Consider the following 115,343-nt stretch of genomic DNA (forward strand, 5'->3'; position numbering starts at 1 on the left):
CAAAAGGTTTTTATGAGTATTGCAAGCAAAAAGTTAAGATCATTATTAATTTAGAAGATGAAATGACCTCGGCAGAAGAGATTTTTTCTAACTTAAATGATAATAAGGTTGATTTAACTAACTACTATTTGATTAAGGGGTTACTTTTTACGAAATCCACAAGACCAGAAAATCATAAAACCTCTTTTATCGAGATACAAGAACAACGAAATCTTATCGCTCGGAATTGGGACGATATAGATAATTGGTTGCTTGATACTACTCAAAACCAATTGTTTTTTAATGCTATGCCAATTGTAAATACTAAAGAAAAAAACACTGGCATCAACTCACTATTAAATGCATTGAGGCCAAGAGAAATAGTTGAAAATTCTAAAGAAACTGTAGTGAAAGAATTTCATCAGTCTCTCAATAATTTATCTGTAAAAAATGTAGTAGATGATTATCTTCTTTTTAATTTGTATAACGAGCACCTAACCAATCAATCAAAGGCAGAAGCAAAACTTATAGATATTTATCAGACCAGTAAGCGATTAATAAATTGGTTTTCAGATAATGAATTGTACAATTTAATTGGATTTTATACTAGTACAAGAGGAAATATAAATCAAATCTTACAGTTAGGATCTGTAGCAGTTAAAGAAAAACTCTACGACCATTTAAAAAAAATACTCCAATTAGAAGAATTTGAAATTAGTGAACTTAACTATTCTGATCCTAAAAAAAGACGAAAGTTAAATACTATTTTATTGGCACTAAATATTTTTACGCTAAAAAAAATAGAAGGTAAAGTCTGTATTGACTTTAGTAATCGTTTTGATTTTAAATCATATAGAAAACATAACTGGAGCATAGAACACATTTATCCTCAAAATCCCGATTGTTCGCAAGCTGATTATGAAGAATATTACGATTGGTTTTCCAATCTTAAGTTTGAAGACATCAATGATCCAATAGCAATCAAAATTAAGCTAAAAGAGGCACTCTCAGAAGAAGAACGTTATTTGGTCGCACAACAAGATATTGATGAGCATCAACTAGGCAATTTAGCCTTGCTAACCTCAGGTAGTAACAGTACCTTGCAGAATTACATTTTTCCTAAAAAAAGAAAATTGTTACTCAATTTAATCTCAGGCGGATCTTTTGTTCCGCAACATACCATTAATGCTGTTTCAAAATTATTGAATAATGCAGATGAGAAAGATCCCGTAATTAGCTTTACAACAAATTTAACGGAATGGAATCAACAAGACATTGATAGCAATGCTCTATGGATTATAAATGCTTATAAACAACTGGTGAAAATTGTGAATCAAGTAACCATCAAAAACTAAATAATGAAAACAGGAAAATATAGTTTACGGGAACTTTTGACGCACAACGAAATAGAACAATTTCTAATACCAGAATTGCAGAGAGATTATGTGTGGTCGCCAAATGAGATAGAAAAGGTTTGGAATAGTTTTTTCAAAAAATTTTTAAACAAGACGACATCGAATATCATAATCTTTGAAAATGATAAGCAAATTGAACATTCTTCAGTTTCCTCCTATTTGGAGAAGACTTATCATATTCTGATTAGTAAAACTAAAATGGGTTTTGTTTATGCATATCACGACAAAGAAATGCCGGGTAAGTTTTTCTTAATAGATGGACAACAACGCTTAACGTCCTTTTATCTGATTTTACTGGCGATATATGTGAAAGCCGAAATTCAAGATAAGTTTATAAAGAATTATTACGAAAATAATTTGCCAAAAATAGATTATAAAGTTAGAGAATCTGCTTTTGAATTTTTACGTTTATTTTTAGATGATACACTAGCGGGCAGGAATTTTACAGAAAACAAAAATTACTTTAGTCAAGCTTACAAGAATGATAAGACGGTAAATAATATCATTAAAAATTATGATTACATCTATAATCAAATCAACAAAATATCAGAGAAAGAAGAACTTTTTAGATTACTAGATTATGTAGAAAATTATATTGAGTTTAATTATTTTGATACAAAACTGAGCGATCAAGGTGAAAGTTTGTATTTATATATGAACAGTCGCGGATTTCACTTGTCTCATCAAGAAAAATTAAGAGCATCTTTAATTGAAAAAGAACCAAAAGAAAAGAAAAAAAATGCTGGAAAACTTTGGGAAGATTGGCAAGATTTCTTTTTTGAATACAGATATGATAATGAAAATGCTGATAAAGGCTTTGAGGAGTTTTTATACTTTTCATCACTCTTAAAAAAACAAGAACTTGGAAAACTATCGGCAAGTGACTTGAATAACTTTGAGAATCTAAAAGATTTTCAGATACAGTACTTGGATATAGCTTTTCTTAAAAAATCATTTTCGTCTCTGAAAGCAATGCTACTTTGGGATAGCCAAGTGAAGCATTATGAGGAGGATTATTTTTTACGCATTAAAAGTGATCAGGTTTATATTTTTAGGACATTATTTCGCTACTTGCCTGTTTGGTACTATCATTTAAAGTTTTCGCCGGATAGCGAAAAATTACTTTATTTTAGATTATTCATCGTAAATCAATCACACACTAGAAAAGTTGTAGACGACCCAACAGTAAATATTATCAATGCGTTAGCATTCGTGGAAAATCTTGAAGATGCTGATTTACTGAAATCTGAAACAAAGGAAAACTCATTTTACAATGCCCACGAATTTGAAAAACTGGATTTATCAAATAAAAATCCTGTGTTTTTAAAGTTCGTAGAAAAACTATATTTTGACTATAAGTTTCAGGAATTATTGGAAGGTCGATCTGATATATTATTTGAACTAGCAAAGATATCTTTAGATGCTCAATTTGATGTTGATCAGGTAGAAAAAATTATTTTAGTGTTGAAAAACATTTTTATTAGTTCTGAAAATACATCCCTTGAACGAAATTTAAATAGTAAGATTCTACGCAGGTACATATTAACATATTTCGATTTCAATAGTTTGTCTGGTGGTAGTAATTATGGAGAAAAATATAACTTAATTAAAGATAATCGGGGCTGGCTTAGTCGTGTTTTAGGTAATAATAACTTCACAGGTGTTTTGGATCAATGGACGGGGAATGTTAGCTTGCAAGATAATTTTCTTATTAAAAAGCCTCTTTTTAATAATGAATTCGATTGGAGATATTATTTTATCCATTATGCTAACGTACTCAATCATTGCGAAAACAATCATTTCATAAAAAATGAGAATATAGCAGATATAATACTAATTAATAAGGAAAAGCAAACAGCAGGTGACAGCTATTTGGCCGTGAAAGTTTTTGAGAATTTTGGTATATGTAATGGCTATTTCCGACAGCATCAATTACGAACTGCATATTTGGATGTCGTAATTCTCGATGACCAGATTTTAGTATTCTTTGATGAAATTCCTAGATTGACTATAGACTTGGTTTATCAAGAAAAAGGGAGCTGGTATTTGGAGGTTTTTTATAAAGATTTAGCTGATGATGCAATTTTAGATGTGCTGAAATGGGAAGGGTATATAAAACAAGATGATAAAAAGTGGCGTAAGACTAATTTTTATATTCATAATGAAAATTCATTGCAAGACAATCTAGTTGTTTTAAGAGATAAAGTTAAGGACGTTATAAATGATTTAAAAAGCAAAGATTTAATTCCTGTAAAAAAATAATAATGACAGAAGCAGCAATAGTATCAAAAATATGGAACCTGGCGAATGTAATGCGCCACGATGGAGTTGGATATGGTGATTATCTTGAACAGATAACATATTTACTATTCCTTAAAATGGTGGATGAATTAAATAAACCTCCATATAACAGAAATTTAGAATTACCGAGATTGAAAGATATTGAAGGTAATGAAATAGAAAATGCAGAAATCTGTTCTTGGGAGAATCTTACATCAAAAAATGGCGCTGAGCTGGAATCGTTCTATATTCAGGCATTAAGATCTTTAGGCTCAGAAAAGGGAATGCTGGGGCAGATTTATGTAAAAAGTCAAAATAAAATACAAGATCCAGCGAATCTTCAACGTATTATCTTTCTTATCAGCAAAGAAGATTGGAGTATGATGGGAGCTGATATTAAAGGAACCATTTATGAAGGTTTGCTTGAGAAAAACGCTGAAGATACCAAGTCGGGTGCAGGACAGTATTTTACACCTCGTGCTTTGATTAAAACAATGGTAGCATGTGTACAACCAAAGCCAATGAAAACAATCATAGATCCGGCATGTGGTTCAGGAGGTTTTTTCTTAGCATCTTATGATTGGATTACTGAAAATAATAAGCTGGATAAAGAAGAAAAAATGTTCTTAAAGAATAGTACTTTTCACGGAAATGAAATTGTTGCCAGCACACGTAGAATGTGTTTGATGAATTTGTACTTGCACGGAATTGGTGAGATAGACGCTGAGCCATTGGTGAAATCGAACGATGCACTAATTGCTGCTGAAAGCCAAACTTATGACTATATTTTGGCTAATCCACCTTTTGGAAAGAAAAGTGGTATGACGGTTACTAATGAAGATGGTGATATTGAGAAAGAAGACATCAGTTATAACCGTCAGGACTTTTGGGAAACAACAAGTAATAAACAGCTGAATTTTTTACAGCACATCAAATCATTGATGAAAGTTGATGGAGAAGCGGCAGTTGTATTACCAGACAATGTACTGTTTGAAGGAGGTGCTGGAGAAGAGATTAGAAAACAACTACTAAAAACAACAGAATTACATACTATTTTGCGTTTACCAACAGGAATATTCTATGCAAATGGTGTAAAAGCAAATGTATTGTTCTTTAACAACAAACCAGCGAATAAGGAAGCTTGGACGAAAGATGTGTGGATATATGATTATCGTACTAACGTGCATCATACTTTAAAGAAAAAACCATTATCAGAAAATGATTTATTAGATTTTGTTAAATGCTATAATCCTGTAAATATTAACAAGCGCCAAGAAACATGGAGTGAAGAAACCCCCGATGGTCGATGGAGAAAATACAATTATGATGAAATCATTGCTCGAGATAAAACGAGTTTAGATATTTTTTGGGTTAAAGACCAAAGTTTAACCGATTTAGATAATTTGCCAGATCCTGATGTTTTGGCTTTGGAGATTATAGACAATATTGAAGCGGGATTGACAAGCTTTAGAGAAATTATTAGTGAATTAGAAAAAAAATAGTGAGAAATAATATACTATAAGAATAAAAAACTCCTGAGAAATCTCTCAGGAGTTTTTCATTATATGTAGATTTGTTAATATCCAACCCTCAATTCAAAAAAATCGGATTCTCAATTCTCACACAATACTCACTCCCCAAATACAAAGGATTCCCATGTTTTTCAGACCAAAAGCCATCTAATACATTTTTACTTAAGCAACGATATACCGCAACACCTTTATAAATGTTGTGATCATCACCTTCATAGTTAAAGTTAAGCACTAAGATACGGTCTTTATAGAATCCCGTTCCATTCTGTAGATGATCACCAATTATCCATTGGGCAATAATACGGGCATTTTCATCAACAGATAAAATTAAGGTACCATGATAAGAAAATTTGTCTGACTCTTCCTGGTTACTTCCTTTAATAGAATAGGTTCCTGCTAAATCATGTACTGTCATGCATTCATTTTTATGGGCAGCAAATTTATAAAATCTTATTTTGATAAACATTGCAAATAGGGGGGGAGAGTTACTATCGTTAGCTTTGGAACTTTCCCAGATATAAATTAAATTTTATTTTTGCAGAAATTAATTGTAGTATGATTCCTTTTCTGTTGATCGCTAACCTTATTACCTTTGGAGTTTTTGGATTTGATAAACTTCAGGCCAAAAGACATCAGTGGCGAATTTCCGAGAATGTTCTCTTAGGTCTTTCGTTGATAGGGATTGTGGGGGCTGCTTCAGGAATGGTTATCTTTAATCATAAAGTATCCAAAAAATCTTTTCTGGTGAAATTTTTCATTGTGGTTTTAATTGATGTGGTATTGTTATATCGTTTGATAAGGCATTGATATAAAAGACACCTCTTCTGAGGTGCCATTTTATTAAACAATAAGTTGTACATTTCCCTGAATGAAATAGTTTAGATTAGGTTCATTGAATCCGGTTATTGTAATAACCAGAAGACCGTTTTCATTTTCAATGGAGGTTATCTGTGTATTTCCAACATCTTTGGAGGATAAGTTTTTTCCGAAAATATCCCCATAAAACCATCTGCCATACGAGTAAGTTCCTATATAAATATTGTATTTTGCAAACATCATGTATTCCTGGAATTTAATTTTTGTTTTAATTTTAATCCCAAAATTAGAAGGATCAGCGCCCATCACCTCATGAGTACAATCCGGGATAATTCCTTCTTTTCCATCACCCACATTACCGCTTCTGGTGACCGGAATCACTCCAAATTGCCTTTTTATGTTTCCGATGGCTTTACTATCACTGGCTTTTACATGGCCATAGGAAGTAATATTGGTAAAATCTCCTACAATCCAATTGGAAGGAAGACTTCCGTCACCTTCGTAAGTGGGAAGTTCATATTTTATATAATTTCTTTCCTGAGAAACATCCATAAGACCTCTGTAAGTATAACCTTTATATACTCCGTTAATATTAACGATACTATTGTTGCTCCAGCTGCCAGTTACCTCTCTGTCTTCTTTACCATTATTGGGTGGTCCAAAAAGATCAGGACCTATTAATGGCCGATCTGTAAAATTAAAATAGCAATTAGAAATTTCAAAATTTCCAGTACGGACATCTGATAAATCAATTACATCTTTGATATATTCTGCATATAATCCGTTAATGGTAATCCCCAGGCAGTCTTGCTCAAACTTCATTCCTGTATTTCCACCTTCTGTTGTTGGTGAAATAATAGTGGTGGCGGTAGTACCATTGGTAAACAAAAATCCTAAATTTCTGGTAGCTGTCATCCGTTCTAAAAGTAATGCGTTATTCTGTCCAAGAAATTGATAACAATACTCATCAGGAACGGGAATTTCTCTTGACACATGGGTTGCTATAATATTTTTCAAAACAGTATAAAAACAGTTGTCGAATTTTATAGCAGATATACAGTCAGAAAAAGTAATGTTTTCCAGAGAACATCCATGACAAAAATTGACAAAATGTAGACCTGTTCCACAACTAACAAAATTGGCATCTTTAATTTGAGATGAAACAATAACATGAGTGCCATATTTGATGTTAAGGTTGGGCAGCAAGCGTTTAACTTGATCTGAAACCGTTTCTAAATAGGCTGTTTCCATAATAGTATTATCACGCGCAGCATTTCCTGAGAAAGTAGCTCCATTACAGTAAAAAATTATATTGGAGGTGATGTAGATGGTTTGGTTGATAAGATAAGTCTTACTTCCATTAAACTTTAGGGCGCCTTTTCCTACAGCTGAGAGGTATAAAACAGCATTGTTAATACTTTCAGTATCATCAGTCTCACCATCTCCTTTTGCTCCAAAAATCCCCACATCTACAGGCTCACCACTGTCATGAACTGTTTTGTTCAGGTAATAAATGTTATTTCGTTTTCTGCGGACAATACCGTCTACAAAAGGCTGAATAGGTGATGGATTAGTAGAAGTAGGAGCCGGAGGAATATATTGTACATAAATATAAGGTTCAAAAGTAAATTCATCAATCAGTTCTATTATGGCCTGATCAGGAATTGTACTTGTAGGCGAGAAAAATTCATTCGTTAAAATCATAAAATTTGCTTCTTTGATGTTATTAATATTCTGTTTCCTGCAGGAAAACTTCTAAAACAAAGTTAATGGGGGATAGCGTCAGAACTTGACGTGTTATATTTAAATAGAATAGTACCTAAAAGAATACAATGAACTTTTCAAAAATATTTTTGAACCCGGTTTTTTCTTACATTTATCATTCAACAATCAAAAACTTTACAACTATGAAAAATCTTAAAAAAATGGGAAGAAGCGAAATGAAAATGCTTACAGGTGGAATTGCAAAAGGAATGGTAAGATGTAAGGATCCGGATACTTGTGCAGTGAGATGGGGATGGCCTACAGGGTTCTCCAGTAATTGTAATGATATGGACATTATATGTGGAAGTGCACCTGCCGTAGATCCATGTGATTCGTCTTTATGTATATAGTAACTCAAGAGTGTTTTAGAACACTCTTTTTTTATGCCTCTGTAAACGTGTATTTTAAACAGAATATTAATTATTTATTTAATAGAATTGTTTTTCATTAAAAATCACTATTTTTGCACTCGTAAAAATCCTATATGCAAAACATTAGAAATATTGCGATTATCGCACACGTTGACCACGGGAAGACGACTTTGGTTGACAAAATCATCCATGCTACCAATATTTTCAGAGAAAATCAGGAGAGTGGAGAATTAATTATGGATAACAATGATCTTGAAAGAGAGAGAGGGATCACCATCTTATCCAAGAATATTTCTGTTACTTATAAAGACACTAAAATTAACGTAATTGATACTCCTGGTCACGCGGATTTCGGTGGAGAAGTAGAGAGAGTATTAAAAATGGCTGACGGAGTTATCCTGTTAGTGGATGCGTTTGAAGGACCAATGCCACAAACAAGATTCGTACTTCAGAAAGCTTTAGAATTAGGACTAAGACCATTAGTGGTTATCAACAAAGTAGATAAGCCAAACTGTCGTCCTGATGAAGTTCATGATAAAGTATTTGATTTGTTCTTCAACCTTGAGGCTACAGAAGAACAATTGGATTTCCCTACATTCTATGGATCTTCAAAACAAGGTTGGTTCAACACTTCATTAGAGCAAACTGAAGATATTATGCCATTATTAGATGGTATTTTACAATATGTTCCTGAGCCTAAAGTAACTGAAGGAAATCTTCAGATGCAGATTACTTCATTAGATTTCTCTTCTTTCTTAGGAAGAATTGCAATCGGAAAAGTAACAAGAGGAGAGCTTAAAGAGTCTCAGTGGATCGGTCTTGCTCAGGCAGATGGAAAAGTTGTAAAAGGAAAAGTAAAAGAATTATACGTTTTCGAAGGTTTAGGGAAGAAAAAAGTAACTGAAGTACAAGCAGGAGATATCTGTGCGGTAGTAGGTTTTGATGCTTTCCAGATCGGAGATTCTTTCGTAGATCTTGAAAACCCTGAACCATTGGAAAGAACTGCAATTGATGAGCCTACGTTGAACATGACGTTCTCAATTAACAATTCACCTTTCTTCGGTAAAGACGGTAAATATGTAACTTCAAATCACCTGAAAGAAAGACTATACAAAGAATTAGAGAAAAACTTAGCATTAAGAGTTCAGCAGACTGATGACGCTAACACATTCTTAGTATTCGGTAGAGGTATTCTTCACTTGTCAGTTTTAATTGAAACAATGAGAAGAGAAGGGTATGAAATGACAATTGGTCAGCCACAGGTTATCTTGAGAGAGGTTGATGGAGTTAGCTGTGAGCCTTATGAATCTTTAGTTGTTGACGTTCCTGAAGAATATGCTTCAAGAGTTATCGACTTAGCAACTCAGAGAAAAGGTGACCTTCACATTATGGAAACTAAAGGTGAAATGCAGCACATGGAATTCGAAATTCCTTCAAGAGGTTTGATCGGATTACGTTCTCAAATGTTAACAGCTACTGCTGGTGAGGCTATTATGGCACACCGTTTTACAGAATACAAGCCTTTCAAAGGTGCTATTCCTGGAAGAAGTAATGGGGTATTGATCAGCAAAACTCAAGGTCCAGCTACAGAATATTCTATCGCTAAATTACAGGATAGAGGTAAGTTCTATGTTGATCCGGGTGAGGAGATCTATGCAGGTATGGTTATCGGTGAGCAAAACAAACCGGGTGACTTGGTTGTAAACATCGTTGAAGCAAAACAGTTGAATAACATGAGAGCTTCTGGAAAAGATAAAGATACAGGTGTTGCACCAAAAATCTTATTCTCTCTTGAAGAATGTATGGAATATATCCAAGCTGATGAAGCAATCGAGGTTACTCCAAACTTTATCAGAATGAGAAAGAAATTACTTTCTGAAGAAGAAAGAAAAAGAGTTGAAAGATCAGGGAAAGCTTAATCAGTCCTGATTTAAAATCAATATCATATAGAAAAGCCTCGAATTTTTCGAGGCTTTTTTGCTAAGTAATCGGAAAAATTGTTTATTTTTTCAAAAGAATATCCGAAATATCAAAATATAATTTAAAGTAGTTTTACGGCTATGAAAGTGAATAAATTAAAACTTATCGTTTTATTGGGAGTTCTTGCGTCTTACAGTACCTCATGTTCCGTTCAGAACAATGTTACGAAGACTCCTCCTGTTAAAAATACAACAAAACCTAATACCAATAATACAACCCAGCCCAAACCTCCAGTAGCGGTAAAGCCTGCAACAGGAACTTCAACGGAAGAAACGTTCAGAACCACTCTTCCTGAGATCAAAAGAGAATTCCGTGGCGCATGGATTGCCAGCGTTGCCAATATCAACTGGCCATCAAAAAACAACCTTACCGTAGAGCAGCAGAAAGCAGAAGCTATCAGTATGCTGGATATGCTGAAAGATAATAACTTCAATGCTGCTATTTTTCAGATCAGACCTTCTGCAGATGCTTTATATACAAGTAATATTGAACCTTGGTCTTACTTTTTAACCGGAGAAACAGGTACAGCGCCTTATCCAAGCTATGATCCGTTATTATTCTGGATAGAAGAAGCTCACAAAAGAGGCTTGGAGTTACATGTTTGGTTAAATCCTTATCGTGCCCATCATACCAACGGTGGTACAGTGAATAAGATGTCTATGGCCAACAGAATGTCTGACCTTGTAGTGAGATTAAAAAACGGGATGTATTGGTTTGATCCGGCTAATCCGAAAACACAGGATCACGTATCTAACGTAGTAAAGGATATTGTGAAAAGATATGATATTGATGCCATTCACTTTGATGATTATTTCTATCCATACGCTGCTTACAACAAAGGTGCAGATTTTCCGGATTATGCAACGTGGAGCACTTATCAAAACAGTGGCGGAACTTTATCAAGAGCAGACTGGAGAAGAGATAACGTAAACAAATTTGTAGAACGTATCTATAAAGAAATTCACGCAGAAAAAAATAATGTAAGATTTGGAATCAGTCCATTTGGAATCTGGAAACCTGGATATCCGGCGGGAATTGTAGGGTCTTCTCAGTTTGATGAACTGTATGCAGATGCCAAATTATGGTTAAACAGAGGCTGGGTAGACTATTTTTCACCACAATTATATTGGCCGATTGATTCAAAAGGACAAGGTTTCGAGGCGTTGCTAAACTGGTGGCAGTCAGAAAATACAATGAAGCGTCACTTATGGCCAGGTTTGAATACTGTTGAGATTAAAACCTATGATCGTCCAACAGAAATCAAGAACCAAATTGAGATTTCCAGACAAATATTAAAGAATGATGCAGGTGAAATTCACTGGAGTATTGCAGGATTAACTAAAAATCCGGGAATGCTTCCGACTCTGAAAAACGGTCCATACAGCGAAAAAGCATTAGTTCCTAAATCTCCATGGATTAAAGCAGTTCCATTGCAGACTCCAACATTATTTATTAGTGATAATGGCAGCTTTGCACAGACGAGATGGAGTACAAAAAATGCATCAGAAGTTTTCCAGTGGGTACTTTTTACTCAATATGACGGAGTATGGCAAACAGAAATTTTACCATTGGATGTTCTTTTCAAAGATATTCCTAAATTCAAAAATGGTAAAAAACTGAATGGAGTAGCCATTAAAGCCATCGACAGATTAGGAAACGAAAGTGATTATATGGCTAAAAAGATCAAATAAAGAAAAACTGAAAGTGGTAGTAAAAAGCCATTAAAGTTTTAACAATATAAAGGGTTCAACTTCAAGTTGAACCTTTTTTTATCGATATTATTGGGCCTTCTACGGAATAACCAACAGAATGTTTAGTGTATCCATGCACTTTGTCATTCCTATCTTTTTATTTTAGAATAGCTATAAATTATTAATTTAAAACAAAGAAAATCAATATGATATAATTTGAACTTATGTATTTTTAAGTAAAATAAAAACCTTCGCGGAATCATTTTTGCATGAACAGTCTTATAATCACCAAAATATAACATTATGAATACTAACAGACTTTCCGCAAATGTGGAAAAAGCACTTAGTGATCAGATGAACAAGGAGATTCATGCATCACACGTTTTTCTATCGTATGGAATTTGGGCCGATGACAAAGGCTATCAGGGAATTGCCAATTTTCTCTACCGACACGCTCAGGAAGAAAGAAACCATTCGATCAAATTCATGGAGTACATTTTAAACAGGGGTGGAAAACCCAAAGTAGATGCTATTCCGAAACCTCCGGCTGATCCTAAAACATTGACCGCTTGTTTTGAAGGTGTTTTCAAACATGAAGTAGACAACACAACGGCCATTTACAAAATTGTGGACCTTTCCATGGATGAAAAAGACTGGGCCACATGGAATTTTATGCAGTGGTTTGTACAGGAACAGATTGAAGAAGAAACATTAGCTCATAACTTGATTGATAAATTAAAAATTGCAGGGGGAGACAGAGCAACAGACGAGTCTTTATTTACTTTAGATAGAACTTTGCAGGAAGCACCGAATGACGTACCATTGGCTCAGGATGCCACAGGAAATAATCCATAAAAATCATCGGTGAAACAAAAACTGCTTGAAAATCTGTCAGAATGCTGACAGATTTTTTTATTATGAAACTCCCTTAAAATTCACTATCTTTGCACGCTGAAAGTTCAGTAATCAATAACTAAGGCCAGAAAGAATAAAAACTTCAAACCTTATTCATTGAACTTTCAAACCCTAAACCTTAAACTTTGAATTTTACAATATGAAATGTGGAATTGTAGGCCTACCGAATGTAGGTAAATCAACACTTTTTAACTGTCTGAGCAACGCAAAAGCTCAATCAGCGAACTATCCTTTCTGTACTATTGAACCGAACCTGGGAACAGTTTCAGTACCGGATCAGAGATTATTTGAATTGGAGAAAATCGTAAAGCCTGAGAGAGTTTTACCAGCTGTAGTTGAGATCGTTGATATTGCAGGTCTTGTAAAAGGTGCCAGCAAAGGAGAAGGATTGGGGAACCAGTTCCTTGCAAATATCCGTGAGTGTGAAGCAATCATCCACGTTTTAAGATGTTTTGATAATGGAAACATCATTCACGTAGAAGGTTCAGTAGATCCGTTAAGAGATAAAGAAATTATTGATATCGAACTTCAATTGAAAGACCTTGAAACAGTAGGAAAAGCAGTTGAAAAAGCTAAAAAGTTCATCAAATCCGGTAAGAAAGAAGATCTTCTTACTTATGAAACGCTTCAGAACTTGCAAAAGTTCCTTGAAGATGGAAAAAATGCAAGAGAGTTTGCAATGGATGACTTTGCAAAATCAGTTATTGCTGAAGTTCAGCTTCTAACGAACAAACCGGTACTTTACGTTTGTAACGTAGATGAAAACTCTATTAAAAACGGAAACGACTGGATTGGAAAAATCGAGGAAATGGCTAAAAATGAAGGTGCTGAAGTTGTTGTTTTAGCGGCTCAGATTGAAGCTGACATCAATGAACTTGAAACTTTCGAAGAAAGAGAAATTTTCCTTGAAGAACTAGGACTTACAGAACCGGGAGTAAACCGTTTGATTAGAAAAGCTTATGATCTTTTAAAACTTCAGACGTATTTCACTGCGGGAGTAAAAGAAGTAAGAGCTTGGACTATCGGACAGGGATGGACCGCTCCTCAAGCAGCTGGAGTAATCCACACAGACTTTGAAAAAGGATTCATCCGTGCAGAAGTAATCAAGTATAACGATTATATGACGTACGGTTCAGAAGTAAAAGTAAAGGAAGCCGGAAAATTATCTGTAGAAGGTAAAGAATATATTGTACAGGATGGTGACATCATGCACTTTAGATTCAACGTATAAGAAAAAAATATTAAAGTTAGTTTATAAAAAAACGCTTCCATAATTGTTTGGGAGCGTTTTTTGCATTTAGTAGTAAAACTGTTTCTATGAAAATTCATTATTTTATAATTATTGCCTCCTTTTTTTCATGTTCAGAATCTATTGATGATAAATGCTTCATTGATAAGCTTGATACCGAAAATATTGTGAGTCTGAATGAGGAATACGAACCTTATACGCTAAAACAAATTCTTGCAGAAAAGCCCGATTACCTTGAAATTACCAACCTCAAAGCATACAGGAATTTTAAAACAGACAGAACAGAATTTCCTCTTTATGAAATGAATGCTAGAAAGGTCGGAAAGATAAAGAAAAATAGCTTTACAATATTTGATGAAAAGTTTTCTGATCAGTTTTTATATTTTGCAGAACAAAAGATAGGAAATATCTTATATGGATTGGGCGCCAACAGACTCGGATATTGGTTGCTGAAAATTGAAAATAATAAATCTTTTGCCTATTTTTTAGGGTTGAGTCCTAACCAGTATTATTGCAACAAGGCTCAACAGAATCCAATTGTTCAGGGAGATTATCTCCAGATTCAAGGAAGTGTAGTGAAACCTTTAGAGTCCTTTACTCGCGGTGAATTTAAAGATTATGCAGTACTTGGAGAAGGTAAATTATTTAAAATAAAACTCAAAGATTTAATGCAGGATTCCGATCAGGATGGCTACAATGATATTTTTGAGAATAGCTTGGGGTTAAATTCCCATCATGCAGATACAGATAACGATGGAATTAACGACTTTGAGGATAGGAATCCAATGTTTAAATCATCGGATAACAAATTTACCCGTCTCTATGAGTCATTGTTACCTAATGTTTCCAAAGATTCTGAAAAAAAGAGCTATGAGTTTCAAGTGTATAAAACCGACTGTGAGTATTTTCATCAGATTAATCCAACATTAAAGGTTTTATTTATACCTGAGCATAAAAAGAAACGGACTTATTATACCAGAGTATCTGATATTATTACCGAGGCTATCTCCCCAATACAGAAAAATAATAAGAATCCTAACAGTTTTTATATTTATAAAGTAGGAGATTTCTATAAAAATGATTATTCTGCAGATTTTGAAGATGGAAAGTGGGTACTTAAAGTAGTGGGTGGATATGTTATTTAGAAGATAAGATAATGTAGTTCATAAAAAAGCACTTTCAAAACAATGAAAGTGCTCAAATTATAAAAAATAACATAAGGTTCATGTTTAGTCCAGTGGCGGATCCAATATGGTTCTGCACTTTCTTTCAAAGCAGCTGTTACCAACAGTTGTACATAAACCTGTTGCGGGATCAATACACCTTAGCAATCCACCGGTGATTGATCGTAATTCTTTTTTGTTCAGCTTTTTTCCATTGTTTAGATTTTCCATAATTTCTCTATTTTTAAAATGGACTTATTACTGTTAATCAAAAGGAGAGGTGTGCCTATGGCTCTAATACAGGTCTGCACTTTAGCTCAGCACATCCAATACCAAAAATTCTGCATTGGCCGGTCATAGGATCTATACACTGTCTTAATCCTCCAGTAATGCTTCTTAACTCTTTTTTATTGAGTTTTTTTCCGTTGTTTAAGTTTTGATTTTTCATGATTTTTTTATTTTAATTTTGAAATGAATCTACTATTGTTAATCAAATGGAGGTCCAGGTACATATCTGCATTCCCTTTCAGCGCATCTTATTCCTGTATCTACGCAGCGTCCTGTTTCAGGATCAAGACACATCTGTAATCCTCCGGTAATGCTTCTTAACTCTTTTTTATTGAGTTTTTTTCCGTTGTTCAATTGTTGATTTTTCATGATTTCTTTATTTAAAAATAAACTGGTATTGTTAATCCAATCGAGGCTCAGGAGCATACCAGCATGCTCTTTCAGCACATCCTGTTCCTGTCATTTTGCATCTGCCTTTTTCGTCTATGCAAGAGAATGAACCGCCAGTAATGGTTTTCAATTCTTTCTTATTCAGTTTTATTCCTTTATTCATCGCATTAGTTTTAAGATTACTCTATAGTGATGGGTGCCGGTCTGCATTCTTTTTGTCCGCATACAGGAGAAATAATGGTACAGCCATTGGGATATGGAGATTCACATGGTTCATATGGAGTTGGGCAAAGCACCGGTTCCATACAGTTTAATAATCCACCAGTAATGGTTTTCAGTTCTTTTTTGTTTAGTCTTTTACCAGACTGTAAAAAATGGTTTTTCATTTGTTTGATTTTTAGTGAGTTAGTTAATGACGAATGTAGTAAAAATATTCATTCATATATCACTTATCATAGAAAAAAATGAAATAAACATTTTTGTTTTATTAAAAATCAACTTTGTATATTTGAATTTTACAACTGATTGATTATGGAGAAAATAGCACATTCCTCATTAGAAGATTTTTATAGGGAAATGACTGCCAAGCTCGGAAAAAGCCTGGAAGATATTTTTCCTAAAGGCCTCCATAAAGATATTGGGCATTTTAATGTGTTTGATATTGCACAAACTATTGAACGAATAAAAACGACTTCCGAAATGCCCTATAACAGGCGCAAGTATTATAAAATCAGCTTAATCAGAGGGAAAAACAGAGCAGAATATGCCGATAAGATTATTTCCATAGAAAAAAACGCACTGCTATTTGCCACGCCTAAGGTTCCTTATCATTGGATTCCGGAGGATGCACAGCAGTCCGGAAGTTTTTGTGTATTTACCGAAGACTTTTTCATGAAAGAAACCTCCTATAATACCTTGGAAAATTTGCCTATTTTTCAGCCGGGAGCCGTTCCTGTATTTGAAATTGATAATGAATTGGCGGATGAAATAGAACTTCTTTTTAAAAAAGTAAAAAACGAAATAGATTCAGATTATTTATTTAAATACGACCTCATTAGAAATTACGTCTGGGAACTGATTCATTATGGTCAAAAGTTGCAGCCTGCAACTAAAATATCAATATCAAAAGATGCTTCCATGAGAGTGGTATCTTTATTTATAGAATTATTGGAAAGACAGTTTCCCATTGAATCCCGTGAGCAGAGACTACAGCTAAGAACGGCAAAAGATTATGCAGAAAGACTGTCTGTACACGTCAATTATCTCAATAAAAGATTAAAAGATAGCACTGGAAAAACCACCACAGAATTTATTGGTGACAGAATTATTCAGGAAGCAAAAATCCTTTTAAGACAAACCCAATGGAATGTTTCAGAGATATCCTATGCTCTAGGTTTTGAAGAAATAGCCCACTTTTCAAATTTTTTCAAAAGAAAAACATCATTTACACCCTTAGAATTTCGCACCTGATTTGAATTTTGCAAATTTCGGATTGATTCAGGTAAATCTTATCTGCTGTAAATGTTTCAACTTTGTATCACTAAAACAACCAAAAATATGGAAACAAAGACAAAAATAGCACTGGTAACTGGAGGAAGCAGAGGTTTAGGAAAGAACTCAGCCCTTAAAATCGCTCAAAAAGGACTGGATGTTATTATTACGTATAGAAGCAATCAGGAAGAAGCAGAAGCTGTTGTTCAAGAAGTAAAAGCTATTGGCAGAAATGCCGCAGCATTTCAGTTGGATACAAAAGACCGTAAAAGCTTTGATCCATTTGTAGAAGAAGTTACCAATTACTTGAAAGAAACTACGGGTAGCTCTCACATCGATTATCTTGTCAATAATGCCGGAACAGCTTTATATTCACCTATCACAGATGTTACAGAAGAGCAGATGGATGACATGGTGGATATCCATTTCAAAGGAGTCTTTTTCTTAACTCAAAAACTATTGCCTTTCATTAATGATGGCGGAGGAATTATCAATATTTCTTCAGGGCTGGCAAGATTTGCAACACCAGGTTCTTCTGTTTACGGATCAATAAAAGCAGGAGTAGAGATGCTGACTAAATATATGGCCAAAGAATTGGGATCTAGAAAGATCAGAGCCAATGTAATTGCACCTGGAGCTATTGAAACAGACTTTGGTGGCGGAAGAGTAAGAGACAATAAAGAAATCAATGAAATGGTGGCAGGTGCTACTGCTTTGGGAAGAGTAGGGTTGCCTGATGATATTGGTGGAGTTGTAGCTTTCCTATGTACGGAAGATGCAGGATGGATTAATGGGCAAAGAATTGAAGCTTCAGGAGGAATGTTTTTATAATGAAAATGTACTTTAACTTTTTTGACAAATAAAATAAGAAGAACCGGTAAAATATGCCGGTTCTTTTATTTTTTATGCAATAACTTCAATTGGATCAACAGGAGTAGGGGGTTGACATTCTTTTTCTCTGCATCCCGGACCATAATAATAACAGCGGTTTCCAGAAATTTTACATCTTACATCTCCTCCTCCTGTAATCATTTTCAGCTCTTTCTTGGCTAATTTCTTTCCTTTGTGTACATTTTGTTTGTTCATGGTTTTAATTTTTATTATTTCACTAATTTAGGAAAAATAGTTGAATGGTTTGTATGAAAAGTACTTAAATACAAATGGTTATATGGTTGATAATGGTTTTTAAATAAAAAGCCTATCTTGTTGGAGATAGACTTTTTTAATATAATATAAGAGTAATTTAATTAAGGAGTTTTGCATTCCGGTTCCCCGCAAAATCTTCCGTATTGTATACATTCTGCGTAGCCTTCCGGTCTGCAGATTCTTAATCCGCCTTTGATGGTACTCAATTGTTTTTTGTTCAATTTTCTTCCGTTACGTTCAGTGTTGTTTTTCATAGTTTGGATTTTATAAATTGGTTGGTTTTATTAAGGTCTGCAAATTTTTTGTCCACAATAAGGAGAAATCATGGCACAACCATTCTCATCAACATTAGAATTACATGGCTCCATATGAGGTAAGCAGATTTCCTGAGCAGGCATGCAGTCCAGTAGACCTCCTGCAATTGTTTTTAATTCTTTTTTACTGAGCTTTTTTGCCTTTAGAGAAGTTTGATTTTTCATAGTAGTGATATTTTGTTTATAGTGATAAAATTAATTCCAAGGCTTGCGTGGTTGATCTGGCTTGCATTGATCCTCTGCACACTTAGGATGATACTGTCTGCATCTTAGCGAAGGATCAAGGCACATCAAAAGACCTCCATTGATGCTTCTTAGCTCCTTTTTATTAAGTTTTTTTCCTTTTAATACTGTTTTGCTTTTCATGATATTGATTTTTAATGAGTTAGTTATGACGAATATATGAAAAGTTTCAATAGTAAATCACCTATTGAAGAAAAAAACAATATACTATATTCTTGTTTATCGCTGAAAATGAATGTATTCTCTAATGATAAGTTGAAAAATGCTCTCTGAGTATTTTGAAAATGATTATATTTTTGAAAGATTCTCTAGAGCCTTTTCCAATGTTTCCTGTTTCTTGGCAAAACATAGTCTGATGACATTTTCATTGATCTTGTTTTTGTAAAATGATGAGAACGGAACACTCGCCACCTTATGATTAATGGTCAGTTCACTAGCGAAATCAAAGTCATTTTTATCTGAAATCTTAGAATATTTTACTGCCTGGAAATACGTTCCCTCACAATCCAGGAGCTCAAAGGAAGTTCCGGAAAGTCCTTTTCTCAGGAAATCTCTTTTCTCCTGGAAGAATTGATTCAGATGAAGATAATGTTCATCATTTTTCATATACTCAGCCAAAGCAAGCTGAATAGGAGTATTCACACAAAAAACATTGAACTGATGTACCTTTCTGAACTCATCCGTTAAAGCTTTGGGAGCGGCACAATATCCAACCTTCCAGCCTGTAACATGGAAAAGCTTTCCAAATGAAGCTACAAGAAGGGACCTTTCTTTAAGCTCGGGATATTTACAGATGCTTAAATGCTCTTTCCCATCAAAAACAATATTTTCATACACTTCATCACTTAAAATAAGGATCGAAGTTCCTTTTACCAATTGAATAAGCTCGTTGATATCCTCTTCTGTTAAGATTTTTCCTGATGGATTATTCGGGTTATTAAGGATAATCATCTTGGTTTTATCGCTTATCAGGCTTTTCACAACAGTCCAATCAATTTGATAGTCTGGAGCCTTCATTTCAAACCGTTTTACAATACCTCCAAAAAGTTCAACAGTAGGTTCATAACAGTCGTAAGCCGGTTCAAAGATAACCACTTCATCATCTTTTTTGATAAAAGCTGCGATGGCTGTAAAAATAGCCTGGGTTCCGCCAGCAGTAACCGTGATTTCAGAATCCGGATGATAAGAACTTTGGTGGCTATTTTCAATTTTTCTTGCAATTTCTTCCTTCAAGCCAATCATTCCTCCCAAGGGTGCATATTGATTAAACCCTTTTTTCACAAAGTGATCTACATTATTTAATAACTCGAGATCCGGCATGAAATCAGGAAATCCCTGAGAAAGATTAATAGCTTCATTTTCATTGGCAAGCTGTGTCATTTGGCTGAAAATAGTAGTTCCCACATTGGAAAGTTTCGATAAAGGAAGTTGTATCATAAAAACAAATTTTGTTGATACCGAATTTAATGAATTATTTAAAACGCTGTTCATTTAAATATTCCTATGATAATCTATATACCTAAACAAAATTATTCGTGGCCATTAAATATTCTTTTAGATATCTGCGTCATCAGCAAAATCTGCGAGGCCTTTTTAGGTTGGAAAACGCAATGGCGCAAAGGATTAATCATACAGACCGTATTTAAGGCGCAAGAGAATCCAAGATTCTCAGCAAAGAAAGGTTTTTACAAGATTTCTATTATCACAATTGATACATTAGTAAAAATCATTCGTGAATTAGTGGCGTTTAGAAATTCTTTTAGATATCAGCGTCATCAGCAAATTCTGCGAGAAAATTTTAGGTTGGAAAACGCAATGGCGCAAAGGATTAATCATACAGACCGTATTTAAGGCGCAAGAGAATCCAGGGTTCTCAGCAAAGAAAGGCTTTCACAAGATTTCTATTATCATAATTGATACATCAGTAAAAATCATTCGTGAATTAGTGGCGTTTAGAAATTCTTTTAGATATCAGCGTCATCAGCAAATTCTGCGAGAAAATTTTAGGTTGGAAAGCGCAATGGCGCAAAGGATTAATCATGCAGACCGTATTTAAGGCGCAAGAGAATCCAAGACTCTCAGCAAAGAAAGGTTTTTACAAGATTTCTATTATCATAATTGATACATTAGTAAAAATATTTCGTGCATTGGCGGCGATTATAAAAGGCTATTTTAGCAGTATACCATTTTATCGGAGATAAAATCCTTGCGCCTTAAAAGCAGTTATTCAAAAAAACGTTGCGACTTTGCGATTTCCAACATGTTTCAACGTTGAGATTGCTTCACCTTTGGTTCGCAATGACTAGAACTGAAATTATTTTTTTAACCACATAGATACATAAGGTTTATGTGTAAATAAAATAATTCGTGCATTGGCGGCGATTATAAAAGGCTATTTTAGCAGTATACCATTTTATCGGAGATAAAATCCTTGCGCCTTAAAACAGTAAGTATTCAAAAAACTTTGCGACTTTGCGATTTCCAACATGTTTCAACGTTGAGATTGCTTCCCCTTTGGTTCGCAATGACAAGAACTAAAATTATTTTTTTAACCACATAGATACATAAGGTTTATGTGTAAATAAAATAATTCGTGCATTGGTGGCGATTATAAAAAGCTATTTTAGCAGTATACCATTTTATCGGAGATAAAATCCTTGCGCCTTAAAACAGTAAGTATTCAAAAAACTTTGCGACTTTGCGATTTCCAACATGTTTCAACGTTGAGATTGCTTCACCTTTGGTTCGCAATGACAAGAACTAATTTTTTTTTTTTAACCACATAGATACATAAGGTTTATGTGTAAATAAAATAATTCGTGCATTCGTGGCCATTATAAAAGCCTATTTAAACATTTGTTTGAAGAATGTAACTTTTTGTTTTTAAATATGTTCGATGATGTTTATATTTGTTATGCTAAAAATAATATAAAACCCATGACAATGAAAATTAAGAAGATTGAGTTTCCGGCAAAATCTATTTTATCACAAGGAAAAGAAAAGTTTGATTATGCAGATAGTTTTACTGGCGGGTTGGTAGGAAATGGACAGAATTTTGACATGACGCAAGTTGGAAAAGCTTTCTTTACAAGCGGACCGAAATGGGGAAGTAAAATGTTTGCTTTCAGAAACAAGATGGTAGGATTATTCGGATTGAAAACGGGTGCAGAAACAGATCCGATGAAAGAAGTTGATCATTTTACATTGGAAATAGGAGATCGGGTAGGGCTTTTTAAAGTTTTTAATAAAACCAGTAATGAGATTGTCATTGGTGAAGATGATAAACATCTGGATTTTAGGGTTTCTCTTTTGTTTGATAAAAACCAGGGTGGTCAGGATGAAAATTCCTTAACCATTTCCACTACGGTAAAGTTTCATAACTGGCTGGGTATATTATATTTTTTACCGGTACGTCCCTTTCATAAACTCATTGTTCCGGCTATGCTGAAAAATATTATAGGCAAGCTGGAAGCGGCGAAACAATAATTTCTGAGGGTAAATGTCGGAATACAGACATTTACTCTTTATTTTCCATTCAATTAAGTCTACTTTTTTTTGATACGAATCCTGATTTCAGGAAGAATGTTGATAAAAAAAGGAAAACTAAAATTCGGATAATTTTGGACAATTTCGTACTTTTGTATGTTTGCTGAAATCATATATGTCACAAGAAATAAATCCAACCTACTCCGAAGAGAATATCAGAACCCTCGATTGGCAGGAACATATCCGTCTGCGTCCCGGCATGTACATCGGGAAACTGGGCGATGGCTCCTCTGCCGATGATGGTATTTACATTTTACTTAAAGAAATCCTGGATAACTCCATAGATGAGTTTAGGATGAGATCCGGTAAAAGAATTGAAATAAAGCTGGATGACGGCAAGGTTACTATTCGTGACTTTGGTCGTGGAATTCCGCTGGGAAAAATGGTTGATGCCGTTTCCAAAATGAATACCGGTGGTAAGTACGACAGTAAGGCGTTCAAGAAATCTGTAGGATTGAACGGGGTGGGTACCAAAGCTGTAAATGCCCTTTCAGAATACTTCAGAGTGCGCTCTTTCCGTGATGGAATGATGAAAGCGGCAGAGTTTTCCCGTGGGATGATCAAAGAAGACTTTGATGAAAAAGAAACTTCAGACCGAAATGGAACTGAAATTTCATTTATTCCTGATGGAGAAATCTTCCTGCATTTTAAGTACAGAAAAGAGTATATCGAAAGAATGCTCCGCAACTATGCATACCTGAACCCGGGGCTGAAAATAGTATTCAATGGAGAAACCTATTTTTCTGAAAACGGTCTTAAAGACCTTTTAGAAGAAGAATTGGAAAGCGATATCCTGTATCCGATCGTTCATTTAAAGGATGAAGATATTGAAGTTGCCATCACCCATTCTGATAAATCACAGACGGAAACTTATTTTTCATTTGTTAACGGGCAGAATACAACACAAGGTGGTACTCACCTTAATGCTTTCCGTGAAGCGTATGTGAAAACAATCCGTGAGTTTTTCAATAAAAGTTTTGATGCCTCTGATATCAGAAAATCAATTATTGCAGCCATTTCCATTAATGTGGAAGAGCCGGTTTTCGAATCTCAGACCAAAACAAAACTGGGATCCAATGATATGGGACCTAACGGGCCAACCGTAAGAACCTTTATTATTGATTTTCTAAAAAGTAAACTAGATAATTTCCTACATAAAAACCCCGAAATAGCAGAAGGAATTCAAAGAAAGATTCTGATCTCTGAGAGAGAGAGAAAAGAGCTTTCAGGAATCCAAAAACTTGCAAGAGAAAGGGCTAAAAAAGTATCCCTTCACAACAAAAAACTGCGTGACTGCAGACAGCATTATAACGATCAAAAAGCTGAGAGAAAAGGAGATACGCAAATCTTTATCACCGAGGGAGACTCCGCATCAGGATCAATCACCAAATCAAGAGACGTAGAAACACAGGCGGTATTCTCATTAAAAGGAAAACCTCTGAATTGCTATGGTTTAACGAAGAAAGTAGTGTACGAGAATGAGGAGTTCAACCTTCTTCAGGCTGCTTTAAATATTGAAGAAAGTTTGGAAGACCTGAGATACAATCAGGTAATTATTGCAACCGATGCCGATGTGGATGGAATGCACATCCGTTTGTTGATGATTACATTCTTCCTACAGTTCTTCCCGGATCTGATTAAAAATAATCACCTTTATATTCTTCAGACCCCGTTATTCAGGGTTAGAAATAAAAAGGAGACAAGATATTGTTATTCAGAAGCAGAAAGAGTAAAAGCCTTGAATGATCTAGGAAAGAATCCTGAAATTACCCGATTCAAAGGATTAGGGGAGATCTCTCCGGATGAATTTAAGCATTTCATTGGTAAAGATATCCGTTTAGAGCCGGTAGTAATAGGGAAAGATCAAACCATAGACCAATTACTGGAGTTCTATATGGGTAAAAATACACCAGACAGACAGACTTTCATTCTTGAGAACTTGGTAGTGGAAGATGATACTGATATAGACAAAAAAAACATACCTGATGAAGTAAGCAGCTAATACACCTTACGAACACCAGATAAGAATCACAATGAGATTAAGTAACCGTAGTAAAACATCATTTTATAACTTCATAAATACACTGTTGGTAATGATAACAGTGTTTGGAATAGCAGGATTTCTAGCCAATAAATACAGGTTTAATGTATTAGGAGTGGAAAGCTATCTGATGATTATTGTTCCTGTATTGCTATTGATAATCTTTCATCTTAACGGACGACAGATTTTTGAATACGACAGTGATGGTGAAGCATTGCATTTTAAGAACAGGAATATCATTCCCTTTTTAAGCAAGCCTCTTCACGATGAGTTTCCGAAATATAAACTGATAAAATATGACATAGTTAGTATTTTCTTTATCAAAAGATTATATATTACCGTCTCTAGTAAGAATAATGGATCTACGATGTTGAAGTACCAGGTTTCTTACTTAACCAGAAAAGAAGTAAACGATTTAAAACTCTCTCTGAATAAAGTTTTAAAAGCTAATAAAGAGAAAAAAGATTAATATAACAGATGACGACAGAAGAATATTCGCATGAGGGTGAAAGCTTGAAGAAGGTTTCCGGTCTATACAAAGATTGGTTTCTGGATTATGCTTCCTATGTAATTTTGGATAGGGCGATTCCTTCGATATATGACGGGCTAAAGCCTGTTCAGCGAAGAATTATGCACTCTATGCGGGAACTGGAAGATGGCCGTTACAATAAGGTGGCCAATATCGTGGGAAATACCATGAAGTATCACCCTCACGGTGATGCCTCCATTACAGATGCCATGGTACAGATCGGGCAGAAAGAATTGCTGATCGATACTCAGGGAAACTGGGGGAATATCTATACAGGAGACTCTGCCGCCGCCGCGAGGTATATTGAAGCAAGATTAACTCCTCTAGCATTAGAGGTAGTCTTCAACCCTAAAACTACGGACTGGACAAAATCCTATGACGGGAGAAATAATGAACCCATTGATCTTCCGGTAAAATTCCCATTGCTTCTTGCACAGGGGGTGGAAGGAATTGGGGTAGGACTTTCCACAAAGATCCTTCCACATAACTTCAATGAGCTTATCAATGCTTCTGTAGCCTATTTAAAAGGAAAGAGATTTGAGATCTATCCGGACTTTTTAACAGCCGGTTATCTGGATGTATCAGAATATAATGATGGTCACCGTGGCGGAAAAGTAAGAGCCAGAGCAAAAATCACTCAGACAGATAAACATATGCTGGTGATTTCTGAACTTCCTTATTCCAAGACAACGAGTGATCTGATTGATTCTATCCTGAAAGCCAATGAAAAAGGAAAAATCAAGATCAAGAAAATTGAAGACAACACGTCTGATAAGGTTGAGATCCTGATTCATATTCATAATGATGTATCTCCGGATAAAACTATTGATGCCCTGTATGCTTTTACAGACTGCCAGGTAACAATTTCTCCGAATGCCTGCGTGATTGTTGGTGATAAACCAATGTTCCTTAATGTTTCTGAGATTCTGAAAACGAATACGGATCACACGGTATCATTGCTGAAAAAAGAGCTTGAAATAGAACTTCATGAGCTTCAGGAAAGCTGGCATTTCTCCTCACTGGAAAGAATATTCATCGAAAACAGAATCTATCACGACATTGAAGAAGTGAAGACCTGGGAAGATGTAATAAAGACGATAGATGCAGGATTAAAACCACATACCAAACATCTGTTAAGAGCTGTTACTGAAGAGGATATCTTAAAGCTGACCGAAATCAGAATCAAGAGGATTTCAAGATTCGATTTAGATAAATTCAAAGAAAATATTGCCTCTTTGGAAGGTAAAATTGAGCAGGTAAAATACCATCTTGCCAACCTGATTGCGTATGCGATTGAATATTATCTGAATATCCAGAAGAAATACGGAAAAGACAAGCAGAGAAAAACAGAACTTAGAATCTTTGATACTATTGATGCAACCAAAGTAGCGGTGGCCAATGAGAAGTTCTATGCCAACTTTGAAGAAGGCTTCATCGGAACATCTCTGAAGAAAGATCAGTACATGTTTGATTGTTCGGATATTGATGATATCATTACTTTCAGAAAAGATGGTAGCATGAAGGTGGTGAAAGTGGAGGCTAAAACATTTATCGGAAAAGATATTCTTCACGTTGCCATATGGAAGAAAAATGATAAGAGAACAGTGTATAACATGATCTACCGTGAAGGCAGGGAAGGACCTTATTATATGAAGCGTTTCTCTGTAACCGGAGTTACAAGAAATACAGATTATCCGTTAGCTTCAGATAAGAAAGGTTCAGAAACATTATACTTCTCAGCCAACCCGAATGGTGAAGCGGAAACGGTTACGGTTCTTTTAAAACCAAATCCGAGAATCAGAAAGAATAAAATGGAGATCAATTTCTCTGATCTGGCCATTAAAGGACGTGATTCTAAAGGAAATCTGGTAACAAAATATGCAGTGAAGAAAGTAGACCTTAAAGAAGAAGGGGTTTCTACACTGGCTCCAAGAAGAATCTGGTTTGATGATACGGTACGAAGACTGAATGCTGATGTAAGAGGTACTTTGCTGGGTAGTTTCAAAGGAGATGATAAAATTTTAACGATCAATACCAATGGAGAAGTAAAACTAGTCTCCTTTGATCTAGGGAACCGTTTTGATGATGAATATCTGATATTGGAAAAATGGAAGCCTGAACAGCCTATTACGTGTATTTACTATGATGGAGAAAAGGATATCTATTTCATCAAGAGATTCTTACTGGAAAATACAGTAAACATACAAACCTTTATGCCATCTGAGCATCCGAAATCATTCATCGAGAATGTGATTGTAGCGAATGATGTAACGGCGGAAATTATTTTTGCAAAAGATAAAGGAAAAGAACGTGACCCGGAAACTATTAATATAGACGAATTTATTGCTGTAAAAGGAATAAAAGCGATAGGAAACCAGTTTACGAAATTTAAAGTAAAAGCCATCAATATCACCATTCCTGAACCTGTAGAAGAGGAACCGGAAGTATATGAAGATCCGGAACCAACCGGAGATATGGATGAAGAAGGAGGAATTATTGGAGATCTGTTCCAGGAAGATGGAGCTAATGAAACTGAATAGAGCTTCTACTTAAGAATAAAATAAAAAACATCAGATGGATATATTGGTTTTGATTATTATTGCCGTTACTTGTGTATTTAGTTACATGGGTTTCAACAATACGGTTTTATTTGAAAAATATAAATTCAATGTTGGAGCCATTGCCAACCGTAAAGAATATATAAGGCTGATAAGCTCTGCTTTTTTACATGCAGATTTTATGCACCTGTTTTTTAACATGCTTTCCTTATACTTCTTTCAGGGAGTGGTGGTTCATTTCTTTGGAGAAATTGGATTCTTGATTATCTATTTCGGATCAATGATCCTTGGAAACTTATTCAGTTTACAGATTTATCAGAAACAGCCTTGGTATTCTGCAATCGGAGCCTCAGGAGCTGTTTCGGGAATCATTTTTGCTTCCATAGCCATGGCACCGAATGAAATCAGCGTGAATTTCTTACCGGGATGGTTATTTGGAACTTTGTATTTTGGATATTCCGTATACATGATGCTGAATCCTAAGCAGTGGGACAATCTGGGCCATGCTGCTCACCTTGGAGGAGCCTTTTTTGGGTTAGTGTACTCCATTGTACTGCATCCGCAATTGGCTATGACTAATATTTTATATCTAGGAGTCATGTCATTACCGCTGATTTATCTGGGATATCAAATTTTTGTCCGGAAACGAATCGGATAAAAAGACTATTTTTACTCTAAAATATCAAAACCAATGAACACATTAGAATTCAACAGTTTCATCGTGATACTTATCTATGGTTCATTGGTTTTGCTTTCTCTGCTCAATATTGCCAACCCTTTAAAGGTTAACCGAAAAGCTAATTTCTGTTTTGGAATTTTCCTCTTTCTTTGGTCTACCTTCTGGTTAGATGAGATTCTTTTTCTGATTACCGGATCGCCCATTGAATTTCATTCCTTATTTCCGGTTCGGATTGTACAATATCTTACTCCTATCTTTTTTTATTTCAGCGTATTATTTTATACCAATCCTTCTTTTAGATTTAAAGTAACAGATCTGAAATTTCTGTTGTTACCGGCAGCATTCGTGATATGTCTTGGATTGGTTAGCGTAGGGTATACCAGTCCTTTCGATTCCTTAAGCATTATCCTTATCTTGGTTCAGGCCTTGTTTTATACCTTACTTTCTTATATCACTATTAGAAAACATCAACGAAAGATCCAGCAGTTTTCTTCCAATACCGAAGGAATCAATCTGAACTGGCTGGAATACATTATTCTGGTGATTCTTGCTGTGAACATTATTTACGTAGTATACAATCGGTTTTATGATCCAAAATCATTAAACTTCTTTATTAATGCCGTATTCTTGTTTGTTATTTATTGTGTTGGATACTATTCTTTAAAGCAGAAAGAAATTTATCCATTGGAAGAAAAACAGCGCGAAGAATTAATTTCTATGCAGGATGATTCTGATTCTGAAGAAGTAAAAAGAAAGCTGATGCCGAATGAAGAGCTGGAAAGAATCAAAGTACAGCTTGAAAATATAATGGAAACCCAGAAACCTTATTTAGACAGTGAACTGAACCTTATTAAGCTGGCAGAAATGTTATCTGTTTCTACTCATCATTTATCCTATGTAATTAATACCGGTTTTCAAAAGAACTTTTTCCAATACGTGAATGAATTCCGGGTTGAATATGCCAAGCAGCTTCTTAAAGATTCCGGCAGTAAATTATCTATTCTGGGAATTGCTTACGAATCAGGTTTCAATTCCAAGACTTCCTTCAATACTACTTTCAAAAAAGTAACTGGACAAACTCCTTCCGAGTTCAAGAAATAAGTTCCGGTTTATAAACTTTTACTTTTGAACTTAATTCAATTAGTTGTTTGTCAATTGGTTGAATTGTTTTTGTTTTTTCATTGAAAATAGGTTCGTTCAGATAACCTGGAACATTCAAAGGGCATTTCCACGATAGCTTTGTACTGTAAAATTTAATCTTATGGATACCAAAGAATCATATGCTGTGGTTACAGGAGCCAGCCAGGGACTGGGAAAAGCCTTTGCTGAAAAACTGGCAGAAAAAGGCATCAATCTTATTCTCGTAAGTCTTCCCAATCAGAATTTAACAGAACTTTCCCAAGCACTGGAAGAAAAGTATCATATAAAGGTTCATTGCTATGAAGTAGACCTTTCTGTCAATGAAAACGTATTGAAGCTTACAGAATGGCTTAATTCGTCTTTTAATATTCATATTTTAATCAATAATGCAGGGCTGGGGGGAACAAAGAAGTTTACGGAGGCAAGCCCAGAATATATCAACACGATTTTGCAGGTTAATGTCACAGCAACATCGCTTATCACCCACCAATTACTTCCCAATCTTCTAAAGCAGCCTAAAGCTTATATTTTAAATGTTTCAAGCATGGCGGCGTTCTCTCCGATAGGGTTTAAAACTGTATATCCTGCCTCTAAAAGTTTTATCCATTCCTTTTCAAGAGGTTTGCATGAAGAATTAAAAGACACTAATGTCTTTGTAAGCGTAGTGAATCCCGGAGCAATGAAAACCAATGCGGATGTCTGTAAAAGAATTGAAAAACAAGGCGTTTGGGGCAGACTGACGCTTTTAAATCCGGATAAAGTAGCAGCCCGTTGTATTCGGCAGTTATTTAAAAAAGATTCCGTAATTATGGTCAATCCAATAAGCTGGCTGGTGATGAAGATTCTGCCGATATGGATTAAACTTCCCCTGATGACCCAGGCTATAAAAAGAGAGATCAAAGCATGAAAAAAGTTTTTGTAACCGGAGCTACCGGGCTTCTGGGAACCAATGTTATCATTAAATTATTACAAAATGGTTATTCTGTTACTGCTCTGGTGCGCCAGAAAAGCAAATATCTGGGTGAAGAAAATGAAAACCTGAAACTGATTGAAGATAGTCTATCCTCAGATCTTTCAGTATACCTTACTCATGTTGACTGTGTCATTCATATAGCTGCAGAAACGAGTCAGAACCTGATTCGTTATGAAGACTATAAAAAAATAAACTATGACCTCACTGTACATTTGTTTTCCCAAGCGGAAACCTGTGGAGTAAGAAGGTTTCTGTTTGTAAGCTCAGCCAACACCATTGGATATGGAAATGAAAAACAATTAGGAAATGAGAATGAGCTTCAGAAATATCCTTTTACAGACTCTTTTTACGCACAGAGCAAGTTGGCCGCTGAGAACTATCTTTTAAGGAACCAGAAGGATATGGAAGTTATCATTCTGAATCCTACTTTTATGATTGGAGCTTATGATACAAAACCAAGTTCCGGGAAACTGATTTTCTGGGCCTGGAAAAAGAAGCTGATCTTCTATCCAAAAGGAGGAAAGAATTTTGTTCATGCAGAAGATGTTGCCAATGGAGTAGTTGCTGCAATTGATAAGGGAAAAAACGGAGAAAAATACTTATTGGCTCATGAAAATCTAAGCTATAGAGAATTTTTTAATAAAGTAAACCGGATTACCCATCAAAAGCCAATCATGATAGCCATTTCTAATAATTTTTTAAGTTTTCTTGGATTAGTTGGTGACGGTTTGAGAAAATTGAAGATAAAAACAAATCTCAGTACTTCCAATATGAAAGCGCTCCAAATCAGGAATTATTATTCTCATAAGAAATCAATAGAGGAGCTTGGGATTCAATACCAGCCTATCAATAAAGCGGTTGAAGATGCTGTTCGGTATTTTATTAAAAACAATAAGAGTTGATTTTTCATTCTGTAAATAAAAAAGCCAGCTTTTAAAAGCTGGCTTTATCAAATTATCTTGTTATGGTCTGAGTTATATTTTTATTGGAAACAACGCAGGCTTTGCTACAGTTATTTGTACTTGAAATATTAACCTGTACCAGTGCCGGCAATGATCTGTATTCTTCCTTATTATAAGGAGCTTCAGTACCATTGCTTCCACCGCCCTTAATATCATATTGTATTTGGGCAATTCCTGTAAATCCACTGGCAGGCCTAAAAGAAAGGGCTCCCGTAGTGGATGAATAGGTCCATGTTCCTTGGCTGTTGGTATAAACATTACCTGTTATATTCGGAATCACAGCTCCATTGTTATCCAAAAACCGAAATGAATTAAAATCAAGGTTATTATAGGAAAGTGTAGGCGGGTTTTGACCACCTGCTGAAGAATAGGCTGCATCATTAAGCAAAGGATAATAGATTGATTTGATTCCCGGGCAACCACCAAACAGGTCATCTGTTACTTCAGCAGCATAAGGTCTTGTAACCCCTAAGTTTTTCAATAAATGGATGTTTTTAGCAGCTCCTGTAGAAGCAGCAAATCCAATTCTGAAAGTTGAAGGAGCTGAAGTATCCAGAGTTCTTACCGTAGTGTTGGATATGGTAGTTTCTGTATATTTCAGTGAAGTTGGGTAGTAATAATTATCAATCACTTTTTCCTTCACATTTCCGTGCTGTATTTCCAGAGTTATATTGTAACCGCCGGCAGGATTGGGCACCAAAACAACATATGCTTTACGAAATCTTACATCATTTTCATTTTGAGGAATGGTAGTTCCTCCGCTTTCAATACTGAATTGCTGAAGACCTGCGTTTTTAATACCAATATATTTTCCCGTTGTAGTATCCAGATAAGCAGATCTGTTGCTGCTGGAAGGGGAAGCATTGGTTGCAATACTGTAAAGCAATGGGTAACCATTGTATCCCGCAGGCTCAGCCGATGATAGATATTGGTTTCCACGCTTACCTCTTAAAGAAACATTGCTTCTTCCATCGGCTAATGTTACTCCAAATATCCCATTTCTCACTCTTTCACGCTGGTTAAAGCTTGTTTTGAAATTTCCAAATTCATCCAGCCCTATTCCAAGATAGGCTCCTCTCAATCCTTCCGTGGATTCTCTGCCGCGTACAAAACTATATCCTAATCCTCCTCCAAAATATCCCAGATTAAGCTGATCTTTAGGAATAGATCCGTCTACCAGAAATATAGAAATACCGTCTCCTCCGTTGGTATTTCCTCCATAAATGGCAAATTCAAATTCGAATTTAATTCCCTGATCACTTTTGAATATCTTATCCGCGAGGATTACTCCTCCTGAAATGTTATTGATGCTGCGGGTAAGTCGTAATCCATCCGTGGTAAAGGTAGCATCATTCTGCACACCACTTGTTGCTACTTTATAGGCTTCCTGAGGCTGTAATCCTTGTGTAAAGTTGACAAAATATGGATATCCGGTTCCCTGTTCATTCTGCGCCTTAATATTTTGAGCGAAAATAACCAGAGGAAACGTAAGCAAGAGCCTTTTGTATCGCATAATTGATTTACTTTTTATCATAACTCAATTATTTGACAACAAAAACAATATTGATAAAAGAACAGTCTGTAGCGGCTGCTTTTACATCATACCTCATTACACCATCATCAGAAATAGTAATATTACTAAATACATTAGGATCAGCATCCGTTACATAATAGTAAAGATCTCTGCTGGAAGGGAAAAAAGGAATGGCTGCAGGAGCACTGGTGCTTTTGGCTCTTGGAGATCCGAACTGAGTCTTATACAGTGTATATAAATCTTTAGTTCGGCCAGCTGCAGTGGTGGAAGTATCAAAAGAAACACTAGGCATATAAAACATTTTTACAGCATTATTACTGATGCATAGCCAATCTGGGCTGGTTGGTGTTCCCACATTCTGACTTAAACATTTCTTATCAGTGTCATAAATAAGAAGGGAGTTAGCTGGTTTGGAAATAGCATCTCTTTTTGCAGTAGTAAGTCTTGGTATCAACATTCCCTTATCCTGACTGTAAATATCAAGGGCTGCACTGCCATCTGGAGTAGGAGTATTAATCCCTACTTGAGCAAATGAAAACGAACTTACTAAAACGATTGGTAGAAATAATTTTTTAATCATGATGTTCTTAAATAATTTTTTATCTAGGTATTTTATGTTTTTTTTTAATGGTTATGTTTTTAGTTAAGACGAATCTTCAGGAGGCTTAGTTCCAAAAAGGAAATAAGGATCTCTAACAGTTCATTGAAACAATGAATTGCTATTTTCAAAAAATGACATAATGAGGCCTTTTATTTCAAAAGCCAATAACAGATATAACAGTGATGTCTCATAGAGAAACATACTATGCTTAACTGGAAAGTCGAAAAAATGAATTGAGTTAAGTGACCGTGTAAGCCCTTAAATAAGTAAGATTCATCTTCCCTCGTGTTTTTTGTAAATGTACGAATAAATTACTTGTTGGCTTGCTTTCAGAAGGTTGAATTTTAATTTATCCTCAATAGTTAATCTAATTATTATATTTTAGTTTAAATTTTTATATAATTAACAATTTATTGGGATTATTTTTAATGTGTAAATCTTTATGTTTTATTAAAGAATCTTAAAATGAAGTGTATTAACACGGATAAATTGGAGAAAATACGGGGAAATTCTCTTTTTTTTTATCTAATGAACTGAAAAATAGTCTAGTTTGAAAAATGAGTCAAAGCTTCATCCAATGTTCCTACAAAATTAACATGCCCGGTTTTATTACTTTCAAAGATAAAATCCTTCATGCTTTTGCTTTCATACTTGCTGAAATCTCCAATAATAGCCAATCCAATGCGGTAATTGGAAAATTTTTGCAGAATTTCTCCTGCTATTTTGGTTTTCAGATCAAAAAAATCGAGAGTAATGTTCTTTTCATAAACAATTACTTTATCGAAGCCCTGATAATAGATATTTCCCATGAGATCCAACCCATCTTCCGCAGATTGAATGATGATTTGATCCGAAGTAACTTCAGCAATTTTTATATTTCCGGCATTGTGTGGTTTGATGATCATGAGTTATGTGATGTATGGTTATGAGAGATAAAATTACTTATTTTCTCCCATAAATAAACCGGTCATTTTCAGATAAGTCTTTTAATAACTGTGCGTTGGAGAAAAAATTATACAGATCCAGCGTTTCAGGTCCCAACTTTTGGTTGATTTCTAAAAATAGAAGTCCATTATTTTTCAGATGTTCTCTGGAATCCTCTGCAATCTTTCGGTAAAAGATCAAAGCATCGGAAGTAGGGGAGAACAGTGCCATAGTAGGTTCAAACCCTTTTACGGAATCTTCGATCTCTATTTCTTCTTCAATACCTATATAAGGTGGGTTGGAGATGATAACATCATATTCTCCAGTGAGCTGGATATTCAGATAGTCTGCATGGATTAACTGAATATCAAGTTGGTGATAGGCTGCGTTCCGTTGTGCTGTTTCCAAAGCTTTTTCAGAAAAATCTATGGAAGATATTTCAGCGTTTGGAAAATGCTTTTTCAAAACCAAAGGAATCACTCCGCTTCCCGTACCAATATCAAGAATCTTTAATCCCGAACCATTATTTTCTAACTTTTGAATTTCACGGATCGCTATTTCCAAAAGTTCTTCTGTTTCAGGACGCGGAATTAAAACATGTTCATCCACAAGAAAAGTCATTCCGTAAAACTCCGTTTCTCCAAGAATCTGCTGATAAGGTCTTCCGGTTTTAAGCTCAGAAACCAGAGAACATAACTTTTGTTCATCATCTGTCAGAAGTTCCTGTTCGGAAAATCGTCTTTGTTCAAACGAATTGAAGCCTACAATTTTATGAACCAATATAGAGACTAAAAAAGCACTTTCCGACTCAGTATAAAGGTCGGAAAGTTCTGCTTTGAAGTGTTTTTTAAATGTTGATATTGTCATTTATCTTGTGAAAACCAGTTTAGTGTCAGTAGATTTTTCTTCATCAATTCTGTATCCTTCATAATCGAAAGCCTTTACATCATCCAACGTCTGAGCATTGGTTTCTGCACAGAATCTTACCACAAGACCTCTTGCATGTTTGGTATAGACTACAATAGTTTTCAGTTTACCCTCTTTCAATTCATAAAAATCAAAATCAATCACCTTATGGTTCAGTTTTTTCCTGTCGATAACTTTTCCATATTCATTACTGGCTAAATGAAGCAGAATTTCTCCTTTTTTCATCTCAGTATTCAGCTGTTCTGTGATTTTTTCTCTCCAGAATTCATATAAGTTTTTATACTGGTCGAACTCAAAATGACGACCCATTTCCAACCTATAAAGCATTACTTTATCAGAAGGCTTCAGAAGACCATATAGTCCGGAAAGCATTCTGTAGTTCTTTTGAAGATAATCTACAGCCGTTTTGTCAAGTGTTTTGGCATCTAATCCTCTGTATACTTCTCCTGTAAAGGCAAGCATAGCAGGAGCAGATTCTTTAGCTGTAGGCTTTGATTTCCATTTTTGATTTCTTTCCCAGTTTTCATCAGCCAGCTTAGGCGAGATTTCCATAAGTTCGGAAAGATATTTTGGTGATTTTTCTTTTAAATAAGTTTGTATAAAAGCTGCCTCTTCAATGAATTTAGGAGTCGTTGATTTCAACAGGTCTGTTGAATTTTCTACGTTCATTAATTTGGCAGGTGATGTTACAATTTTCATAATGTTAAAATACAGATAAATGTTTAAAATCAATAAAATTCATTGCCATCAGCGTGACAAAGTCAATCATAAAATGACAGACAATAAGAATTTTAATATTTGAATATTTTTTATAAAACATAGCAAAAACGACTCCAATAAAGAAAGGTACAACGACCTGACCTATGGTTCCGTAAGTGCTGTGCAGAATTCCGAATAAAGCAGCAGAGACTAAGATCCCAGCTAACGGACTGTTATATATTTTCTCAATCCTGGGTTGTATATATCCGCGCATCAGAAGCTCTTCTACAGCGCCGGCTGTAAAACATGTAAAAATAATTAAAAAATAATCATTTTTAAAAAGGGTAGTGAATTGTAAAATTTTACTGCCATCTTCTTTATGGATTAAAAACTGAATCAATCCATTTAAAATAGCTCCCCCAAAAACACAGGCCAGATATAAAACGATTACCGCCTTAATGCTGAATGCAATTGAATATTTCTTTTCTATTTTAAGTAAAAAAGAACCTTTTTCAATAAAAAGACTATACAGAAATGTGATAAGTAAAACGGCCCAAAGAGCAATTCTACTTAGAGAGAAAGTATTTCCTGTAACCGTTTTTACCCCTGTAATCATACTGATAACAGGGAAAACATAAAGCATCATGATGCCTAAAAGCACAAATGTAAGTAGAATTCCTACAGAATATTTTCCATTAAGCCCCATAAAACCTATCAACCATAACTATTATGCTACACCAGAACCTTAAATGTCAAAACTTTTGAATTAAATAATTCCTTTTCCCTGACGAATAATTTCAGGTTCTCCGGAAGTAAGATCCACAATAGTTGATGCTACATTATCTCCATATCCGGAATCAATAACGATGTCTACCAGATGATCGTATTTTTCAGCAATCAGTTCTGGATCTGTAGAATATTCGATAATTTCATCATCATCTCTGATGGAGGTTGATGCAATAGGGTGGCCCAATTTTTCAACAATAAGCTGTGGAATGGGATGATCCGGTACACGGATACCGATTGTTTTATGTCCTTTATAAGCTAAAGGCAAGCTTTTGTTAGCTTCAAGAATAAAAGTGAATGGCCCCGGAAGGTGACTTTTCAGAAATCTGAACACTGAAGTATCTATAGGTCTTGTAAAGTCAGAAAGATGACTCAGATCATTACAGATTATCGAGAATTTTGACTTTTCAAGCTTTAATTTTTTGAGTTGAGCCAGCTTCTCCATGGCTTTTATATCAAAAATATTACAGCCAAGTGCATAAATTGTATCGGAGGGATAGATAATCAATCCGCCATTATTTAATGTTTTAATGACTTCATTCACAAGATTTTCCTGTGGGTTGTCGGGATAAATTTTTAATATCTTTGCCATAAAACAAAGATACAAATAATAAAATAGTTTTCATAAAAGTCCTTTATTTAAAAGAAAAATTAGGATTTGTGAAAAATATTCGTACCTTTGCAATCCAATATCGCGGGATGGAGCAGTAGGTAGCTCGTCGGGCTCATAACCCGAAGGTCATCGGTTCGAGTCCGGTTCCCGCTACTAAGCAAGTGTTTTCGGTAAACACTCTAAAAATACACCGCGGGATGGAGCAGTAGGTAGCTCGTCGGGCTCATAACCCGAAGGTCATCGGTTCGAGTCCGGTTCCCGCTACTAAGTAAGTGCTTTCGGTAAGCACTCTAAAAATACACCGCGGGATGGAGCAGTAGGTAGCTCGTCGGGCTCATAACCCGAAGGTCATCGGTTCGAGTCCGGTTCCCGCTACTAAGTTAAGTGCCTTCGGTAGGCACTCTAAAAATACACCGCGGGATGGAGCAGTAGGTAGCTCGTCGGGCTCATAACCCGAAGGTCATCGGTTCGAGTCCGGTTCCCGCTACTAAGTTAAGTGCCTTCGGTAAGCACTCTAAAAATACACCGCGGGATGGAGCAGTAGGTAGCTCGTCGGGCTCATAACCCGAAGGTCATCGGTTCGAGTCCGGTTCCCGCTACTAAGCTGGAGAAGTAATTTGATATTGCTTCTCTTTTTTATTTCCTGCTATTAATACCTTCATATACTTTCCTGATTATATAATTGATGAATACTTCTACCAGCGTTTTTGTCATTGCGAGCAAAGCGAAGCAATCTCAACTTTGAAAATAGGTTGGAAATCGCAAAGCTGCAAAGCCTTTTTGAATGACTGCTGTTGTAAGGCACAAGGATTTTATCTCCGATAAAACTGAATATGGATAGTTTTCTAACAGATTTCACTGATTACACAGATGCTTATAAGGGAGCTTTTGATTCCTTTTTAATGGCCACGTAACGTTTTATAAAAAACTCTCGCAGATTTTGCAGATGAGGCAGATTTTTGAAAAAAATAATCACCACGAATGCATGAATGATTTTGTTTACAGATAAAGCCTATGTGCCTATGTGGTTAAAAAAAAATACAAAGGTACATAGGCTTTTAAAACTTATTTATTCGTGCATTCGTGGCAAAAAATATGGGTCTGTGTTTCTAGCTCCAAGATACTGAGGGTATCTTTGGAGATTCAGAAGATATTAATCATTCTTCTTCGTAGCCACTACAGAGTAAACCATAGGGATTTTGTCTTCCAAATGGGCTATCCTATATTTTTTGGGTTCAAATTCAACGATTCCGTTGAAACAGTTGTAAGGAGAATAATCAAATTCATCAAGACTGTTGATTTCTAGTCCGTTTTTGATCAGGCTGTTCATTACTTCACTTAATCCATGGTTCCATGTTACAGTAGATTCAGTTATATCTGCATTTCTATCAGCGTAGGTTCCGCTTACAGTTTCTACGATGGCTTCTGAATTAAAATATCTGTAACCTACTGATTCAAAGTTATCATCAAACATCCAAACTACAGGGTGGAATTCAACAAATACAAATTTCCCGTTAGGTTTTAAAAAGTGGGTAATGACTTTAGCCCATTTATCAAGATCCGGTAACCAGCCAATAGTTCCATAGCTGGTAAAAACAATATCAAACTGTTTATCCAGATGATTAGGAAGATCATAAACGTCACTGCAGATAAATTGAGCATTTGAATTCGTCTCACGTGCCAATTGCTGAGCGCTTTCAATGGCTTTATCAGATAAATCAATTCCTGTTACTTCAGCTCCAAGTCTGCTTAGAGAAATGGTATCCTGCCCAAAATGGCATTGTAAATGTAAAACAGATTTTCCTTTTAAATCTCCTAATAGATTCAGTTCAATATCGTTTAAGGAACTTTTTCCATTCAAAAATCCATCCACATCATAAAATTCTGAATTGATATGAGATTCGGTTCTGTTATTCCAGGAGTTTCTGTTAATTTCTAGATAGTTATTTTCGGGTTTCATTTTGTAATTAGTTTTTAATGAATATGAAAGTTACTAATTTACATAAAATTTATCTTTATTTTAAATGTTGAGTTTGTTGCAACTTCCACTGTTGATATTCTTCTCTCATGCAATGACCACATGGACGATATCCATTTTGTAAAGCTTCAAATTTATCGGTAAAGAAAACCCTGTTTCCTTTTTTCATTCTTTTTCCTGATCTACAGCTAAGTAATCCAAATATTTTCAGGTTTTTATTTCCACCCAGATGGATTTCCTGCTTTCGTATTTTACTTCTTAGTTCTGAATCTGAAAGTTGTGAGTGTAGTAGCATGTTTTTATTGTAGTAAGGAAGCTGGAGGCTGGAAGGGGGAAGTTCCTGAAGCCTGGAGTTTAAATGTTGTTGTATTGTAATTAATTGAATTGAATGGGGGTATGGATTTTATGTCTACCATTAACTTCCATCCTCCCGCTTCCATCTTCCATCTTTTACTCCAATCAACTCTCTGCATCATGGAAAATAATTCCCAAGGCATAACGTTTTCCTGTTTTTACTTCACTTACGCCATGTTTCATGTTGATCCTGTAATATCCTTTTGTTCCTTTTTCGGGTTTAAAATTGGTGGTAAATATAAGAATGTCTCCTTTTTTAGGTTTTAAAACGATGGCTTTGGATTGGGCTCTTGGCACTTGTTGAGTAAGGACAAATTCACCACCTGTAAAATCCTGCTCAGGTTCACTCAGCATCAATACAATCTGAATAGGGAAATAAAGATCACCATATAAATCCTGATGCAAAGTATTGAAACCACCTTCTCCATATTTCAAAATCAGGACAGTAGCTTTTAGCTGATTGTTGGAGTGACATTGCTTCAAAAATTTCTGATGTTCTAAAGGAAACGATGTGTCAATATTTAAAGCTTTAAACCATGTATTGGCAATTGGGGCAAGATGTGGATAAATATGGGTTCTTAGGTTCTGAAGTAATTCCGGTAGCGGATAATTGAAATATTTATATTCACCCAAACCGAAACGATGTCGAGCCATGACAACGGTTTTACGATAGAGTTCAGATTGATTGTAATCAGAACTTAGCGTATCACATTCGTCATTTGATAATAGATTGGGAAGAACGGCATATCCGTTCTGATGCATAGATTCCGTAATAGACTGCCAATCTGTATTTTCAATTCTTTGGAGTAGATCTGTCATTGTTTTGCTTTTGTTGAGCAAAGGTCTGAAGTTGTAAGGATGTATAAAATCCGAAACGTGCGGTATGTAGGCTTTTGTAGAATATTCTTAAATCTGGTTACCAACCTTCTGGACTATCTTTATAACTTAAATCTGGATGGTGATTATAGTCCTGTTTAAAGATACTTTTGCAGTGTTAATTAAAATCAATATAACAATGAATTACACAATTAAAAAAGCGAGTCTTGAGGATCTTAATGAAACTGCAGAATTATTTAATCTTTACCGTGTTTTTTACAGACAGGAATCTGATGTAGAAAAAGGAAAAGCGTTTCTTAAAGAAAGATTCCTGAACAGTGAGTCTGATATTTTCCTAGCCTATGTTGATGGTAAAGCCGCAGGATTTGTACAGCTTTACAAACTATTCCATTATACTAAATTACAAAAACAATGGCTGCTGAGCGACTTATTTGTACACCCTGACTATAGAGGGAAAGGACTTTCTGTAGGGTTAATAGACCGCAGTAAGCAATGGTGTGAGGAAACAGGAGCTTGCGGACTGATGCTTGAAACGGAGAAAACAAATGAAATTGGAAACACACTATATCCTCGTTGTGGATTTGAATATGATGGATTACACAATTACTACCACTGGTGGAAATAAACAAAAAATGAAAGTTGATATGGGATACTTATTCCCTCTGGCATTAGTTATTTATACGTAATAATGAGTAGTATTACTTCTACAATTGCTGATATTTAATTCTACAGCTATTCTTTTATGGGTAGGGCACATAGTCCTATTTTTGTACAACTCTTATAGATCAAGGGTAGGACAGTTGATTCTATAGAGTTTATGCAAATTATCTCCGCCTTATTTCTACTTTTTCCCCAGGTTTTATGATTAGTACCACAAAACTGCTTTTGGCGGGGATTTTTTGCTACAAAAAAAGAGAACTGCAAAAGCAGTTCTCTTTTTATATTGTTAGAATATATGTTTTCTTATTGAGCCAGTTGCGCATAAGGTGCTAACTTATTGTCGTCGCTCATCGTGGTTCCAAGGAATTCTCTTTTTTGGTCTGCTTTCATTCTGCCTGCAGCATCGTTAGCATTGAAATAGGCCTCGGTAAGCTTCGTTGCGATGTCAGCAGGTTTGAATTCAAATTTAGTATCTCCTTCTACTCCTAAGTATCCATTTTTTCTGGTAAGGTTAGAAATATAGTTGCTATAATTGATGAATGTATTTCTAAGGTATTGAGTATGGTATTCCATACATTTTTTAGCTTTCTTGGAAGAGTTGTTCATAATACAGTTTTTCATATTATTTCTGTATAAAAACCATTCGGATTCTAAGATGCCATATTCTTTTCCCAGTGCAGTTTTTCCGTTGATAACGATATTATTGTCGCCTTCTTTTGTAGCAATGGCCTGAAGATGTTGAATGACTAATGGAACTGTAGCTTCAATTTTAGATTTAGTATCCTTTAAGATGCTAAGATCAGCAGCTGGAGATTTTTTCTTTTGTGCTGTAGTAACATTAAAAATAAGCAGCAGTAGTACAATCAATAAATTATATCTTTTCATGAGAAATTTTTAAGGCACTAAAATAAATATAATTTCCCGGTTTTAACAAATTCATTTTAATTTTATTTAATAAAATTTAACAAATCTACAATGTAAAGTGTTCATCTTTGTATAAATGATGGTTTTGAACTGTTTGTTGTGGTGATTTTTTTATAAAATTTCTTAATAATACATAAAATTCATGTGTATATCGGATGTTCATATTTAAATTACCAAATTGGAGGATACAGGATCTTGCCTTTAAAACTGATGAGATTTCAACCCTTCAGTTGAAGATTTATAAAGAATTTTGCATTATTTAAAGTGAGATATTAATCTTTTAGAAATTTTAGATTGACTGAATATTCTAGAGAATCATACCTTTTCTTTATCTTGAGTAAGATCAATTCTCATAATTCCTAATAAAAATCAGGTTTTCAAGTGAAATAAAGTTCTCTCTCTGTTTAGAATTATTACAAATAAAGTTATATTTGCATTTCATTTATTTTTAATAAGACTAAATAAGGGTAATATGCAAGAGACTGGTAGAAAGAAATCCAAAGGTATCTTCAAAAAATATATTCTGAAAGCTCATTTGTGGCTAGGCCTGCTTTCCGGTATTATTGTTTTAATTGTTTCTTTATCAGGTGCATTTTTTGTTTTTAATGAAGATATTACTGCTGCATTGCGTAAAGAAGACATCTTTCATGGGGAGAAAGATATTCAGCATAAAAAACCAATCCCTTTACATGAGTTAAAAGATCTGGTTAATGCCCAACTGAAAAATGAAATCGTAAAAACAGATGAAGTAACCATTCCTATTGATCCTGCCCGTTCTTACCAATTTGGACTGATTAAAGGTAATCCTGATGGCTGGCATCACTTCAATAGCATTATTATCTATAAAAACGTGTATGTAAACCAATATACCGGAAAAGTACTTGCCATATATGATGTAAAAAATAATCCTTTCTTTATCTGTATGGCTCTGCATCGTTCTTTGCTGCTGAGCGATAAAGTGGGTGGTACTATTGTAGGTGTAGCTACAATTATTTTCGTAGTCATGCTGGTTACCGGAATTGTCTTATGGTGGCCAAAGAATAAAAAGATGCGTAAACAACGCTTATGGTTCCAATGGGAGAAGGTAAAAGGCTGGAGACGTAAGAACTATGATGTACACAATATCCTTGGGTTTTATGCCTCTTTTCTTGCTTTCATTGTAGCGATTACCGGAATTATGTATTCGTTCCGTATTACCCAAATGTGGGTTTATGTAGTACTTAATGGCTTCTCTTCAGCGACAACGGATTTCAGTAAGTATAAAACAACAGCTCCGGAATCTGCGGAATCTGTAACAACCATAGACCGTATTGTTGAACAGGTAAAAATTCATTATCCGGAAGCTTATTCCTTTGGGGTTGATCTGGAAGACCATGCCCAAGCAGACCATAAACATGAGAATTTAAGCATTTGGATTAAAGAAAAAGAATTTACTTATGCTGAATCTTCGATGATGATTTTTGATGAACATTCAGGAAAGCTGCTGTTTAATCATCCACACGAAAACAAGCCTATGGCTGAAAGAGCTACGGATGCTACCTATGATTTGCATGTGGGTGCGTTCTTCGGAATGCCCGGAAAAATATTGGCATTTATCATGAGTTTGTTCTGTGCCTCATTGCCGGTAACCGGATTTATGATCTGGTGGGGCCGAAAAAATAAAAAGAAAACAACAACCTAAACCCATTATTCATGAAGAAACACTATATATGGCTACCTTTAATGGCGAGCCTGAATGCTTACGGGCAAACGGAAAGCCAGAACGATTCTTTGCAGACAGATAAAGTTTCTGAGATTAGCGGCATCGTAGTAAAGGGCAACAAAGCGGTTTTTCAGCAGAAAGCTGATAAAATGATTTTTAATGTAGAAAACAGTGTATTATCTGATGGTACTACGGTGTTGGAAGTATTGGGCAAAACACCTGGGGTAGTAGTCTCTCAGGATGGCGAGCTGTCGTTACGTGGAAAGAAAGGTGTAAGTGTAATGATTAACGGTAAGCTCAGTTCCCTGTCCGCTAAGGAATTGGCCAATCTGTTACGTTCTACCAACTCTACTTTGGTAAAGAATATTGAAATTATTGCCAATCCTTCTTCCAAATACGATGCTGCCGGAAATGCCGGGATCATTAATATTGTTCTTAAAAAGAGTTCATTGGAGGGACTTAGCGGGAATTATTATGTGAACGGCGGAAGAGGTCGTAAGAATAGAGTTAATACCGGATTGAGTTTGAATTACACCCATAAGAAACTGTCTCTGCATGGAGATTACAGTTATACTTTCCGCGGTGAGGAAGAAAGAAAGGATTTCAGTCAGGTTTTTTTTGATGAAAAACAGCCTCAGCTGATGACTCGCAGAACAGATCAGAATTCAATAACTAATGAGCCTTTAACTTCCAATAACTTTAAAGTAGGAGCAGATTATGCTTTCAGTGATAAAACATCCATTGGTGCTTTATTCGATGCTAAAATAGGGCGATATGAAGATTTTTCGAAGGGTGAAAACAGAATATTTCAGCCTGTAGATAATTTGTTTGCCCATGTGCTTTCAGATAACAAAAGCAAAGAAAACTGGTATGATTATACCTATAACCTAAAGGGAACACACATTTTCAATGATAAGGATTATAAGGTAGATGTGGATCTGGAATATGAAACTTCACGTTTTACTTCCCATCAGCATCAGCTTTCGGATGTGTTAGTGAATCAAGGGACAGAGAAATTTAATAATAGGAGAGGGAGTATTGCTTCCCGCCTGAAAGTCTTCAATGCTAAAGTAGATTTCACACTTCCATTTAGCGAAAAACATAGTCTGGAAACAGGATTGAAGTCTACGATAAAATCTAATAATAACCCTTCTGAATATTTTATACAGCAGGGAAAAGAGTGGATTAATGACGATAAGGCAAGTAATGAATATGTATACAAAGAGCAGATTCATGCATTATATGCCAACTATAAGCTAAATCTTACGAAATGGACTTTCCAACTGGGATTGAGAACAGAAATGACCCATACAGACATCAACCAGAAAACATCTCAGGAGCAGCGAAAAAGAGAGTATACGAATCTGTTTCCGAGTGCCTCAATCAAATATCAGGTGAACGATCAGCATGGATTTTATGCTTCATACAGTAAAAGGATCAACAGACCAAGTCACTTCGATTTGAACCCATTCCGTTTTTACGACGACCCGTTCAATTACTGGCAAGGAAATCCGAATCTGAACCCAGAGTTTACCCATGCTACAGAATTAGGATATACCTGGGGAAAATACATCATAGCATCAGCTTATTTTAGTGTAACTAACGATGTAATGACAGAAGTTTACAATTATCAGCCGGACACAGGGATTCTTGTAAAAACTCAGGATAATCTGAACAAATCATATGTATACGGAGCCAATATAACGGCTACTACAAAGCTTTTCAATTGGTGGTCACTTACATCTATGTTCAATATTTTCAACAATGAGTATAAAGGGAATTATCAAAATTACTCGGTAAACAGTTCACAGCTGGCCTTTACGCTCAATGCCCAAAACAGTTTCAATATTGCAAAAGGTATGAAAGCCGAGATTAATGGACAGTATTTCTCAAAATCAAATATTGGACTGTTTATCCGTGATGCTTACTTTGATCTGACATTGGGGGTTTCGAAGACATTATTGAAGGATAAAGCAACTGTAAAATTAGCGGTAACGGATTTATTAAAAACAAATAATTACCGTGTAACAGGAGACAATTTCAGTTCTACTATCCGACAGAAATATAATCTGGACAGCCGTGTGATAACATTGTCATTCAATTACAAGCTTTAGAATATGATCCTTGTCAAGGTTAGAAACCTTGTCAAGGATAAACTTAATCGTGACAATCTAACCAGAAATAAAAAACTGTTCTCAAAATAATTGAGAACAGTTTTTTATTAAGTAAATATCCTATATTTTCTACGAAATTGAAAGACTCTGCTTAGTCATAGAGTTTATCAAATCTTGCAAAACCTGAGATATTATCCGGAAGCTTCATTCCTCTAGTTATTTTATCAGTTTGCAGATCATAGATCCATACATAGTTTCCTCCTTTACTAGCATTTACAGCAATGTATAATTTTTTATTCTGAACAAATACGGCTTGTTCATAAGGTTCATCTCCGGGCAGTTCATCCAATACTCTAACCAATTGTTTGGTTTGGATATCTACAATAGCATAACGGCCATTATAAGTGTTACCCAAAGCCGGATCACGGTATAGAATTACCATCTTATTATTACCAATATAATCGATCATTGTTTCCAATGTTTTACCTCCTACAAGATCTGTAAGATTGATCTGATAAGTCGCATCAGGTGAAGTAGCTCCTTTAAGCGTTCTGAAAAGCTGAATTTTACTTGTTCCAGCTCCTATACGTGGGAAACATGCATAATAAAAGGCTTCATTATCTTTTCTGAAAGCGGTTTTAAAATAAGGTGAACCATTAGCTACGCCAGAGCTTCGGTTGTCACCTACTGAATGTTTTACTTTGAAGGTGTTATAATCGATTACGGCAAAGTTGTAATATTCAGGAGTTATCCATTTTCCATTACGGTAGCTATACTGCAGATAGATTTGTCCGTCCATATAGGTCATAGAGCCTAGTGTATAGAAGTTATAGGCATCCGGAAAAGGTTGGAATCCTTCAATCTCACCTTGGCGGATAATACTAAGGTCTGAGGCATTGAAAACTGTATAACGGATATGCTGACCATCACCGGTTTCTCCAACCAATACCAAAGTATTATCATCTACCCATACATAGCTGGAAATATCGCTGATATAGGTATAAGGAACTTCTTTTGCCGTAGTCAGCCTATCTTGTGTATATTTAAACTTTTTGAAGACTCCCTGATCGGTTTTGTAGTTGTAAATAAAACCATTTTTTACAATGTAGGAATAGGTTCCCTTAGAATTAATCTCATCACCTTCTTTGGTAATATCCATGGCACCTTGGGTAAGGTCATTGGTAGCCGTCATATAGTGTACGGTATTAGGCCAGCTTCCTAAAGCGGAAAGAAGGAAATATTTATAGTCTTTTTCACCGCTTCCGGAACTTCCGGCATCTGGTTCACGTTCACAACCAATGATGGTTAAACATGTAAGTAATAAAAGTATACTGTTTCTGAAATATTGTGTCATGGTCTTTTACTTAAGTAGATATCTGAATTTTATATAGAAAGCACGTCCCTGCTTCTGAAGTTTGAAGTTATCATAAGCCAGTGCATCACTAAGATTGGTTACATCGAACGCCAAATTATATCTTCCGTTCTTCATAGAGTAGCTTATTCCTATGTTGTGAAGGGTTTGTCTTGGGATAATAGGAATGTTTCTTGGGTTTCCGTAAGTTTTCCAGTTCTTGTAAAACCATTCAGTCATTTGTAATCCATAGTAAAGCTCTACACGGCTGTCTTTCTGAAACCAGTCGTCTTTACCGATGCTTACATTCACATTTCCAAATAACCAAGGTTGGTTAGGCACATCTTTTTTGTAAGTTGCTGAAATAACATCTTCGCTGTTGTTGGCAAATTTTGTATTGTCATAAGCTTTGTTGTAGCTTACATTCATCAGCACATTCAGGAGTCTTTTATATTGATAATTTAGCTCTCCTTCCAGTCCGCGGGTAAGAATATTAGACAGGTTTTCATATTTGAAAGTACTGTTGTATAAATTAGGAACGGTGAAAATAAAATCCTTTGTATCACGGATGTATCCTGCACCTTCTACACGGAAAGCATGCTCGCCCCAATGATGGCTGTAATATAAACCTACATTTATATTATTACTGGTTTCAGGTTTCAGGTTCATATTACTGGTTATGGCAACACCATCTCCGAAGATTTCCTGTGGCTCTACCAAACGGTAAGAACGTTCAAAAGATCCTTTAATACCTAAATCTCTGGTGATTTTTACAGTGGTAGCAAAACCATAACCCCAATTACTGAAATTATCTTTTACCGGCTTATCAGTTCTGGTTACCTGATCGAAAACCATCTTCTGAAGTCCTACCTTATAATATTTAGCAAAGAAAATATTGGTCCAGTGTTTATTGAAAAATTCCTGTTGATAGGCCATAGACAAGATCTGCTTGGTCATCTTCGCCGGAACTACATCATCTTTCTCTTCCTCCAGTTTATTGAATGTAGTATTCTTAAGATAATCGAGTACATAGTTAAAGATCAGCTTATGATGGTCAACAATTCTGTAAGTTGCCCCTATCTGTGAATAAAGACGGTCTTCATGCTGCATGATTATGCTTCTGCCTCCTTTTTCACTGGTAGCGGAGGGTTCAAAAGTTCCATCCCAGCTATATTTACGCATAAGAGTATCGGTTGCTTTCTGAACACTTCTAGAGAAACCTGCGTACACATTCAAATCCAAATGGTCATTGAAGAGACTGGCCTTTTTATACTTCATAAAGTAATTATGAGCTTCTCCGGTTTGTTTTACTCCACCATACACCACATCCTGATTAGAACCTGTCTGTATCTGTTTATCAAAAACTGATTGCGACGCTCCTATAAAGAAAGAATCTGCCCAGCTTTTGTTTTCAATCCCGAGTTCAGCCATTCCAAAAACAGATTGATAGCGGTCATTAAAACGTTTTAGATTTCTTGGCTCGTATTCATTTTTGGCAGGATTCCAGATTTTCATATCCTTCATCAGATAGTTATTATCCGAATGGTTATAAAAACTGTTGATGCGTAGGATAATTCCCGTTTTATCATCCTTAAACTGTCCATTCAGATTAATTCTCTGCGTGTTAAAAGATCCTACACTGATCCCTGCATCCAGATAATTTTTGCTGCTTCCGGGAGTAATAATATTAACAGCTCCACCCATAGCATCGGTACTCAGATGAATAGGTACAACACCTTTATAAATCTCCACACGATCTGCCATATTTACTGGTAAGGTACTCAGATCTACACCTTTGCCGAGCATTTCCAAAGGAACACCATCTATAAAGAATTTTACGGCTTTACCGGACATTCCGTTAATAGAGAAGTTATAGTCGGAACCTACACCTCCTTGCTGACGAACTTTAATCCCTGTGGTTCTGTTCAAAACCTGATTAAGATCTGCCGTGGTATTGGCTAGTTTTGCAACATCTATGGCATTAACGGTAAAAGCACCGTCCTGCAGTGCTTTCACTTTACCTTTACCGTGTACAATAACTTCCTTTACCACCGATTGATCTTCTTCTAACTGAATACTTACCGGAGATCCTTCATTGCTAAAGTTCATTTTCTTTTTGAACTTTTTGTAGCCGTCCAAACTGAAAACTAATGTAGCTTCTCCTTTTTTGTAATGAATTCTGAAATTTCCGTTTTGATCGGTTTGTGTTTTAATTTTTGTGTTTTCAACAAAAATGGTTACTCCGTTTAATCCCTGTTTTTTGTGATCCTCTACAACTCCCTGAACGGATAAACCGGTATCCTGTGCTGTAATGTGGGAAATTGAAAGAGTGAAAATGAGAAAAATAAAAATTCGCTGATATAATTTCATTATTTATAATTATTATAAATAGCAAAATTAAAGTATCCCTATGAATCCTCAAAGGAAACTACTTCTTTATTTTTAATTATTCTAATTATAATTAATTTTCATTTGCAGATTGAATTTAAATACAATTTGTAATTGCTTTAAAATCAAATATTAAAAAATATAAAAGGCATTTTCTTTTCTTTTTTGTATGAAAAATATCATCTGTTATACAGGGTCCTATTCTAGGTATGTAGTCAGTTTTGATGGAGTTGTGGTGAAAACTTAATAATAAACCAATCTTTCTTTTAACTTATTTGTTCTCACAGAGTTTCAATCCTTCAGTGATAAAATCACCATATGAAATTTTTAATCCAACTAAGTCAGGATCATCCAGCCATATTTCTTCGATCTTGCTTATAGAAGGATTATGATCTGAAATTCCCTTTGCAGAACCATTAAGGTGTAGACTTTTCCATTACTGGCCTCACAGTAAATTTCTTTGTAGCCAGAACAATAAACTTCAATTTCATTTACAGAGAAGGGCCATTTTCCAGGATACTCTTCTTTTGTAAATTTTAAAGTAGGACGCTGAGTAGGACTCGAACAGGAAATGGTAATTAATAATAGTAAGAGATAATAGAATGTTTTCATAACAGTAAAATGTATCCAAATATAATATAGAGTCTATTACGTTTATTATGGATTTCCGTAATGACTAGTGAAAAATTCAATTGAAAGCTGTAGTTTTTCTGCCAATTAATAAAGAATAGTTTTATTTTATTAAAAAAATAATATATTTGAATGAAAATTATAATGTTGATTTACAGGTGTTTAAATGGTGGATTTAGTTTATCACTAAAAAAATAGTTGTTTGATTCAAATTTATTTCTACATTTGTATAACTAATTTCTTAGTGATATAGGAATTGCAATTTGTGTATCACTTTAATGATAAATGAAAGGACATGAAAAACCAGACTTTAACAAAGGCAGAAGAACAGGTAATGCAGTATGTATGGAAATTGGAAAAAGGATTTCTTAAAGATATTCTTGATCTGTTTCCTGAACCAAAACCACATACCAACACCGTTTCCACTATTTTAAAAGTATTAAAGGATAAGGAATTCGTAGACTATAATGTACACGGAAGACAGCATGAGTATTTTCCGTTGGTCACCAAAGAGCAGTATTCAGGAAAGACCATGAAGAGCCTTGTGAAAAATTATTTCAAAGGATCCTATAAAAGTGCCGTTTCATTTCTGGTAGAAAAGAATGAAATGACTGTAGAAGATCTTGAAATGTTACTGGACGAACTTAAAAACAAAGACTAATAACCATGGAAACTATACTTCTATACTTTGGAAAAGTAATTTTATGTTCAGGTGTAATGTTTCTGTATTATCAGTTGTCTTTAAAAGACAAGACATTCCATCATTATAACAGATTTTATCTTTTATTGGCAATTGTGATATCACTGTTGTTACCGCTTATTAAAGTGGATGATTTTACAATAGAAGTTAATAGTGATGTGTATTTGCTGCTTGATAAGATTCAAAATTTTAACACACAAAAAAACGTAAGCAATGGTAACCTTTATTTTAACATTATTTTTTCAGCTCTGGGACTGGTTTCTCTCTACTTTTTAGGGAAGCTTATCTACGGGATCTTTAAGATTCAGCAGTTTAAGGGACAGTTTCAGAAAGAAAGCTTTGACGGGATTAATTTTTACCGTACAGACCTTACCGAAGCTCCGTTTTCATATTTTAAAAACCTTTTCTGGAAGAATACCATTATCCTGGATTCTGATGTAGGGAAGCAGATTTTAAAACATGAAATGGTTCACATTGAACAGAAACACTCATTTGATAAGATCCTTATTGAAGTGGTTACAGCTGTTTTCTGGTTCAATCCGTTCTTTCATATCATTAAAAGAGAAATTAGTTTAATCCATGAATATCTGGCTGATAAAAAAGCCGTAAAGAATTCGGACACCAAAGCATTTGCGCAGATGCTTTTAGCAAGCCACTTTTCCGGAACCCAGTTGCCTGCTTCCAGTCCGTTTCTAAGTTCAAACCTTAAAAAAAGACTTAAAATGTTACAAAAACCAAAAACCAAATTCGGGTATGCGCGTAGAATCCTTGCGTTGCCGGTTTTATTCACTGTAGCTTTTGCTTATCTGGTAAACGCTAAGAACAGAGAAATTGAAGAAACTAACCTTTCTGTTAAAAAAGCACTTACAGAAATTAAAAATGATACTGTAAAAGAAAAAACAGAGCATAAAGAGAAAACAGGATTGCCTGACCCTGAAGATTCCAACAAGCAATTGGCTGAGCTTCAGAAAAAAATGGAAGGAAAACAGAAAGAGTTAAGTAAACTTGATCCTGACAGCAATGCTTTTGAAAAGAAAATGGAGGAAATAGATGAACTGGTTTCTGCCATGACTGAAATTACAGATGAATCCAGCAGACAGGTAGAAGCGTATTTTAATTCTCCTGAATGGAAAAAACAAATGGAGGAGCTTGAAAATATGGAGCCTCTTGATAAAAAAGAACTTCGAAAAATAGAGAGAGAAGCTGCAAAAGCGGCTAAGGAAGCTCAAAAAATAGGTAAGAAAGCCGCAAAATTGGGTGTGGATGCTGCAGAAATCGGAAGAAAAGCAGCTGAACAAGCCAGAATAGAAGTTGAAAAATCTAAAATTGATGTGGAAGCTGCAAAAAAAGCAGCTGAGCAGGCTAAGGTAATTGCAGAACAGGCAAGACAGGAAGCCGAGATTGCCACAAAGAACATGAGCTTCACAACAGTAAAAGGTTATCCCAAAGTAATGGTGCTGCAGGCAGATTTCATTAAAAGAGACGGAAATGGAAACATCACTATGAATGGGGTGAAGAAGTATAATATGAGAGGTATGGATAATATAAAATACTTCATTGATGGAGTTGAAATTTCCAAAGAAGAAGCTCATTCTCTAAAGCCTGAAAATATTGCAAGCATTAATATCATTAAGGAAAATGCAATACGGGGGACGCAGAATGAAATAAGAATTCAGACAAAAAAATAAAGTTCAACCAGGCTTTGCCAATATCGTATTGACAAAGCCTTTTTTATCATCCATTATGAAAAATAAGATTCTATTTTTTATGTTCCTGGGAATACTGGCTAATGCACAGATGAACAGGTTCTATTATGAATACAAATTTATTCCGGACTCCAACAATAAAGAGGATGTAAAGAAGGAAATAATGTTTCTGGATATTGATAAAAACGGATCAAACTATTACAGCCATGATAAATTTGTAGCAGATTCCACAATGAGAGCAGATCTTGAAAAACAGATCAATAATGGTGGCGGAAGTTTAAAAATGAACAAAACCGAAAGGCCAGGTGATGTTTCCTATAAAGTAACCAAGCAGTATCCTGATTTTAAAACTTATCTTTTCAGAAGCATCTCCATGGATAAATATAAAATCAAAGATGATAAAAAACCGGAATGGAAAATCTTATCTGATAAACAAAAAATTGGAGAATATAATGCTCAAAAAGCAACCACAAGCTTTGGCGGAAGAGAATGGACAGCATGGTTTACAACAGATATTCCCTTTCAGGATGGGCCGTATGTATTTTATGGACTTCCGGGACTTATTGTGAAAATAGAAGATGCTACAGGATCCCACAGTATGCAGTTGGTAGGAAATAAAACTGTACAAAATCAGAATGCTGAAAAAGAAGTTCAACTTCCTGAAAAAGTAAAGATATTAGGATTAGGAGGAAAGGAAATTGAAGTAACTAAAGATCAGTTTAAGAAAGCCTGGAAAGCCTATGTAAATGATCCTACAAAAGGTATGAGGGAGATGATGATGAGAAATGGTGGTGAATTGGGAACCCAGGTTGCTTTTAAAGTAAAAACAGCGGATGGAAAGGAGTTTTCAGATCCGAGCCAGATTTTCAAAGAAATGGAAAAAAGAACGAAAGATAAACTTCAAAAAGATAACAATCCGATAGAACCGGATCTGGTGAACTAAAATTATTATTTTCTACTGAACAGGATAACTCAAAAGGTTGTTCTGTTTTTTTTGTTAGGTAATAGGTAATAGGTAATAGGTAATAGGTTGGAGAGATTGTGGCTTTATTCCGGGGAAATATTTCTATTTTTAACAATCTTAAACGTCAAACTTTAAACGAGAAATCTTTATGACAGAAAAAGAAAAATGTAAAACAGGAATTTTATATGACGCGAATTATGATCCGGAACTTATTCAGGAGCGAATAGCCTGTAAAGATCTGTGCTTAGAATATAATGGATTGAAGAATTCTGATACAGAAGGAAGAAGTCAGGTGCTTAAAAGAATTTTAGGAAGTACAAAAGAAAACCTGTGTATTGAACCTTCTTTCTGGTGTGACTATGGCTATAATATTGAAGTAGGTGAGAACTTTTATTCCAATCATAATCTTGTGATTTTAGATTGTGCTAAGGTAGTATTCGGGGATAATGTTTTTATCGGGCCTAATTGTAGTTTTTATACAGCAGGACATCCACTTGATGTAAAACAGAGAAATGCCGGGTTGGAATATGCCCGTCCCATTACGGTAGGAGATAATGTATGGTTTGGCGGCAATGTAGTGGTTTTACCTGGCGTTACTATTGGAAATAATGCAGTAATAGGAGCAGGAAGTGTGGTTACCAAAGATATTCCGGAGAACGTTGTAGCGGTAGGAAACCCCTGTAAAGTTGTGAGAAATATTGAAGAGAATGAATAAAACAAAATCCCGGAACGAAGTTCCGGGATTTTTATATCTGATATAACAGTCCGTAATTAAGATAACTTTTGAGAATCAGCAATAAACTGAGCCAATCCGCTGTCTGTTAATGGGTGCTTTAATAAGCTCAAGATTGGAGGAAGTGGAGATGTAATCACATCAGCTCCAATTTTAGCACAGTCGATGATGTGCATTGAGTGACGGATAGAAGCTGCTAAGATTTCAGTTTCGAACATATAGTTATCGAAAATTAATCTGATCTCTTGGATAAGGTTTAATCCGTCTGTAGAAATATCATCTAATCTTCCAAGGAACGGAGAAACATAAGTAGCTCCTGCTTTAGCTGCTAAAAGAGCTTGTCCTGCAGAGAAGATCAATGTACAGTTAGTTCTGATTCCTTTATCAGAAAAATATTTTAATGCTTTGATACCATCCTTAATCATTGGGATTTTAACCACAATATTTGGGTGGATTGCAGCCAATTCGTCTCCTTCCTTAATCATTTCTTCATAAGTTGTAGAAAGTACTTCAGCAGAAATATCTCCGTCTACAAGCTCGCAGATCGTTTTATAATGGTTGTTGATTGCTTCAGTTCCCTGAATACCTTCTTTAGCCATTAATGAAGGGTTGGTAGTTACACCATCTAAGATTCCAAGATCTTTAGCTTCCTTGATTTGCTCTAAATTAGCTGTGTCAATAAAAAATTTCATTTTGTTAAATAGATTTATTACTGCAAAGATAAGTCATTTAATTGAGTTCTGAGATATGATTTTTTCAGGAACGGAGTTCGGGAGGGAGAGCGTTAGTGTTTTAGAGTAATAGAGATGTTAAGGTTATAAAGAGTAAAAGTGAATAGGTAAATTGGAGAGAGAAAGGATAAAATCTAATGATAAAAAAACACTGAAAAACAACTCTGGAGAAAATAGCTAATTATGCCTCACATTCCCCTTCTCTGAAGGGGTGGCTTTTTACAAAGCAAAAAGACGGGGTAGTTTATCATGAGTAGTAAGCAATAGTTGTGGTCACCAAAAGAATTGGAGGTAATATAAAATCTATTAGTTAATTTTGTTTTAATTCAATCGTCATGAAAAACACCACCTTTACAGCCACTTTAGAAATCATAGGAATCAATCCTTTCGTTTTTATTCCAGAAGAAATTCTGGAAGATATTTTTGAAGCCTCAGGAAAAAATAAAAGTCCGATTCCGGTGAAAGGAACGGTTAATGGAAAAGAATTTCAGCAAAACCTGATGAAATATCTGGGCGAGTGGAGGCTATATGTGAATTTAATAATGCTGAAAAATTCTCCAAAAAGGATTGGAGAAACCATTGAAGTGAGGTTGGAATATGATAACTCAGACAGAAGTATTTCCATTCATCCTCAATTGGAACAAGCCATACAAGATAGTACATTGGCTACGAGTAACTTTGAAAAACTGATTCCTTCCAGACGACATGAATTAATCCGTTATATCAACAATCTGAAAACAGAAGCCAGCATCCGGCGTAATATTGAAAAAATTATCCGGCATTTGCATGGAGAAACAGATTTCTTTGGGAAGACAATTGAGTAGAATCAAGATTTTGTGAAGAGATCAGGTTAAATAAAAAACAAACTCCGGAAATGTCTTCCGGAGTTTGTTTCTTTAGTTATGAATTTAAAGCTTTGCTCAATTTTATAGCATCCTGGTTGTTAGGATCGTATTTCAATGATTTTGCAATATGTTCTTTTGCCTTATTCGGATCAGTTTGCTGTTCTGAGAAGGCAATATAGAAGTAAGCATAGGCCAGATTTTTCTTATTCTGCTCTACTTCTTCCGGTTTTACAGCGGCAACATACTTTTCATAGGCCATCTTTGCATTGGCATCATCTTTAGCTGACTGATAAGCATAAGCCTGGCTGTAATAAGACGGAGCCCAATCAGGTAATAAAACGGATATTTTTTTCCAGGTTTCAATTGCATTGGTCCAGTCTGATGCTTCCTGGTAAATAGTGGCCAGTTTAGCTAAGGCTTCCGTATCTTTTGGATTGGTTTCAATTTGTTTTTTAAGACCTTCAATAGTAGGGTTTTGTTGAGTTGTAGCAGCCTGAGTTGCTGTACTGTTTGCACTGTCCGTTTGAGTGGTTTGTGCAGTTACAAAACTTGCGCTTCCTACAAGAATTAAACCTGCAAATAGGTTTTTGATGTTAACTTTCGGCATTTTCATAATCTTATATTTTATAATTCGGATTTCTAAAATTCAATAATAATTCCATAAAAGCTCAAATTTTAGAGGTTTTAAGGTTTTTTAGAAAATATTAACGGGATTCCTGTTTTTTTTAGATTAATTTTTGATTCGTTGAGGTTAGAACTTATCTTTGTAAGTCTATTTTTATAATCAAAATAATCCTATGAATATCATATTAGCTTCTACTTCTACGCTTTTCGGCGGAGAATATCTGGAATATTTAAGAGCAGAATTAATCCAATTATATGCAGGAATTGACGAAATAGTTTTTGTTCCTTTTGCAAGACCGGGAGGTATTTCCCATGATGATTATACGGCAAAAGCCCGTTCTTTTTTCGAAACCATCAACATCAAAGTAAAAGGATTGCATGAGTTTGAAAATAAAACTGAAGCTTTAAACCAGGCAAAAGGTTTCTTTACCGGCGGTGGCAATACATTTTTATTGGTGAAAACATTACACGAAGAAGGTTTAATGTCTGTGTTAAAAGAAAATGTAACCAACGGAAAACCATACCTTGGATGCAGCGCAGGAAGCAATATCGGAGGGCAGAATATGAAAACAACGAACGATATGCCGATTGTATATCCGCCAAGCTTCGACTGTATGGGATTGGTTCCGTTTAATCTTAATCCACATTATCTTGATCCGAATCCGGATTTAAAACATAACGGAGAAACAAGAGAAACCCGTATCATGGAATTTCTTACCCAAAATAATATGAAGGTAGTAGGTCTTAGAGAAGGAAACTGGATCAGAAGAGTTAATGATACTATTACGGTAGAAGGAAGTGAGTTGACCAGAATTTTTGAAAAAGGAAAAGAACCTTACGAAATAGTAGCAGGAAGTTCTTTATAATGAAACAGCAGGACATCAATAGCTTTATAGAACGAAACCTGAAGAATTTTTCAGTAAACAGTACCGGTTGGAATGATCTGATCGGAAACATGCTCTCTGAATTGGTGGCTGCAGGCTGGAATATGGAACATGATGTTTTTGGAAAAGAGAAATTCGGGGGACTGCGTTGCTATATTTATTCTGAAAATGAAGAATTGAATGCCAGGCTGAGAAAAATCACCAATAAATATGCCCGACTGTCTGGAAAGGTCTGTGAGATTTGTGGTCATGAAGGGAAACTCAGAATGATTAATTCGTGGGAAACCACCTTATGCATTCATCATTTTATTGATCAGAAGCCCATCATGGAAATTGATGAAAATGAGAATATCGTTTATAAACAGAACCCTATTCTGAACATGAAAGATATTGTAAAAGCGGAAGTAGAATTTGATTTGCAAACATTGAAACTTTACATTAAAAAGAAGATCAATACTGATGAATATTTCTCTTTTTCCACACAGGAACCGAATTATTATCTGCTTTTAAAGACTGTTCCTCTACATTTGTTTTCTGAAGATAGGCAGAGCAGAATTTCGGATTTGTTCCAGAATCTAAAAGATTGTGAAGTGTGCGGACATAAAGCACTATATCATAAATCCTGTTTACGTTGCCATAATGAACCTTGGGGTGCCAGTAAATATCACGAGGAAGATTATGGAGAAAAGCTCGAATATTTAAAAGAATGTCAAATGGATATGTTCATAGACGAGGATGGCTATGAGGATTATTTTAATTATGATTGTTCTTTTGATAAAATTCCTGGCCATGAAATTCTTTTCACTCTCGATGATCTAGAGGAATATAAAAAGCTTTTATTTTAACTATATTTGAGTTAGAATTTTAAATAAAGTAATAGATACAATTTTAAATGACTGTCATTCCAACGCAGAAGGATCTCATTGGCAACTTAGGTTCTTCATTTGACTTCTGAACTGCGTGCACAAGCTTTCAGTTGGTATTTGGAATGATACGTTTAGTATAAAACAACAATGCAATGAAAAAAACACTTGCAGTTCTCACTCTTTCTGTACAGATGGTTTCGGCCCAAAATATAGCTCAGAAACTAGACAAAGCAACCAAAGATCTTATGGATTCTTCAGGTGCGGTTGCCTCCAGTTTATCATTTTATGTGTCAGATGAAAGTGGCAATTTTATATACGAATATCAGGGAAGCAAAGGCCTTTCTACCGCTTCTACTCAAAAAATATTTACAGCCGCTGCTGCCTTAGAAGCATTAGGGAAAAATTATACCTATACTACCACTTCAAGCTATTCCGGAAGTATATCTGGCGGGAATCTGAACGGAAACCTCTTCATTAGTTCCAATGGTGATCCTACTCTGGGAAGCTGGCGATATGAAGCCTATAAACCTGAAAGTTTTAAAAAGAAACTGATAGAAGCTATTAAAAACTCCGGGATTACAAAGATTTCCGGTGATCTGGTGATTGATGATTCTTATTTTGACCATCAGACAATTCCCGGCGGATGGCCGTGGGATGATCTTGGAAATTATTATGGTGCAGGAGTTTGGGGAATCAATTGGAGAGAAAACCAATTTGATATCAACATCAATGGAACCGATTTTAAAAGCTTTTCCTATCCTTTGGAAAACGTAAAATGGCTGAATGATCTGAAAGCAGGTGGCAGTTCCGATCAAAGTTTAATCTTTACAGCTCCTCATTCCAATGTAGCACTGATTAACGGAATGCTTCCGGGAGGAAAAACGGTAACGGTTTCAGGTTCTACACCTAATCCACCTGTACAGCTGGCAACGGAAGTGAAGCAATGGTTAAAAGAATCCGGCATTGAACTTTCGGGAAAAGCAATCACCAATTCACAGATTGAGTTAGATGGAAAACAAGCACTGGAAGCTCCTAAAAATAATGTTATTCTTACCTACCAATCTCCAACACTCGATAAAATAATCTATTGGTTTTTGAGAAAAAGTGTCAACCTTTATGGGGAAACGCTGATTAAAACCTTAGGAAAAGAGAAAAAAGGAAATCCAAGTTTTAAAAGTGGAGTAGCATATTTGAAAGAATTCTGGAAATCAAAAGGAATCAATCCGAATATGATAAACTTTGCAGATGGAAGCGGACTTTCTCCGCAGAATTATGTGGCGGCAAAAGCTGAAGTGCAGGCACTTTTATATGCCAAAAAACAATCCTGGTTTGAATCGTATTATGATGGCTTCCCGGTTCAGGACAACGGCATGAAAATGAAAAGCGGAACAATGAGGGATACGAAATCCTTTGCAGGTTACCACACGGCAAAAGATGGGAAAAAATATGTGTTTTCAATTATTGTCAATAATTATCAGGGGAGTGGAAGTGCAGAACTGCAGAAAATTCTTAACGTTTTAAAATAATTAACTTTGAGGAAATCCATATTAACCAGACTGAATAACTGGATCATTTTTGTTGTCATGACTACCTTGGTAATTGCCATTGTAGTGTCTTCTACAACATTAATTAATTTCCTGAGAAAAGAGGAGATTAAAAGGATAAATTTACTTTCCAAGGCTATCAGAATACAGCAGGAAGTAAAAAGTCCTGATACTGATGTTCTGGATCTGTTACCTGAGATTCTTAATATTAATAATACCATTCCGTTTATTGTGACGGATAAATATAAAAATCCTATCCTTGAGTTGGGATATTATCGTAATATTCCTGAAAGTACAATCAAGAATCCAGAAAAGCTTCATAATCTGATTATGAATATGGAGAAAAACTACGACCCGATTGAAATTAAAGTTCCGGATGGGAATAATCAGTTTGTATATTATGATAATTCACGATTGCTGAATAATCTGAGGTATTCACCTTATATTTTAGGATTGTTTATTCTGTTGTATTTCGGATTTACTTTCTGGTTTTTTAAGACCATAAAAAAAACAGATGAAGGCTATCTGTGGGCAGGTCTGGCTAAAGAAACCGCGCATCAGATCGGGACTCCTTTATCCTCAATGATCGGCTGGATGGAAATCATGAAGATGGAAAATCCGGATTCTGAAGGGGTACATGAGATAGAAAAAGATATTGAAAGGCTAAGAACCATTTCTGAACGTTTTTCAAAAATAGGTTCCGTTCCTGAACTGAATGATATGAATTTCAACGAAATGATTCAGGAAAATTATGACTATTTAAAAACAAGAATTTCAAGAAAAGTTGATTTTACGCTTCACCTTCCTGCTTATAAAGTATTAGTTCCCCATAATAAAATCCTGATGAGCTGGGTAATTGAAAACCTTGTGAAAAATGCTGTGGATGCCATGAAAGGAGAAGGTGCCATCGTGATGTCGGTTTTTGAAAGAAATAAAAATATTCTGATAGAAGTCAAAGACAATGGCAGCGGAATGACGAGTCAACAGGCAAGAAATGCTTTTAAACCTGGATATTCAACCAAGAAAAGAGGTTGGGGACTGGGATTGTCATTAGCTCAGAGAGTTATTCACGAATATCATAATGGAGATATTAAGATTTCCCAGACAGAGGTTGGAAAAGGAACTACATTCAGAATTACGATAAGAAAGGTATAGAATGATTAAGAAGGCTCTAGCATAACTTCTAAGAAAAACAAAAGCGAGGATATTCTCCTCGCTTTTCTATTTATTTTTTACCTGTCAGCCATTGAGTCTGCAGTTTCATTTCTTCCGGCGTTGGATTGGCTTTAAACTGAAGCGTTTCCATACTTAATTTATCCAGAATAGCTTTTCCTTTAAGAGTCATTTTTTCCTTCTTACCTGCATTATCTCTTAAAATAGTTACGGTAACATCCTGTCCTTCTTTAATCGTTTTGGTATATCCGATAAGTTCCTGGATTTTTTGAATGTCAATAGTCTTTCCATCCAGAGCAAGTATCTGATCGGTAATTTTAAATCCTATGCTTTTGGCAAATGGAGATAAGGCAGAATTTTCATCAAAAGCCAGAGCTTTGTTCTTGTCATCATAACCTGTCTGATTCGGATCTTTAATGAACCAGAAAATAGGTGGCGTTTCCTGTTTGCGAACTTCCACACCTACCATCTTCAGATATTCAGCATAAGGAGTAGGCTGGCTTCCTGCAATGTATTTATTATAGAAATCTTTTACCTGAGAATAACCTGTTACTGTTACCAATTCATCAATCAGTTTATCATCTTTGAACGGTTTGTTTTCCCCGAATCTTTGAGATAATTTTCGGATCATATCGCGGTAACCCATTTCTCCATTGGAAAGCTTTCTCAGTTCAATATCCATGCACATGGCCAGAAGAGCTCCTTTTTCATACACGTTTCTGTATTGATCCTTATATTGATCTTGTAATACATTTTTACTCATTACCGTAAATGGCATGGTATCATTGTAATTCTTGGAGTTGGTGATCTTTTCTCCGATTCTTTTAAGAAATTCGTCTTTGTTGATAAGACCTTCCTGAATCTGGAATAAGTTGGCAAAATATTCAGTTCCTCCTTCATACATCCATAGATGCTGAGACATTTTCGGATCTGCATAATTAAAGTAATGGATCTCCTCAGAATGCGTTTTCAAAGGATTAACCGTGTGGAAGAATTCATGAGAAACCACATCTGTAATAGTTTGGTCAATAGCATCCTTAGGCATGGCTTCAGGAAGAACTACGCTTGTAGACTCATGATGTTCTAACGCTCCAAAACCTTTTACCATAGGACCATCACCACCAGACAGATAAAGCATGATAGCATACTTTTTATTGGTATTCATATCCCCAAGGAATTTCTTTTGAGCCACAACCATTTTTTCAAGATTGTCCTTGAAGTCTGTAGCTTTATATTTTCCGGTTGGGGAGTAAACTCCCAAAACAAGATCCATTCCGCCAGCATTGAAGGTGATATAATCCGGTTTAGTATACATGAGTGGAGAATCCGTCACCTTTGCATAATTGGCAAGCGTATAAGTATCTGTAGATTCAGATTTGTCCTGATCTACCAATGCTGTTGTTCCGTAGAAATCAGTTGGTTTTTGAATAACAAGCTGATAAGGTACATCCTGCATATTTTCTATATAGCCAATGAAACCGTGGGTATTAATCATATAGACTTTTCCTGCTTCAATATCAGTTCCTGATGGGGAAAATACGGCTTTATGTTTTGAAGTATTCATTTCTTCATCAAAACTATCATTTACAAGATAAGAGATCTTGCTAAGGTTTTGCGCGTTTTTCAATGAATAGCTGTTATCATTAACTTTTGTGAAGGCCAATTCCTTTCCTTTGTTGTCATAAAACTTTATGCCCTCTACAAACCTTCCATAATCATCTACAGAATAAGTTCCCGGAACCGTTTTTGGAAAATGAAATTTGATATCTCCCGATTTCATTTTCGGAAACTCCATTGTAACGGCTACTTTATCATCTTTTACATTAACGAGGTCAATAGTGGTTTTTATAGATTGGGCATTCGCTAAAAAAGCGGCAAAGAGGCCTAAGCTAAGTGCTGTTTTTCTCATTAGGTTTAAATTTATAGTTAAATAGTTGCTTATTTTTCCATTTTGTTACGGAATGAAGTATTAAACTTTTCTTAAAAATTTTAAATAAAAGCAAAAAGGCAAACCTGCTGATCTGCAAATTTGCCTTTTTTTCTTACTGTACACTTAAATAATTAATATAGTAATTTTTGTTCAGTTCAACAGGAGTGCTTTTCTTAAGCTTTACTGTCTGCCATTCTTCAGTTGGGTTTATCGTCTGATCTCCGTTGATAATGATCGGAAGTTTCAAGTTTTTCACAACATTCGTGTATCTGAATTTCAAAGTGTCTCCATTTTGAGTATATTCAAGAGTAGGGATCTTAATAGTTCTCAGATATTGATCAAAAACAGTGGAGAAATCAATCCCTGATTTTGATGAAATATAATCTTCAATCTGTTTTGTAGTAACCGTTTGATGATAGAAATCCTTGCCTAATCCTCTTAAAATCTGTCTGAATTTTTCATCATTATTAATTACCTGTCTTATTGTGTGAATCATGTTGGCTCCTTTCGGATACATATCTCCGCTGCCTTCGTTTCTTACTCCATATTTTCCGATAATAGGGATGTCATTTTTTATTCCTTTTCGGATACCTTGAGCATAGATTTCAGCAGATTTTTTGTCCATATATTTTTCCGTGAAAAGAGTCTCGGAATAATTGGTGAAACTTTCATGAATCCACATATCAGCCTGGTCTTTTGCTGTAATATTATTGGCAAACCATTCATGGCCGCTTTCATGAATAATAATAAAATCCCAGTTTAACCCAACTCCTGTCCCTGAAAGATCTCTGCCAAGATAGCCGTTCTGATATTTGTTTCCATAAGCTACATTACTCTGATGTTCCATGCCAAGATGAGGAGATTCTACAAGTTTGTATGAATCTTCATAAAACGGATACGGACCAAACCAGTATTCAAATGCGGAGAGCATAGGTTTTACCTGTTGAAACTGTTTTTTTGCCTTATCCAGATTATAGTCTATTACCCAATAATCCAGATCTAGTTTTCCTTTTTCACCCTCAAATATATCTTTAAAATTTACATATTTTCCTATACTTGGGATAATGGAGTAGGCGTTAATAGGGTTTTTAACCTCCCAGGTATAAGTAGTTTTATTGCCAGTTATTTTTTTATCAGTTAGTCTTCCGTTACCCACACCTACTAAGTCATTAGGAGTTATAATTTTCATAATGATTCCGTTATCAGGTTCGTCGCTCCAGATATCTTTGGTAGGAAGCCATATGGAAGCTCCTATTCCTTCGTCAGCAGCAGTCATCCATGGATTCCCTTTTTCATCTTTAGTGAAAACCCATCCGCCATCCCAAGGAGCATTCTTTGCAATCTGAGGATTTCCGGAATAGTCAACATCAATCGTATATTTTTCACCCTTTTTAAACTTTTTCTTAGTAGTGATAAATATAAAATCACCATCCTGTTTAGAGCTGGCAATAGGAAAGCTAGCTGTAATTTTTCCAGCTTTCATCGGCTGCTGAAGATCAATCTGAAATATAGGATTAGTGACATCCTTTATAATCTCAAGGCTGATCCTGTTGGTTCCTTTAATGCTTTTCTGCTCAAAATCAGGTTCTACGGAAAGATTATATTTCTTAACATCCCAAAAATCTCTGAATGGGGTATTGGAACCTTTCAATGTATCTTGTTTGGTATAAACCTTATCTTTTTCAAAGAACTGCCCGAAAGCAAGCCCTGAAACCAATAAAATGGTGTATGACAACTTTTTCATGTAAAATTAAATTAATAATCTTTTCAAAAGTATAAAATTAAATTAACAGCCGGATGAAGATAATATGAAAATACCGGCTAAATTTTCTTAGATGTATAAAAAAAACCCGGCTAATGCCGGGCTGTAATATAAAAAGGGAATTTTTATTTTTTAATGAATTTCAGATTTGAAGTAGTTCCCTTATCTTCAATTGAAATAATATAAGCTCCAGTGCTCAGTCTTGAAACAGAAATTTTGTTATCTGAGATCTGACCGCTCATTACTTTCTGGCCTGCCATATTCGTAATTGAGAATTGCGCCTTAGAAGAAACCTGAGTTACATTCAATACATCACTTACCGGGTTAGGGAAGATCTGGATAGAAGCTTTGTCTTTTACTACATCATTTGTAGAAAGCTGTGCCTGAATAGTTACAGGATAGTCCTCTATTTCACCATATTCCTGGCTATTACAGCCATCTGCTGGTTGGTTTTCGTAGGCAAGAGCAACCCTCATTATGATATTTTTCCCTGTATAAGCATCCATAGGAACAGAGAATGTTCCGGAAACAGGAGTTATTTTATTAGGAAGGCTGGTGAAAATCATTTCAGAGTCAGAGAAAATACCATCCCTATTGAAATCTATCCAAGCGGATACTCCATCATTATATTTTGTAGAAGTTGACCAGCTTTTGGTAACACTAATTGTATTGCCTGAGCTTCCAGGAACCAGGGTAATTAATTTTGTTGGGTCATTGGTAAAGTTTGAGTAAGGAGTGGCTACCGTAGTATTAGAAATAGCGGCCATTCCTACTGGAGTTACAGTGATATTAGAAATGTACTCATCAGAAGAATTTGTTCCGGTTGCTCCACAAAGGGAATAAGGGAGTGTCGTAAAATTATTGGATGTAGAATAGCTTCCAGTCTCAGATCCGCAAATATTAGCAAGCTGAATTTCATATGCCGTAGCTTCATCTAATCCGGACAGATAGTAAGAATTGGTTGCCACAGGAACGGTTGTCCATGTTGGAGTTCCTGTTTTTCTATACATGAAGGAGTATGTTGCGTTTTGTAGTGCAGGCCAGTTCACATTTACTGTAGATTTTGTGATTCCGGAAACTGTAATTCCTGTTGGAGTAGCTGTTGTACATGCATTTGCTGAGGCAGATACGGAGGCAGATCCTATAGCATAAAATACATTGTCAATGGCGCTTACTCTGATTTTTAAATTGGTGCCTGTAGCAAGTGAAGAGAATGAAAATGGTTCAGCTCCATCGTTAGGTGTAGAGGCAGCCACCATGTTCCAGGTTGCTCCATTGTCTGTTGTGTAGTCTATTTTAACATTCTGTACATTATATGGGGCATTGCTTGTATTCACTACATCCCAAGTAATGGCTCCCGGCGTATTGTTATAAACCGTGGACGAAGTTATTTTAAAAGGCCCGTCGTTCATTACATTTAGCCTTATCAGTGAGCTTTGTGTCTGTTGTTGGTTAACTACTGGATGATTATCTCTTGCAGTTATCTTGAAGTTCATAGTTCTGGGAACATTGGATACGGTTTCCCAACCGGGGATATTAACCAAAGTACCTTGGAGAACATTGGCTAATGCTGGAAAATAACGAGTAGGTGAAGTAGTTGGCATCAGAGATCTGAAGTTAGCTCCGTTATTATGGGTGTCACTTACCGGCCCAAAAGTAACGGAGGCAAGATCATATTGCTCCCATGTGTAGGTCATTGGATCGTTTTCAGCATCAGTTACTGAGGCTGTTAATGCGAAGGCTGTTCCTTTTGGAATAGCTTTGTTGAGAAGAGGTTGTATTGTTGGTGGAGTATTATTAACCGTGACAATCGTTCCGCATGTCTGGGAACCTGTATAAGCCTGTACCTCTTCAATATTTTTGGTATGGAAATAAGCATCAGAATGCAGTTGAACATCAGCGTCAGTGATTCCTGCATACCCCATAATAGTTGATCCGGAGCCAGGTTCCATATGAGCTCCGTGAAGGGCGAGCGACATAGTGTGTGCCCCTCCAAATTGATGTCCTATTTCATGAGCCACAAAGTCTATATCAAAGCTGTCCCCAAAAGGTTCGTTAGCAACACTGGGAGAGGTAATTCCTGCCCCTTTTGACGTTGCATCAGTATTACTGGCTGGGTTTCGGCATACATTTCCAACATCACCGGCACTTCCACCACCACCTTTATGTCCGAAAAGATGTCCGATATCATAGGCATCATTACCTACTCCTGGAGTGTTGGTAAGAGTTTGTTGAAGTTGAAGATTCCAGGCAGCCGGAGCTCCAGTGGTAACAGTAGTGTAAGGGTCAGTAACAGGGTTAGTAAATATTAACTGAGGAAGATCCTGAACAATCATATGAATACCGAAGTCTTTTTCAAATACTCCATTTACTCTATTTATAGAAGCGTTTATACGGGCAACAGCCTGAGGGACACCACCTGCAAGTTGGGTATATTCACCTGTTACAGACATGGCAAGTCTGTAAGTTCTATATTTTTGGTTATTGCTCTTATTGGTAGATCCTGCACCATTTAAACTGTTTTTAGTTTTTATAAACTGCTTCATATCCTTTTTTGATTGTGCAGATTCAGATGTCTTGCACTCAAAAGGATCTTCATGTGACTTATTGGTCTTAAAAAATACTCCGTAAATATCTTTTTCTTTGTTGACAGGTTCTATGAATTCATATTTTCCTGTATTAGCATCAAATAGCATAGACTGGAAATCATCAGGAGCAGTACTGAATCTAATTTGTTTGTTAGGATCATCTATTCCTACTCCGGAATAGGCTCCCAACTGATATCTTTCTGCCATTGATTTAGCAACTGTCGGAGAGCTGTAAACGGAAAATCTTTCAATTTTTCCATTAGCTGTAGGTAATGAAACAACTATTGGAGCACCGCCAGCTCCTGCTTCCGGAGCATTTTTTAAAGCATCTCTTAGGGAAGCAAGATCAAACTTATAAGCATATTCGATTTTGACTTCTTTCCTGATAGGAGTAACCTTTTCAGATACTGGAATCCAACGCTGTGCCTGTAAACCAGTAAAGCTTAAAGCAAGAGCGCAAACAAGAATAATTTTCTTTTTCATATAAATTTTTAATAAATTCAATTAATGCATGTAAAAATAACAAATGTTTTCATTTATTTTTGATTTTATTTAGTGTAAATTTTATTTTTTTTAGTTTTAATTAAATTCATGCTTATTTTGAATAAATTATTGTATGGATTGATTGTGTGTATTATATTGATATTTATTGAATATATAAGAGTAAATGAATGGAAATGTAGTAAAAATAAAAATGCCGACCTTCCAGTGGAAGATCGGCATTTAGTTAAATTTTATGATAGAATAATTTCTTATTCTTTTATAAGTTTATTTTTGTACAGCAGGGAGGTTTCCATTGCTTTTCTGTACTCTTTTATACGTAAAGGTACACATCATAATACTGAATTCATATAAGATGAGTAATGGGAAAGCCGCCATCAGCATACTTAATACATCCGCAGGAGTAATAATTGCTGCAACTACCATGATTAATACAATAGCATGACGACGGTAGGTTTTCATAAATAAAGGAGTAAGAATTCCAATGCTGGTTAGGAAATAGATCAGAATAGGGAATAGGAAAATAACACCCATACCTAAAACTACCTGTAAAAATAACGTAGTATAATCGCTCAGGTCATAAAGAGGAACAATGATATCAGAAATTTTAAAGATTACCCCAAAATTAACTGCGAAAGGAAGAATTAAAAAGTATCCGCATAAAACTCCGGTCATGAAAAGCATCCATACAGCATTAATAATATAGATAGAATTCTTTTTCTCTCTCGGATGTAAAGCTGGACCAATGAAACGCCACAATTCCCAAACGATATAAGGAAATGCAGCCACCATTCCACCGAAAACGGAAACGGCCATCATTACATTGAACTGCTGATATAATCTTTGTACACGTACCGGGAAATCCTTCGGAAGATGAATACTGTCTTCCCCCAAAAGCAACCTTGAGAAATGATTAACAATTCTGAAGGTAGGGAAATCATTTCTGGTAGGCCCAAAAAAGATATGGTCCATAATCCAGTTGATATTGAAACCAACCGCGAAGGCTGCAATGATGATAGCAATAATCGAACGGACCAAATGCCCTCTTAATTCTCCAATATGCCCAAGAAAGGACATGTCTTTTTTATTGTCCATATAATAGAATCTGTCCAAATGCCAGCCGGAAAGGCAAGCAGTTTAAGTCTGCGAAATTATGAAATAATAATCAGTATTTAGAATTTATTAGTCAAGAATTTGTACAGTGTTATGTTACAGATTGTTGATGTATTTATAATAATACTTTTGAATGTAAAAACAGACAGCTTTTTGAGCTGTCTGTTACAATTATATCCGGATTAATTATTAATTTTTCAAAATCTTCAATACCTTTTCTGCTACGGCAGCCCCGGATTGAGGGTTTTGTCCAGTCACCAGATTTCCGTCAGTCACGGCAAAAGGAAGAAAATCCTGCTCAGCTTTTACATATTGAGCTCCTCTGCTTTTCAATACATCTTCTGTAAGATAAGGCATGTGATCTGCCAATTCTGCGGCAATTTCTTCTGAATTTGAAAAACCTGTTACCGTTTTTCCCTGAATCAACAGTTCTCCGTTGGAAAGTTTAATATTGAAAAGTCCTACAGCTCCATGGCATACAGATGATACAATCCCTCCATCTTCATAAATACTGCGAGCTATTTCCTGCAATTCTATATTGTCTGGAAAATCCCAAACTACACCATGTCCACCTGCATAATAAATGATATTATAATCTTTAGGATTAATATCACTCGGTGTAAAAGTATTTCCTAATTTATTTCTGAATGTTTCATCAGCATAGTATTTCCAGTCTATAGGCTGCACAAACATTTGCAGAGATATAGGATCGAGAGGAGTGTAACCCCCTTTTGGACTTACAAAATCTATTTCATAGCCCTGTTCTTCCAGTTTTTCATAGAAATGAACTGCTTCGCCCAGCCATAGGCCTGTTGCTCTTTCCATATCAGGGTATTTTTCCACACTTGTCACTACGATTAATGCTTTCTTTTTCATTGGTATTATTGTTAAAAATTATAATACAAAGGTGGGATTTTTGAGAGAGCTATTACAAGGATATACCTCAAAAAAAAGATGTGACCTGTGTCACATCTTTATACATATAATCGGCTTAATGTTTCTCTTGAAACTCCCAGATAGCTTGCAATAAGCTGTTTCGGAATATGATCTATAAAACCGGGATATTGCTTAATAAAATCTTCATAACGCTCCTTGGCAGATTTACTCATTAATGAAAGAATCCTCTGCTGCAGAGCTACATATCCGAAATTAGATTTTACCCTGAAAAAGTGCTCTATTGCAGGGACTTTTAAACAAAGCATATTTAAATCTTCATAAGAGATAGCATATACTTCAGCATCTTCAATACAATCAATTGCCAGTGATGAAGGTTCTTGCTTGAAAAATCCTGCAAAATCCGAAATCCACCAGTTAGAAGCTGCAAACTGAAGAATATGCTCCTTTCCAGTATTATCTATGAAGCTGCTCTTAAGAATGCCTTTTTCTATAAGAAAAATCTCGTGTACAGGCTGATGTTCCTGTATCAGAAACTGCCTTTTCCGGAATCTTTTTTTTACAAAGAAGCTTTGAATGATTTCAAACTCATCATCTGTGGGATTAATGATGGTCTGAATATGCTCTTTTAGAAAATGGCTCATCTTATGTTAATGATTAGTTGATGCCTTCATCCAATAACGTATGCAGATCAATGATCCCGAAATATTTTCCGTTTTCAGTAACTACCAGCTGACCGATATTATTGCCTTTTAAGACTTTCATTGCCTCTTTGGCAAGCGCTTCTTTTGCAATAGTCCTTGGATTTGCAGACATGATATCTTTGGCGAGAACCTTAGTGATATCTTCTCCGTTCATCAACATTCTTCTTAAATCCCCATCGGTAATAACTCCAATAATCTGATCTTCATTGGTGACAACGGTAATTCCATGGCTTGATGCACTAATGGAAATAATAACATCCCTAATAGGTGCATCCTCTGAAACCTGAGGTTTTTGTGAAGAAAGGAATTGTTCAACCCTGGAAGTTAAATTTTTACCCAGACTTCCCCCAGGATGAAATTTAGCAAAATCGTTAGCTTTGAATTCATTCAATTCCATTAAAGCCACAGCAAGAGCATCTCCCAATGCCATTTGGATAGTAGTAGAACTTGTAGGAGCAAGTTTATTAGGACAAGCTTCTACATCAACATGAGTATCCAGAATAACTTCTGAAAATTCAGCCAACTTACTGCTTTTATTCCCTGTCATTCCAATTAATGCAGAAGAATAGTCCTTTAAATAAGGTACAAGATTGGCTATTTCAGGAGAATTTCCAGAATTGGAGATACAAAGCACCACATCCTGTTTCTGGATCACACCCAAATCACCGTGAATAGCTTCCGAAGCATGCAAAAATTGAGATGGCGTTCCCGTAGAGTTCAATGTAGCAACAATTTTATTACCTACATGTGCAGATTTCCCAATTCCTACTACAATTAATTTCCCTTTTGCAGAGTGAATAATCTCTACTGCATGGGCAAATTGGTCGTCAATCCTGTTTTTTAATTTTTCTAATTCTAAAATTTCAATTTCTAAAGTACTTTTAGCAATTGATATAATGTTGGTTCTATCCATTTTATGACAATAAGGTATACAAAAAAGTTTTCGAAAAACGTTATATTTTAAAAACAATATTTAATATAAATTTTATTTTTTATAAATTCGTTCGCTTTTATTTTAAGCAGAATTTTTATAACTTTGGGTTAGATGCAAATTTAGCAATAGAAAATTAGATGAGCGCAAAAAAAGCCAATTTATCAGGCGAATTGAAAAAGTATTTTGGGTTTTCTACATTTAAGGGACAGCAAGAACAGATTATAGAAAACCTATTGAATGGGAAGGATATATTTGTATTGATGCCTACAGGTGGTGGTAAATCATTATGTTATCAGCTTCCGGCACTTATTTCGGAGGGAACAGCAATTGTTGTTTCACCTTTAATAGCGTTAATGAAGAATCAGGTGGATGCCGTAAACGGACTTTCATCCGAGGATGGGGTAGCGCATGTATTAAATTCATCATTAAACAAGACACAGACAAAACAGGTTTTCGACGATATTAAAAGCGGGAAAACCAAACTTTTGTATGTTGCTCCAGAATCATTGATTAAAGATGACTATCTTGACTTTTTAAAAGACGTTAAGATTTCTTTCTTTGCTATTGATGAGGCTCACTGTATTTCAGAGTGGGGACATGATTTCAGACCGGAATACAGAAACCTTAAACAGATTATTGATAAGATCGCCAGTGTACCTGTGATTGCCCTTACGGCTACAGCTACACCGAAGGTGCAGGATGATATTCAGAAAACACTGGGCATGACGAATGCTTTGGTGTTTAAAGAAAGTTTCAATCGGCCGAATTTATATTACGAGGTAACTCCTAAAATTAATATAGATAAGGAGATTGTTAAATTTATCAACCAGCATAAAGGAAAATCAGGGATTGTATATTGTCTGAGCAGAAGAAAAGTGGAGGAATTTGCCCAGCTTTTGCAGGTTAATGGAATCAATGCCCTTCCTTATCATGCAGGTCTTGATCAGAAAGTAAGAGTGGCCAATCAGGATAAATTCCTGATGGAAGAAGTGGATGTAATTGTAGCAACCATAGCTTTTGGGATGGGAATCGACAAACCGGATGTACGTTTTGTTATTCACTATGATTTCCCGAAATCTTTGGAAAGTTATTATCAGGAAACCGGGAGAGCAGGAAGAGATGGTGGTGAAGGCCATTGTCTCGCATTCTATGATCCTAAAGATATTGAGAAACTTGAAAAATTCCTGGCTCAGAAACCTGTGTCCGAAAGAGAAATTGGATTACAGCTTTTAAATGAAGTAGTAGGTTATGCTGAAACTTCTATGAGCAGAAGACAATATATTCTCTATTATTTTGGAGAAAGCTTTGATCCGGTGAAAGGAGATGGAGCAAGCATGTGTGATAACTCATCCAATCCTCCGAAATTAAAAGATGCCACAGCAGATTTAACAAAAGCACTTGAACTGATTAAAGATACAGGCGAAAAATTTAAATCAAAAGATCTGATTGCTGTTATAGTAGGAAAAGAAAACGCCGTTACCAAGTCTTATAAACTTGAACAGAATCGTTATTTCGGTTTTGGAAAAGAAGAAAAAGATAACTATTGGAAAACGATTCTAAGGCAGGCAACCGTTCAGAATTTTTTACAAAAAGATATTGAAACATATGGTGTTTTAAAGACTACTGAAAAAGCCAGAAATGTATTAGATGGTAAATCTAAAGAGGTTTTCTTAATTGCTGAAGACAGAGAGTTTGATCTTACACAAGCTAAGGCAGATAGCGATCAGTTGCAGCAGCAAGCCGGCGGCGGTTTAGATCAAAAACTGTTTAATCTATTAAAAGAATTAAGGAAAAAAGTAGCCAAAAAACACGGGATTCCACCTTACACGGTATTTATGGATCCAAGTTTGGAGGATATGACCGTTCAGTATCCGATTACGGCAGATGAAATCAACAAGATTTATGGAGTTGGAGAAGGGAAAGCCAAGAAATATGGTAAAGAATTCGCTGATTATATTAAAACATATGTTGAGGACAACAATATAGAACGTACCCAGGATATGGTATTGAAACAGGTGGCTAATAAATCCAGCCATAAGGTTTTCATTATCCAAAGCACTGATAAAAAGATTGATCTTGAAGATATTGCAAGAGCCAAGAATCTTTCTATGGATGAACTTCTGAAAGAAATGGAAAGAATTGTTTATCAGGGAACAAAACTTAATATAGACTATTATATCGAAGATAATTTTGACGAAGATATCGTAGACGGCTTTATGGAATTTATGAACGAATCTGAAAGTGACAGCATGAAGATTTTACTGGATGAATTTGGAGATGAATTGTCTGATGAAGAAGTAAGAATGCTGAGAATTAAATTTATCAGTGACGTTGCTAACTAAGGATTGATATATAAAAAAATAAAAAAGCTCTTCAACTGAAGAGCTTTTTTATTGTAATTTAGAGGAAGCTAACAAACTATACTGAATGCAATTTTTAAAGAAAAACTATACTATAATTTTATTTTTTCTCATAATAAGTGTATTCGCCTATGATTATTTTACACGGCAGGATTTCAAGGGAAATTATAGGAAAACCGGAGCGTATGCCATTGGTAAAATATATGGAATTAAAGAATATGGAAGGGGTACAGGCTATTATTATCTGTATACATTTAAAGTAGGTGATAAAGAGTATAAAGATAGATCTGATGGAGAGTTGCCTTTTTCTAAAGGGCCAAGAAATGTAGATAAACGGTTTTTAGTAGTATACTTAAGAAATAATATACATAATAACGTTCTTTATATAACCATTCCTGTACATGATAGTGTGAAAAATAATTTTGAGCTAGAGAAGTGGTTTTTAGGCCATCCAGAAATTAATCCTAAATTAGATTCAATTCCTGGTACTGGATTTTTCTTTGAAAATTATTTTTAAAACAATATACACGCATAGATCTTATGCATGAAGTAAAATAATTAGTGCATTCGGAGCATAAAAAAAATTCAAAACTCTTTCAAACATCAACGTAATTAGTGGGATAATTTTACACATTCAATTTTATCGGAGATAACATCCTTGCACCTTAAAGCAAGAGCCATTCAGTCTTCCAACATACAAATCTTTCCTAGCTGAGATTGTTTTTCCTTACTCGCATGATTGATGTAACGGTGGACTTATAGGTATAGAAAATCTTCAGGACTCCAATATTTGAAACATAATGAAACTTTTTAGTAACTTTAACTGATGAAAAAAATATCTGTCATATTTATTCTGCCGGATCTAGAAACCGGGGGCGCAGAAAGAATAGTTACCACTATAGCAAATCATCTTTCCAGGGATCGTTTTGAGCCTAAGATTTTGCTGTTGCGTAAACAGGGCGGATATTTAAATTTCCTGAAAAAAGATGTTGAAATTATCGACATTAATACTGAGAGAATCAGACATTCTTTAAAGCCAATTTTAGGGGAAATCTACAGAAGAAAACCTGATATCGTTTTTTCCGGTTTTGGAGAAGTAAATGCCTATCTATCATTATTCATCAGGCTTTTTCCGAGAACAAAATTCATTGCCAGGGAAACGAATGTAGTTACTCAGCATGTTACCAGAAAGGAAATTAAATTTTTCTATAATTTTTACAATAACTATCAGAAGATCATTGCTCAAAGTGATGATATGATGAAAGATCTGGTTGATAATTTTAAGATTAAAAAGAAGAAAATTGTCAAGATCAATAATCCAGTGGACTTTGATTTTATTGATGATAAACTGAGTATTGCCTTAAAACCTGAAGGATTTAAATACAATTATAAGAATGTTGTAGCCATTGGTAATTTATCAGCCAGAAAAGGATTTGATAATTTGCTAAAAGTGTTTTCAAGGCTCAAAAGTGAAAATATCATGCTTCATATTTTGGGTGATGGAAAAGACAAAGAGGTTCTGCTTCAGATGAAAGAGTTTTTAGGATTAAAAAATGTTATTTTTCATGGCAGACAGGATAATCCTTATCAATTCTTAAAGTATGCGGATCTGTTTATTTTATCTTCAAGATACGAAGGTTTTCCTAATGTACTTTTGGAAGCTGGAGCTTGCGGAACCTATTCGTTAGCTAATAATTGTCCTGGAGGAATAAACGAAATCATCCAGCATAATATAAATGGTGAAATAGCCAATATTGAAAACTATGATGATTTTGCCCAGCAAATCATAAAAGTTATGCACGAGAATTATAATCGTGATGCCATCAAGAACTCTATAAAATCCAGATTTTCAAAGAATATTATATTGGACAAATATGAGAAAGTTTTGTTGGATTTAATGAAGTAGTATTTCCATATTTGTCTTATAGAGCTTTATTTTCTTAGATTTGAAATCTGATAAAATAAATGATAATGACGAAAATCGCACAAATAGGATGCGCTTGTGAAAAACCTGATTCTAGCTATACTGAATATAGAAGTTCGGAATTAGGGATAGATCATACTAACGGAAGATATGGAGAAGTAACAATTCAACAGTGCAAGTTATGCCAGAGAATATGGATTCATTATTTTGTTGAATATGAAAGCTTTTCCAAATCAGGAAGATGGTACAAAGGAATTGTTTCGAAGAAAGATCGTTCACAGATAACCCCGGAAAATGCAGTGGAGTACTTAGAAAACGTGGAATGGTATGTATATGGAGGTTCATTTTTTGAAAGTACTGGCACAATTGGACATGGAAAGTTGAATGTGTAGTATTTTGTGCTGGTTTAATAAAAATAAGTTGTACAATTAAATATCAAGTCCATGAAGCCACTTATAATTATTTTTATGCTGAATGCTGTTGTCGTAATGGCTCAGCAGAAGTCAATCTCCAGGAAAGAATTATTAAAAACAGCCATTGATCAGAAAGTGAAATCCACAGAGATTCAGGAAATAACAATGGCAGCAGGACAAGGTGCCCCCAAACATTTGCACCCCTGTCCCGTTTTAGGAATAATAAATTCAGGAGAAGCCGTTTTTCAGATAGAAGGGCAAGAGAAAGTGGTACTTCATGAGGGAGATGCTTTTTATGAACCTAAAAATGCAAAAATCCTCCATTTTGATAATGCATCAGCTGAAAAACCACTTGTCTTTACTGCAATTTATCTGAAGGCAGGGAGTGAGGAGAATATAAAATTCATAAAATAACATTTTTCATAAAACTAAAGCATATAATTATCATTTTTAAAATTGATAAAACTCACTTTGGTGCTTGGTAATTTATATGTAAATTTGTGAGAATTAAGATAGATAATAATAAACAAATTCATAAAATAACATGAGTCAATTCGATGTTACCGTAATAGGTTCTGGTCCTGGTGGTTATGTAGCTGCGATCCGTGCAGCACAGTTAGGTTTCAAAACAGCAATTATTGAAAAATATTCAACTTTAGGCGGAACTTGTCTTAACGTTGGATGTATTCCGTCAAAAGCGCTTCTTGATAGCTCTGAGCATTTCGAAAATGCAAAACACAATTTTGCAGGTCACGGAATCATCATCAATGAGCCACAAGTAGATATTGCAAGAATCATTGAGCGTAAAAACGAAGTTGTAGATCAAACAACTAAAGGGATCAACTTTTTGATGGACAAAAACAAAATCACTGTTTTTGAAGGATTAGGAAGCTTTGAATCTGCTACTCAGATTAAAATAACTAAAAACGACGGTTCTTCTGAAACGATCGAATCTAAATATACAATCATTGCAACAGGTTCTAAACCGTCTTCACTTCCTTTTATCTCTCTTGATAAAGAAAGAGTGATCACCTCTACTGAAGCATTAAACCTTAAGGAGGTTCCTAAGCACTTAGTAGTAATTGGTGGTGGAGTAATTGGTCTTGAATTAGGATCTGTATACTTAAGATTAGGAGCTCAGGTAACGGTAGTTGAGTTCATGGATAAAATCATCCCTGGAATGGATGGAGCTTTAAGTAAAGAATTAACTAAAGTTCTTAAAAAACAAGGTATGAAGTTTATGCTTTCTACAGCAGTTTCTGCAGTAGAAAGAAACGGTGACACTGTAAAAATCACAGCTAAAGACAAAAAAGGGGAGGAAGTAGTAGTAGAAGGAGATTACTGTTTAGTTTCTGTAGGTAGAAAGCCTTATACAGACGGTCTTGGTCTTGAAAAAGCTGGTGTAGAACTTGACGAAAGAGGAAGAGTAAAAACAAATGATCACTTACAGACTAACGTTGCCAACATTTATGCAATCGGTGATGTTATCAAAGGTGCTATGCTTGCTCACAAAGCTGAAGAAGAAGGAGTTCTTGTTGCTGAAATATTAGCAGGTCAAAAACCTCACATTAACTACAACTTAATTCCTGGTGTTGTTTACACTTGGCCGGAAGTTGCAGGGGTAGGTAAGACTGAAGAGCAATTGAAAGAAGAAGGAGTAGCTTACAAAGTAGGTTCTTTCCCAATGAGAGCATTAGGAAGAAGCCGTGCAAGTGGTGATACCGATGGACTTGTTAAGATTATTGCTGACGAAAAAACTGATGAGATCTTAGGAATGCACATCATTGGAGCAAGAGCTGCTGACCTTATTGCAGAAGGAGTAATTGCTATGGAATTCCGTGCTAGTGCTGAAGACATCGCAAGAAGTTCTCACGCTCACCCAACTTATGCAGAAGCTATCAAAGAAGCTGCATTGGATGCTACAGCAAAAAGATCTATCCACATGTAATATTTGATTAAAATTTAATCATTTAAATAATAGAAGAGGAGCAAATTGCTCCTCTTTTTTGTTTGTCCTTAACTCTATCAGTATTTTTGTCATTGCGAGTAAAGCGAAGCAGTCTCAACTTTACTTTTGGCATAAAAATGGAGATTGATTTTGAAAAATTAAACATGAAGAAAATTTTTATCAGTGTAATGCTTTTGATAGGAATAAGCTCTTTTGCTCAAGAAGCAGGTAAGGCTGGTGAATTGTTGGAAAATGAAGCTTCAGCTACTGAAATGCGGGGTCCAAAATCAGGGATAAAAAATAAAACCTTTGATCGTAATCCGGAGAATCAGAATGAAAGATTGAAAAACCCAAACTATCAATGGAATAGAAATTATGGATATGCTGAAGTCTTTTTAAGGATTCCTGAGCAAGGCTTTTTCACTGTTGAAGTTGGTGATCAGACGATTGCCAATGCTTCCGGAAAATACCGTTTTTTTGATCTTCAATCCGGAAGAATGCCAATATCTATCTATGAAAATGGCTTTTTAATATACAGAACTTCTCTGATGCTTCGAAATAACAGCAGAATGGTATTAGACTTTTTCACCAACCAAGGGTTATATCTGCTAGACTCATATCCTGTGCAAGGGCAATATGGATTTAATGATTGGAATGATATCTGGAACAATCCTTATGGAAATCAATCCGGAAATTGGAATCAACCTGGAAATGTAATGGATGCTACTACATTCCGGCAGTTTTTTGAAATGCTGCAGAGAAATGAAAAGTTTGATGATGGAAAAGTAGCTTTAATTAATCAACAGATGAGAAACTCTATGTTTACTGCTGTACAGATAAGAGATTTGGTGAAATCTTTAAGCTTTGATAAGAATAAGTTAGCACTTGCAAAATCTATGTATCTGAGTTGTGTAGATAAGAATAAGTATTTTATGGTATATGATGCCTTTGATTTTGAAAACAGCAAAAGAGAACTTAGAGATTATATTTCCGGATTATAATAAGCAAAGAGAAGAGCTTCTCTTTTTTGTATAAAAATGGAAACCATATTAAGATATTTGATCATTGCGAACCGGAGGTGAAGCAATCTCAATGTTGTAAGTATGTTGGAAATCGCAAAGCCGCAAAGTTTTTTTAATACTACTTCTTAGGGCGCAAGGATTTTATCTCCGATAAAATTGTACACTGCTAAGCATTCGTACATTCGTGGCAAAAAAATAGTGCAACTTTTTGAAAATATATATTAAAAAAAGCCGAAATGTTCTTGTGTCTTAGTGTATCTATCAATTAAAGAAAAATCTGCGAAATCAGCCAGATCTGCGAGAAATAAATTTAATTGATATAATAATTCCCCAGATCAAATTACATCACCTTCATTTTATCATAAAACTTTGAATGATTAGGAGCAATATTAAACTGGATTCCAAAAGTAATTCCTTTAAAATATTTTTCTTTGTGTATCGGGAAAGCATATCCTGTATTGAGAAATAGCGCATGAAACAATGAAATTCCAATTCTGGGTTCTATTGCATATGGATTGATGGAAGCACCATATAACTGGCCATTGTTGGTATAATAAACATTCGCTTCAGGCAGAAATTTATTAGTTTGATGAATGCGTGTATATAAAAGGGAAGGACCAATTGTTACAGATTTGTAGTTTGAAGCTCCAAGTTTGAATTCGAGTCCAGCCTGTAAAACATTCCTTCCTGTGTATCGGTAGGCAAGATTAACAGCTGTTTTATCCAGTATTTGTGCACTTGTAGTGATGATGGATAGAAGAAATGCCAGTACAAAATAATTTTTCATATTTTCAGTTTTTTTTGTTCAAATGTATAGGTTTTAAAGGCTGTTCTAAAGATAAAAATGATTCTTGAAAGTATTCACTAGGTTAAAACCTCCAAATTTCCGTACCTTTGTCAGCTAATTTTATCATCAATGCAACTCGGAAAAACTCAGAATTTACAAATTTCAGAAAAAATTAATTCAGGATGGATCTTAACAGACGAAGAATCCAGTGAAAAAGCTTTTCTTCCTAAAATCTTCATTCGTGAAGAGCAGGAGGTGGGAGAGTATGTTGAGGTTTTTGTGTATCAGGATGATGATAAATTAAAAGCGACTACTGAAATTCCTTTGGCGGAAGTAGGTGAATTTGCAGTAATGAGTTGTGTACAGAGCCTTCCAAGTGGAGCTTTTATGGACTGGGGAATCATTAAAGATTTATTTGTTCCGTACAAGCAGCAGAAAACCAAAATGATTGAAGGCAAAAGATATCTGGTTCATCTCTATGTAGATGAGGATATGGAGCTGATTACAGGAACTACAAAATTCAAAAGAAATCCACAATATGATGATCTTCCGTTCAAAAAAGGAGATAAAGTAAATCTTATCATGATGAATGAAAGCGAATTGGGCTGGAATGTGGTTATTAATAAACAATATATCGGTTTGATCTATGCTTCGGATGTTTTCAAAAAGCTATATCCATTGTCGGAAGAGACGGGATATATCAAAACCATTCGTGAAGACGGGAAAATAGATATTTCTTTGCAGTCAGAAGGATTTGAAAATATTGATGAATTCAAACAAAAGATCTTAGACAGGCTTGAAGAAAATTATGGACTTCTATATGTTTCAGATAAATCTACTCCTGAAGAAATCAAGGCTGAGCTTCAGATGAGTAAAAAGAATTTTAAGAAAGCCATCGGTGGACTTTATAAAGATAAGATCATCGATATTTCAGACGACAAAATAAAATTATTATAAAATAAAAAAGAGCAGAATTTTCTGCTCTTTTTTTGTTGATATCTATTTCCCAACCCCATTTTCAATAAGATTTTTATAGTATTCTTCACTATAATATTCAATCTTAAAAATCCAAACTTTATTTCAAAAATATGATGTAAATCATAACAAATTTGTTTAATTTTTTTGTTTAACAATTTTGTCAAAAATAAAATTTAATATAAATTTGCACAAATTTGTTTAACAAAAATGTCAAATCAAGCAAAAAAAGACCAAACACAGGAATTGATCAAGGAGACAGCGAAGAAATTATTCTTTGTGAAAGGAAAATTTGATGCTACTACGCAGGAGATTGCAGATGAAGCAGGAGTGAATAGAACACTTATTAATTATTACTTCCGATCAAGAGACAAACTCATTCAGATCATCTTTGATGAAGCTCAGAAAGTAGAGCAGGAGAAATCAAAGATCATCCAGAATTCAGATCTTCCATTTAAAGTGAAGATCAGTAAATTTATAGAAAGCAGCCTTTCTACGAGCCTGCAGTATCCATATCTGGAAACTTATATAGTTTCTCAGATCAATAAAGGAACCTGCCATCAGAGAGAAATAGAAGAAGATATTCTTGAAACTTTGTATAAGGATATTGAAAAAGAAATGGAAATGGGAAATATTGAAAAAATGGCTCCCGTTCAGTTTATCCTGAATATGGTTTCCCTATTAGTTTTTCCAAGTGCAATAAGACCATTATTTATGGAAAATTTAATGATTAGTGACGAAGAGTATGATAAGATTATTTCAGAGAGAAGAGAGATAATTATCAATATGTTATTTAAAAATTAAAAAAATCTAAAGTATTTCTTAAAATGATTCGTCAGTTAGAAATAAAAGCAAGGATAAAAATTAAAAAAATAAACGAAGTATAAAATTATGAAAAGAAAACGTATAACTGCTCAAAAGCTAAAAATTGGGATAGCTGCAGCATTTATGATTTTCGGTTTTTCATCAGTGTCTGCCCAGCAGCAGGTTTCTCTGCAGGAAGCAATAAAACAGGCACTCCAGAATAAGGCTGAAGCTAAAAAAGCAGCCTTACAGGTTAAAAAAGCCGAATATAAGATTGATGAGGCTAAAGCCGGAGCTCTTCCACAGATTAGTGTAGCCGGTGGTGTTTCTTATAACCCGATTATTCAGGAAACAGTAGTGGAGATCATGGGCCAACGAAACATTTTCAAAATGGGTCAGCCTTGGAACTCAAACATTTCTGCCACTTTAAATCAAGCGTTGTTTGACCAGAGAGTTTTCATTGGTTTAAAAGCCGCAAAGTCTACCAGAGAATTCTATGTATTGAACTCTCAGTTAACCAATGAGCAGATCATTGTGAATGTAGCAACAGCGTATTACAATGTATTTGTACAGGAAGAAAACCTGAAAACATTGGAAACAAGCTATGCCAATACTGAAAAAGTAAGAAATGTTATTAAAAGTTTGGTTGATAATGGTTTAGCAAAACCAATTGATCTTGACAGAACCAATGTTCAGCTTACCAATATTGCTTCCAATAAGCAAAAGCTAATCAACGGAGTAGAACTTACCAAAAATGCACTGAAGTTTTACATGGGAGTTCCTATAGATTCTCAGATTGAACTGGAAGAAAAAAGCATCGAACCAAAGCCTGAACTTATTTCAGGACAGATCAGCTTAGACAACAGATCAGAAATTAAAGTGCTTAAGAAGCAAATGGAGCTTTTACAGTTCAATAAAAAGGCTACTGAAGCATTCCTTTATCCTACAGTAAGCCTTCAGGCAAACTATGGTTGGTACGGAATGGGAACAAAATTCCCTTGGTTCAACGGAATTAGTAATGGTGTAAACTGGAGTGATGCTGCATCAGTAGGATTAAATGTAAATATTCCGATTTTTACTGGAGGAGCTACAAAATCTAAGATCCAACAGGCGGAAATTGATATCCAAGACTTAAATCAGGATATTGAAAACACTCAGCTAAGCTTGAATTTAGATTATAAGAATGCAACAACCAATATGGAAAATGCTTTAATCAATATTCAGAGTATGAAGGATAACGTGGCATTGGCAGAAAAAGTACAGGCTAATACACAATCTAACTATCAATATGGTTTAGCAACACTTACAGATCTATTGGATACAGATAACTCATTAACAGAGGCCAAACAAAACTATGCCAATGCTCTATTAGATTATAAGCAGGCTGAAATTCAGTTGATGAAAGCAAAAGGAGAATTAAACACACTACAAAACCCATAATAAGCAATGAAAAAAACTTTAATATATATCATCGTAGCAGCTGTACTGGTTGGGTTGGCAGCTTACAAGATTGCAGGTAACAAAGAAAAGCAGACTCAGGAAGTAAAAGAGGTTGCCAAGCAAGTAGATAAAATCAACGTTAATATTGTAACGGTAACAAGAGAGAATATTGATACAGATTATTCTGCAAACGGGACCTTCCTTCCTAAGCAGGAAATGAACCAGTCTTCTGAAATCGCAGGACGTATTGTTAGTGTTCTAGTGAAAGAAGGTTCAAGAGTAGGAGCAGGGCAGGTGTTAGCAACTATTAAAAGAGATGCTATCGAAGTTGACGTTACTCAGGCTCAGAATAACCTACAGAATGCTGTTATCGACAACCAACGTTACGAAAACGCATACAAAACAGGTGGAGTTACCAAACAACAACTTGACAACTCAAGATTGCAACTGAAAAACATGCAGGCTGCAGTGAAAGCTCAGGGAGTAAGAGTAAATGATACAAGCATCCGTGCTGGGATCAGTGGTACAGTTAACAAAAAAATGGTTGAACCCGGAACAGTTGTTTCTGTGGGAACTTCAATGTTTGAGATTGTTAATATCAACAGTTTAAAACTTTCTGTTTTAGTAGATGAAAGCCAGGTTGGAAAAATTCAGTTAGGTCAGGAAGTTCCAATTAAAGTAAACGTTTTACCTGAAGAATCTTTCGTAGGTAGAATTACATTTATCGCTCCTAAAAGTGATGCTTCTTTGAATTTCCCTGTTGAAATCGAGGTTCAGAACAGAGGAAACTTAAAAGCAGGTATGTATGCAACGGCTACCTTTAAAACAAACCATGGTGCAGAAACTCAGAATATGCTGACAGTTCCTGCAGAAGCGTTTGTAAACGGAGTAAGTTCAGGGCAATTATTCGTTGTTCAGAATGGTGTTGCTAAATTGATTAAAGTAACTGTTGGAAAAGTTTACGGAGATAAAGTACAGGTATTAAGCGGACTGAATGATGGTGAGCAAGTGGTAACCAGCGGACAGATCAACCTGGACAATGGATCTAAAGTGAACATTATAAAGTAAACGATATATGAAGTTAGCAGAAATATCGATTAAAAGACCCTCGTTGGTAATTGTATTATTTACGATTCTGACGCTGGGAGGTATCCTGAGTTATACGCTCATGGGATACGAATTGATTCCGAAGTTTGAAACCAATATGGTAACCATTTCCACGGTGTATCCGGGAGCTTCACCCGCAGAGGTGGAAACCTCCGTCACCCGAAAGATTGAGGATGCCGTAGGTTCTTTGGAAAACGTAAAAAAAGTAGAATCTTCTTCATATGAAAGTTTATCCGTTATCATGGTTCAGCTGAACAATGGTGCCGATGTAGACTTTGCATTGAATGATGCTCAGAGAAAGGTAAACGCTATTCTGGGAGATCTTCCGGATGACGTAAAAGCACCTTCACTGAATAAATTCTCCTTAGATGACTTACCAATTATCACGATGAGTATTTCATCGGATAAATTAAACAGTAAGGATCTTTATGACTTACTGGATAAAAAGATTGAACCTATTTTCTCCCGTGTAAACGGAGTAGCACAGGTTGACCTTGTAGGTGGACAGGAGAGAGAAATTCAGGTGAATCTGGATGAAAAGAAATTGCAGGGATACGGACTTTCTATTGGAGATGTTCAGCAGGCAATTCTTTCTTCAAACTTAGACTTCCCTACAGGAAGTTTGAAAACAAGAACTACAAAATCTACCATCAGATTATCAGGAAAGTATAAGTCTACTGTGGAAATGAACAACCTTGTGGTTTCCAACAAGAATGGAGCACAGGTTCGCTTATCTGATATTGCAACTGTTTTCGACTCTCAGAAAGATGTTGAAAAAGTAGCGAGATTCAACCAGTTTCCTACAATCTTAATGCAGGTGAAAAAGCAGTCTGATGCCAACGCGGTAGCAGTATCTGAAAGTATTCAGAAAACGATTAAGACTGTAGAAGAAGCATACAAAATTCAGGGAGTAAAAGTAAAAATCGTAAACGATACTACAGAGTTTACCCTTGAATCAGCGAACCACGTAATTTTCGACTTATTCTTAGCGATTATCCTTGTGGCGATTGTAATGCTATTGTTCCTTCACAGTATCAGAAACGCATTCATTGTAATGGTATCTATCCCGGCTTCATTGGTGGCAGCGTTCATCGGAATGAACCTGATGGGATATACTTTGAACTTGATGAGTTTACTAGGACTATCCCTTGTGGTAGGTATCCTTGTGGATGATGCGATTGTTGTACTGGAAAACATCTACCGTCACATGGAGATGGGTAAAAGCAAGATCAGAGCAGCCTATGACGGAGCTTCAGAAATTGGATTTACCGTTGCTGCGATTACCTTGGTAATTGTGGTGGTATTCTTACCGATTGCGATGAGTTCAGGGCTTGTAGCCAACATCCTGGCACAGTTCTGCGTCACGGTGGTTATTGCGACGTTACTGTCATTATTAGCTTCATTTACCATCATTCCTTGGTTATCATCAAGATTCGGTAAACTAGAGCATTTAACAGGTAAAAACTGGTTTGAGAAATTCATCCTTTGGTTTGAAGGATTAATTGACAAATTCACTCATTGGGTTACAGATATTCTTGAATGGTGTCTGAAAACAACTTTAAGAAGAATTTCTACAGTTGTGATTACATTCATTATTCTACTTAGTTCATTCTCATTAGTGGCCTTTGGATTCATTGGAGGGGAATTCTTCCCGCCGATTGACCGTGGTCAGTTCTTGGTGCAGATGGAACTTTCAAAAGATGCAACTGTTGAGAAAACAAACCAATTAACATTAGATGTTGAGAAGTACTTAAGAAATGATAAAGATGTTGTAGACCTTATTACAACCGTAGGACAGCAGTCAACAGGTTTTGGAGGTGCTCAGGCAACTACTTACCAATCTGAGGTTCAGGTTAACCTTACAGACAAATCTGAACGTTCTGAAAGTACCAACATCAAAGCTGCAAAAGTAAAAAGAGCCTTAGAAGAGAAGTTTACAGGAGTAGAATTTAAAACAGCTCCAATCGGGATCATGGGTGCGGAAAATGCTCCGATCGAGATGGTAGTAACGGCTCCGGATAATGCAACAGCAGTAAAAGAAGCAACCAGAATCCTTGATCTATTGAAAAAGGTTCCAGGAGCAGTAGATGCAGAATTATCCACTGACTCTGGTAACCCGGAAGTACAGGTAAATATCGACAGAGATAAAATGGCCTCTCTAGGCTTAAATCTTTCAAGTGTAGGACAAACAATGCAGACTGCATTTAACGGAAATACAGATGGAAAATTCAGAGCAGGAGAGTATGAATATGACATTAATATCCGTTTTGGAGATGCGAACAGACAATCCATTGATGATGTTAAAAACCTTATGTTTACAAACCCTCAGGGTCAGCAGGTTCGTTTAAGCCAGTTTGCTGAAGTAAAAATGGGGTCAGGGCCAAGCTTGCTTGAACGTAGAGATAAGTCTCCTTCAGTAAAAGTAAGAGCTAAAGCTGTAGGTAGACCAGTTGGGGACGTAGCAAACGAATGGGCAGCTAAGTTCATGAATGATAAAAGACCTATTGGTGTAGATTACATCTGGAGTGGAGATATGGAGAACCAGCAGGAAGGTTTCGGTACTTTAGGAATCGCATTATTAGCGGCTATTGTATTGGTATATCTTGTAATGGTATCATTGTATGACAGTTTCGTATATCCTTTCGTGGTATTGTTCTCTATTCCGTTAGCAATGATTGGGGTAATGGTAATCCTTGCCTTAACAGCTAATTCATTGAACATCTTCACGATGCTAGGGATGATTATGTTGATCGGATTGGTAGCGAAGAATGCGATTATGATCGTTGACTTTACGAATGCAAGAAAAGCAGCCGGAGCAACCACTCACGATGCGTTAATTCAGGCGAACCATGCCCGTCTTCGTCCGATCCTGATGACAACCATTGCGATGATCTTCGGTATGTTACCGATCGCATTGGCAACAGGAGCCGGAGCAGAGATGAACAAAGGTCTTGCATGGGTAGTAATCGGTGGTTTAACATCGTCTCTATTCCTTACCTTGATTATTGTACCAGTAGTATACTCTTTATTTGACTCTATCTTAAGAAGAATGGGTAAAGACACTAAAGTAGACTACGAAGCTGAAATGAAGGCAGAATATGAGCACAGAGAACTCAATGAAGATGGATTTACTCCTAAACATTTAGATAACTAAAATATCATATACCTTTAATTAATCGAAAGCGCCTCAGATCTTCTGAGGCGCTTTTTTTCAATTTTATTCATGATTTTACCATGCTATTTCAAATCCATCACTGAAAAACTTTCCTGAAGGGCCACTATTATCAATCGTAGCCAATTTTATGATGGCTCTGGTTCCTTGTTCAGGAGTTTGATATCCTGTAAAACCATTAAGGTCAGTAGCTGTGAATCCCGGATTGACACTGTTAATTTTAAAATTAGTGTCTTTCAGTTCATAAGCAAGCATTACTGTAAAAGTATTGACAGCTGTTTTTGAACTACAATATGCCATTGGCTTTACATCATAAAATTCATAGTCGGGATTGCTATGGTTAGTCAGCGAACCCATGTCACTGGAAACATTGATGATTCTTGGCTCTTCGGATTTCTTCATTAAGTCCAGTAGATGTTGAGTTACTTGGATAACCCCAAAAAAATTGGTCTCATATACAGATCTGAGATTATCTAAGGAGATTGTAGATGCATGCTGAGGCATTTCTCCTATTATTCCAGCGTTGTTAATCAGAACATCCAGTTGGGAGATTTTAGATTCCAGCTCTTTGCTGGCACTTTGTACAGAGAACAGATTAGTAACATCAATTTGTAAGACATCAACATCTTTATAACCTAATTCTTTTAAAATCTCTACCGCTTTTAACCCTCTTTTCAGATCTCTGCTTCCAATGAAAACCGAATATCCCAGCTGTAAAAGTTGTTTTGCTGTTTCAAAACCTATTCCTTTATTGGCTCCTGTAATCAGCGCCGTTTTTTGTCTTACCATGATTTTATTGTTTAATGATATAACAAAAATAGAAAGTGCATGGCAGAGAAAATGGTAACCTTTTCTGTTTAAATGGTAACCTTTTCTGTTTTTAGATCAGGATGATTCTCTTTTCTGTATGCTTTTGGAGTTTTATCAGTAAATCGTTTGAAAAATTTCGTAAAATGAGAAGGTTCAAAATCTAATATTCTTGCAATTTCACTAATGGGTTTATTGGTATTGGTGAGGAGATCTTTTGAAATAAAGATCAATTTTTCCTCATATACAGCACATGGTGATTTTCCCAGTACTTCTTTGACAGTATCACTCAAATGATTTGGATTGATAAATAGTAATCCTGCAAACTGATTGACTTCATATGCTGTTTCAACTTGTCCTGATTGAAGATCTGCTATATGTTTGTCTAATGCGGAAAGAAATTGATTGGCTATTTCTACTTGTCTTAAAGAAACACTTCTATCAAACTTTTTCATTTATATATTTATTATCAATGTGCTCTTTATCCATATCTCCGAAGAATAAAAGGGAGCTTCAAATTTTTGAAGATAAAGTATTCCTTATTACTATCAAATTAAAAACCAAACGGGCATTGGAAAGAATATTTTTAAATGAAAAAAGGCTTCTGGTATCAACCGAAAGCCTTTATATATTATATCTGAAAAAATTAGTCTGCCATAACCTCTCCAGCTTTTCTGTAGATAAAGTTTCCATAGACGTGTCTTCTTGCGAAACGGCTTGGAGAATCAGCGTTAACCATTTTAATATAAGTATTTCTTGGAACTCCCATATATTCATAGGTTTTTCCATTCAAATGCTGAACTGTTAAAATCGATTTTTCAAGATAAAAATCCTGAATGTTAGATTGAGTGATGGTTTCTGTATATTCTTCTTTATATTTTTCCTGAGTTTCAGGATTAATGCTTACCAGGAAATGATAGGCTTCAATCACAGACTTACTTCTTTCTTCAGCTGCTACCTTTCCTTCCTCATCATTGATAAATTTATCAGGATGCGTATCTTTCATCACATTTCTGTAAATAGTCTTTAACTCTTTTAAAGTTACAGTTTTATCAACTCCAAGAAGGGTTCTGTGTTCACCTATTCGTTTCATATTTTGAATTCTTATTTTCGGGGTGCAAAATTAAGGAATTTAATTGAAACAATTGTAACTTATTCATTATTAATTTATTTGATGACGTTTATTCTCCATGAAAATATTCATAAGCATAACCTTCCAAATCTCCACATTCTGAAATTAGTTGTTCTTTTTCATCATAAATTTTGAAGCTTTCCTGTGAGCCTCCGATACTTGCAGAGCCATCCAATCCAAGAAGGATGGTATAAAAAGTGTCTGTTAAAAGTGCTGAAATAATGTCTTTTAGTTGCTCAGTCTGAGTTTTATTGAGGTTTAATTCTTCAATTTTCGTCGAAACAAGGGTTTTATGCTCTGATTTATTTTCAAACGTTGAATGAAGAATGTCCTGTTTTTCGAGATAGAAATTTTTTACAAACTCTTCGGTTGTCATTATTGTATGTTTTATTTGATCCGTCCAAAGGTTTTCTATTGGTGGGTAATTATATATTCTATTATCTTGTTATTATAACTATGTCATTTCGAATAAAGGCTGAAGGTCTGCGAACATAGTTTGGAAGAGAAATGAAGAATCTAACTGTATTGAGATTCCTCCTTCGTCGGAATGACAGCGATATAAGATTGTATATATTCACTTAAACTATTTTACATAATAAGGAACAATGCTCTTATCAAAAATAAAATAGAAATCATTGCCTGTTCTGGCTAAAAGACCATCCTCGGAAATCCAGTCGTATTCTTTCTGTAATGTAGTTCCGTCACTATAAAGCAAACTATATTTTTGCCCGTTTTGATAAATTCCCAGTTTAGTTTGTGCATACAACAATGTTTGACATAACCATGGACTTTTGGTCATCAATTTTCCTTCAGGATCATAATAATACCAGATATTATCTTTTCTCAGAGGAAGGATATTAATAACATTGATACGGTTTGGGATAAAATTAACCGGCGATTCTTCGTATTCAATGGGAACCAAGATTTTTCCGGTCCTGTCAATAATACCTATTTTCCCACCTTTTTGTACCATGAAATAATTGCCATCTAATGGCGTTGCATTTTCAACTTCAAAACTGTTGGTATTCATAGTATATTGTCCTTCCTCATTTTTTCTGAAAGGGAATCTTAATAATACCGGATAACCGCAGGAAGTTCCGGAACATCGTTCAAATTCTCCATTGAGCCTATTGAAATTGTATTCAGTACTATTTTCATTCATTAAAAAGCTGATGAAATGTGTGCCACATGTTGTTCGGTGATTGATCTTTGTATAAATTCCCTTATCTATAATAAAGGATCCTGTACGGTCAATCAGATTATATGATTTTGTTTCGGTGTCAAAAACCAAGGCATATTTTCCGTAAAAAGGGTAGGCTTCTCTGAATTTTTTATTAAAAACAGGTTGCCCGTCTTTCAGATTAATATAAACGAAGGCTCCATTTTGATAAGTAGGAAGAATACTGTCTTTAGGAGTTTGGGAGGATGTGTTTTTTACCAGAGTAACGAGGTTAAATGGAATATCAATTTGAGCCTTTACAGAGATTGCAGCCCAAAAAATACAGAAACAATACAGTCCTTTTTTCATAGTTATCAGTTAGCCTATAAAATTAATAAATTCAGTTAATCTGCAAAGATATTTATTCAATCAGGCTTAAATGATAAACAAAAACCTTATCAGAACTCAGAATATAGGTTTTTATTCAGCTTAAAATAAATAGACTGGTTTTTAAAATCAATAATGGTATTGAATCTTTTTAAGAAACCATTTCCAAAAAAACCTGCCATTTTTTCTGAAGCATCAATGCCTTCTGTAGAGCTGGAAAGCGTAATCGGGACATTGTAAAGAAATTTATGAGCGAAAGTAATGGAAGGGCAAAGAACTACCGGCATTTCATAAACAGAACCATCCGAACCTTGTGCAGTAGCTTTCCCTATCGTTTTCATGGCATTGGCTAAAGAATTCTTTCTGACATAAGGAGAAGCAATGGTAAGTGCATCATCCGCACCGCTGTCAAGACCAAAATACCCGGAATATTCTTTACCATTCACTGTTATTGAGCCTTCCACAGCAGGATAATTATCGATGAGATGAAGTTTCATTTTTTCATATCCTGAAAAATCAATAGACCTGTCGTTTTCATCATAAAAGCGGATCACATTTTTATGATAATCAATTTCAATAATCTTTCCTTTCATTAAATCTGTTCCGAAAACCCCATCGAAATTAACCTCTCCATAAGGAATGAGGGTAAACAGAACATCTGTTTTCTGTATATCCCCGAATTGAACCATATTATGACTGCTGTAATCAACGGTGTTTACCCCGTTTGAACCCTTGTTTTCCGATTTTCCATCAATTTTTAAATCAACTTTTTTCTTTGAATTGATATTGATGACAGATCCGTCAGCACCAGTATCAAACAGTAATTTTACGTTATCTACTGCATTTACCTTGCATTGCAGATAAACAGAATTGTTTTCCAGTGAGAAAGGAATAAGGGTCGACTTTTTTTGTGCAGATAAAGTTGCAGTGATTCCTATGGTTAAAAAAAGAATTTTAAAATTCATAAACGATACATTCTAAAGGTTAATGCAACGAAAATAAATCTATTGATGATCTTGACAAAGAAAGAGCACTTCATTAACCTTCCCTTAACCATTCTGTATTCAAATGTCCTTAAAAACTAAATACAGATAATTGATAAATAAAAAAAGTACCCAAAATGAGTACTGTTATTCTGATTTCACATGATTAAAGTTTTAAATCTCCTAATTCATCCATTTTCACTACAGCATTGGGCTGGTAGTCTTCTGTGAGGTTAAATATTTTTCCCAATTTCTGTGAGGCATTAATAAAACTGATGTAGGTACATAACTCTGATATTTCCTTATCTGAAAAAAACTCTCTCAGAATATTGAAATGTTCTTTGAATATAGAACGGTGATCTTTGCAGAAGATATCAGCAAAGCTGGCTGCTATTGATATTTTTAATTCTGATGTTGAAAAATCAGGTCTTCCTCCTTTTGCCATACAGTATTCACAGCCATTTCCAAAGGCAAGTGTTCTTCGGATTTGTTCAAGTAAATAAGAGTCCAGACTCGTTTTTTTTAAGAATGTTTCTTCCAGATTGTTCCAGTTTTGAAGAATTTCAGGATTGTGTCCGATTAATTTTTCAAATGGAGAATCTCCATTACCTGAAAATGCAATTGTTGTCATATTTTTTTATGTCAAATTTCCGGGAAATGAGAAAGGTTTTAAAATGGATTTAATTGTTAAATATTGTATTTTTGATTGTTTTAATTGAAATAGTTAAAAATGGCAATGAAAATAGTTTTAGATGATTTTGATCGCAAGATTCTGACTCTGTTAACGGAAAACTCCAGAATAAGTTATGCTGAAATTGGGCGTAAAATATCTTTATCACAGTCTGCTGCAAAGGAGAGAGTTCAAAATATGGTAGCCATTGGAGTAATCAAAGGATTCAGTATAGATATTGATTATGCTATGTTGGGATATAGTCTTACCGTTATCATTCATCTTAAATTTAAAAATGATGAGTTTAAAGTATTTATCGATCATCTCAGGTTATTTCCTGAGATTCTCAGCTGTAAAAGAATTACCGGAGAATTTTGTCTTATTACAGAGTGTATACTCAAAGACAGTACGCATTTGGAAAATCTGATCGACAGGCTGATTAAATATGGAATTCCTGCTACTTCGGTTCAGCTCTCTGAGATTAAAAATAATCACTTTTTTGCCCTGTAAATAACCCATTTCAGGATAAAAAATTCTGATTTACAATTTTGAAAGAGAAAAGTTTTTAAAGATCATTTCATTTGATTGGGATTATGAGTAAATCAACTAAAAGTAACTTCCAGCCTCCTTCTTCCAGCTCCCAGCTTTTTAACTCTTCTAAACCATAAAAAAAGCAATACCCAAAATGAATACTGCTATTATAATTTTTTAATTTTGAAACCTATTAAGGTTCGTCACAATTTTTCTTCAGTTTTGTGAAAATTTTGTCGAAGTCTCTGTAAACATTTCCTTCCTCATCACGTTTCTGTCTGAAACTGCTGTTGGCACAGTTATGAAAACTTAAACCAATCATATCAATAAGAGCGTAATCTTCACTTTGTGGATCACTAAGTTTTGCATTGAAACGGTTCATAACTCCTTGGGGATCTGAATTGTTTTTACTTTTAAGCTCAGTGTAGGCTTTCCATGAAGCAAACATTTTTTCTCTGTCGGGAGATGATATGGCATCAATGGATTCTCTGCAGGTTTCGTAAAATCTACTGTTTTTAAGAGTGGTAGGATCAGAAAATGCAAGGATTTCTTCCTTGTTCAGTTCATATTCGTTTTCAAAAGTTTGTATGGCTTTTTCATACAGTTTTTTCCAAACCGGCTGATTGATCACTTTAAGGCTGTAAAGCTCCTGTTTTTTTTCCTGGTATTGCTTTTCCAGGTTTTCAAGATGCTGATCTTTGTTTCTACGGACTTCTTCAAGGCTGGAAAGTTTAAAAATAGGATTCGTATCAAAATGAACCCCATTGAACTTGTATAAAAGTTTATTAACACCGTCTATTTCCTCAATTTCATATTTGGAAGCATCAAAATATCCCTTGTTGTCACAATTGAATGTCTGATAGCTGTACGGTGTCAGATTGTTGGTTTTTACAGGGCCCTTTTGCCCCAAAACAATAGCAGATAAAGTCAGGGAGAGCCCGACTATCATTTTTTCCATGCGCATAGTTGTAGAAAGAATCCGAATTTTCTAAAATTTCAGTGCAAAATTAAGACTTTAAATTCGAAAACTAAAGAATTTAACCAATTTTATATAGTTATTTTTCTTATTTGATGAGAATTTTAATTTTTTGCTTTAAACAGACTGTTTTTTGAAATTTTATGGCTCATCACAATCTCTTTTAACTTTGACGAAAACCTTTTCAAAAGTTGTAAATAAAGTATTCTCCTCATCAGCTTTAGGTCTGAAACTATGGTTTGCGCAATTATTAAAAGCGTTCATAAGGTCAATAATAGCATAATCTTCCTTTCTCGGGTCATTCCATTTGGCGTTAAAAGCATCCTTTGTTCCGGAATAAGGTTCTTCTCCTTTTTTAGGTTCAAATAACCCTTTCCATACAGTATACATTTTCTCCTTGTCCTTGGTGGTCATAGCATCTGCATATTCTTTGCAGGTAGTATAAAATTTACTGTTTTTAAGGGATTGCGGATCAGCATACCCCATAAGAAGTGCTTTATTGAGCTGATATTCGTTTTCCAGAAGGGTAAGAGCTTCTTCATGCTGTTTTTTCCATATCGGAAGGTCTATGAGTTTGAGTTCCTCAAGTTCTTTCTTTCGTTCCAGATACTCTTTTTCTGTCTGCTGCAAAAGTTGAGTGCTGTTGCTGCGAACCTTATCATATTTTACAGGATTAAAAACGATAAGAGAGGTAAACGGAGACCATGTTAAAGGATATAAAAGTTTGTAAGTGCCATCTATTTCTTCTTTTTTATATTTTGAAGGATCAAAATATCCCTTAACATCACATCCAAAGGTTTGATAAGAATAAAGAACCAAAGAACTTTTTTTTGCAGGAGCCTTTTGAGCAGTCATCATCACGCATAAAGCCAAAGAAAGCCCTGTGAATAATTTGTTCATCGTTGAAAAATTTATATTTTGAATTTCGGGTTAAAATTAAAACTTAAAGCATCAATTTTTATCACAAATCAGAATTATTTACTCACTGGTTTCGGGGATTTATAGGGCTTGTCATTTGTTATTCCTTGTGTTTTTTATATTTTGCAGCCCGATATCATGAATCCTGATTCTGCCGAGGTAGAAAGGAAGTATAATGATTGAATTATTAAACAAAATATTAATAATGTACGACAATTTAGAACAACTGTTTTACAGAGGAGATCTGGACCAGTGTATCATAGAAGGAGAGCAATACTTATTATCTCATCCCAATGATGAGGAAGTCTTATTTTTAATGGCAGTAGCTTACCATGATATCGTTTATTATGACGGGCATGAAGCGGTTTATGATGCCATCCGGGACTATGTTATTCCTTACCTAAGAAGAATACTTCAGTTTAATCCAAACAATCAGAAAGCATTATATAACATTCTGAATTATCCATTAGGAAATGAATATACCCTGATGCAGATCGCCAGAAGTAAAAAGCATATCACTCAGGAAAATAAAGCTGAATTTATAGGCTATGCGGAACGTATGCTGGATGACCCGGATTATACAGCATATGGCTATGATTTCCTTGTAAAAATATATGAATCTCTGGAAGAAAATAAAGCGCTTTTGAACAGTCTTGAAGCCGCAATGTATTATGCTAAAAAAGCACATGCTGACAACCGTGAGGTCAGGGATAAAAACATATCGTTATACTGGATCAAAAAGATCTATTTACTGGACCACACAAAAATGTTTTCAGGAGAGGAACTTACTGCACTTATTGAACAGGAATATGCTACGTTTGTAAGCCGGAATGAATATGATTTTTTCAATCTTGCGGATATTGCGTTTGAAAATAATGCACCTGACCTTTCACTGAAAATGATGATGAAGGCGATTAAAGGGGAAAATTCAACAGGTCATGTTCATGAAAAACTGGCAGAATGGCATCAACGCTTTGCAGAACTGATGAGAAACGGATATAATAATCCTGATGTTTTCTATTATCAGCTGATTATTGAAAGAAACTATAGTGATCTGATAAATGTCTCTGCTGATTTTTACTACCATCATGCCCTTGAAGTTATCAATTCCCACCCAGAACTGTTCTCAGGGTATCATTTCGCAGGGACATTCCTCTATGAAAATGAGCGATATGCTGAAGCTATTCCTTTATTGGAAAAAGCAGTAGTATTATCACCCAATGCGACTTCCTGGAGACGAAAAGTAGAATCCGAATACCTTTTGAATAGAATAGTATCCTCTGAAGTTCCAAGATTTCCGGATTATCCTGCCGATATTTATAATGAAGGAGTCTGCATGAGCGAGTTTATAGAAGTAATAGAGGATGAGAATGATAAAATACAATTGACAGAAGTCAATCGTATCGTATATAAACAGGCTTATGAAGCTTTCCGAAGATATTATAAAGAAGGAAAGTTTGAGAGTAATTATTACAATGATCTGCATACGAGGGCAATGTGCTGTAATAACTTAGCCATTAAATATTCGTTATTGGGTGATCATCATGCTGCTGCAACAATTGCTTCTGAAGGGTTTAAGTATTCAGAATTTATGGAGCTTCATCTGGTATTGATTGATGCTTTAATTGATGGTGGAAATCATGAAGAAGCAGAAGAAGCATTGAATAATTACTTCAGTAATTATGGAGAATCCGAGGACTATTGTTCTAAAACACTATGCTATAGGGCTAAACAGGTTCAGCTTCATCAAATTATGGGATGGAATGATGTTCAAAGAGAAGCAAAAGAGGTGCTTACCTATGCTTATCAGTACACCATAGAGAATCTGGAACTTGATGATTACCATTACAGAGATCTGGAAGCTGGTAAGAATATATTGGAGGGAATTCTATTTGAACATTTGGATGGTCAGGATTTACATACCAGAAAATCATATTATGAACAAGTAGCAGAGCGCTTTCCAGAGGAAGCTAATCCTCAGTATGCGCTGATGCAGATTTATAATGAAGAGGAAAGTTATGGACAAGTAGCGTTGGCAGCCAAGAGATACCTTCAAAATAAAAGAGAATTCCTTTTAGATGCTTTTGATAAAGCGAAAACCATTTATATGATCGTTAAAAGTGATTTTCTTCAGGGAAATTATCAGGAAGCAGCCTCTGTTTTCAGTCAATATGATGCTGAATGTAATGAAGCCATGGATCCTGAAGAATATGTACTTTGGTTAAGCTACGGAGTTCGTGTTTATGAAAAGCTGAATCATAAAGATCACACTTTATCGCTAGCTGAAAGATTCAATACAATCTATAATGCTGAAGAATGGGGCTATGATGATCTTGTGGAAAGTGTTGAACTGGCAAAAGCCGTTGTATTATATCAGGCTGGAAACGTAAAAGAAGCTCATACGATATTGGATCAGGTACGTTCAGTTGTAGATTATGATCCTATTGCTGATGAATATAAAGCTTCATGGAAAAAACCTGGATTGTTTTCGAAATTTGGATTTTAATCATTTAAGAACAAAAAAATGGCACATCGTCTTTACGTATATAATGTAGATTCAAAAACGGGAGACCAGTATTCACATTATCTGGGAGAGTGGAATTACGAGATTCCGGAATTACTTCTTCCTTTATTTTCCTGTGACCCAAGATCAAAAGGAAAACTGCTGTACTTTGATAAGATTAATGGAGTAGCAAGGCTGAAATCCTTCTATCAGTTGTTGGGTGAACATTATCAGTTGCTTTACAAAAAGGCTTATTATGAACCTGTCAACAAAATGTTTGAGATGTTGGATGATCTTCCTTATGACACCTTCGTTATCAATGGTTGGGATGTTTTCAATATGAATGAAGAGAAACATTCCGATCAGGCTAAAAACTGGGCGTTTGAGATTAAGGAAAAAAGTAAGCTGTATGATAAAGCTATAGCCAAACAGAATCTGGGTTGGCTGGAAAAAGAAATTGTAGCCAGAAGCGGATATGGATCTTTTTTAGAGATGCTGGAAACAGACTGGATTGATTATGGTCTGGGCTACTGGAATGAAGATTTATACAAAGATATTTCGGAGTCTTTCGAAGACAATGGTCTTTGGGGATTGAAGGATAAAAAAGGAAATGTCATAACGTCACCTGTTTATGAGGAAATATTTGCCTTTAGTGAAGAAGGAATTGCGGTAGCACAGAAAAATGGTAAGTACGGATATCTGAGAAACGATGGAAAAGTACTTATTGAATGCATTTATGAAGAAGTTTATGATTCTTTGTTCATTGACAATAAGAATTATGGGATTATAGAAATAGATCAAAAATGTGGGTTACTTAACATTGAAACCGGAGAAATTGTTATTCCTTGTGAATATGAAGAACTGGAAATGCTAAGGCATGTCTACCTTTTTAATGCTAAAAAAGAGGGTAAGTATCGCCTTATTGATGCATTTAATAAACCTATTATTGAAGAGAGTTTTGATGAACCTTTTGAGTTTAATTATTCAGGAATGGTCTACCGTTCGCTGGAAGGGACCTCAAAAAAAGCCTTTTACACATTTGATGGTGTTTATCTTGGTGAACATCCTGAAGATGTATTGGGTGAGATTGGGGAAGGCTATTATTGGGTTAAACCGAATAAATTTCAGAAAAAGACCAGCATTATAAAAGCTGATGGAAGTCTTTTGGATGCTGAAGTAGATATCGTGATGATTCTGAATGATTATTACACTTCTTTTGCCTACAAGAAAGCTAAGAAATGGCATATTTATGACATAAAATCCGGTGAATTCAGGTTAACAGAACATACCATTGAAAATATTCACAGGGATTGGTTTACACAGTTTATGAAGAATATATTCCTGTTGTCTGATGAAAATGGCTGGGGCTTATATAATGCTGCTGAAGACCGCTGGTTACTCCCTTCCTCTAAAGAATATAAAAAAATAGAATCCTGCCGGGAAGAAATCTTCCGTGTAACCACTTCAGACGGAATGTTCTATTTTGACCAGCAAACAGAGACTCAAAGCAGTGTTTACGATTATATCGGGGAAGGAATAGAGTATAACGAACAGATGCTTTGCCTTTATAAAGGACATGAAATGTTTATCCTTGATACTGAAAGAAAATTACATCAGGTTTCCGATAACCAGCTGGGAGCTTTATATGAAAAAAGACATAATCTCCGTGGAAAAGATCAAAAGCATTTCCTTGATTTTTATAAGGCATGGACAGAGAACAAAGGTTCAGGCTACGAGGAACATTTTGACGATGCAACGCTGATGTCGAGGGCTGAAGAATACATTGAAGAAGGAAAAATTGAAGATGCCGTGAGACTGTATCAAATAGGAATAAGCCGCGGAAATACAGATATGATGGTGGAACTTGGATACATTTATGTTCATGATGAGTATCCTGAATATTATGATCTGGAGAAAGGTCTTGCCCTGTATGAAAAAGCTGCTTCTAAGAATCATGCCATCGCATGGAATAACCTGGGTTATCATTACCAGAGCGGAGTGGGATATCCTCAGGATATTAAAAAGGCTTTACAATGTTTCAGGAAATCTGCAGAATTAGGAGACGGCCTGGCAATGCAGAACCTTGGGCTTCTGTATTTTTATGGAGAATATGTATTACAGGATTATGACCTTGCATTAGATTACTATAAACAGGCAGAAAAGAAGTACTATTATAATGATGAAAAATTTGCTGAAATCTATTACCAGCAAAGTGATTTTGACAATCTTCAACGTTATTTGAAAAAAGACACCGAGGGTACGTATTCCGATATTTATTACGGAATTATCTACGATGAAGGATTAGGAGTAAAAGTAAGTCCTAAAAAAGCAATCAAATACTACGAGAAATCTTTGGAACAGGGCTATTATACTACAGCATTGAAAAGACTTTTATATTTCTATAAAGAAGACCCAGCCTTTGCTGATCCGGAGAAATATCAGCACTGGAAGACATTTGGAGAGGAGAATGATATGGATGTATAATTAAAACTTGTAGAGTCTTACATATTCATTATTTTAAAAACTCTTTTGTTATTTATTCGGAATCTAGACTATTATATTCCAATAATGAAGTTGAGATTCCTACAGAATGACAAATAGAAACTGCAAATTATTTTCCGTTGCAATATTCTATGTACCTATGTGGTAGGAGAAATAACCATATAGGTACATAGATTTGATGTTTAAATGAAGAATTTGTACATTCGTGGCCATTAAAAATAGTTGCTCACTTCAATAAGATTTTGGTCCGGATCCCGGAAATAAACAGATCTTATTTTCCCTACAGCACCTGTACGGTCTACAATGCCTTCAATGATCTCAATGTTTTTTTGCTTTAGTTCATCCATCACCTCATGAATATCAGTTTGTGCAATGAAACAAAGATCTGCGGAGCCACTGGTAGGGTACTCAGCTTTAGGTTCAAATTCATGGCCTTTTTGATGCAGGTTGATCTTTTGATTTCCAAAAGTAAGTGCTTTTCGGTTATCTCCAAAGGTTACGACTTCAAAACCCATGATATCTGTGTAGAACTCTATGGTTTTGTTAATGTCTGCTACAGTTAATACAATGTGATCGATGTTTTTTATCTTCATAATTTTTTAATTCTAAAATAATAGATTTATAGTAATTAATAGCTTAATCATGATTTACTTTTTTCTTATTTTAATTGTAATGGTATTTGGAGGGATTTCTTATCTGATGATGCGTTTGTGTAATCAATGGACCCGAAATCACAGATACGAAGTGCTTTTTAATACTTTAATCTTTATTGGATCATTTCTTTTGATATCATTTCTTAGCCTTTATATCTTCATTTCAAATCTTGACTTTTCAAGATAATATCTAACTTTAAAATAATCATTCTATGCATTTTGATTGGATCTATCTTATTATTTTTCTGTTTTTTCTCTGTGTAATTTGGGTTTTTGGAGGAATCTCCTATTTGATGATGCGTTTTTGCAACCGATGGACAATGAATCACAAGTACCAAAAATTGCTTAATATTTTGATATTTATCGGTTCATTTATTTTAATTTCCTTTATCTGTATTTTTATTTTAATTACAAATGTTTCTTTTCAACGATAGAAGATCTTTTTTTCCTAAGAAAGTAATAAGCTATCAAAAGATTAATAATAAGGGCCAGCCACACATTCATGCCATAAAAAAGCTCATAATCATGATGTTTTTCATTATAAAACAGATTCTTTATGATTCTGAAGGTGATGGCAGTGGTGGTCACCGCATAGCTTAAAATCATATAGTTTTTGTGCTGGATAATATTTCCTTTTTTAATATAAAGTACAGCCGCTACGGTAAAATAAGCCCATAGGATATCTTGAATCAGAAATCCTGTAATTCCTATCAACCCACCATTTGAAAACAATCCTAATACGAAACATGCCGGAACATTGATAATAAGAATATTATAAACATAAACCCGTCCGATAATTTTATGTAACCTTCTGTTTTCTCTAAGGAATTGAGGTGAAAATTGAGTTAAACCGGCCAAAAGACAAAGCGTTATTGAAAAAATGTGGATGTAAAAGGATGTCATCCAATACGGATTATTGACTACCTGTTGTTTAAAGGCAAGAAATCCCACCGTTTTATCAAGAGAAATATATTGGGAAATTGTTTTCAGCATCAGCATACTGAAAATAAAGACTGAAAACACTACGATTACTTTAGCAATCCTTATTCCCAATGATTTTGTCATGAACTTTATGGATTAGTCTTTTAATACCTCTCTGATCTGGTTTTCCATATCTTCAAGATCATCGAACTTTCTCAGAGTTAAAGATTTTCCGTTTTTCTTAAGCTCTTCAATAATTTCAAGAACTAATTCTAAGGGTTCTGCTTCATAACCGAATAAATTGCTGTCAAAATCTGCTCCTACAATTAAACCATCACTGTTCATTCCCAGGCACCAGTTCTCCAAAAACTCATTTAAAGGAATAGGAGAGGACTCATAGCGGTTCCATTCTTTGCTGACACATGATTTTGCTCTAGCCGCATCCGCCCAGAAACAAATGATTTGTACAGGTTCACCATCTTCATATTCCAAATCGTTGGAGTAGGAAGTAGCGTATCCTTTATCATCTTTTAAGCCATATACCGTTTCTGTTTCACTTACTTTTCTGATGAAATCTTTATATCGGTTCTTTAGGGTAATTTGGTCCTGGAGCATATTTTTAAATTATGAATTGAAACTATTTTTTTATCAATCTTGGTTAAGAATTATTACTGGTATTCATATGTACAATTTCGGGATTTTCACCATCGAGATTTCGTTTTGACCTTCCATATAATCCTATTTCCAGATCATTGGGTAATTCATTGTCAAGTTCTGATGGATGTACATAAGTATACATGCCATATCCATGTCCGGAAACAAGCCAGCCTTCGGTAGAATTTAAAGTCTCCTGCAGGACCGCCTGCAAACACAGGTCCAAATTCTTCCATCAGTTTGATGGCTTCATCCTGAACATTTTCTACAACAGAAATATCATCAAAAATAATATAAGTATCATTTTTAAAAAGAACCCAGTCCTGAAATTTAGGGTTGATAGCAAGCTTTACATGCTCAAGAATTGATAAGTTATTCATAGTTTAAATGTAGTTATTATAAAATCAAATTTCTATTGAAAATCTGTAAGAGTTATAGCATATTGCGTTTTAGATCGTATATAATATTACAAAATTCCCTTAATCCTCAAATGCTGTACCAGCATAATGGTCTTTGCATCCTTAATTTCTCCCGTATGAAGCATGGTAAGCGCTTCATCAAAAGATAATTCTAATACTTCAATATGTTCACCTTCCTCTTCAAGGCCGCCGCCATCATTAATCTTCATCTCATTAGAATATTCAGCAATGAAAAAGTGAAGAATCTCTGTTACAGAACCGGGAGACATATACGCTTCAAATACTTTTTCAACCTTGGAGATTTTATATCCTGTTTCTTCCTCAGTTTCTCTTTTGATGCAATCTTCAGGGTTATCATTATCTAAAAGTCCGGCACAGGCTTCAATAAGCATTCCGGAAGCATTCCCATTAATATAAGTGGGCAATCTGAACTGTCTCGTCAGAATAACCGTATTGGAAGTTTTGTTATAAAGTAAAATAACGGCACCGTTTCCACGGTCATAAGCTTCTCTGCTTTGGGTTTCTGTAGTTCCATCTTTTTTGCGGACTGCAAAGGTCACTTTGTTTAAAGTATACCAGTTGTTAGATAAAATATCAGTTTTTAAAATAGTAATATCAGGATTTTGCATAAGGAATGTCTTCTATGTTATAATAAATGATAAGGCCTTTTTCTCTTGCAATTCTTACGTCCTCATCGGCTCCTTTTGAAGCCCCTTCAATGCGGAGGATAGCATCACATTTTTCAAGAATACGATGAGCGGCCGGGTATTGTATTTCTTCCCAAACCTCATCTCCGATTTGTTTACAGCCCGCCAGCTTCATCAATGGGAGTGCCACCCATTCTCCGATAATGGGAATATGTCCCTTTCTGAAAATAGGCAGAGCTGCGGCTTCAAGGTTGTCAAGGTTTTGCTGAATCAGTTCAGCATCGTCATTGGTTCCACTACGGTAAGGACCTGCAATAAGTATGAGCATAATTTTTTTGAGTAAAATAACAGAACTTATCAAAGAAAAAAAATAATGTAGTTTAAGAGCAGCTATTTTTTTGCTTATTTGTTTTAATAATGCTTAAAAATTCAGGAGTAATACCGAGATATGAAGCAATCTGTTTTTGGGTAACACGTTCTGCTGCCAGTGGGTATTTCTTAAGAAAATTATAATACCGTTCTTCTGCTGGAAGTGATAAATTTTCAATAGTCCGGAGTTGTTCCCTGATATAGGCATTTTGCATCATAATTCTGAAAAACCTTTCAAATTTCGGAACTTTGCAGTAAAGCTTATCTAAATTGTCTTTAGAAAGTTGCAGAATTAGGCTTTCTTCGAGAGCTTCAATATTGAGCATAGCAGGCTTTTCATTAATAAAGCAATACATATCTGTAATCCACCAGTCAGAAACACCAAACATAATGGTTGATTCCTTTCCCGATGCATCCCTATAAAAGGCTCTTAGAATACCAGATAAAACAAAATTGATATCCTTACAGGGTTGTTGATGCTGTATAATCAGTTCTTTTTTCTGAACCTTTTTTTCTTTCAATAGAGACAAGAAATAAGAAGTTTCTTCGTCGCTGAGAGAAATATGTCTGGATATATTTTTTAGAATTAAATGCTCTTTCATACAGAATTAACTATCTTTTTTTAGCAAACTATTCAAAGCCTGATGCAAATCAGGAAATTTAAATTGAAAACCCGCATTCTGAATTTTCTGTGAGGAAGCTCTTGAACCTTCTAAGATCGCGTTGGCTAGTTCTCCAAATAATAGTTTTAAAACAAAAGCGGGAACATTGGGCATAAAAAGTGGTTTTTTCAGGACCTCAGCAATCTTTTGAGTTAAATCTGAATTGGTAGCATGCTGAGGGGAAACAGCATTGTAAGCACCATGAAAATTGGCGTTTTTTAAAGCGAACTCATAAATAGAACAGATATCTTCAACATGAATCCAAGGCATGTACTGTTTACCACTCCCCAAAGCAGAACCAATACCATATTGTATCGGGGGAAGCATTTTTTTTAATGCTCCTTCTTTTTCAGAAAGAACAACAGCAGTACGGATTTTAACAATTCTGTCTGCAAGATTCTGTTCTTTAAAATGATCGGCAGCTCTTTCCCATAAGACCACAACTTCGCTGAGAAAATCATGTCCCGGCGGATCGTTTTCTAAATATATTTTTTCTGTAGTCAGAGTTCCGTAAAAATTAATTCCGGAAGCAGATATAAAAGATTTTAGTTTAATCTCTTTTTTCCCTAAAGTATTTCGTAATAATGTGGCAGAATCCACCCTGCTGGCAATCAATTCTTTTTTTCTTTCTGCTGTCCAGCGCTTTTCTGAAATATTAGCTCCTGCAAGATGAATGATGTGGGAAACATTTTCCAAAGCCGATTCATCAATGATTCCTTTTTTAAGATCCCATTCATATTCATTCGGTTGTCTTTTTTTCCGGGTAAGAAACCTTACCTCAAATTCATTTCCAATTTTTTTTGCAAGTTCCTTTGCAATCAGACCGTTTGCTCCGGTAATCAAAACAACTTCTTTCATATTAATCTATTTTGTGGTGGTGCGATAAAACTATGCTTAATTTTTAACAATCAAAACAAAGTCTTCTTCTAAAAGTTTATAGCCGTAATCATAAATAAACTTGTACTCAGAACCGTTTTTATAAACTTTTATATTGGTGAAATAATCAAAATCAAAGCCCAGGCTTTCTAATTTGGATTTGGCAACCTTTGTTTTCCCATCAATATTTACTTCCGTAAGAATTCTGTAATTCTTGCGGAGTTTATTATTGATATTTCGCATAAGATTGGTAGAATCTTTGTTCTGCTTATTGTTGTAGGCATTTCGGCAGGCATCATTGCAGAATTTTTTATCAGACCTTCCGATGATTTTTTCGCCACATTCCAGGCAATTCATAATTTTTACTTTTTCATTTTCTGTGCATGCCCATGGGCGTGTTTTTTTCTTAAGAGTCTCATCAACCTGCTGTGAGAAGGATAGCTTCTGTTGGGCGTTATATTATTAAAAAACAAGGCCACAAGCAACAGGATAATACACCCCGAAAGAACCGGAGAGATAACATACCAATATTCTAATTCCGGAATTTTTCCGGTAGAACTTACCGCAATAAGAGCTGTAGCTCCGCCTGGTGGATGCAGAGTTTTGGTATACTGCATCAAAACTATGGAAAAAGCCACAGCCAATGGGGCAGAAAGCCATATAATATCCGGAACAATCTTAAAAACCGTAACACCAACCAATGCAGAGAGAACATGGCCACCTACTAAATTTCTAGGCTGAGCCAACGGGCTTTGGATAGCTCCGTAAATAAGAACACTTGAGGCACCAAAAGAACCGATCAGGAATATATTCTCAGTCTCTGCTAAAGAATGAGACTGAATAAAAGCAATCAGTCCAATTCCGAAAAAAGCCCCTAAAAAGGACCAAAAATGCTCCTTGTAATCAACCAGAGTTTCTTTATAGATCACATATTTTGAGACTCTGAACGTTCTTTTTATGGTCTTCTTCATATACTTGTCTTCTTTGCTTTTTATAATTGATTTTCTGCAAAATGCATAGGTTCTTTTCGAAGTAAGAACAAAGATACAGAATTATCCGTTTGTAAATGGATAGGATTTGAATGTAATAATGGTCTTTTCTTTAAAAAGAAGTTAAAGGGTTAATATAAATTATTAAATTCACATATTGATGAAATATTTTAATCTGACATAAAACTATTACTATGAAAAAACAACTCATTAAACCGGAATCTACTTTCAAAATGTATGAAATATTAGGTGGCTTGTGGCTCACCGGATGTGTAAAAACAGCTGCTGAACTTAATATTGCAGATCTTTTGGCGGCTGGTCCTAAGGCTATTTCTTTGCTGGCTGAAAAAACTCAATCCCATGAAGCACAATTGTATCGGATCATGAGAGCATTAAGCAGTGCAGGAATTTTCGAAGAGTCAGAGAGTAAGACTTTTGCCCTTAATGATCTGGGTGCCGCATTACAAACCAATGTTCCCGGAACTGCAAAAAATTTTATACTCACTATTATGAGCGAGCATTTTCCTGCATATGGAGACCTTACCTATGCTGTTCACACAGGAAAAATCCCATTTGATCATATTCATGGAAAATCCCTTTGGGAATTTTATAAAGAATATCCTGAAATAGGAGAAAATTTCGGAAAAGGTATGACTGGAATGTCCGGGATGGAACTGAAAGGTATTATAGAAAACTATGATTTCACACCCTATAAGAAAATGGTAGATATAGGTGGAGGTAATGGGGTTATGATTCATACAATTTTGGATAATACACCCAACAGTGCCGGAATTATTTTTGATGAAGCGAATGTGATTGAAAAAACGGTTCAGATGATACCCGATCGTCTAAAAGAAAGGTGTTCTGTTGCTATTGGAAGTTTTTTTGACAAGATTCCAGAGGGAGCAGATCTCTATATGATGAAATGGATCATTCATGACTGGAGTGATGATGAATGTGTACAAATTCTGAAAAACTGTTATCATGCGATGCCCAAAGGAGCGAAGTTACTCATAATAGATGCTGTGATTCCCGATGATTCTTACAATCAGCCTCATATGGCCAAGCTGTTGGATATTGTTATGATGTCTTGTCTTACAGGAAGAGAAAGATCTTTACAAGAATTTAAAATAATTATAGAAAAAGCAGACCTACAATTTAATCGGCTCATTCATATTGGTACAGAAGCAAAAAGCATTGTTGAATGTGAAAAAGCATAACCTTAAAAAATTTCTTAATTGAATAGCAAAAGCAGGAATCCATTTTGGGCTCCTGCTTTTTTAAGGCTAAAATTTAAATATTATCCTAAAACCAATTCCTCACTATAAACAAGACCTTCATAACAAGCATTATAAATAGCCTTTAATTCATCTAAAGAAGGAACTCTCGGATTGAAACCGGTACAAGGATCTGCCAATGCATTGGCTGTGATATAATCAATGTTTTTATCCCAATCCTCTCTTGAAATCCCAAATTCTTTGATCGCTGACTGATTATTAACTTCAGAACGTAAGGTCTCGATTGCCTGAGCAAGATCTTCAGCCGTTTCTTTACCAATTACTCTTGCTAAATCAGGGTAACGTTCTGTAGCCTGTGCATTGTAACGGATAACATTCGGAAGGAAAATGGCATTGGAAGCTCCGTGAGGAATCCCATACAATGCTCCAACCTGGTGAGATAATGAGTGAACAATTCCCAACCATGCATTATTGAATGCTAAACCTGCCATAAAAGAAGCATCGTGCATATTCTGACGTGCTGTAATATTGGTTGGGTTTTCTACTGCTTCCTTTAAGTTATTGAAAACAATCTCAAGCCCACCTTTTGAAAGCGCATCAGCAATATTATTGTCAATATTGGAAACAAAAGCCTCTACACAGTGTGTTAATGCATCAAGACCTGTATTTGAAGTCACATGCGCAGGCATCGATGCACAGATTTCTCCATCTATAATAGCAATATCAGGTGTTAATTCATAAGAAACAATTGGATATTTTACCCCTTTTTCTCTGTCTGTAATGACAGCAAGACCTGTAGTTTCAGTTCCTGTACCGCTTGTAGAAGGAATAGCGATAAACTTTGCTTTATTTCTTAAAACCGGAACCGTGAAAGGTTTAATCATCGCATCAAAATCAGCATCAGGATATTCATAAAATACCCACATAATTTTGGCTGCATCAATAGCAGAACAACCTCCTAATCCAATAATCCAATCTGGCTCAAATGCTTTGATCATTTCAGCTCCTTTCATACATGTTGCTGATGATGGATCTTCCTCTACACCTTCAAAAATCTGAGTTTCGATTCCAGCTTCTGTAAGATATGCAATGGCTTTGTCTAGAGTTCCGCTTTTTCTCATAGAACTCCCACCTGTTACAATTACGGCTTTTTTACCTTTAATATTTGCTAATTCTGAAAGACTTCCGGCACCATGGAATACCTCTCCTGCAATAAATAATTTGCTCATTTTTTTGTTTGATTTTAATGAGACAAAATTAGATAAGCCTAAACGGACGATGTTATACAAACAGGATTATGTGTTATACATTTGCGCCAATTCTTGCTGAAGAGCAGTAGGAGTTTCCTTCAATTTTGATTTTACAAACTTGTTGAGTGCAGAAGGAGAATTAAAACCAAGATCAAATGCAATTTCTTTATGAGAAAGGTCTGAAAACATCAATTGTCGTTTAATCTCTATTAAAATCCGGTTGTGAATGGCCTGAATAGCCGTTTCTCCACAATGCTTCTTGGTAACTGAATTTAATTTTTTTGCTGTAATGGCCAATTCATCAGCATAATATTGAACTGTTCTGTATTGTTTATAATGTTCATTCAGTAATTTCTTGAAACGAACATAAATAGGTTTGTCTGCGGTTTCTTTATGCAATATCGGATGCAATCCGTGAACAGATTCTATTAAGCCTAACAGAAAAATTTTGATCTGAAACCTTGCCTGTTCCTTTTTGATAAGACTTGGCTGTTGATAAATCCCCTGAATGATGGAAATTAAATATAAGCTCTGTTGAAACTCTTCAGGAGACAGAACCGTACAGTGAAGCTGTGTGGAAAGATTGACATTATAAGTACTAAGTTCATTCTTCAGAATATCCGAACAAAACAGTATTTCTTCAAACAGAATGATTTTTCCTTTCAGATCGCTGCTTGTATCAGAAATAAAATGAACCTGGTCCGGAAATACTACAGAGATTTTTCCGGGTTTCAAAAAATGAATTTTATCTTCAATATGGAGTTGTAAGGTTCCACTTTCTATGACAATAATAAAAAAATGATCCTTTTTGTGAGGCTTCCCATAGTCTTTCAAATAGTCATTGGTTAAATTAAAAACCCGAAAAGAAAGATTTTTATCTTCCTCTTTCTGAATATTCTTTTTAATTTCTAACGTCCTCATATATTCATTTCTTTATATTCAAAAATCATTAAAGTTCCTTCTTAGTAAGAAACAGGAGACAAAATTAATTTAAATCTCAATAAAATGGCCACTAATGCATGAATAAAAAGAATTCGTGCATTAGTGGCTAATTACTTTATATCCTTCCATTTTTCAAATTGAAACATTATTTTTTACTATTTAAAGCAAGTGTTCCTAAATACTTTTAATTATCATTATCCGATAACAAACGACTACAAACGAATTTAAATAGTTTATAACCGACTGAGCTTTGGTGAGATCTACAACTTTGCAACAGAGATTTGAGAAAACAGTGAACGTCTCTTATCTGAAATATTAATCATTAAAATCTAAAAGTTATGTCACTAAGAAACAAAGTAACATTAATTGGTTACACAGGTAAAGAAGTTGAAATGGTAAACTTCGAAAACGGAAATGTAAAAGCGAGTGTATCTTTAGCTACAAGCGATCATTACACAAACGCTAAAGGCGAAAAGGTAGAAGAGACGCAATGGCACAATCTGATTGCTTTCGGGAAAGTTGCAGAAATTATGGAAAAGTATGTTCCTAAAGGAAAAGAAATTGCCATTGAAGGTAAGCTTATGTACAGATCTTATGATGATAAGGATGGCGTAAAGCGTTACATTACGGAAATTAGAGTAGACGAGATCCTGTTGTTGGGAGGTAAATAATTCTAAAAACTCAAATGATGAAAGTAAAAGTTTTTAAGATCAGGCTTCCGGAAGAATTACTCTACAGAGATCAGAAAATGCTGGATGATTTCCTGGAAAGAAACGAGATTATAAAAGTGGAGACTGCTTTTGTAAATGATGAATGTTATTGGTCTGTGATCTTGTATTTTGAAGAACTTAAATTAGTCAAAAATACAGTGAAAGAACCAAAGGTTGTTAAATACTCTGCAGATAATGATTTCCTGAATCCCGATGAAGAACAAATTCTCAATGCCCTGAAACTTTGGAGATCGGAGAAAGCGAGAGAACAAAATCTGCCTACTTACTTCATAGCAAGCAACAAAGAGCTGATGTCTGTAGCCAAGTATAAACCTGCCAAAAAAGAAGAACTGCTGGAGATTAAAGGTTTCGGAAAACATAAGATTGAAAATTATGGTGAAGAAATACTGGAAATCCTTGAAAGTGTATGATTTTTCGGAATAAATGATTCTATTAACTTTCCGAGCTGGAGAAGATTGTTTCTCCAGCTTTTTTATACTGTGTAAAATTCCTTGCAATTCCGTACTTTTGTACTTATCAAAATGACATACAATAAATGAAGCCAAGTTTAGCAAAAGGAACGAGAGATTTTACAGCACAGGAAGTGTCCAGAAGAAAATATATCATTAATATTCTACAGAATAATTTTGAGTTATTCGGTTTTCAGCCATTGGAAACACCAAGCTTTGAAAATCTTTCTACTTTAACAGGAAAGTACGGAGAAGAAGGTGATCGCTTGATTTTTAAAATTCTGAATTCAAGCATTAATGAAGCAAAAGATGATAAAAAACATCAAATGCTTAATGACTTTCAGAGAGCATTGGAGAAACCTTTCAGTTCAGAAAGTTTAACTGATAAAGCGCTTCGTTATGACCTTACCGTACCTTTTGCAAGATTTGTAGCAATGAATCATGGGAAGTTAACATTTCCATTCAAGCGTTTCCAGATCCAACCGGTATGGAGAGCAGACAGACCTCAGAAAGGAAGATACAGAGAATTTTATCAGTGTGATGCAGACGTCGTAGGAAGCGAAAGCTTATTGCAGGAAGTGGATCTGGTTCAATTATATCTAAAATCATTTGCTGATCTGAAAGTACCTGTTACCATTCATATGAACAACAGAAAGATCCTTTCCGGATTAGCTGAATATGCAGGAATTACAGATAAACTGATTGATTTTACAGTAGCTTTAGATAAGTTGGATAAAATTGGAAAAGAAGGAGTTGTTAAAGAATTATTAGAAAGAGAAATCTCTCAGGAATCTATTGATAAATTAGACTTTTTATTCAGCCAGTCTGACGATGCCCTGGAAAATCTTCTTCAATTAAAAGAAAAGTTCGCAGGTAATGAGATTGGCCTGCAAGGAGTAGAAGAGTTGGAATTCGTTCTTACACAATCTATGAACCTTGGTGTTGATATGCAGAATCTAGTATTCAATATTACCTTAGCAAGAGGTCTTGATTATTATACCGGAGCCATTTTCGAAGTGAAAGCAGATGAGGTGGCTATGGGCTCTATTGGAGGCGGTGGTAGATATGACAACCTTACAGAAGTGTTTGGGGTGAAAAATATCCCGGGAATCGGTATTTCATTCGGACTAGACAGAATTTACCTGGTCATGGAAGAATTGAATCTTTTCCCTGAAGAGGCTTCTTCTAAAATAGAATATTTGTTTGCTAATTTTGGAGGTGAAGAAACTATAGAGGCTCTGAAATTAATCATGCAACTAAGATCAAAAGGTATTTCAGCAGAATTGTATCCTGAAAATGCAAAAATCAACAAACAATTTACTTATGCTGAGAAAAAAGGAATTAAGCACCTTGTATTCTTAGGCGAAGAGGAAATAAAAAATGGAACGGTTACTTTCAAAGATCTTGAAGCCGGAGAACAAAAGACTGTTTCTTTGGATGAGTTCTTAGGATAAGAGAACAGTAAAGCTAAACCCCATTATGGAAAATTGTATAGGTTGTTTAGTCTCACTAAAAAATGTATCCGGCTTTTTTTCTGCAACAGAAGAGTTGGCAGATAACACTTATCTATGCAATGGCTGCGGCGCAAAAACAAGGGATATTCTTAAAATTATAGATGTTTTTCATACCGGATCATTTCAAAACTATAGTTCTTTTCAAGTTCAGGAACTGTTGGCCAAAGGAATAAGGTTTGAAAAGTTTAGCAACCAATTTGTAGAAAAGTATAATGTTCTTTTATCTCAAAATTCAGCAATTAAGAAATTGTTTAATGTCCTTTGGGATAATGAAAATATTGTACATGCTTCAAATGCAGTCTATAGTAATAATTTTGGTGTTTTAGTTGTAACAGATCGAAGACTTATGTTTATGGGAGCAGATTTAGAGATCAAACTTCCTGAAATAATTGATTATAATGAAATAATTTCGGTAGATCTAGTAGCTGAAATGAGTCATATAAAAGTCACTACTTCCGAAAATATTTTTAATTTTTCAGATGTTCTCAATGAAACTGAAAAGTGTTTAGCTGAAATAGAAAAACAAATAGAACTTGTAAAAGATAAAAAGCTTACCGAAGACCGGGCTTTCCACAATAATAATGAGCCATCGCTTTTTGATATTTTGGAAAGACTTGGTAGCTTCAGGCAGAATGGGGTGATTACTGACACCGAATTTACTGAACAAAAGAAAAAAATACTGGAACAACTTTAAAAGACTAATTTAAAAAAGATGAGTAGTTGCGCCATTTGCGAAAGTATAGTTTCCCTGAACTCCGGAATACTTTTAAATAATGTTGAAATTTGCAGTGATTGTAAATCTAAACTTGATAAGGTATACCGTGGATTCTCTTTAAACAGCAGTCAGTTCAGTGTACATCAAGCCAAAAGATTATTAAAGAAAGAGAGGAATGTTCGTCAGTTTAAAACTGATGTACTCAAAATCAATCCGAGTCTTTCTGATTATTCAGGGTCTGCTTTATGGGATATTTTTGAAACCATTCAGGAAGATAAACTTATTCATATTGTTTTTGGAAAACACCGTCAACGAGGGTATGGAACTTTTGTTTCTACGGATAAAAGATTGATTTTCATTGATGCCGGAACTGATGAGATCATATTTAAAGAAGTTGTTGCTCTTGAAGATATGAGTTCAATTGATTTTTCGCCTTTAACTAATATAATAACAGTCTCTATTTCCTCAAGAGTAATTGAAATTACATTGGATCATCCACAATATGGATTACCCTTTTGTGAAGCTGTACGTCAGTTTATCAATAATTCTAGAAAAATAAATACTACTGAAGTTACCGCAATTCTGGACCTAGTAGAAAGACTTGGTAAATTGAGACAGAGCAATATTCTGACTGAGGAGGAATTTCTACAAGAAAAAGCTAAACTATTTAGTAAAATATAATATTCCCGATTATTTCATTATGCAAAATATAAAGTATCAAATCAAATATATTAATCCGGATCTATTGTTATGGGCATCAGAAGATATAGAACAGCTTTCGGATATTCTGATGGAAGATGAGAAAATGATTCATATTATAGATGGGCTGTTTGATGGAACGGCTGGTCTTCTTTTTTCAACAGATCGCCGTATTATTTTTAAAGGCCTTGGTTTAGACTTTATAGAAGTAATTCCACATGAAAAAATTACGCTGATACAATATGTGGATTCTCAGAAAATTATTGAATTGGCTACCGAAGAACAGAAATATATGTTTGAAAAGAGTGATCCTTATTTTGCAGATCAGTTTTGTAAAACAGTTAAGACATTTCTTAAAGGAGAGGAAATTATAGAGATTTCTAAAGATTCTATTTTTGAACTTTTAGAGAGGCTTGGAAAACTGAAGGAGAGTGGAATTCTTACAAATGAAGAATTTACAGAACAAAAGCAGAAACTTCTGGATAAATTATAAATTCTATAGTAAATAAAAAACGGCTCAGGATACTAAATCTTGAGCCGTTTTTTATTTTAAAGTAGGTTCTTTTAATATCTTGAAAGAGGTTGTGTACTGCACCAGAAAGAGCCACCAAAGCTTCTGCTTATGGAGAAGTCTATGTATTCTACTTTCTGAAGCTCCGGAAACGCATCAGCATGATCTTTTCCTCTGTTTTCAAAGTTTTCCTGTACGGCTTCCTGAGTCAAAAATCTAAGATCTTCTAGGCGGGGTTCTTTGGGATAACCAAATTCCGATGTGCTAATACAACCTTTTTCAGCGGAGCAAATTCATTTTCAACAAAAATCATAGAATTCATTTTTACATGTAACCGATATCAATTATTAAACTGTTCGTTTCATGAAATAGTTTTAAAAACCAAATTTCAATCAGAATAGAAGTGAATTACTAGTTAAGATAGGTTAATTTTAAGAGAAGAGGAAAAAAATACCTGAAAAAAGAGAAGTTTTAAATATTTTTGAGGGTAAATATAGAATCAGAATTTGTAATTTGGGCTCAGAGAATAAAAAACAGACTCAAACTGTTTTAGTCCATATCATTTAAAAATTAAAAACCAGATGAATACTATTTGCGCATTATGCGGAACTCCGCTTACCTCTACGGATATGCTTGTTGGGAAAAATAAACTTGCAGATGGCGGCTACTTGTGTGCTGAATGTTTTAATAAAGCAATTACGATTAATAGAGACCTTGCCAATAATCTACATCAGTTCTATTTTGCTGAAATAACAGGAATGTTCCTTAAAAGTAAAATTGATGCAAGTCAGAATCCGGGAAGTTCTCCTTACTCAGGAGCGAGTAATTATGAATATGATGCACCTACCAGATTAGATGAAATAAAAGATCAGATTGTATCCCTTAAAGCCAGATTAAGTGTTTTGGCCAAT

The 115,343-nt window shown here is 35.2% G+C and carries 114 protein-coding genes and 5 tRNA genes (2 of these 119 running past the window's edge); 61 read left to right on the forward strand and 58 right to left on the reverse strand.

Translation table 11 applies throughout. The annotated features are described in order from the left end of the window. The 3 genes in view from BLS98_RS09895 to BLS98_RS09905 are tightly spaced (at most 3 nt apart) and all read left to right on the forward strand, a layout consistent with a single transcriptional unit that may run on beyond the window. A protein-coding gene (locus tag BLS98_RS09895; protein WP_089736040.1) for a DUF262 domain-containing protein crosses the window boundary here: on the forward strand, positions 1-1,334 show its 3' portion. It extends 505 nt beyond the left edge of the window; 1,334 of the gene's 1,839 nt are visible here — the last part of the coding sequence; its start codon lies beyond the left edge, outside the window; it ends in the stop codon at positions 1,332-1,334. 3 nt (positions 1,335-1,337) lie between these two features. Continuing rightward, positions 1,338-3,656, forward strand: coding sequence for a DUF262 domain-containing protein (locus tag BLS98_RS09900; RefSeq protein ID WP_089736042.1), 2,319 nt, complete (start codon positions 1,338-1,340; stop codon positions 3,654-3,656). 2 nt (positions 3,657-3,658) lie between these two features. Further along, the gene (locus BLS98_RS09905) at positions 3,659-5,176 is read left to right on the forward strand and encodes a class I SAM-dependent DNA methyltransferase (protein WP_089736044.1); all 1,518 of its coding nucleotides are present in this window, start codon (positions 3,659-3,661) and stop codon (positions 5,174-5,176) included. Between the two features lie 88 nt (positions 5,177-5,264). Here BLS98_RS09905 and BLS98_RS09910 read toward each other — a convergent pair whose 3' ends face one another. Continuing rightward, on the reverse strand, positions 5,265-5,621 hold the full coding sequence (locus BLS98_RS09910; RefSeq protein WP_089736811.1) for a hypothetical protein: 357 nt from the start codon (positions 5,619-5,621) through the stop codon (positions 5,265-5,267). Positions 5,622-5,761: 140 nt separating this feature from the next. On the opposite strand from BLS98_RS09910, the gene BLS98_RS09915 reads away from it, so the two are divergent. After that, on the forward strand, positions 5,762-6,013 hold the full coding sequence (locus BLS98_RS09915; RefSeq protein WP_089736045.1) for a DUF1294 domain-containing protein: 252 nt from the start codon (positions 5,762-5,764) through the stop codon (positions 6,011-6,013). 33 nt (positions 6,014-6,046) lie between these two features. Here BLS98_RS09915 and BLS98_RS09920 read toward each other — a convergent pair whose 3' ends face one another. After that, on the reverse strand, positions 6,047-7,726 hold the full coding sequence (locus BLS98_RS09920; protein ID WP_089736047.1) for a pectate lyase family protein: 1,680 nt from the start codon (positions 7,724-7,726) through the stop codon (positions 6,047-6,049). Between the two features lie 203 nt (positions 7,727-7,929). Between BLS98_RS09920 and BLS98_RS09925 the strand changes: the two genes are divergently transcribed. The 6 genes from BLS98_RS09925 (at position 7,930) to BLS98_RS09950 (ending at position 15,137) form a co-directional block, all read left to right on the forward strand. After that, positions 7,930-8,136, forward strand: coding sequence for a hypothetical protein (locus BLS98_RS09925; RefSeq protein ID WP_139166098.1), 207 nt, complete (start codon positions 7,930-7,932; stop codon positions 8,134-8,136). 134 nt (positions 8,137-8,270) lie between these two features. Then, a complete protein-coding gene (gene typA, locus BLS98_RS09930; RefSeq protein ID WP_089736051.1) occupies positions 8,271-10,076 on the forward strand; it encodes a translational GTPase TypA in 1,806 nt (601 codons plus the stop codon). Positions 10,077-10,217: 141 nt separating this feature from the next. Then, positions 10,218-11,828 (forward strand): glycoside hydrolase family 10-like protein, encoded by a 1,611-nt coding sequence (locus BLS98_RS09935; RefSeq protein WP_089736054.1) that lies wholly within the window; start codon positions 10,218-10,220, stop codon positions 11,826-11,828. Positions 11,829-12,131: 303 nt separating this feature from the next. Continuing rightward, complete coding sequence (locus tag BLS98_RS09940; protein ID WP_089736056.1) at positions 12,132-12,683, forward strand: ferritin; 552 nt, start codon at positions 12,132-12,134, stop codon at positions 12,681-12,683. A gap of 199 nt (positions 12,684-12,882) precedes the next feature. After that, a complete protein-coding gene (gene ychF, locus BLS98_RS09945; RefSeq protein WP_089736057.1) occupies positions 12,883-13,974 on the forward strand; it encodes a redox-regulated ATPase YchF in 1,092 nt (363 codons plus the stop codon). An 86-nt stretch (positions 13,975-14,060) separates the two neighbouring features. Beyond that, positions 14,061-15,137 (forward strand): hypothetical protein, encoded by a 1,077-nt coding sequence (locus BLS98_RS09950; RefSeq protein ID WP_089736059.1) that lies wholly within the window; start codon positions 14,061-14,063, stop codon positions 15,135-15,137. Positions 15,138-15,221: 84 nt separating this feature from the next. Here the strand turns inward: BLS98_RS09950 and BLS98_RS23055 are convergent, their stop codons facing one another. The 5 genes from BLS98_RS23055 to BLS98_RS09955 are packed head-to-tail and all read right to left on the reverse strand — an operon-like array spanning position 15,222 to position 16,219. Then, positions 15,222-15,386, reverse strand: coding sequence for a bacteriocin (locus BLS98_RS23055; RefSeq protein WP_111994752.1), 165 nt, complete (start codon positions 15,384-15,386; stop codon positions 15,222-15,224). Positions 15,387-15,441: 55 nt separating this feature from the next. Then, the gene (locus BLS98_RS23060) at positions 15,442-15,603 is read right to left on the reverse strand and encodes a bacteriocin (RefSeq protein WP_111994751.1); all 162 of its coding nucleotides are present in this window, start codon (positions 15,601-15,603) and stop codon (positions 15,442-15,444) included. Between the two features lie 38 nt (positions 15,604-15,641). Beyond that, a complete protein-coding gene (locus BLS98_RS23065; RefSeq protein WP_139166099.1) occupies positions 15,642-15,812 on the reverse strand; it encodes a bacteriocin in 171 nt (56 codons plus the stop codon). A 31-nt stretch (positions 15,813-15,843) separates the two neighbouring features. Further along, on the reverse strand, positions 15,844-15,996 hold the full coding sequence (locus tag BLS98_RS23070) for a bacteriocin (RefSeq protein WP_111994750.1): 153 nt from the start codon (positions 15,994-15,996) through the stop codon (positions 15,844-15,846). Between the two features lie 16 nt (positions 15,997-16,012). Continuing rightward, positions 16,013-16,219, reverse strand: a complete 207-nt coding sequence (locus tag BLS98_RS09955; protein WP_045497842.1) for a bacteriocin — start codon at positions 16,217-16,219, stop codon at positions 16,013-16,015. A 145-nt stretch (positions 16,220-16,364) separates the two neighbouring features. Here BLS98_RS09955 and BLS98_RS09960 point away from each other — a divergent pair, with 145 nt between their 5' ends. Continuing rightward, complete coding sequence (locus tag BLS98_RS09960) at positions 16,365-17,303, forward strand: helix-turn-helix domain-containing protein (protein ID WP_089736061.1); 939 nt, start codon at positions 16,365-16,367, stop codon at positions 17,301-17,303. 87 nt (positions 17,304-17,390) lie between these two features. Further along, entirely contained in the window at positions 17,391-18,155 is a 765-nt protein-coding gene (locus tag BLS98_RS09965; protein WP_089736063.1) for an SDR family NAD(P)-dependent oxidoreductase, read from the forward strand. Positions 18,156-18,227: 72 nt separating this feature from the next. Here the strand turns inward: BLS98_RS09965 and BLS98_RS09970 are convergent, their stop codons facing one another. The 5 genes from BLS98_RS09970 to BLS98_RS09980 form a co-directional block, all read right to left on the reverse strand. Then, positions 18,228-18,410 (reverse strand): hypothetical protein, encoded by a 183-nt coding sequence (locus BLS98_RS09970; RefSeq protein WP_089736065.1) that lies wholly within the window; start codon positions 18,408-18,410, stop codon positions 18,228-18,230. 161 nt (positions 18,411-18,571) lie between these two features. Further along, a complete protein-coding gene (locus BLS98_RS23285) occupies positions 18,572-18,724 on the reverse strand; it encodes a hypothetical protein (protein WP_167356203.1) in 153 nt (50 codons plus the stop codon). A 30-nt stretch (positions 18,725-18,754) separates the two neighbouring features. Then, complete coding sequence (locus tag BLS98_RS09975; RefSeq protein WP_089736067.1) at positions 18,755-18,949, reverse strand: bacteriocin; 195 nt, start codon at positions 18,947-18,949, stop codon at positions 18,755-18,757. Positions 18,950-18,979: 30 nt separating this feature from the next. Next, on the reverse strand, positions 18,980-19,150 hold the full coding sequence (locus tag BLS98_RS23075) for a bacteriocin (RefSeq protein WP_111994749.1): 171 nt from the start codon (positions 19,148-19,150) through the stop codon (positions 18,980-18,982). A 165-nt stretch (positions 19,151-19,315) separates the two neighbouring features. Further along, positions 19,316-20,464 (reverse strand): methionine aminotransferase, encoded by a 1,149-nt coding sequence (locus tag BLS98_RS09980; RefSeq protein ID WP_089736812.1) that lies wholly within the window; start codon positions 20,462-20,464, stop codon positions 19,316-19,318. A 66-nt stretch (positions 20,465-20,530) separates the two neighbouring features. On the opposite strand from BLS98_RS09980, the gene BLS98_RS09985 reads away from it, so the two are divergent. The 9 genes from BLS98_RS09985 to BLS98_RS10025 all read left to right on the forward strand — a co-directional run bounded on the left by BLS98_RS09985 (position 20,531) and on the right by BLS98_RS10025 (position 31,395). Further along, positions 20,531-20,878, forward strand: a complete 348-nt coding sequence (locus BLS98_RS09985; protein ID WP_089736070.1) for a hypothetical protein — start codon at positions 20,531-20,533, stop codon at positions 20,876-20,878. A gap of 1,092 nt (positions 20,879-21,970) precedes the next feature. Further along, positions 21,971-22,513 (forward strand): DUF2867 domain-containing protein, encoded by a 543-nt coding sequence (locus BLS98_RS09990; protein ID WP_167356204.1) that lies wholly within the window; start codon positions 21,971-21,973, stop codon positions 22,511-22,513. Between the two features lie 175 nt (positions 22,514-22,688). Beyond that, positions 22,689-24,575 carry a DNA topoisomerase IV subunit B gene (locus BLS98_RS09995; protein ID WP_089736074.1) on the forward strand — a complete coding sequence of 629 codons (1,887 nt, stop codon included), beginning with the start codon at positions 22,689-22,691 and terminating at the stop codon, positions 24,573-24,575. Between the two features lie 91 nt (positions 24,576-24,666). After that, complete coding sequence (locus tag BLS98_RS10000; RefSeq protein WP_089736076.1) at positions 24,667-25,083, forward strand: hypothetical protein; 417 nt, start codon at positions 24,667-24,669, stop codon at positions 25,081-25,083. Positions 25,084-25,091: 8 nt separating this feature from the next. After that, a complete protein-coding gene (locus tag BLS98_RS10005) occupies positions 25,092-27,683 on the forward strand; it encodes a DNA gyrase/topoisomerase IV subunit A (protein WP_089736077.1) in 2,592 nt (863 codons plus the stop codon). A gap of 34 nt (positions 27,684-27,717) precedes the next feature. Next, positions 27,718-28,359, forward strand: a complete 642-nt coding sequence (locus BLS98_RS10010) for a rhomboid family intramembrane serine protease (RefSeq protein ID WP_089736079.1) — start codon at positions 27,718-27,720, stop codon at positions 28,357-28,359. A gap of 33 nt (positions 28,360-28,392) precedes the next feature. Continuing rightward, the gene (locus BLS98_RS10015) at positions 28,393-29,481 is read left to right on the forward strand and encodes a helix-turn-helix domain-containing protein (protein WP_089736081.1); all 1,089 of its coding nucleotides are present in this window, start codon (positions 28,393-28,395) and stop codon (positions 29,479-29,481) included. 160 nt (positions 29,482-29,641) lie between these two features. After that, positions 29,642-30,427 (forward strand): SDR family NAD(P)-dependent oxidoreductase, encoded by a 786-nt coding sequence (locus tag BLS98_RS10020; protein ID WP_089736082.1) that lies wholly within the window; start codon positions 29,642-29,644, stop codon positions 30,425-30,427. Further along, positions 30,424-31,395: an NAD-dependent epimerase/dehydratase family protein gene (locus BLS98_RS10025; protein ID WP_089736084.1), complete on the forward strand. Its 972-nt coding sequence runs from the start codon at positions 30,424-30,426 to the stop codon at positions 31,393-31,395. Before BLS98_RS10020 ends, BLS98_RS10025 begins: the two co-directional genes overlap by 4 nt. 52 nt (positions 31,396-31,447) lie before the next feature. Here BLS98_RS10025 and BLS98_RS10030 read toward each other — a convergent pair whose 3' ends face one another. From BLS98_RS10030 to BLS98_RS10060, 7 genes are all read right to left on the reverse strand, one after another. Next, a complete protein-coding gene (locus tag BLS98_RS10030) occupies positions 31,448-32,989 on the reverse strand; it encodes an L-type lectin family protein (protein ID WP_228425184.1) in 1,542 nt (513 codons plus the stop codon). A gap of 7 nt (positions 32,990-32,996) precedes the next feature. Further along, positions 32,997-33,569, reverse strand: a complete 573-nt coding sequence (locus BLS98_RS10035; RefSeq protein ID WP_089736086.1) for a hypothetical protein — start codon at positions 33,567-33,569, stop codon at positions 32,997-32,999. Positions 33,570-34,135: 566 nt separating this feature from the next. Beyond that, positions 34,136-34,495: a DUF4180 domain-containing protein gene (locus tag BLS98_RS10040; protein WP_089736088.1), complete on the reverse strand. Its 360-nt coding sequence runs from the start codon at positions 34,493-34,495 to the stop codon at positions 34,136-34,138. Positions 34,496-34,532: 37 nt separating this feature from the next. Beyond that, positions 34,533-35,381, reverse strand: coding sequence for a peptide chain release factor N(5)-glutamine methyltransferase (gene prmC / locus BLS98_RS10045; protein ID WP_089736090.1), 849 nt, complete (start codon positions 35,379-35,381; stop codon positions 34,533-34,535). Continuing rightward, on the reverse strand, positions 35,382-36,140 hold the full coding sequence (gene yaaA / locus BLS98_RS10050) for a peroxide stress protein YaaA (RefSeq protein WP_089736814.1): 759 nt from the start codon (positions 36,138-36,140) through the stop codon (positions 35,382-35,384). Positions 36,141-36,144: 4 nt separating this feature from the next. Next, positions 36,145-36,846 (reverse strand): CPBP family intramembrane glutamic endopeptidase, encoded by a 702-nt coding sequence (locus BLS98_RS10055; protein ID WP_089736092.1) that lies wholly within the window; start codon positions 36,844-36,846, stop codon positions 36,145-36,147. A 60-nt stretch (positions 36,847-36,906) separates the two neighbouring features. Beyond that, positions 36,907-37,518, reverse strand: coding sequence for an L-threonylcarbamoyladenylate synthase (locus tag BLS98_RS10060; protein ID WP_089736094.1), 612 nt, complete (start codon positions 37,516-37,518; stop codon positions 36,907-36,909). Positions 37,519-37,619: 101 nt separating this feature from the next. Between BLS98_RS10060 and BLS98_RS10065 the strand changes: the two genes are divergently transcribed. The 5 genes from BLS98_RS10065 to BLS98_RS10085 all read left to right on the forward strand — a co-directional run bounded on the left by BLS98_RS10065 (position 37,620) and on the right by BLS98_RS10085 (position 38,138). Then, positions 37,620-37,692: transfer RNA gene (locus BLS98_RS10065), tRNA-Met, on the forward strand. A gap of 38 nt (positions 37,693-37,730) precedes the next feature. Then, a tRNA-Met gene (locus tag BLS98_RS10070) sits at positions 37,731-37,803 on the forward strand. Positions 37,804-37,841: 38 nt separating this feature from the next. After that, positions 37,842-37,914 (forward strand) — tRNA-Met (locus BLS98_RS10075). Positions 37,915-37,953: 39 nt separating this feature from the next. Then, a tRNA-Met gene (locus tag BLS98_RS10080) sits at positions 37,954-38,026 on the forward strand. A gap of 39 nt (positions 38,027-38,065) precedes the next feature. Continuing rightward, a tRNA-Met gene (locus tag BLS98_RS10085) sits at positions 38,066-38,138 on the forward strand. A 554-nt stretch (positions 38,139-38,692) separates the two neighbouring features. Here the strand turns inward: BLS98_RS10085 and BLS98_RS10090 are convergent. The 3 genes from BLS98_RS10090 to BLS98_RS10100 all read right to left on the reverse strand — a co-directional run bounded on the left by BLS98_RS10090 (position 38,693) and on the right by BLS98_RS10100 (position 40,690). Further along, positions 38,693-39,499 carry a class I SAM-dependent methyltransferase gene (locus BLS98_RS10090; RefSeq protein ID WP_089736096.1) on the reverse strand — a complete coding sequence of 269 codons (807 nt, stop codon included), beginning with the start codon at positions 39,497-39,499 and terminating at the stop codon, positions 38,693-38,695. A gap of 55 nt (positions 39,500-39,554) precedes the next feature. Continuing rightward, positions 39,555-39,812 carry an Ada metal-binding domain-containing protein gene (locus tag BLS98_RS10095; protein ID WP_089736098.1) on the reverse strand — a complete coding sequence of 86 codons (258 nt, stop codon included), beginning with the start codon at positions 39,810-39,812 and terminating at the stop codon, positions 39,555-39,557. 164 nt (positions 39,813-39,976) lie between these two features. Next, positions 39,977-40,690 carry a 2OG-Fe(II) oxygenase gene (locus BLS98_RS10100; protein ID WP_089736100.1) on the reverse strand — a complete coding sequence of 238 codons (714 nt, stop codon included), beginning with the start codon at positions 40,688-40,690 and terminating at the stop codon, positions 39,977-39,979. Between the two features lie 196 nt (positions 40,691-40,886). Between BLS98_RS10100 and BLS98_RS10105 the strand changes: the two genes are divergently transcribed. Continuing rightward, positions 40,887-41,333 carry a GNAT family N-acetyltransferase gene (locus tag BLS98_RS10105; protein ID WP_089736102.1) on the forward strand — a complete coding sequence of 149 codons (447 nt, stop codon included), beginning with the start codon at positions 40,887-40,889 and terminating at the stop codon, positions 41,331-41,333. Positions 41,334-41,671: 338 nt separating this feature from the next. Here BLS98_RS10105 and BLS98_RS10110 read toward each other — a convergent pair whose 3' ends face one another. Then, entirely contained in the window at positions 41,672-42,253 is a 582-nt protein-coding gene (locus tag BLS98_RS10110; RefSeq protein ID WP_089736104.1) for a hypothetical protein, read from the reverse strand. A gap of 511 nt (positions 42,254-42,764) precedes the next feature. Here BLS98_RS10110 and BLS98_RS10115 point away from each other — a divergent pair. Then, positions 42,765-43,973: a PepSY-associated TM helix domain-containing protein gene (locus BLS98_RS10115; RefSeq protein ID WP_089736106.1), complete on the forward strand. Its 1,209-nt coding sequence runs from the start codon at positions 42,765-42,767 to the stop codon at positions 43,971-43,973. Positions 43,974-43,984: 11 nt separating this feature from the next. After that, the gene (locus BLS98_RS10120) at positions 43,985-46,108 is read left to right on the forward strand and encodes an outer membrane beta-barrel family protein (RefSeq protein WP_089736108.1); all 2,124 of its coding nucleotides are present in this window, start codon (positions 43,985-43,987) and stop codon (positions 46,106-46,108) included. 151 nt (positions 46,109-46,259) lie between these two features. On the opposite strand, the gene BLS98_RS10125 is transcribed toward BLS98_RS10120, so the two are convergent. The 3 genes from BLS98_RS10125 to BLS98_RS10135 all read right to left on the reverse strand — a co-directional run bounded on the left by BLS98_RS10125 (position 46,260) and on the right by BLS98_RS10135 (position 50,459). After that, complete coding sequence (locus BLS98_RS10125; protein WP_089736110.1) at positions 46,260-47,462, reverse strand: YncE family protein; 1,203 nt, start codon at positions 47,460-47,462, stop codon at positions 46,260-46,262. Positions 47,463-47,468: 6 nt separating this feature from the next. Next, the gene (locus BLS98_RS10130) at positions 47,469-49,829 is read right to left on the reverse strand and encodes a TonB-dependent receptor (RefSeq protein WP_089736112.1); all 2,361 of its coding nucleotides are present in this window, start codon (positions 49,827-49,829) and stop codon (positions 47,469-47,471) included. A gap of 393 nt (positions 49,830-50,222) precedes the next feature. After that, positions 50,223-50,459: a hypothetical protein gene (locus BLS98_RS10135; RefSeq protein WP_228425182.1), complete on the reverse strand. Its 237-nt coding sequence runs from the start codon at positions 50,457-50,459 to the stop codon at positions 50,223-50,225. A 313-nt stretch (positions 50,460-50,772) separates the two neighbouring features. Here BLS98_RS10135 and BLS98_RS10140 point away from each other — a divergent pair, with 313 nt between their 5' ends. The 4 genes from BLS98_RS10140 to BLS98_RS10155 all read left to right on the forward strand — a co-directional run bounded on the left by BLS98_RS10140 (position 50,773) and on the right by BLS98_RS10155 (position 54,562). Continuing rightward, a complete protein-coding gene (locus BLS98_RS10140) occupies positions 50,773-51,138 on the forward strand; it encodes a BlaI/MecI/CopY family transcriptional regulator (RefSeq protein WP_089736114.1) in 366 nt (121 codons plus the stop codon). A 5-nt stretch (positions 51,139-51,143) separates the two neighbouring features. Next, complete coding sequence (locus BLS98_RS10145) at positions 51,144-52,865, forward strand: M56 family metallopeptidase (RefSeq protein ID WP_089736116.1); 1,722 nt, start codon at positions 51,144-51,146, stop codon at positions 52,863-52,865. A gap of 55 nt (positions 52,866-52,920) precedes the next feature. Then, positions 52,921-53,826, forward strand: a complete 906-nt coding sequence (locus BLS98_RS10150; RefSeq protein WP_089736118.1) for a GLPGLI family protein — start codon at positions 52,921-52,923, stop codon at positions 53,824-53,826. Positions 53,827-53,995: 169 nt separating this feature from the next. After that, positions 53,996-54,562: a sugar O-acetyltransferase gene (locus tag BLS98_RS10155; RefSeq protein WP_089736120.1), complete on the forward strand. Its 567-nt coding sequence runs from the start codon at positions 53,996-53,998 to the stop codon at positions 54,560-54,562. A 56-nt stretch (positions 54,563-54,618) separates the two neighbouring features. Here the strand turns inward: BLS98_RS10155 and fsa are convergent, their stop codons facing one another. After that, positions 54,619-55,272 (reverse strand): fructose-6-phosphate aldolase, encoded by a 654-nt coding sequence (fsa, locus tag BLS98_RS10160; RefSeq protein WP_089736122.1) that lies wholly within the window; start codon positions 55,270-55,272, stop codon positions 54,619-54,621. A 374-nt stretch (positions 55,273-55,646) separates the two neighbouring features. Between fsa and BLS98_RS10165 the strand changes: the two genes are divergently transcribed. Next, complete coding sequence (locus tag BLS98_RS10165; RefSeq protein ID WP_089736124.1) at positions 55,647-56,135, forward strand: YdeI/OmpD-associated family protein; 489 nt, start codon at positions 55,647-55,649, stop codon at positions 56,133-56,135. A 76-nt stretch (positions 56,136-56,211) separates the two neighbouring features. On the opposite strand, the gene BLS98_RS10170 is transcribed toward BLS98_RS10165, so the two are convergent. Continuing rightward, complete coding sequence (locus BLS98_RS10170) at positions 56,212-56,769, reverse strand: tetratricopeptide repeat protein (RefSeq protein ID WP_089736125.1); 558 nt, start codon at positions 56,767-56,769, stop codon at positions 56,212-56,214. 184 nt (positions 56,770-56,953) lie between these two features. On the opposite strand from BLS98_RS10170, the gene pepE reads away from it, so the two are divergent. From pepE to BLS98_RS10190, 4 genes are all read left to right on the forward strand, one after another. After that, positions 56,954-57,646: a dipeptidase PepE gene (gene pepE / locus BLS98_RS10175; protein ID WP_089736127.1), complete on the forward strand. Its 693-nt coding sequence runs from the start codon at positions 56,954-56,956 to the stop codon at positions 57,644-57,646. Continuing rightward, positions 57,646-58,509: a hypothetical protein gene (locus BLS98_RS10180; protein ID WP_089736129.1), complete on the forward strand. Its 864-nt coding sequence runs from the start codon at positions 57,646-57,648 to the stop codon at positions 58,507-58,509. The genes pepE and BLS98_RS10180 overlap by 1 nt, the downstream gene beginning before the upstream one ends. Before the next feature lie 173 nt (positions 58,510-58,682). Beyond that, positions 58,683-60,056 (forward strand): D-alanyl-D-alanine carboxypeptidase/D-alanyl-D-alanine endopeptidase, encoded by a 1,374-nt coding sequence (dacB, locus tag BLS98_RS10185; protein WP_089736131.1) that lies wholly within the window; start codon positions 58,683-58,685, stop codon positions 60,054-60,056. Positions 60,057-60,062: 6 nt separating this feature from the next. Next, the gene (locus BLS98_RS10190; protein WP_089736133.1) at positions 60,063-61,229 is read left to right on the forward strand and encodes a sensor histidine kinase; all 1,167 of its coding nucleotides are present in this window, start codon (positions 60,063-60,065) and stop codon (positions 61,227-61,229) included. A gap of 70 nt (positions 61,230-61,299) precedes the next feature. Here the strand turns inward: BLS98_RS10190 and BLS98_RS10195 are convergent, their stop codons facing one another. The 7 genes from BLS98_RS10195 to BLS98_RS10225 all read right to left on the reverse strand — a co-directional run bounded on the left by BLS98_RS10195 (position 61,300) and on the right by BLS98_RS10225 (position 71,652). Further along, positions 61,300-63,156 carry a M61 family metallopeptidase gene (locus tag BLS98_RS10195; protein WP_089736135.1) on the reverse strand — a complete coding sequence of 619 codons (1,857 nt, stop codon included), beginning with the start codon at positions 63,154-63,156 and terminating at the stop codon, positions 61,300-61,302. A gap of 133 nt (positions 63,157-63,289) precedes the next feature. Next, on the reverse strand, positions 63,290-64,921 hold the full coding sequence (locus tag BLS98_RS10200; protein WP_089736137.1) for a M1 family metallopeptidase: 1,632 nt from the start codon (positions 64,919-64,921) through the stop codon (positions 63,290-63,292). Between the two features lie 143 nt (positions 64,922-65,064). Continuing rightward, positions 65,065-68,010 carry a reprolysin-like metallopeptidase gene (locus BLS98_RS10205; RefSeq protein WP_089736139.1) on the reverse strand — a complete coding sequence of 982 codons (2,946 nt, stop codon included), beginning with the start codon at positions 68,008-68,010 and terminating at the stop codon, positions 65,065-65,067. 285 nt (positions 68,011-68,295) lie between these two features. Then, a complete protein-coding gene (gene tatC / locus BLS98_RS10210) occupies positions 68,296-69,123 on the reverse strand; it encodes a twin-arginine translocase subunit TatC (RefSeq protein ID WP_089736141.1) in 828 nt (275 codons plus the stop codon). A 207-nt stretch (positions 69,124-69,330) separates the two neighbouring features. Further along, positions 69,331-70,017 carry a type 1 glutamine amidotransferase domain-containing protein gene (locus tag BLS98_RS10215; RefSeq protein WP_089736143.1) on the reverse strand — a complete coding sequence of 229 codons (687 nt, stop codon included), beginning with the start codon at positions 70,015-70,017 and terminating at the stop codon, positions 69,331-69,333. 98 nt (positions 70,018-70,115) lie between these two features. Beyond that, positions 70,116-70,679 carry a Crp/Fnr family transcriptional regulator gene (locus BLS98_RS10220; protein WP_089736145.1) on the reverse strand — a complete coding sequence of 188 codons (564 nt, stop codon included), beginning with the start codon at positions 70,677-70,679 and terminating at the stop codon, positions 70,116-70,118. 13 nt (positions 70,680-70,692) lie between these two features. Further along, positions 70,693-71,652, reverse strand: a complete 960-nt coding sequence (locus tag BLS98_RS10225; protein ID WP_089736147.1) for a KpsF/GutQ family sugar-phosphate isomerase — start codon at positions 71,650-71,652, stop codon at positions 70,693-70,695. Positions 71,653-71,810: 158 nt separating this feature from the next. Here BLS98_RS10225 and recQ point away from each other — a divergent pair, with 158 nt between their 5' ends. From recQ to BLS98_RS10260, 7 genes are all read left to right on the forward strand, one after another. Further along, positions 71,811-74,015, forward strand: a complete 2,205-nt coding sequence (recQ, locus tag BLS98_RS10230; protein ID WP_089736150.1) for a DNA helicase RecQ — start codon at positions 71,811-71,813, stop codon at positions 74,013-74,015. 85 nt (positions 74,016-74,100) lie between these two features. Next, positions 74,101-74,550 (forward strand): hypothetical protein, encoded by a 450-nt coding sequence (locus BLS98_RS10235; RefSeq protein WP_089736153.1) that lies wholly within the window; start codon positions 74,101-74,103, stop codon positions 74,548-74,550. A gap of 309 nt (positions 74,551-74,859) precedes the next feature. Then, on the forward strand, positions 74,860-75,939 hold the full coding sequence (locus BLS98_RS10240; RefSeq protein ID WP_089736155.1) for a glycosyltransferase: 1,080 nt from the start codon (positions 74,860-74,862) through the stop codon (positions 75,937-75,939). 65 nt (positions 75,940-76,004) lie between these two features. Then, positions 76,005-76,349, forward strand: a complete 345-nt coding sequence (locus BLS98_RS10245) for a hypothetical protein (RefSeq protein ID WP_089736156.1) — start codon at positions 76,005-76,007, stop codon at positions 76,347-76,349. A 51-nt stretch (positions 76,350-76,400) separates the two neighbouring features. After that, positions 76,401-76,784, forward strand: coding sequence for a cupin domain-containing protein (locus BLS98_RS10250; protein ID WP_228425181.1), 384 nt, complete (start codon positions 76,401-76,403; stop codon positions 76,782-76,784). A gap of 130 nt (positions 76,785-76,914) precedes the next feature. Then, the gene (gene lpdA / locus BLS98_RS10255) at positions 76,915-78,318 is read left to right on the forward strand and encodes a dihydrolipoyl dehydrogenase (protein WP_045497739.1); all 1,404 of its coding nucleotides are present in this window, start codon (positions 76,915-76,917) and stop codon (positions 78,316-78,318) included. Positions 78,319-78,482: 164 nt separating this feature from the next. Continuing rightward, positions 78,483-79,319 carry a DUF4476 domain-containing protein gene (locus tag BLS98_RS10260; protein ID WP_167356205.1) on the forward strand — a complete coding sequence of 279 codons (837 nt, stop codon included), beginning with the start codon at positions 78,483-78,485 and terminating at the stop codon, positions 79,317-79,319. Positions 79,320-79,680: 361 nt separating this feature from the next. Here BLS98_RS10260 and BLS98_RS10265 read toward each other — a convergent pair whose 3' ends face one another. After that, the gene (locus tag BLS98_RS10265) at positions 79,681-80,127 is read right to left on the reverse strand and encodes a hypothetical protein (protein ID WP_089736161.1); all 447 of its coding nucleotides are present in this window, start codon (positions 80,125-80,127) and stop codon (positions 79,681-79,683) included. Positions 80,128-80,256: 129 nt separating this feature from the next. Between BLS98_RS10265 and BLS98_RS10270 the strand changes: the two genes are divergently transcribed. From BLS98_RS10270 to BLS98_RS10290, 5 genes are all read left to right on the forward strand, one after another. Beyond that, positions 80,257-81,084 (forward strand): CvfB family protein, encoded by an 828-nt coding sequence (locus BLS98_RS10270; protein ID WP_089736163.1) that lies wholly within the window; start codon positions 80,257-80,259, stop codon positions 81,082-81,084. Between the two features lie 228 nt (positions 81,085-81,312). Next, on the forward strand, positions 81,313-81,906 hold the full coding sequence (locus tag BLS98_RS10275; protein WP_089736165.1) for a TetR/AcrR family transcriptional regulator: 594 nt from the start codon (positions 81,313-81,315) through the stop codon (positions 81,904-81,906). 87 nt (positions 81,907-81,993) lie between these two features. Beyond that, on the forward strand, positions 81,994-83,346 hold the full coding sequence (locus BLS98_RS10280; protein WP_089736167.1) for a TolC family protein: 1,353 nt from the start codon (positions 81,994-81,996) through the stop codon (positions 83,344-83,346). Between the two features lie 6 nt (positions 83,347-83,352). Further along, the gene (locus BLS98_RS10285; protein WP_089736169.1) at positions 83,353-84,414 is read left to right on the forward strand and encodes an efflux RND transporter periplasmic adaptor subunit; all 1,062 of its coding nucleotides are present in this window, start codon (positions 83,353-83,355) and stop codon (positions 84,412-84,414) included. 7 nt (positions 84,415-84,421) lie between these two features. Then, entirely contained in the window at positions 84,422-87,607 is a 3,186-nt protein-coding gene (locus BLS98_RS10290) for an efflux RND transporter permease subunit (protein WP_089736171.1), read from the forward strand. A 75-nt stretch (positions 87,608-87,682) separates the two neighbouring features. Here the strand turns inward: BLS98_RS10290 and BLS98_RS10295 are convergent, their stop codons facing one another. The 7 genes from BLS98_RS10295 to BLS98_RS10325 form a co-directional block, all read right to left on the reverse strand. Further along, a complete protein-coding gene (locus BLS98_RS10295) occupies positions 87,683-88,414 on the reverse strand; it encodes an SDR family oxidoreductase (protein WP_089736173.1) in 732 nt (243 codons plus the stop codon). Positions 88,415-88,482: 68 nt separating this feature from the next. After that, positions 88,483-88,887, reverse strand: coding sequence for a helix-turn-helix domain-containing protein (locus tag BLS98_RS10300; protein WP_089736175.1), 405 nt, complete (start codon positions 88,885-88,887; stop codon positions 88,483-88,485). Positions 88,888-89,078: 191 nt separating this feature from the next. Next, positions 89,079-89,525, reverse strand: coding sequence for a KTSC domain-containing protein (locus BLS98_RS10305; RefSeq protein WP_089736177.1), 447 nt, complete (start codon positions 89,523-89,525; stop codon positions 89,079-89,081). An 88-nt stretch (positions 89,526-89,613) separates the two neighbouring features. After that, complete coding sequence (locus tag BLS98_RS10310; RefSeq protein ID WP_089736179.1) at positions 89,614-89,940, reverse strand: hypothetical protein; 327 nt, start codon at positions 89,938-89,940, stop codon at positions 89,614-89,616. Positions 89,941-90,147: 207 nt separating this feature from the next. Beyond that, positions 90,148-91,092, reverse strand: a complete 945-nt coding sequence (locus BLS98_RS10315) for a WG repeat-containing protein (protein ID WP_089736181.1) — start codon at positions 91,090-91,092, stop codon at positions 90,148-90,150. Between the two features lie 89 nt (positions 91,093-91,181). Beyond that, positions 91,182-92,075 carry a retropepsin-like aspartic protease gene (locus BLS98_RS10320; RefSeq protein WP_089736183.1) on the reverse strand — a complete coding sequence of 298 codons (894 nt, stop codon included), beginning with the start codon at positions 92,073-92,075 and terminating at the stop codon, positions 91,182-91,184. Between the two features lie 184 nt (positions 92,076-92,259). After that, a complete protein-coding gene (locus BLS98_RS10325; RefSeq protein WP_089736185.1) occupies positions 92,260-92,724 on the reverse strand; it encodes a carboxymuconolactone decarboxylase family protein in 465 nt (154 codons plus the stop codon). 105 nt (positions 92,725-92,829) lie between these two features. On the opposite strand from BLS98_RS10325, the gene BLS98_RS10330 reads away from it, so the two are divergent. Further along, positions 92,830-93,273 (forward strand): Lrp/AsnC family transcriptional regulator, encoded by a 444-nt coding sequence (locus tag BLS98_RS10330; RefSeq protein ID WP_167356206.1) that lies wholly within the window; start codon positions 92,830-92,832, stop codon positions 93,271-93,273. Positions 93,274-93,487: 214 nt separating this feature from the next. On the opposite strand, the gene BLS98_RS10335 is transcribed toward BLS98_RS10330, so the two are convergent. After that, positions 93,488-94,252, reverse strand: a complete 765-nt coding sequence (locus BLS98_RS10335) for a hypothetical protein (protein ID WP_089736189.1) — start codon at positions 94,250-94,252, stop codon at positions 93,488-93,490. Positions 94,253-94,411: 159 nt separating this feature from the next. Next, a complete protein-coding gene (locus BLS98_RS10340) occupies positions 94,412-95,170 on the reverse strand; it encodes a hypothetical protein (protein WP_089736190.1) in 759 nt (252 codons plus the stop codon). A gap of 223 nt (positions 95,171-95,393) precedes the next feature. On the opposite strand from BLS98_RS10340, the gene BLS98_RS10345 reads away from it, so the two are divergent. Together BLS98_RS10345 and BLS98_RS10350 are read left to right on the forward strand one after the other, a co-directional pair. Further along, positions 95,394-97,694 carry a tetratricopeptide repeat protein gene (locus tag BLS98_RS10345; protein WP_111994748.1) on the forward strand — a complete coding sequence of 767 codons (2,301 nt, stop codon included), beginning with the start codon at positions 95,394-95,396 and terminating at the stop codon, positions 97,692-97,694. A gap of 18 nt (positions 97,695-97,712) precedes the next feature. After that, the gene (locus BLS98_RS10350; protein WP_089736194.1) at positions 97,713-100,175 is read left to right on the forward strand and encodes an SEL1-like repeat protein; all 2,463 of its coding nucleotides are present in this window, start codon (positions 97,713-97,715) and stop codon (positions 100,173-100,175) included. A 230-nt stretch (positions 100,176-100,405) separates the two neighbouring features. On the opposite strand, the gene BLS98_RS10355 is transcribed toward BLS98_RS10350, so the two are convergent. The 10 genes from BLS98_RS10355 to BLS98_RS10400 all read right to left on the reverse strand — a co-directional run bounded on the left by BLS98_RS10355 (position 100,406) and on the right by BLS98_RS10400 (position 106,365). Then, positions 100,406-100,786, reverse strand: coding sequence for a VOC family protein (locus BLS98_RS10355; protein WP_089736196.1), 381 nt, complete (start codon positions 100,784-100,786; stop codon positions 100,406-100,408). Between the two features lie 468 nt (positions 100,787-101,254). Beyond that, positions 101,255-101,911 carry a DUF2306 domain-containing protein gene (locus tag BLS98_RS10360; RefSeq protein ID WP_089736198.1) on the reverse strand — a complete coding sequence of 219 codons (657 nt, stop codon included), beginning with the start codon at positions 101,909-101,911 and terminating at the stop codon, positions 101,255-101,257. A gap of 12 nt (positions 101,912-101,923) precedes the next feature. Next, entirely contained in the window at positions 101,924-102,382 is a 459-nt protein-coding gene (locus BLS98_RS10365) for a DUF2750 domain-containing protein (RefSeq protein WP_089736200.1), read from the reverse strand. A gap of 152 nt (positions 102,383-102,534) precedes the next feature. Further along, a complete protein-coding gene (locus tag BLS98_RS10370) occupies positions 102,535-102,801 on the reverse strand; it encodes a hypothetical protein (RefSeq protein ID WP_228425179.1) in 267 nt (88 codons plus the stop codon). 86 nt (positions 102,802-102,887) lie between these two features. Then, the gene (gene nudK / locus BLS98_RS10375; protein ID WP_089736202.1) at positions 102,888-103,469 is read right to left on the reverse strand and encodes a GDP-mannose pyrophosphatase NudK; all 582 of its coding nucleotides are present in this window, start codon (positions 103,467-103,469) and stop codon (positions 102,888-102,890) included. After that, positions 103,456-103,815, reverse strand: a complete 360-nt coding sequence (locus tag BLS98_RS10380; protein ID WP_089736204.1) for a DUF4406 domain-containing protein — start codon at positions 103,813-103,815, stop codon at positions 103,456-103,458. Before BLS98_RS10380 ends, nudK begins: the two co-directional genes overlap by 14 nt. Before the next feature lie 52 nt (positions 103,816-103,867). Beyond that, positions 103,868-104,458, reverse strand: coding sequence for a Crp/Fnr family transcriptional regulator (locus BLS98_RS10385; RefSeq protein WP_089736206.1), 591 nt, complete (start codon positions 104,456-104,458; stop codon positions 103,868-103,870). Positions 104,459-104,464: 6 nt separating this feature from the next. Continuing rightward, positions 104,465-105,376 (reverse strand): TIGR01777 family oxidoreductase, encoded by a 912-nt coding sequence (locus tag BLS98_RS10390; protein WP_089736208.1) that lies wholly within the window; start codon positions 105,374-105,376, stop codon positions 104,465-104,467. Positions 105,377-105,412: 36 nt separating this feature from the next. Further along, on the reverse strand, positions 105,413-105,751 hold the full coding sequence (locus tag BLS98_RS10395; protein WP_089736211.1) for a hypothetical protein: 339 nt from the start codon (positions 105,749-105,751) through the stop codon (positions 105,413-105,415). Between the two features lie 5 nt (positions 105,752-105,756). Then, positions 105,757-106,365, reverse strand: coding sequence for an HPP family protein (locus BLS98_RS10400; protein WP_089736212.1), 609 nt, complete (start codon positions 106,363-106,365; stop codon positions 105,757-105,759). 212 nt (positions 106,366-106,577) lie between these two features. On the opposite strand from BLS98_RS10400, the gene BLS98_RS10405 reads away from it, so the two are divergent. Continuing rightward, positions 106,578-107,603, forward strand: coding sequence for a methyltransferase (locus BLS98_RS10405; protein ID WP_089736214.1), 1,026 nt, complete (start codon positions 106,578-106,580; stop codon positions 107,601-107,603). A gap of 80 nt (positions 107,604-107,683) precedes the next feature. On the opposite strand, the gene BLS98_RS10410 is transcribed toward BLS98_RS10405, so the two are convergent. Continuing rightward, positions 107,684-108,850, reverse strand: coding sequence for an iron-containing alcohol dehydrogenase (locus BLS98_RS10410; protein ID WP_089736216.1), 1,167 nt, complete (start codon positions 108,848-108,850; stop codon positions 107,684-107,686). A gap of 66 nt (positions 108,851-108,916) precedes the next feature. Continuing rightward, positions 108,917-109,792, reverse strand: coding sequence for an AraC family transcriptional regulator (locus tag BLS98_RS10415; RefSeq protein ID WP_089736218.1), 876 nt, complete (start codon positions 109,790-109,792; stop codon positions 108,917-108,919). Between the two features lie 359 nt (positions 109,793-110,151). Between BLS98_RS10415 and BLS98_RS10420 the strand changes: the two genes are divergently transcribed. The 6 genes from BLS98_RS10420 to BLS98_RS23580 all read left to right on the forward strand — a co-directional run bounded on the left by BLS98_RS10420 (position 110,152) and on the right by BLS98_RS23580 (position 114,414). Next, positions 110,152-110,484, forward strand: coding sequence for a single-stranded DNA-binding protein (locus BLS98_RS10420; RefSeq protein ID WP_089736220.1), 333 nt, complete (start codon positions 110,152-110,154; stop codon positions 110,482-110,484). 14 nt (positions 110,485-110,498) lie between these two features. Further along, positions 110,499-110,954 carry an HRDC domain-containing protein gene (locus BLS98_RS10425; RefSeq protein ID WP_228425177.1) on the forward strand — a complete coding sequence of 152 codons (456 nt, stop codon included), beginning with the start codon at positions 110,499-110,501 and terminating at the stop codon, positions 110,952-110,954. Between the two features lie 125 nt (positions 110,955-111,079). After that, the gene (gene hisS, locus BLS98_RS10430) at positions 111,080-112,447 is read left to right on the forward strand and encodes a histidine--tRNA ligase (protein ID WP_089736224.1); all 1,368 of its coding nucleotides are present in this window, start codon (positions 111,080-111,082) and stop codon (positions 112,445-112,447) included. A gap of 25 nt (positions 112,448-112,472) precedes the next feature. Beyond that, positions 112,473-113,201 carry an SHOCT domain-containing protein gene (locus BLS98_RS10435; protein ID WP_089736227.1) on the forward strand — a complete coding sequence of 243 codons (729 nt, stop codon included), beginning with the start codon at positions 112,473-112,475 and terminating at the stop codon, positions 113,199-113,201. Positions 113,202-113,219: 18 nt separating this feature from the next. Continuing rightward, entirely contained in the window at positions 113,220-113,903 is a 684-nt protein-coding gene (locus BLS98_RS10440) for a PH domain-containing protein (protein WP_089736229.1), read from the forward strand. A gap of 19 nt (positions 113,904-113,922) precedes the next feature. After that, positions 113,923-114,414, forward strand: coding sequence for an SHOCT domain-containing protein (locus tag BLS98_RS23580; RefSeq protein ID WP_089736230.1), 492 nt, complete (start codon positions 113,923-113,925; stop codon positions 114,412-114,414). Between the two features lie 71 nt (positions 114,415-114,485). Here the strand turns inward: BLS98_RS23580 and BLS98_RS23295 are convergent, their stop codons facing one another. Then, positions 114,486-114,644: a hypothetical protein gene (locus tag BLS98_RS23295; protein WP_167356200.1), complete on the reverse strand. Its 159-nt coding sequence runs from the start codon at positions 114,642-114,644 to the stop codon at positions 114,486-114,488. Positions 114,645-115,013: 369 nt separating this feature from the next. Between BLS98_RS23295 and BLS98_RS10450 the strand changes: the two genes are divergently transcribed. Then, a protein-coding gene (locus BLS98_RS10450) for a PH domain-containing protein (protein ID WP_089736232.1) crosses the window boundary here: on the forward strand, positions 115,014-115,343 show its 5' end (the start). It continues 549 nt past the right edge of the window; the window shows 330 of its 879 coding nt (coding positions 1-330); it begins with the start codon at positions 115,014-115,016; its stop codon lies off the right edge, out of view.

The sequence above is a fragment of the Chryseobacterium jejuense genome (assembly GCF_900100075.1).
GTDB classification, from domain to species: Bacteria; Bacteroidota; Bacteroidia; order Flavobacteriales; family Weeksellaceae; genus Chryseobacterium; species Chryseobacterium jejuense.

Coding starts and splice junctions, on each gene's coding strand:
- BLS98_RS09900 (WP_089736042.1), top strand. CDS start 1,338: ATGAAAACAGGAAAATATAGTTTACGGGAACTTTTGACGCACAACGAA.
- BLS98_RS09905 (WP_089736044.1), top strand. CDS start 3,659: ATGACAGAAGCAGCAATAGTATCAAAAATATGGAACCTGGCGAATGTA.
- BLS98_RS09910 (WP_089736811.1), bottom strand. CDS start 5,621: ATGACAGTACATGATTTAGCAGGAACCTATTCTATTAAAGGAAGTAAC.
- BLS98_RS09915 (WP_089736045.1), top strand. CDS start 5,762: ATGATTCCTTTTCTGTTGATCGCTAACCTTATTACCTTTGGAGTTTTT.
- BLS98_RS09920 (WP_089736047.1), bottom strand. CDS start 7,726: ATGATTTTAACGAATGAATTTTTCTCGCCTACAAGTACAATTCCTGAT.
- BLS98_RS09925 (WP_139166098.1), top strand. CDS start 7,930: ATGAAAAATCTTAAAAAAATGGGAAGAAGCGAAATGAAAATGCTTACA.
- typA (WP_089736051.1), top strand. CDS start 8,271: ATGCAAAACATTAGAAATATTGCGATTATCGCACACGTTGACCACGGG.
- BLS98_RS09935 (WP_089736054.1), top strand. CDS start 10,218: ATGAAAGTGAATAAATTAAAACTTATCGTTTTATTGGGAGTTCTTGCG.
- BLS98_RS09940 (WP_089736056.1), top strand. CDS start 12,132: ATGAATACTAACAGACTTTCCGCAAATGTGGAAAAAGCACTTAGTGAT.
- ychF (WP_089736057.1), top strand. CDS start 12,883: ATGAAATGTGGAATTGTAGGCCTACCGAATGTAGGTAAATCAACACTT.
- BLS98_RS09950 (WP_089736059.1), top strand. CDS start 14,061: ATGAAAATTCATTATTTTATAATTATTGCCTCCTTTTTTTCATGTTCA.
- BLS98_RS23055 (WP_111994752.1), bottom strand. CDS start 15,386: ATGGAAAATCTAAACAATGGAAAAAAGCTGAACAAAAAAGAATTACGA.
- BLS98_RS23060 (WP_111994751.1), bottom strand. CDS start 15,603: ATGAAAAATCAAAACTTAAACAACGGAAAAAAACTCAATAAAAAAGAG.
- BLS98_RS23065 (WP_139166099.1), bottom strand. CDS start 15,812: ATGAAAAATCAACAATTGAACAACGGAAAAAAACTCAATAAAAAAGAG.
- BLS98_RS23070 (WP_111994750.1), bottom strand. CDS start 15,996: ATGAATAAAGGAATAAAACTGAATAAGAAAGAATTGAAAACCATTACT.
- BLS98_RS09955 (WP_045497842.1), bottom strand. CDS start 16,219: ATGAAAAACCATTTTTTACAGTCTGGTAAAAGACTAAACAAAAAAGAA.
- BLS98_RS09960 (WP_089736061.1), top strand. CDS start 16,365: ATGGAGAAAATAGCACATTCCTCATTAGAAGATTTTTATAGGGAAATG.
- BLS98_RS09965 (WP_089736063.1), top strand. CDS start 17,391: ATGGAAACAAAGACAAAAATAGCACTGGTAACTGGAGGAAGCAGAGGT.
- BLS98_RS09970 (WP_089736065.1), bottom strand. CDS start 18,410: ATGAACAAACAAAATGTACACAAAGGAAAGAAATTAGCCAAGAAAGAG.
- BLS98_RS23285 (WP_167356203.1), bottom strand. CDS start 18,724: ATGAAAAACAACACTGAACGTAACGGAAGAAAATTGAACAAAAAACAA.
- BLS98_RS09975 (WP_089736067.1), bottom strand. CDS start 18,949: ATGAAAAATCAAACTTCTCTAAAGGCAAAAAAGCTCAGTAAAAAAGAA.
- BLS98_RS23075 (WP_111994749.1), bottom strand. CDS start 19,150: ATGAAAAGCAAAACAGTATTAAAAGGAAAAAAACTTAATAAAAAGGAG.
- BLS98_RS09980 (WP_089736812.1), bottom strand. CDS start 20,464: ATGATACAACTTCCTTTATCGAAACTTTCCAATGTGGGAACTACTATT.
- BLS98_RS09985 (WP_089736070.1), top strand. CDS start 20,531: ATGATAATCTATATACCTAAACAAAATTATTCGTGGCCATTAAATATT.
- BLS98_RS09990 (WP_167356204.1), top strand. CDS start 21,971: ATGAAAATTAAGAAGATTGAGTTTCCGGCAAAATCTATTTTATCACAA.
- BLS98_RS09995 (WP_089736074.1), top strand. CDS start 22,689: ATGTCACAAGAAATAAATCCAACCTACTCCGAAGAGAATATCAGAACC.
- BLS98_RS10000 (WP_089736076.1), top strand. CDS start 24,667: ATGATAACAGTGTTTGGAATAGCAGGATTTCTAGCCAATAAATACAGG.
- BLS98_RS10005 (WP_089736077.1), top strand. CDS start 25,092: ATGACGACAGAAGAATATTCGCATGAGGGTGAAAGCTTGAAGAAGGTT.
- BLS98_RS10010 (WP_089736079.1), top strand. CDS start 27,718: ATGGATATATTGGTTTTGATTATTATTGCCGTTACTTGTGTATTTAGT.
- BLS98_RS10015 (WP_089736081.1), top strand. CDS start 28,393: ATGAACACATTAGAATTCAACAGTTTCATCGTGATACTTATCTATGGT.
- BLS98_RS10020 (WP_089736082.1), top strand. CDS start 29,642: ATGGATACCAAAGAATCATATGCTGTGGTTACAGGAGCCAGCCAGGGA.
- BLS98_RS10025 (WP_089736084.1), top strand. CDS start 30,424: ATGAAAAAAGTTTTTGTAACCGGAGCTACCGGGCTTCTGGGAACCAAT.
- BLS98_RS10030 (WP_228425184.1), bottom strand. CDS start 32,989: ATGATAAAAAGTAAATCAATTATGCGATACAAAAGGCTCTTGCTTACG.
- BLS98_RS10035 (WP_089736086.1), bottom strand. CDS start 33,569: ATGATTAAAAAATTATTTCTACCAATCGTTTTAGTAAGTTCGTTTTCA.
- BLS98_RS10040 (WP_089736088.1), bottom strand. CDS start 34,495: ATGATCATCAAACCACACAATGCCGGAAATATAAAAATTGCTGAAGTT.
- prmC (WP_089736090.1), bottom strand. CDS start 35,381: ATGACAATATCAACATTTAAAAAACACTTCAAAGCAGAACTTTCCGAC.
- yaaA (WP_089736814.1), bottom strand. CDS start 36,140: ATGAAAATTGTAACATCACCTGCCAAATTAATGAACGTAGAAAATTCA.
- BLS98_RS10055 (WP_089736092.1), bottom strand. CDS start 36,846: ATGGGGCTTAATGGAAAATATTCTGTAGGAATTCTACTTACATTTGTG.
- BLS98_RS10060 (WP_089736094.1), bottom strand. CDS start 37,518: ATGGCAAAGATATTAAAAATTTATCCCGACAACCCACAGGAAAATCTT.
- BLS98_RS10090 (WP_089736096.1), bottom strand. CDS start 39,499: ATGAAACCCGAAAATAACTATCTAGAAATTAACAGAAACTCCTGGAAT.
- BLS98_RS10095 (WP_089736098.1), bottom strand. CDS start 39,812: ATGCTACTACACTCACAACTTTCAGATTCAGAACTAAGAAGTAAAATA.
- BLS98_RS10100 (WP_089736100.1), bottom strand. CDS start 40,690: ATGACAGATCTACTCCAAAGAATTGAAAATACAGATTGGCAGTCTATT.
- BLS98_RS10105 (WP_089736102.1), top strand. CDS start 40,887: ATGAATTACACAATTAAAAAAGCGAGTCTTGAGGATCTTAATGAAACT.
- BLS98_RS10110 (WP_089736104.1), bottom strand. CDS start 42,253: ATGAAAAGATATAATTTATTGATTGTACTACTGCTGCTTATTTTTAAT.
- BLS98_RS10115 (WP_089736106.1), top strand. CDS start 42,765: ATGCAAGAGACTGGTAGAAAGAAATCCAAAGGTATCTTCAAAAAATAT.
- BLS98_RS10120 (WP_089736108.1), top strand. CDS start 43,985: ATGAAGAAACACTATATATGGCTACCTTTAATGGCGAGCCTGAATGCT.
- BLS98_RS10125 (WP_089736110.1), bottom strand. CDS start 47,462: ATGACACAATATTTCAGAAACAGTATACTTTTATTACTTACATGTTTA.
- BLS98_RS10130 (WP_089736112.1), bottom strand. CDS start 49,829: ATGAAATTATATCAGCGAATTTTTATTTTTCTCATTTTCACTCTTTCA.
- BLS98_RS10135 (WP_228425182.1), bottom strand. CDS start 50,459: ATGAAAACATTCTATTATCTCTTACTATTATTAATTACCATTTCCTGT.
- BLS98_RS10140 (WP_089736114.1), top strand. CDS start 50,773: ATGAAAAACCAGACTTTAACAAAGGCAGAAGAACAGGTAATGCAGTAT.
- BLS98_RS10145 (WP_089736116.1), top strand. CDS start 51,144: ATGGAAACTATACTTCTATACTTTGGAAAAGTAATTTTATGTTCAGGT.
- BLS98_RS10150 (WP_089736118.1), top strand. CDS start 52,921: ATGAAAAATAAGATTCTATTTTTTATGTTCCTGGGAATACTGGCTAAT.
- BLS98_RS10155 (WP_089736120.1), top strand. CDS start 53,996: ATGACAGAAAAAGAAAAATGTAAAACAGGAATTTTATATGACGCGAAT.
- fsa (WP_089736122.1), bottom strand. CDS start 55,272: ATGAAATTTTTTATTGACACAGCTAATTTAGAGCAAATCAAGGAAGCT.
- BLS98_RS10165 (WP_089736124.1), top strand. CDS start 55,647: ATGAAAAACACCACCTTTACAGCCACTTTAGAAATCATAGGAATCAAT.
- BLS98_RS10170 (WP_089736125.1), bottom strand. CDS start 56,769: ATGAAAATGCCGAAAGTTAACATCAAAAACCTATTTGCAGGTTTAATT.
- pepE (WP_089736127.1), top strand. CDS start 56,954: ATGAATATCATATTAGCTTCTACTTCTACGCTTTTCGGCGGAGAATAT.
- BLS98_RS10180 (WP_089736129.1), top strand. CDS start 57,646: ATGAAACAGCAGGACATCAATAGCTTTATAGAACGAAACCTGAAGAAT.
- dacB (WP_089736131.1), top strand. CDS start 58,683: ATGAAAAAAACACTTGCAGTTCTCACTCTTTCTGTACAGATGGTTTCG.
- BLS98_RS10195 (WP_089736135.1), bottom strand. CDS start 63,156: ATGAGAAAAACAGCACTTAGCTTAGGCCTCTTTGCCGCTTTTTTAGCG.
- BLS98_RS10200 (WP_089736137.1), bottom strand. CDS start 64,921: ATGAAAAAGTTGTCATACACCATTTTATTGGTTTCAGGGCTTGCTTTC.
- BLS98_RS10205 (WP_089736139.1), bottom strand. CDS start 68,010: ATGAAAAAGAAAATTATTCTTGTTTGCGCTCTTGCTTTAAGCTTTACT.
- tatC (WP_089736141.1), bottom strand. CDS start 69,123: ATGGACAATAAAAAAGACATGTCCTTTCTTGGGCATATTGGAGAATTA.
- BLS98_RS10215 (WP_089736143.1), bottom strand. CDS start 70,017: ATGAAAAAGAAAGCATTAATCGTAGTGACAAGTGTGGAAAAATACCCT.
- BLS98_RS10220 (WP_089736145.1), bottom strand. CDS start 70,679: ATGAGCCATTTTCTAAAAGAGCATATTCAGACCATCATTAATCCCACA.
- BLS98_RS10225 (WP_089736147.1), bottom strand. CDS start 71,652: ATGGATAGAACCAACATTATATCAATTGCTAAAAGTACTTTAGAAATT.
- recQ (WP_089736150.1), top strand. CDS start 71,811: ATGAGCGCAAAAAAAGCCAATTTATCAGGCGAATTGAAAAAGTATTTT.
- BLS98_RS10235 (WP_089736153.1), top strand. CDS start 74,101: ATGCAATTTTTAAAGAAAAACTATACTATAATTTTATTTTTTCTCATA.
- BLS98_RS10240 (WP_089736155.1), top strand. CDS start 74,860: ATGAAAAAAATATCTGTCATATTTATTCTGCCGGATCTAGAAACCGGG.
- BLS98_RS10245 (WP_089736156.1), top strand. CDS start 76,005: ATGACGAAAATCGCACAAATAGGATGCGCTTGTGAAAAACCTGATTCT.
- BLS98_RS10250 (WP_228425181.1), top strand. CDS start 76,401: ATGAAGCCACTTATAATTATTTTTATGCTGAATGCTGTTGTCGTAATG.
- lpdA (WP_045497739.1), top strand. CDS start 76,915: ATGAGTCAATTCGATGTTACCGTAATAGGTTCTGGTCCTGGTGGTTAT.
- BLS98_RS10260 (WP_167356205.1), top strand. CDS start 78,483: ATGAAGAAAATTTTTATCAGTGTAATGCTTTTGATAGGAATAAGCTCT.
- BLS98_RS10265 (WP_089736161.1), bottom strand. CDS start 80,127: ATGAAAAATTATTTTGTACTGGCATTTCTTCTATCCATCATCACTACA.
- BLS98_RS10270 (WP_089736163.1), top strand. CDS start 80,257: ATGCAACTCGGAAAAACTCAGAATTTACAAATTTCAGAAAAAATTAAT.
- BLS98_RS10275 (WP_089736165.1), top strand. CDS start 81,313: ATGTCAAATCAAGCAAAAAAAGACCAAACACAGGAATTGATCAAGGAG.
- BLS98_RS10280 (WP_089736167.1), top strand. CDS start 81,994: ATGAAAAGAAAACGTATAACTGCTCAAAAGCTAAAAATTGGGATAGCT.
- BLS98_RS10285 (WP_089736169.1), top strand. CDS start 83,353: ATGAAAAAAACTTTAATATATATCATCGTAGCAGCTGTACTGGTTGGG.
- BLS98_RS10290 (WP_089736171.1), top strand. CDS start 84,422: ATGAAGTTAGCAGAAATATCGATTAAAAGACCCTCGTTGGTAATTGTA.
- BLS98_RS10295 (WP_089736173.1), bottom strand. CDS start 88,414: ATGGTAAGACAAAAAACGGCGCTGATTACAGGAGCCAATAAAGGAATA.
- BLS98_RS10300 (WP_089736175.1), bottom strand. CDS start 88,887: ATGAAAAAGTTTGATAGAAGTGTTTCTTTAAGACAAGTAGAAATAGCC.
- BLS98_RS10305 (WP_089736177.1), bottom strand. CDS start 89,525: ATGAAACGAATAGGTGAACACAGAACCCTTCTTGGAGTTGATAAAACT.
- BLS98_RS10310 (WP_089736179.1), bottom strand. CDS start 89,940: ATGACAACCGAAGAGTTTGTAAAAAATTTCTATCTCGAAAAACAGGAC.
- BLS98_RS10315 (WP_089736181.1), bottom strand. CDS start 91,092: ATGAAAAAAGGACTGTATTGTTTCTGTATTTTTTGGGCTGCAATCTCT.
- BLS98_RS10320 (WP_089736183.1), bottom strand. CDS start 92,075: ATGAATTTTAAAATTCTTTTTTTAACCATAGGAATCACTGCAACTTTA.
- BLS98_RS10325 (WP_089736185.1), bottom strand. CDS start 92,724: ATGACAACAATTGCATTTTCAGGTAATGGAGATTCTCCATTTGAAAAA.
- BLS98_RS10330 (WP_167356206.1), top strand. CDS start 92,830: ATGAAAATAGTTTTAGATGATTTTGATCGCAAGATTCTGACTCTGTTA.
- BLS98_RS10335 (WP_089736189.1), bottom strand. CDS start 94,252: ATGGAAAAAATGATAGTCGGGCTCTCCCTGACTTTATCTGCTATTGTT.
- BLS98_RS10340 (WP_089736190.1), bottom strand. CDS start 95,170: ATGAACAAATTATTCACAGGGCTTTCTTTGGCTTTATGCGTGATGATG.
- BLS98_RS10345 (WP_111994748.1), top strand. CDS start 95,394: ATGTACGACAATTTAGAACAACTGTTTTACAGAGGAGATCTGGACCAG.
- BLS98_RS10350 (WP_089736194.1), top strand. CDS start 97,713: ATGGCACATCGTCTTTACGTATATAATGTAGATTCAAAAACGGGAGAC.
- BLS98_RS10355 (WP_089736196.1), bottom strand. CDS start 100,786: ATGAAGATAAAAAACATCGATCACATTGTATTAACTGTAGCAGACATT.
- BLS98_RS10360 (WP_089736198.1), bottom strand. CDS start 101,911: ATGACAAAATCATTGGGAATAAGGATTGCTAAAGTAATCGTAGTGTTT.
- BLS98_RS10365 (WP_089736200.1), bottom strand. CDS start 102,382: ATGCTCCAGGACCAAATTACCCTAAAGAACCGATATAAAGATTTCATC.
- BLS98_RS10370 (WP_228425179.1), bottom strand. CDS start 102,801: ATGAATAACTTATCAATTCTTGAGCATGTAAAGCTTGCTATCAACCCT.
- nudK (WP_089736202.1), bottom strand. CDS start 103,469: ATGCAAAATCCTGATATTACTATTTTAAAAACTGATATTTTATCTAAC.
- BLS98_RS10380 (WP_089736204.1), bottom strand. CDS start 103,815: ATGCTCATACTTATTGCAGGTCCTTACCGTAGTGGAACCAATGACGAT.
- BLS98_RS10385 (WP_089736206.1), bottom strand. CDS start 104,458: ATGAAAGAGCATTTAATTCTAAAAAATATATCCAGACATATTTCTCTC.
- BLS98_RS10390 (WP_089736208.1), bottom strand. CDS start 105,376: ATGAAAGAAGTTGTTTTGATTACCGGAGCAAACGGTCTGATTGCAAAG.
- BLS98_RS10395 (WP_089736211.1), bottom strand. CDS start 105,751: ATGAATTGCCTGGAATGTGGCGAAAAAATCATCGGAAGGTCTGATAAA.
- BLS98_RS10400 (WP_089736212.1), bottom strand. CDS start 106,365: ATGAAGAAGACCATAAAAAGAACGTTCAGAGTCTCAAAATATGTGATC.
- BLS98_RS10405 (WP_089736214.1), top strand. CDS start 106,578: ATGAAAAAACAACTCATTAAACCGGAATCTACTTTCAAAATGTATGAA.
- BLS98_RS10410 (WP_089736216.1), bottom strand. CDS start 108,850: ATGAGCAAATTATTTATTGCAGGAGAGGTATTCCATGGTGCCGGAAGT.
- BLS98_RS10415 (WP_089736218.1), bottom strand. CDS start 109,792: ATGAGGACGTTAGAAATTAAAAAGAATATTCAGAAAGAGGAAGATAAA.
- BLS98_RS10420 (WP_089736220.1), top strand. CDS start 110,152: ATGTCACTAAGAAACAAAGTAACATTAATTGGTTACACAGGTAAAGAA.
- BLS98_RS10425 (WP_228425177.1), top strand. CDS start 110,499: ATGATGAAAGTAAAAGTTTTTAAGATCAGGCTTCCGGAAGAATTACTC.
- hisS (WP_089736224.1), top strand. CDS start 111,080: ATGAAGCCAAGTTTAGCAAAAGGAACGAGAGATTTTACAGCACAGGAA.
- BLS98_RS10435 (WP_089736227.1), top strand. CDS start 112,473: ATGGAAAATTGTATAGGTTGTTTAGTCTCACTAAAAAATGTATCCGGC.
- BLS98_RS10440 (WP_089736229.1), top strand. CDS start 113,220: ATGAGTAGTTGCGCCATTTGCGAAAGTATAGTTTCCCTGAACTCCGGA.
- BLS98_RS23580 (WP_089736230.1), top strand. CDS start 113,923: ATGCAAAATATAAAGTATCAAATCAAATATATTAATCCGGATCTATTG.